Source organism: Methylophilus sp. 3sh_L, from assembly GCF_046766015.1.
Classification (GTDB): Bacteria; Pseudomonadota; Gammaproteobacteria; order Burkholderiales; family Methylophilaceae; genus Methylophilus.
Map to the genome: position 1 here is coordinate 1 of NZ_JBKOUF010000001.1, position 112,589 is coordinate 112,589.

The following is a 112,589-nucleotide window of genomic DNA, read 5'->3' on the forward strand; positions in this document are numbered from 1 at the left end:
CGAGTAGCACAGGAAACAAGCGGAAGCTGGGGTGCACTTTCTTTTGGTTACTTTATCTTTGGGCAAGCAAAGAAAAGGAACTCGCCTACAGGCGAAAGAGAACATCACATATTTCAAAAATACATCGCGTGGACATAGATACCCAAATACCTGATGGCGCCTTCAGCTTGTATTTCAAAACCCCAAATGCGGGCGTAAATAAGTCAACACAATCGGCAAGCCAATGGCGCTGATCACGCCATTCAACCCCATCGCCATGCTGGCAAACACCCCGGCCTCTTCATTGACGCTAAAAGCACGTGTAATGCCCAGACCATGCGCGCCCACCCCAATCGCCGTGCCGCGTATCCACCACTGCTGAACTTTAACGGTATTGAGAATGTACGGCGCCAGAATCGCCCCCAGCATGCCGGTGATGACGGTAAACACTGCGGTGAGTGTCGGCTACACATTCAGGCGCTCGGCGATCCCCATGGCGATGGGGGCGGTGACCGACTTGGCATACATGCTACCGACAATATTGTCTGTTGCGCCCATCCATTTGGCGATCGCGACTGCGCTGACAATAGACACTGTGCTGCCGACCGTGAGCGCTGCCCAGATATGGAAAATCTTGCCCTGCATGCGCTTGAAGCCGTTATAAATGGGCACTGCCAGTGCCACCGTGGCTGTGCCCAGCAAAAAGTGCACAAACTGTGCCCCTTCAAAATATTTTTCATAGGGCATCTCCAGCAATTGTATGGTCAGGCAGGTGAGCAGCACCGAAATCGCCACCGGGTTGACCAGCGGGTTGCGTTTGGCACGCACATACAGCAGGTAGCCCAATTGGTAGCTGGCCAGCGTAATAATCAGCGCAAACAGCGGGTCGCCAGAGAGATAAACCCATATTTCAGAAATCGGTAAGCGATTATTCATGGCGGTGCCCTTTCTGGCGTTTGAGCGAGATATACCAGAAAACCTTGAGCACAATCGCGGTCACGGCGATGGTTAGAATCACGCTCACCAGCAGGGCGGTGCCTACTGCCAGTGCATGCGTTTGCAGTTCAGGTAAAAACAGCAGCACGCCGACCGAGGCGGGCACAAACAACAGCCCTAGGTGCTGGCGGAAACTGTCAGCCACCAGGCCGAGGTCGGCATTCACTTGCCCGCGGGCACATAAAAATACCAGCAAGAGCAGCAGGCCTAACACCGGGCCGGGGATGCCTGGTAAAAAGAATTTGCTGAGCAGCTCGCCCAGCCCTTGCCATAAAAACAGTTGTACCAAGCCTGAAATCATGTGTTGATCCGTTTTTTTGCGTGATTCACGCGGGGTTAATTACACAATCGCGCAGCGCGCTGTATTGCAGTGAATGACCGACATGGTAAAGACATTTTTTTAATTCGGCTATCCGGTTTAGGGATGGGCGGGAGGGATGCCCGGTTGCCTGAGATTGATGGGGCGCCCTATAGCAAAGGCTCGCCCCAGCCTTGTGATAAAATATCGCTTTTGTTTTCAAGTTGATACTCATGACGCAACTGCCGGTTTCCGCGACTGAACAATGGCTCCGTGAGGCGCTCTCCCAACGCATCCTGATTCTGGATGGTGCGATGGGGACCATGATCCAGCAATACAAGCTGACCGAGGCGGATTACCGTGGCGAACGCTTCAAGGATTTTCAAGGGCCTGCTGGCGAGCGTGAACTGTTTGTCAAAGGCAATAACGAGTTGCTGACCTTGACCCAGCCACACGTGATTCAGGAAATCCATGAGAAGTACCTGGCGGCCGGGGCGGATATCATTGAAACCAATACCTTTGGGGCTACCAGCGTCGCGCAAGACGATTACCACATGGCGCACCTGGTGTATGAAATGAACGTTGAGGCCGCCAAGCTGGCCAAGGCCGCCTGCGTCAAATACAGCACCCCTGACAAACCGCGGTTCGTGGCGGGCGCCTTGGGGCCGACGCCAAAAACTGCTTCGATTTCACCGGATGTGAACGACCCGGCTGCGCGTAATGTCAATTTTGACCAGCTGGTGGCTTCTTACCTGGAGCAAATCCGCGGTCTAGTCGACGGCGGAGCAGATATTCTGATGGTGGAAACCATTTTTGATACGCTCAACTGTAAAGCCGCGCTGTTTGCCATCGACAGTTTCTTTGAAGAACAGGGTAAGACCTGGCCGATCATGATCTCGGGCACGGTGACCGATGCGTCTGGCCGTATTCTCTCAGGCCAGACCGTGACCGCCTTCTGGCATTCGGTGCGCCACGCTAAACCGCTGACCGTTGGCCTCAACTGTGCGCTGGGTGCCACACTGATGCGTCCGTATGCGGAAGAGCTGAGCAAAGTGGCGGATACCTTTGTCTGTATTTACCCAAATGCAGGTTTGCCCAACCCGATGTCTGATACCGGCTTTGATGAGACGCCCGACATCACCGCCAGCCTGGTGAAAGAGTTTGCACAAAGCGGCTTTATCAATATTGCCGGGGGCTGCTGCGGTACCACACCACCGCATATCAACGCCATTTACAACGCGATTAAAGACCTGCCGCCGCGCCAGGTGCCAACTTTACCGGTGACGACCAAGCTCTCTGGCCTGGAACCGTTTGTGATTGATGAGCAATCGCTGTTTGTGAACGTCGGTGAGCGTACCAATGTGACGGGTTCCAAAGCGTTTGCGCGCATGATCATCAACGAGCAATACGAAGAAGCGCTCAGCGTGGCGCGCCAGCAGGTGGAAAACGGCGCCCAGGTCATCGACATCAACATGGACGAAGGCATGCTGGATGCGGTCAAGGCCATGACGCATTTCCTCAACCTGGTCGCTTCCGAGCCAGATATTGCCCGCGTGCCCATCATGATCGACTCCTCAAAATGGAGTGTGATTGAAGCCGGCCTGAAGTGCGTGCAAGGCAAGGCCATCGTCAACTCGATTTCGATGAAAGAAGGTGAAGCTGAATTTTTACGCCAGGCCAAATTGTGCCGCCGCTACGGCGCTTCGGTCATCGTCATGGCGTTTGACGAAAAGGGCCAGGCCGATACCTTTGAACGCAAAATAGAAATCTGTAAGCGCGCTTACGATTTGTTAGTCAGCACCGGCTTTCCGCCAGAAGATATTATTTTCGACCCGAACATCTTCGCCATTGCCACCGGCATTGAAGAACACAACAACTACGCCGTAGACTTTATCGAAGCCACACGCTGGATCAAGCAGAACCTGCCGTATGCGCGTATTTCCGGCGGCGTGTCCAACGTCAGCTTCAGCTTCCGCGGCAATGAGCCTGCACGTGAAGCCATTCATACCGTGTTCCTGTATCACGCGATTAAAGCGGGCATGACCATGGGTATCGTCAACGCCGGCATGGTCGGCGTCTATGATGACATTGACCCCGAGTTGCGCGAGCGTGTGGAAGACGTGGTGCTCAACCGCGTGGTAGACCCGGCTAATCCATTAGCGGCCACCGAGCGCATGATTGAGATTGCAGGCACGCTGGTCGCCGGGGGCAAAAAGGCCGAAGCCACCCTGGCCTGGCGCGGTACGCCCGAGAGCCCAGTGCCCGCCACCAAGCGCCTGGAGTATGCGCTGGTGCATGGCATCACTGACTTTATCGTTGCCGACACTGAAGAAGTCCGTCAGGACATCATGAGCAAGGGCGGCCGCCCGATTCATGTGATTGAAGGCCCATTGATGGATGGCATGAACGTGGTGGGTGACCTGTTCGGCCAAGGCAAGATGTTCCTGCCGCAGGTGGTGAAATCCGCGCGTGTGATGAAATCCGCCGTGGCACACCTGATTCCGTTTATCGAGGAAGAAAAAGCCGCCGAAGAACGCCGCACCGGCATGGTTGCAAAGCCCAAGGGCAAAGTGGTGATTGCCACGGTGAAAGGCGATGTGCACGACATCGGCAAGAATATTGTTTCCGTGGTGTTGCAGTGCAATAACTTCGAAGTCGTGAACATGGGTGTAATGGTGCCTGCGGCTGAAATTCTGGAAATGGCCAAGCGTGAGAACGCCGACATTATTGGGTTGTCTGGCCTGATCACGCCGTCACTGGAAGAAATGGCCTACATCGCCAAAGAAATGCAACGCGACCCGCATTTTGTTGAAAATCAGACGCCTTTGCTAATTGGTGGTGCCACTACTTCCCGTGCGCATACCGCGGTGAAGATTGCGCCTAACTACGAAGGCCCGGTCATCTACGTGCCGGATGCATCACGTTCCGTCAGCGTCATGCAAAACCTGCTGACGCCAGAAACACGCGGCGCTTATCTGGCCGAGATCCAGGCCGATTACGAAAAAGCCCGTCAACAGCACGCCAATAAAAAAGGCGTGCCCATGCTGAGCCTGGCCGATGCACGTGCCAACGGCGCCAAACTGGAATTTACTGGCAGCAATGCACCGGTAAAACCCAAATTCATTGGCCGCCGCGTGTTCAAAAACATCGACCTCGCTCTTATCGCGCAATATATCGACTGGGGCCCCTTCTTCCAGACCTGGGACCTGGCCGGTTTTTATCCCGCGATTTTAAAAGATGAAGTCGTCGGCGAAGCCGCCACCAAAGTGTTTGCTGAAGCGCAAGTGATGCTCAAGCGCATTATTGATGGTCGCTGGTTATCTGCCAATGGCGTGATTGCCCTGTTGCCAGCCAATCAGGTAAATACGGACGATATCGAGATTTATACTGACGATACCCGCAGCCAGGTGGCACTCACCTGGTACGGCATGCGTCAGCAAACTCAAAAACCGGTGATCGATGGCGTTGCCAGACCTAATCAGTGCATCGCCGACTTTATCGCGCCTAAAGGCACGGATGACTACATCGGCCTGTTTGCAGTCACGGCGGGTTTGGGTATGGAAAAACGCTTGGCAGACTACGAAAAAAATCATGATGATTACAACGCCATCATGTTCAAGTCACTGGCCGACCGCCTGGCCGAAGCCTTTGCCGAATACATGCATGAGCGCGTGCGTAAAGACTTGTGGGGCTATGCCGCGGATGAAGACTTGAGCAATGAAGCGTTGATCAAGGAGCAATACAAAGGCATCCGCCCGGCACCAGGGTATCCTGCTTGCCCGGACCACACGGTCAAAGCAGAGATGTTCAAGGTACTGCAAGCGACTGAGATCGACATGCAACTCACCGATAGCTATGCCATGATCCCGGCAGCGGCTGTGAGTGGTTTCTACTTGGCGCATCCTGAATCCAGGTATTTTAGTGTGGATAAAATTGGCAATGACCAGCTGGAAGACATGGCGAAGAGACGGAACGTGGATAAGGGTTGGTTGGAAAGGTGGTTAGCGCCGAATCTAGGCTAGCTGATGTGTGATTGAAAAGGTGTACTGAAAAGTACGCCTTTTTTGTTGCTTGCTATGGTCGCAAATCGGTAGGGTGGGCATATATGCCCACGCGGAGGATTGGTGTTTATTTGTTAGGTTTTATTTCGCCTCTAGGCGAGTTACTTTCTGTTGCTTGCCCCACAGAAAGTAACCAAAGAGGAGGGCACCCAGCCATCAAGGCCTAAAGGCTCCCTTGATTTCATTACTCGTCAGTCGCGGTTGCAGAACTCAACCTAGCAGCTTACACAAAGCGTAAGCTGCTGCGGGATTCAAACAAGCTGCAACCTTATTCCGCCTGCCGAGCAATGAAATCAAGCGTGATGGGATGGGATTTATCTCGCCAAACGAGCATTGCAGAACTTTGGAATAGTTAAAAATTCAAATTCTATTCTTAAGGGCTCAAACGGGTGCATTCGTTCTGTGTTCGGGGTCCCCATCTGCCGCGCCGAGTAGCGCAGGAGGTAGGGTGGGCATGCATGCCCACGCGGGTGCTGGGTGATAGTTTGTTACGTACTCTTTCGCCTGTAGGCGAGTTACTTTCTGTTGCTTGCCCCACAGAAAGTAACCAAAGAAGAGGGCGCCCAGCCATCACGGCCTCGCGGCTCCCTTGCGTTGCTCAACAAAGTAAGCGGTCACGAAACTCGTCCTAGCAGCTTGCATACCCCGCAAGCTGCCGCGGAACTCAAACAGTCGCTCCCTTCTTTCTTACTTTGTTTCCGCTACTCAGCGTGATGGAATGGGATGGTTCTCGCCAAACTCAAATTGCGGAATTTTGGACGGTTCAAAAATCAAAGTCCTTTGCTTAATCCTCAAATCGATGGCGCACAGTAGGTGTTCGGGGTCCCCATCTGCCGCGCCGAGTAGCGCAGGCAAAATAAGATGAAGCGAGCGGCTGTTCGAATCCCGCGGCGGCCTGCGTCTTGTGCAGGCCGCTAGGATGAGTTCTGCGAGCGCTTATTTTGACGAGCAACGCAGGAAACAAGCGGAAGCTGGGGTGTCTTGTTCTTTGCCTTCTTTCTTATGGACAAGCATAAGAAAGAATGGTCGCCTACAGGCGAAATAAATCGCCACAATAATCAAGAAATATCGAAGGGACTAAGCATCTCACTAAAGAGTTACTTTTTTAGCAGTACGCTAATTGCTGCCATCAACCTTTCTGTTGTCCCGCTATGCTGCAAGGTAAACCCCTTCGCTGCCTGTGACATCGTCGCTAATTTCACTTGATCAGCTGCCAGTGCTGCAATCATGCCATGCAACTCACTTACTTCGCTTAACTGCACCGCCGCATCTGCAAGCACAGCAGCTTGCGCTACTTGCGCAAAATTAAACATATGTGGCCCCAATATCGTTGGCACGCCCATGGCTGCCGCTTCAATCAGGTTTTGCCCACCTAGCGGTTGCAGGCTGCCGCCCATCACAGCAAAGTCGCTGGCGGCATAATAGGTATACATTTCGCCCATGCTGTTACCCAGCACCACTTGCACATCCGCATTTAATGGGTGGGTCAGCTCGGTACGCAACACATAACGCAAACCGCGCGATTTCAATAGCGACTCCACCTCGGCAAAGCGTTGCGGGTGGCGTGGCACTAAAAGCAGCAATACGTTGCTGTCTTTAACTGCATCCAGAATCAGTGACTCTTCGCCTTCACGCGTACTAGCTGCCATAAATACCGTGCGATTTTCACCTAAGAGTTTGCGTAGTTGACTGCCTTTTTCAGCACTGTCCGCTGGTGGGTGAACGTCGAATTTAAGGTTGCCGCAAATGATGGGGTGTTGCGCGCCCAAGGCTTGCAAGCGCTCGGCATCGGCGGCGGTTTGGGCGGCGACCAGGGCGAGTTGGTGCAAGCCTTGGCGGGTGAGGCTGCCGAGTTTGGCATAGCCGCGTGCGGATTTTTCTGAGAGGCGGGCGCTGAGCAGCGCCATGGGCACGGCTTTGCGGCTGGCCTGGTCAATTAGGTGGAACCATAGCTCGGTTTCCATCAACAAACCTAATACCGGGTTAAAGTGCGCCAAAAAACGTTTGGCCGCACCGGGTGTATCTACGGGCAAATACGCCTGCAATACGCGGCTACTGGCAATCTCTGGCTTAAATAACTGGCTGCTGGTCTCGCGGCCCGTGGGTGTGCCATGCGTGATGAGGAGCTGGTGTTGCGGATAGCGCGTCAGCAAGGCGTGAATCAGCGGTTGAGTGGCACGTGTTTCGCCCACCGAGACGCAATGTACCCAGATCAGTGGCGCGCGCACCGCTTGTCGGTAAAAACCATAGCGCTCAGCCACATGCTGACGGTATTCCGGCTGCTTGAGGCTACGCCAGAATAGCTTGAGTGGCAGCAGGGCGGCGACCACGGTCATGAGCAGGGTATACACAAATCTAGGCATGGCGGTATTTTCGCATATTTGCCCAGCGCTGACCTGTTGCGTATTGCAGACACCGCCAACAGCAGGTGAGTGATGACTCACCTATGCCGTAGCGCCTGTTTCTATCACGCTTAAAAAAATGCAAGATGCCAAGCGAAAAAAAAGCATTAAAAAAAGCGCAAAAAATCGGTTGACGGCAACAAGCTATAGGCATAAATTATTGCCAGCAACACAAGATATTGTGTTTAGTCGGTGCTTGTACACACATCGCTGTGCAGGCAATACAAGCAGCATAATTACACGATAACGCTTGTTTTTCACCGGCCCCGATTCAAAGCGCATCCCGTCTCGGCATGACCTCTGCTGTGGCGGTTGCTTTTGTAAAAAAGCCTAGATTTAAAGCATAGCCTTAAAACCTAGTCTTAAAACATAGATTTAACCAAGTTTCAAAACCAATAAGAATCACCAAGGTGTGGGAGAACTCGATGCTGAAAGCCGTTGAACAAAAGAAAGTCCAGTCAGAAGGAGTTGCTGTGGAGATTCCCGTGCAGCCTGTCTCGCTCGACATTTGGGATAAGAAATACCGTCTCAAAACCAAATCGGGTGAACATGTCGATAAAGACATGGACGACTCTTATAGCCGAGTCGCCCGTGCGCTGGCGGACGTCGAAACCACCGAAGAAAAAAAGCACGAATGGCACGAAAAATTTCTGTGGGCCTTGCGTCGTGGCGCGATTCCGGCAGGCCGCATTACCTCTAATGCGGGCGCGTTAGAGCACAAACCCGCTACCTCTACCATCAACTGCACCGTGTCTGGCGTCATTGCAGACAGCATGGACGATATTTTAGGCAAAGTGCACGAAGCAGGCCTGACGCTCAAAGCCGGTTGTGGCATTGGTTACGAGTTCTCCACCCTGCGTCCAAAAGGCGCGTTTGTCGCCGGTGCTGGCGCGTACACTTCCGGCCCACTCTCTTTTATGGATATCTACGACAAAATGTGTTTCACCGTGTCATCTGCCGGTGGCCGTCGCGGCGCACAAATGGCGACCTTTGATATTTCGCATCCAGACGTGACTGACTTTATCAAAGCCAAGCGCGAAAACGGCCGTTTGCGCCAGTTCAACCTCAGCTGTCTGATCACCAAAGAATTTATGGAAGCGGTGAAAGCCGATGCCGAATGGCGTTTGGCCTTCCCTGTGACTGAAAAAGAAGCCATTATTGATGGCCTCAATGTCAACGACGAGTCACAAGTGGTGTGGCGTGACTGGCCCATCAAAGGTAAATATCTGACCAAAACCGAAGGCCCAGAAGCCGGTAAAGTGGCTTGCCGCATTTACAAAACTATCAAGGCGCGCCGTCTGTGGGATGTCATCATGTCCTCCACCTACGACTTTGCCGAGCCAGGCTTTATCCTGATCGACCGCGTTAACGAAATGAACAACAACTGGTTCTGCGAAAACATCCGCGCCACCAATCCATGTGGCGAGCAGCCATTGCCACCTTACGGCGCCTGCCTGCTGGGCTCAGTGAACCTGACCAAGTTTGTACGCGAGCCCTTCACCGACAACGCGCATTTTGACTGGGACGAATACCGCAATGTGGTGGCCGTGTTTACCCGCATGCTGGATAACGTGGTCGAAATCAACGGTTTGCCATTAGAGCAGCAACGCCAGGAAATCGCCCGCAAACGTCGCCACGGCATGGGCTACCTGGGCCTGGGCTCAACACTCACCATGCTCAAAATGAAATACGGTGAAGAAGACTCTGTGAAGTTCACTGAAGAAGTGACCCGCATCATGGCCGAAGTGGGCTGGGAAGTCGGCGTGCAACTGGCTGAAGAAAAAGGCCCTGCACCGATCATGGATGAGAAGTTTGAAGTCACTGCCGATATGTTGCGCGTGCGCCCAGAAATGGCGGCTGACGGTATCAAGGTTGGCCAGAAACTGGCGGGTAAAGTATTGCTGGGCAAATACAGCCGCTACATGCAGCAGTTCCCGGAAGGCCTGCGTAACCAGATCGCGACTAAAGGTGTACGTTTCACGCACCACAGCTCTATCGCACCAACGGGTACGATTTCACTGAGCCTGGCCAACAACGCCAGCAACGGTATTGAGCCTAGCTTTGCCCACCACTATGCGCGTAACGTGATCCGTGAAGGCAAAAAGTCTAAAGAGAAAGTGGACGTGTTCAGCTACGAGCTGCTTGCCTACCGCGAACTGGTGAACCCGAACGCCATGCCGTTTAGCGACAAGCCAGAAGAGCAATTGCCGGATTACTTCCTGGATTCATCCACCATCATGGCCAAGGCCCACGTGGATATTCAGGCAGCGGCACAAAAATGGATTGATAGCTCCATCTCCAAAACCATCAACGTGCCTACCGATTACGACTTTGAGGATTTCAAAGACATCTACCTCTACGCGTATGACAAAGGCCTCAAAGGGTGCACGACTTTCCGTTTCAACCCTGAAGCGTTCCAGGGCGTATTGGTGACCGAGAAAGATTTAGAGAGCACCACGTACAAGTTCACGCTGGAAGATGGCACCGAGATCGAAGCCAAAGGCAACGAAGAGATTGAGTACGATGGAGAAATCCACACTGCCGCCAACCTGTTTGACGCGTTTAAAGAAGGATATTACGGCAAATTCTAAATTTAGCCATTTCAAACGACTGCGTTCGTTAATACGTTGTTGCGTTTGAATTTTTAATCCTCATGTACTACTTGTACACTCCGGTTAAAAATCCAAACGCGCCTAGTCTTAACTTCACTCGCTTCGTTTGACTCTGTCTAAATTGCACTATTTTTAATGATTGAATTTATAAAGAACTGATTACTCCAATAGGGAGAACAACATGGCAATCAAGATCGACAAAAAAATCACCGCCTACAAACTGGTGACCGATGAAGACAAAAAAGCAGCCGAGGCCGCAGCAGCGCCTGTCACGAATGTTATCCAAATGGGCGAACCATTAAGCCGCCCAGATATGCTTGTGGGTAACACCTACAAGATCAAAACGCCGGTGACCGAGCACGCGCTCTACATCACCATCAACGACGTCATCATGTACGAAGGCACGCCACAAGAGCACCGCCGCCCGTTTGAGATCTTCATCAACTCCAAAAACATGGAGCACTTCCAGTGGATAGTCGCGCTCACCCGCGTCATGTCCGCAGTGTTCCGCAAAGGTGGCGATGTCACCTTTTTGGTTGAAGAGCTCAAAAGCGTGTTTGAGCCTAGCGGCGGCTACTTCAAAAAAGGCGGCAAATTTGTGCCCAGCCTGGTGGCCGAGATTGGTGAAGTGGTAGAAAAACACCTGCAAGAAATCGGCATGCTGAAAAAGCCAGGCTTAGACGAACACCAGCAAAAACTGGTTGAAGAGAAAAAAGCCGAATACCTGGAAAAAAACGCCAAGTCAGGTGAAGAATCAAACGACGAAGGTTTCCCAAAAGGTGCACAGCTTTGCAAAAAGTGTAATACCAAAGCAAGTATTCTGATGGATGGCTGCATGACTTGCTTGAATTGTGGGGATAGTAAGTGCGGTTAAATTAGAAAAGGGGCTTCGGCCTCTTTTTCACCATTGATGCAGGGCCATTCTGAAAGTTTTTGATGGCCTTTCACAAACTCTGGAAGCCATAAAAGATCAGGATTAGCTTTCCGAAGACCACACTCCCAAATGATTAAAATTCTCCATCCTGCAGAAGATAGAGCGGCTATATGTTTTTTATCCCGATCAATATTTTGTTTAAATTTCTCTTCCCACTTTTGTTGGTTTTGATTTGGTTGAGAAACAAGGCGGCAACCGGTATGTCTGTGCCAAAAACAACCATGTACAAAAATTGCCAAATTGTACTTTGGTAAAACTATATCTGGCCTGCCTGGAAGTTTTTTGTCGTGCAACCTATATCTAAAGCCGTTCGCATGTAAAAACTTTCTCACAATAATTTCCGGTTTGGTATTTTTGCTTCTTATGCCAGACATCATGCGAGAGCGTGTTTGGGTATCGACTATATCTATCATTCTTGGTAACTTGGCGAATTAAGACATCTAATTAAAATAACTATAGCAGTTCATGCATCAATCTAATTACATTCCAATTGTTGATCTTTTTGCTGGCCCGGGAGGCTTGGGGGAAGGATTCTCGTCTGTTAACGATGGGAAGGCTTTTAAAATTCTTGTTTCGGCAGAAATGGATGGCGCAGCTCACAGTACGCTTAAATTGCGGGCGTTTTATCGCAATCTCAAGTTAAAAGGCGTGGATGCCCTTAGCAGCTACTACAACTTTTGTAATGGTATAACGCTAAAACCTTACGATGACAACACGTTATCTGCATGGGAACATGCATGCATTGAGGCTCAGCAACTAACTCTTGGCATTGAAGCAGACAATAAAAAGCTTTACAGCATCATTGATAAAGCTGGTTTGAGTAAAGCGAAGCCTTGGCTTTTGATAGGTGGTCCACCATGCCAAGCTTATTCGCTTGTTGGTCGAGCACGTAATCGAGGTAAAGAAGGATATAAGGCCGAAGAAGATGATAGGCATTATCTTTATCGCGAGTATCTCAAAGTTATTCAGAAATACAAGCCAGCAGTATTTGTTATGGAAAATGTTAAAGGTATTCTCTCTTCAAAAATTGAAGGGAAAATGATATTCCATTCAATTTTGCAGGACTTGAGTGATCCTGATTCCGCACTAGGGCATAAGTGTGATGTCGGTTATAAGATTTACTCTCTTACTTTACCTACGGTATTCAAACGAGGTATGGATCCTAACTCCATCAACGTGCATGATTTCATTATTCGAGCAGAGGACTATGGTATCCCGCAGGCACGCCATAGGGTTATTTTAATAGGGGTTCGAGAGGATCTGAATAATCGTCCCGGTCAGCTCAAAAAAAGTGATTCGATTTTATCGGTTAAGGATGCTATAGGTAATTTACCGGCTTTGCGGAGCCGTTTGAGTAAGCGAGAGGATAGTTCTGGAAACTGGCAAGCGGTTGTAAACAAACATATTGAAGAGCTTCATGCAGAGGCCGAGCTAAATGAAAGTTTAAGTGAGCTTGCTAAAGTCTTTAAAGAAGCTGCTAAAAAGTTATCTAAACATATTGATTATGGAGCACTTCGATTAAAAATTACGGATAACAATCATTGGGGTACATCTGACCTGCATCAATGGTACCGAGATGATAGACTCACTCATTGGTTAAATCATGAGACTAGAGGGCATATGACTAGCGATTTAAGACGCTATATTTATGCTTCATCTTTTGCTAAGGTAAATGGTATTTCACCCAAAGGGCATGAGCAATTTAATCTCAAAGGATTGAAGCCCAATCACGACAATTGGGAGACAGGAAAGTTTGCCGATCGTTTCAGGGTTCAGCTCTATGATAGGCCCTCTACGACTGTCACTAGTCATATATCTAAGGATGGGCATTATTTTATTCATCCTGATCCAGCACAATGCCGTAGTCTTACTGTGAGAGAGGCAGCTAGACTCCAGACTTTTCCTGATAATTATTTTTTTCAAGGTAATAGAACTCAACAATACCATCAAGCCGGTAATGCTGTTCCGCCGTTCTTGGCTCGGAAAATTGGAGAAATAGTCGCGAATTTTCTAGATAAAGAAAATTCAGATATCACAGAAATTTGACTTATTTACCATATCCTGATTTGATTTGAATCGTAAGAGACTCTTGAAGTCAAAAATAAAATAATGGATTCGTTATGGCAAAACTTCGCCCTCGTGCTCGAATTATAAGGACAATCGGTGATCAGCTAATAAGTGGGCCAGAGGCCGCATTGATTGAGCTTGTTAAAAATTCATATGATGCAGATTCTCCCTATATTTTAATAAAAATTACACCACCTTCCATATCTGATTCAATTATTGTGACGGATGGAGGTCATGGGATGTCTGAGGATGACATCATTAATAAATGGTTTGAACCTGCTACTGACGAAAAACTCAAGAGACGAACAAGCCCATTAGGTCGCCGGATGTTGGGTGCAAAAGGCATCGGTCGTTTTGCCGCATCCAGGCTAGGCGGATTTACGGTTTTGGAAAGCGTCTATGAACTTGAAGGTAAAGTAAAACAAATTAGTAAAGTGGAAATTGACTGGAGTTGGTTCGAGTCTTCAAAATACTTGGATGAAGTTGAATTAGATGTTTTAAGTGAAATAAGGAATGATCCTGATGCCGAGTTACATACGGGTATAAAGCTAACAATTTCGGATCTGCGAGATAATTGGACAAAAAAAAATCTTGAGACTCTAATACGAGAGTTAAAACGAGTTGCCTCCCCCATTGAAGATGAAATATCCAACTTCCGTATTCGGTTAGATATCAGTGACTTTACAGAGGATAATAGCGGCTTTGATGGTCAAAGCTTATTGGAAACATTAAACGTCAATCCAATAACCCATGAGTCTGAAGGCGATAATGACCCTTTCTTAATAAGACCTTTTGGCCTGCAAAATCATGCAGATTATTTTCTTAAGGGAAGTTTTGATGCTCAAGGCGCGTTCGTCGGTGAGTTTATAATTTCTAGAGGTGACAATGCTATACAGCACATTCAAATTCCCCCCTTGGTTTTAACCGAGGAAGAGTTTAATTGCGGACCTTTTTCTGTGTCAATTAATATTTATGATCGAGAAAAAGAGGCTGTTCAAGCACTATTTGAAAGAATGGGAATAAATTTTGGCCATATTGGAGTAATGGTTGCTAGAAGAATCTTGACTGAGAATGCAGGCATTTCTATTTTTAGACGAGGCTTTAGAATTAGGCCTTATGGTGCTCCGGATTTCGATTGGCTTGAGCTCGAAAGACAACGTGTCCAAGACCCGTCCAAGCGACTGGGCCTTACTCAAGTATCCGGGTATCTAGATATTGAAGACGAAAGAGTTTCCCATTTGTATGAAAGAAGTAGCAGGGAGGGTTTGGAGCATAATGGTGCCTTTGAGCGACTTAAACGACTTGTAGGAAATCTTTTGTTGCATGCTGAAGAGCGTCGATTCCAATTTCGAGACAAGGCCGGACTTAGTCGTAAAGTCAAAGGAGATCTTGCTAAAGTCAAAGATACAGCCACTTTGAAGAATATTACACGAGCTGCTCGTGCTCTGCCTTTAGAGTTCAGAGAAAAAATAGAGACTGCCATTAAAAGAGATGCCAGTAATCTGGCTATTGAATTATCTGAAATTGATGAATATCAGCAAATATTGCAATCACGCTCAGCTCTAGGTTTGGTGGTAGCTGAGGTTATTCATGAGGGACGAAGGTTAATAAACCCTGTTATGTCATCAGCTAAAGCCTTGATGGATGGTGTTGGTTATGCTTCTGAGGATAGCAACAGAGGGCGAATATACTTAAAGCAATTACCAGACAACGCTGGAACTGTGTATCAAGGTGTAAAAGGGTTGGGTCAGTTGCTAAGGAAGTTGGATCCCCTTTCTGGTCGTAAGCGGGGAAGGCCTTCCAATTTCAATGTTAACGTAATTGTCACTCGCTGTTTAGATCTGTTTAAAGACGCTATTGCTGAAAATAATATCCGGGTTTCCGTCGAAGTTAATAAAAGTCTTACCTCACATGGTTATGAGTCTGATTTCCAAGCCGCTTTATTAAACATTATTGATAATGCTGTTCATTGGGTGTCTACGATTGAGGGGGAGCGACGTATTTCTATTGATTGTTCTTGTACTCCCAAATTGATTACCATTGGCATTGAAAACAATGGGCCCGTAGTTGATGAGTCATATTTTTCGAGGTTATTTGACGTTGGGTTTACTCTCAAATCTGATGGAACAGGTTTAGGATTGGCCATTTCAAAAGAGGCTTTGCGAAGAAGTAAAGGTGATTTATTTTTCGATGAAACATCTGAGTTCACTAAGTTCTTAATAAAAATACCAATGGGAGATTAGAAAAGTGAAATTTTCAATACGATTGCTAATTGTAGAGGATGATGCTGCCGCAATTAATGAGTGGGGTAAGCATTTCGAGCGGCACAATGCAGAGGATGACAAATCTTTTGAAATTATCCCAACTTTTGCTGAGTCATTTGAGCTCGCAAAAGAGGCAATAGTTGCCACAAATTTTGATGCGGCAATCGTAGATTTACGCCTGAAAGTCCCTGGAGGGGGAGGGCATCACAATGCAGATGGTAACGAAGTGGTGAAACTTCTGGCTAATGCTGAAATGGCAGCGGTGGCAATTTATACAGGTCAGCCAGAAGAGGCACAGCTTCCTAATGGAACAAGCAAAATAGAGGTGATTCCTAAAGATGATGGACTTGAAACCCCAATGCAGTGGCTTAAAGGTCAAGGTGAAATGCTATTTCACATCCAGAAAGTTGGAGAAATCATTCGGTCCAAAATTGCACTAACATTTCATGGGTCGATTTGGCCAAGATGGAAAAATTGGAGCACTCATTCTAGATTTTCAGGTGCAAATTCAGATTTGTTAATTTCAGCGCTTACCCGGCATTTCGTCTCACATTTGCATGCTGATCTATTGGAGTCAACAAACGAGGTGGCTCATTCCGAAGAGTGGTATTTTGTGCCAGCAATCTCTTCGAGTGTCATATCTACCGGAGATATGATTAGAAATGAATCCGGAGCAATAGAAATTGTTGTTACACCACGCTGCGATATCGCACATAGTGATAAATCTATAACGCTTCAGTTGGCGCAGTGCGAAGATATATCAGTCGAATGGAATGAGGCTCATGCTAATCTTACAGTTGAGGATAAAAAAACAGTAGAAAAGGCAAAGAATAAAATTTCAAGCTTTATTAAGCATCGATCAAAGAACGTTATACATTTCTTACCTCCAATGTTTAACAAGGATGGAAATATTGAAGGCCCATGGTTTGTCAGATTTGATTGCATTCGGTCGGAAAAAAAATCAGAAGAGCTGTTAGCATCATTGAACAGTCAACGTTTCGCCACATTGGCACCAGAATTTTTACCGGCTTTGGTTGAACGGTTGGGCGGGTTTTTTAGTAGAATTGGTTCGCCAGACTATCCCTCTCACCATCTTGAGTGACCAATCAAATAATCGGGGTCGGAGTGTATTAACTCAGAGTAAACTAGTCTTCACAAAAGCCTAATGCGAGTACTTGCAAAATTTCCCCCGTTGCAGGACTCTGCACAAAAGCCACCACGCTAAGATCACGCTGCTTCCAAACTGGTTGAAGCTGAATTTCATGACTGGCACTTATTTTTCCCTCAGCACCCACTTTAAACGGCCCTAACCACTGGCGCACGACATAATCGTGGCGCAGTATCTCGCCACGGTTTTCACCTGCATTGACGGTGGATTGCAGGTTGTTTTCTTGTAGCGCGAGGTAATAGACCAGTGGCCCTGCCTCGGCGCTTTTGATGTTTGTGGATACTTGCAGCGACTTAGCCGTGGGGGAGCTAACTGCCAGGCGAATCTCGGCTTTGGCAGGCATGCGATTGATGCTGGCAATTTCATTCTTAAAGCGCGATTCACTTACCCAACTGCGGGTATCCTGACCATTGATGGCAATTTGTGGGGTATACACACCACGAGCATGCCCTGAGGCGGCCATTTCACGTTGCCGCCTGGCAAAGGCAGGGTTGGCAAAGTTGTCTTTCCAGCCTATGTAATCCCAATAATCCACATGCAAAGCTATGGGCACGATGTTGCCCATCTGATTGCCTTGAGCTTTTAGGCGCGTTAACCACTGGTCAGCGGTTGGGCAACTGCTACAGCCTTCTGAGGTATATAGCTCAACTAGCGCATTGGTTTGGGGGCCGCTGACGGCAGTGCATGGTGGTTGCGCGATGGCATTTGACGCGAATACGGTTGCGCATAATGCGGTGAGCAGAGGTTGTTTTTTCATAACGAGACTCCATCAATTGGCTGGAGTGGATTGGTCGTGTCACCGAGCTATCCCTTACACGTATTTGTGCCCGTGCTGTCATGGTTTGCAACTTTATTTTTCTTGCTATACACTAATGCTATATACGCTAAGGCGAGGAGGATGAGAGATGGCTACAAGCACTGTATTTATTAACAATCGCACGCAAGCTGTACGCCTGCCTGCTGAAATGCGTTTGCCAGAGGATGTGAAACTGGTGAACGTGCGTGCACGTGGTAACGAGCGCATCATCACACCGATTGCTGAAACCTGGGATAGCTTTTTTAATGCTGCCGTGACGGTGAGCGATGATTTTATGCCAGAGCGCGCCAGCCAAACTCAGCAAGACCGGGAATCGTTTGAGTGATTACTTATTTACTCGACACCAATATTGTCATCTATGTGATTAAGCGCCGCCCGATTGAGGTATTGGGCGTGTTTAATGCCAACGCAACGCGCATGGCTATTTCGGTGATTACGCTGGCGGAGTTGATGCATGGCGCAGAAAAAAGCAGTAAACCTGCTGAAAACCTGGCTGTGGTAGAAGACTTTTGTAGCCGGTTAAGCGTGCTGCCCTACACCGAAAAGGCCGCTCAGCATTATGGCCAAATCCGTACCGCATTAGAAAAAAAGGGCGAGCCGATTGGTGTGAACGATTTGCATATTGCAGCCCATGCACGCAGTGAGGGCTTGATTTTGGTGACTAACAATGAAAAAGAGTTTGCAAAAGTGCCATCACTGCAAATTGAAAATTGGGTAGCCCTGCCTTAACACCCTTGCAGCTGTTGGCTTTTACACTGTGCAGCCAATTGTTTGGCGGAGGTCTTTTGTTCCTCAGTCATTTGCGCATAAAGATAACTCAGCATTTTTCGGTGGCGATTGATAAAGTGCTGGTCCTCGTTTTGCGTCGCCAATATCAACCACATCGCCGCTTTGACGGTATCTTGCTCAACGCCAGCCCCTTGTTGGTAGAGCTCAGCCAGATAGCCCTGGGCTTCGCTATTATTGTTGCTCGCTGCCAGGCTCAACCAATGCACGGCGGCAGGCATGTCTTGTGCAATAACTTCACCGCGCAAATACAGCATCCCTAAGTTGAGTTGCGATTTCACATGGCCTTGCTTGGCGGCCTGCTCATAATAGGTTACCGCTTGCGGGTAAGTGATGCTTTGGATCATGCGCTGAAACACCAGTGAGCCTAACGTGTACTGTGCTTCTTTATAACCTAGGTCTGCCGACTTGGTATACCACTTGACTGCTTCATCCATGCTTTGAGTCACCCCGTCGCCATTCTGGTACATCAGGCCCAGGTTGTAGCAGGCTTTGGCATCGTTTTGGTTGGCGAGTGACAAGTAAATGGCGTGAGCACCGGCATAGTCTTTTTGCATAAGCTTTTGCTTGGCTTCTTCCAGGGTGTTGGCCTGCGCCAGGCTCACCGCCCACAGCGCGAATAGCATCACCGCCCTGAACAGGTTTTTAGACAATCGCCTGGTGAAGCGCTTTGTTTCAATCTGCATGATGCGTGTTCCTTGCGTGGTGTGAGTGTTAAACAGCATGGCGGGTAATGGCAGCTTTTAATCGCGCCAGCGCTGCTAGCACATTGGCTTGGCTGGTGCCTATGTTCATGCGCATAAAGCCTTCACCGCCATGACCGAACAGGGCGCCAGGCGAGAGGCCGAGCTGCGCTTCTTCAATAAAAAAGCGTTTCAATGCGTCGTCATTCAGCTGGAGTGCGCGGCAATCTAGCCACAGCAGATAAGTGGCCTGCGGGGAGATGACTTTAATCTTCGGCAGCTCTGTTTGAATATAGGCTACCGCCGCATCACGAGTGGCTTGCAAATAAGGGATCAACTCATTTAACCAGTCGTTACCGCCGCGGTAGGCGGCTTCAAAGGCGGCCATATTGAGCGGGTTGGTCACCGAGATGCCTAGCGTATTGAGGTGGCGTTGAATGGCCTGCCGATGGGTGGTGCTAGGCACAATCAAGGCTGAGAGCCCCAGGCCGGGGATGTTAAAAGTTTTGCTGGGCGAGACAGCGGTAATCACGCGGTGCGACTGCGTTGTTTGTTCGGCGGTTTCAGCCTGCATGGCCAGGCGGCTCAAGGGCTGGTGGTGTGCATCGGCATAGACTAAATCGGCATGGATTTCATCGGAGAGGATGATTAAATCATGCTGGTTAGCGATGCTTAAAATGGTTTCCATTTCTGCCGTTTGCCACACACGGCCCACCGGGTTGTGCGGTGAACACAGCAATAACAGTCGCGCCTGTTGGGCACACGTAGCCAGGTGGTTCATATCCATCTGGTCGTGCGGCTGGCTTGCGTTATCTATCAGGCGTAACGGGTTTTCAATGAGTTGACGCTGTTGCCCGGTGACCGCTGAGAAAAACGGAAAATACACCGGCGGTTGCACAATCACGCCATCGTCTGGTTTAGTCAAAGCCGCGACCACCATATTCAACGAAGGCACCACACCGGGCGTGAGCACGATCCACTCACGTGGCACTTGCCAATCATGTTTGGTGCGTAGCCAATCTATCAACGCTTGATACAGGCTGTCTGGCGCCAGCGAATAACCCAACACCGGATGCGCAATGCGCGCTTGCAAGGCTTTGGTCACTGCTTCGGGCACGGCAAAATCCATATCGGCCACCCACATCGGCATGACCTCAGTGGTGCCAAAGGTCTGCTGGCGGCCATCGAATTTTAATGCGCCGCTGCCCTCACGCGCGACGGGATGGTCAAAGCGGCTGGTCAACGCACGCGCTCCCAGAGTGTCACTTCTGACAGCGTATGCTGGAATTTGTGGCGGGTTTCGCGGATGACAAATGGAATCTCTACCGGGTCTTGCATGAGTTTAAAGTGTGGGCCCAGCAAGGCTTTTAATCCATCCAGCGTGGTGACATTTTCCCCATCCTGCTTGTAGCCGCCTATCCATTCTTCACGTGGCGTGTGTTCTTCCAGCCAGGTATAAGGCGAGGCGATCATAAGCACACCGCCCATATTCAGTCGTTCGTGAATGCTGCTCAAAAACTGGCGCGGGCTATACAGGCGGTCAATTAAATTCGCTGCCAGAATAAAGTCGTAACCGCTGAATTGCGGCTTGAGGTTACAGGCATCGCCTTGCCAGAATGCGACCCTGTCGACTACTTGGTCTAACCCCAACGCACTCAACGTGCGTTCCTGGTAGCTGACCAGGTCGCCTTCGTTGGTCATGGTATAGCGCAACACGCCTTGCTCGGCTGCTTGCAGTGCCAGGCCAATAAAGCGGGCAGAAAAATCGATGCCGGTGACGTGATCAAACTGTTTGGCCAGTTCAAATGTGGCGCGCCCGGTGGCACAGCCTAAATCCAGTGCGGTACGCTTGGGCTTGGCTTGCAAATGCTGCAAGGCGTAGTCGCTCAAGGCTTTGGAGAAGTTAGGCACGCCAAAATAGCTGTCGCCATAATGAAATTCGGCATACTCGGACAACTGTTTGTCTGATTCGTAATAGGCATCTTTTTGGGTCACGGGCGTGTCAGTCACAATATAGCGGAATCCTGCATGTTGAAAAAAGTGGCGGCGAAACGCGTAGCGTGAGTGTTTAATCGCCTCGTTACCGGTTGAAATCCACGAGCCGCCTTTGATCAGGTTATGACGGCCATCGTAGGTCGGGGTGGTAAAGTCATCGTACAAGGGGTGTACTTTAAACCCATCAAACGGGAAGATCGGCGTTTCTGTCCATTGCCAAACATTGCCCACCACATCATACAGCTCACCCTGTGCAAACTGATTGACCGGGCAAGACGAGGCGCCATGGTCTAAAAACAGGTTGGCGTGGTTGCCATTGGCGATGTTGTCGTCTGACAGGCAGGCATGTTCATACAGACTATACCACTCATGCTCGGTGGGCAGGCGTACGGGTTTGCCGGTTTGTGCAGCCAGCCAATTGCAAAATGCTTTGGCCTCATGGTAATTGACTTCGACCGGCCAGCTCCATGGCATGTCGACTTCTTCTGTCATCAGGCGCAGTTTCCAGCCATTGGCATGTTTGATCCAAAAGGTGGGGTGTTCGGCCTGCGTGAATTGCCGCCAGGCCAGGCCTTCTTCTTGCCAGTATTCATCCGCCTGATAGCCACCTGCTTCCACAAATTGCAGAAACTCGGCATTGGAAGTGAGGTATTTGGCCGCCTCGAATGCCGGAGAGTGGGTGTGGAAATGACCGTATTCGTTATCCCAGCCGTAATAATCCTCTGATTTATTAAGGACGATCTCGCGGGCGGGAATCTGTACCAGGGTATTTTCAGGGGCGGCAACCGCCAGCGCAGAAGAGGGTGCCCAGGCGGCTGAGGGTTGCACATAGCTGAGGGCGTGTTGGCGGATCAGTACCGAGCTAGTTTCCAGATGAATACGCTCATGCTCTATACCCATTAAAATCGGCCACCACGGGCTGTCCCAGTCTATCGGTGTATCCAGCGGTAGGGTGTTGATCAAGCCATCCACCACTTCGCGCACACGTGCCCGGTAGGCTTTCACTTCGGCAGGCGTCGGCCATTGGTAGTGCGCTTCGTTCACATCGTCCCAGCTCATTTCATCCACACCCACGGCAAACATGGACTCAAACTTGGGATTCACCCGTTCGGAGATCAGCCCGGCCAGGATTAGCTTGTTAATAAAAAACGTATGGGTATGGCCGTAGTAAAAAATCAGCGGATGCCTGAGAGCAATCGGCTTGACGTAATAGGCCTCGTCACTGGTCAGGACTTGAAATAAAGATTCATAAATATCCGAGGTTTCATGAAAGTAAGCCCTTACCTGCTCACGGGTCAGCGGCGTTTGAGGACTGTTTAACCGGATACTTCGATGGAGATGCTTGCTCATATGATGAATCGTTATTGGTCTGTTTTAGGTTTGGGTCTGTTTATGAAAGCCTGACAATCAGGGCGATGCGGGTGCCACTACTAGACATTTTGCAGCGAGCGCAAGTCTATTGAATAAGAATGGAAAAGATTGGTTCAATTTGCACGAAAAACAATATCGGTGGATATCTTTCATTCCATCCATCGCGCGGCACCGCGCGCGGCTTGCTGATACGTTACATTTGGGGGCAAATGGTCCGCCAACTGGCGAAGTGAGAGGTAGCCTGGGTCTAACGGATATCTTTTCAGGAAGGATGTTGCGGTCTTGTATGTAATTTTTCGCCAGCAATGTTAGCGCTCTAGAGAGGGGGCATCATTACTTTTTGCAGAAAAAATACGTTTGGGCAGGATGTAGGATATGCAAAGCTTGGTTGTCGTTATGCCCCTTAATCGCACAGTTACTTTTATTAATATATTGGATATTATCTGAGTCGAGTAGCGTTATCCGCTTCTCAGTCACTTTATCAACAACTGTCCAATGGTCATGTTTTCCGCTGATTCCTAAGAGAATTGCGCGATTTTCCTTCTCACTTTGTTCTATTAAAGTATCCCAAAAAATATCCAGTGTCTCAGATCTGGTACTAGATATTCTTTCTATTTTTTCTTCAACAATTTTTAGCCCAAAAATACTTTTCAATTCTTTTGAATTTAGGCCTTGAGTAATAATTGTCGACAATCGTTTTTCATTGTCATCTAACTCAACAATAATCTTAGAAAAAATCTCTTCAACATGCTTTTCTTTTAAATTGTGTAATTTCTTGATGATGTTGATAATTGAATAAATGCCGCACAGATTATCAAGGGAGCCTTGAAGAGACACCGCGTTTTTCATTAAGCAATCCTTCGTTAGGTAAAGTTAAGAATGTTTGGGTCAAGTTTTTACACTACTCTCTTAAAATCAATAGTATATTGAGTATTTGCAAGTAATTATAATTCTTCATGTTTAATCAGACCAAACCCATCCATTGTGCGGCACCCCATGCCGAGGCTTGTACTGCTTGTTGGTAGGTGGCCGTCGCTGGCAAATGGTCCGCCAGCTGGTGGAGTGAGAGATAGCCAGGGTCCAGCCGAATATCTTGATCGCGGAAGATGCTGTGTTCTCGCGCATAGGCTTCAGCCAGCGCCCTAAGGGATTCGGCCAGCGGCTTGTTTGGGTCGCTGGGAGTAAAGTCACCCAGCAGCCACAGATGCACATCTTCCTCTTGGCTGTAGCCCGCCTTAGGGTCCGCCAGCATCAACGCATGGTCTATCTTGGCCTGGTTTTCAACTTGTTTTGGGTCACCATAGGCAACTTCGTAATATTTCACTTTGGCGGTGAGTAGCGAGGTGGGGCCGTCAATCGGCACCTGGCCAACGGCATAATAACCGGCGATGGCGCGTACGCTTTTTAAATGATGCTCTTTGCCAACAAAATGGATGGTTTCACCTTGGGCCTGTAACGCTTGAATGCCCGCCGCTATGTCTTTAGTTGCCGCGTAAATCAGGGCGAAGTCATTTTGGGCACTTTTTCTGGCCAGGCTGTAGTTGATCATGGCCGTGCCATTGCCATATAACTCCAGTGCGCTAGTGGCAATCACGTCGCCTTGCGCATCCAGCACCACTGAGACGGCCATTTTGGTGCCGTTTTCATTACCACCTGCCAAGGCAGCGAGCCAGTTGTGCAATTGCTCGGCTGGCCATTCCGGGTATTGCTCCCCGGCGAGGGCAAAGACTTGCGGCAGCAGCCTGGTTTGCTCGGCGATGCTTAAGTCTTGCAGCCTGAGGCTGGTATACCTAGGGGGCAGGTTGAAGTCGTAAGGTCGTGTCATGTCATGCGCTTAAGTATGGGTGCCGCTGAGTTTGGCCCTGGCAGCGGTGTTTAGGCGGGCTGAAAACTCCCACAGCAGGATCAGCAGCCACTGATAAACATTTAGCCATGGTTTCACGATCATAAGCATTTGGCAAATCAAGGAGATGATGATGGCATTTGATTCAGCGGTGCCGGTCGACGGCATGGAAGAAAAATCAATGGTTGTAAACCCGGCAGATGACGGCAAGCACCGACAAAAAGGGATGAAAGATCACTTGGGAAATAGCATCCAGAAGCCGGGGATTGATCCTGAGAATACCCCCGAGGTTAAACCAGGTGAAATGCTGGAAGATGACAAGTTTACGCAAAAGTAAGCGTTGGATGACTCCATGCGATTGGACTATTGCCCGTGCAAACGCGCATTCAACTGGTCTATCACCTCTGCCCAATCGGCATCTTTTAAGATCTCTTCACGCAAAAACGTCGCCTGGGCGGGCGTCCAATTTGGCGCATCCGCCAGTGAAACGGGGCCGGCCAGTTGGCTGTGAGTTTGAATAAAACGCTCGATATCATCATCACTGTTAGGCAGCCCGAGCTGGGCAAACAGGTGATTTAGTGTATGTAGTGAGGCTTCCATAACACGGCTCCTTAAAGTTTGATGATTGGCGTCTGGTTTGAACAATGGCTTCGCTCAGCGCGATTTTTAGGCACGGCTCAGGTCTGCTCCAGCCGTTTTTGCGCTGGGCCCTCATAGTGAAACTGCCTGGCTAGTACCGAGTAAAGCGGCGGGCTGAAAATGCGTGAGGTGACGGTCGCAATCAGTGAAACCGCCATCAGGCTGATCACCATTTCATGGCCATCGATCATTTCCATGACGATGATAAAGGAGGTGATGGGCGCCTGCGTGACCCCCGCCAGAAAGCCGGCCATGCACAGTGCGCTGAATGCAATAGTGAGGTGAGGGTAATGAAAAATACTGGCCAGGTCGTAGCCTATGCCCGCACCGATAGACAGTGCGGGGGCGAAGATGCCGCCGGGGATGCCACTCAGGTAAGTGAAGATGGTGGACAGGTATTTGACGATGGGGTAGTACCAGGTTTCATTGATCGAGCCATTGAGCATGGCCTTGGTCAGTGAGTAGCCCGAGCCATTGGCAGCACCATGACTGACGATACCCAGCCCTGCTACCAGCAGTGCACAAAAGCCTGTCCAGTACAGCGGGTGGCGCAAGCGTAAACTGGTGATTTTGCCAGGCAGATTTTCTGTCAGCTCGATCAGCGTTTTGCTAAAGAGGCCGCCAAACACGCCGCACACCAGCCCGCTAATCAGCACAGGCAGCAGGATGGCCGTATCAATCGGGCTTACCTTGAGGCTGCCAAAATAGGTGTAGTTGCCTTGCAGGGAAATAGAAACCAGGCCGGATAGCACAATTGCCGAAATCATCACGCCATTAGTCCTTTGCTCAAATTTGCGGCTGAGCTCTTCAATAGCGAAGATAATGCCGGCGAGCGGCGTATTAAATGCAGCTGAGATACCTGCGGCACCCCCGGCCAGAATCAGGTGTTTGGGGTCCAACTGAAAGTGTTGCGGCAAAAAACGGCGGCATGCATGCATAATGCTGGCACCCACCTGCACGGACGGCCCCTCGCGGCCTGCCGAAAACCCGGCAGCCAGGCCGAGCGTGACCAGGCACATTTTGGAGAGGGCAATTTTTATTGATACCAAATGGCCAATCGGCTGCTGTTCTGCATAAGAAAGCGCCGCCATGGTCTGCGGGATACCACTCCCGGCTGCACCGTTGAACCAGCGCTTGGTCGCCCAGACAATGAAAATGCCCACCAAGGGCATAATGATCAGCGGTAGCCACCAGACGGCGGATTGCAGGTCGTAAAAAAAAGCAATGGCATGCTCAGTGGCCCGGGCAAACAAGACAATCATGAGGCCGGTGATGGTCGCTGCGGTCCAGATAACCAGACGGCCTATCCAGGCATGCACGTCTGTCATATTGATGGATTCAAGGCTATTTTTCAGGGCGTTGAGCATGGGGTGCGGCTGCCAGAGTTGCTGAAGAAGGTCTGCGCTGCCTCAACCAGTTGCGGTTACACGAGCGGTTTAAAACAGACACAGCACTATCATAGCAAATATGATGAGTATCAATACTTATTCACTAGCCTAAAGTAACTCTTCGACGTGTTTTTTGATGTTTGCCGCCATTTTTACCGTCGGCAAGTCATTGGTGTCGGTGCCAAACGGGTCTTCAATCTCTTCTGCAATCAACTCCAGGCTGGCTAACACATAAAAAATAAACACCACTACCGGAATCACATAGTAGCCCAGGCTAAACACAAAACCGAATGGCAAAGTCATCACATAAAAGAAGATGAATTTTTTGATGAATGCGCTGTAGGAGTAGGGGATAGGCGTGTTTTTGACCCGTTCGCAAATACCGCACACCTCGGTGAAGGCTTTGAGTTCGTCATTGATCAGATACAACTGGTCGCCGCTGATTTTGCCTGTGCGGTAGAGCTCGTTGGCTTTTTGAAAAAGGTGCTTGGCAATCTGGTTGGGGTGGTGTTCATGATGGTCGATAGCAAGGTCCAGGCCATCAAACAGCATTTTGCTGACCTCAGCATTCATCAAATGCTTGGAAAGTACGGCAGCATAAGTGGGAATAATTTTCCTGAAGAAATCACGGTCATGGTCATCACCCAGGTATGCGGATAACTTGATCGCCAGGTTGCGGCTATTGTTGACCAGCGCCCCCCAGGCCTTGCGGCCCTCCCACCAGCGGTCGTAAGCGGTATTGGTGCGGTAGGCCAGCAACAAGGACAAGACAAAACCGACGGTGGTGTGTATCAGCGACAGGTTTTTGACATGGCTGCTGTCTGCCAGTTTCCAGTATTCGATTTCAAGATAGGCAATGCCCCCGGCATACGCTCCGATCAATAACATCATCGGAATCAGTTGGCGGAAAGTATCGGACTCGTGAAAGCGGAAGATGAAGGTCAGCCAGTCTTTGGGGTTGTATTGAATCATGCGTGTTCCAGTGAAATATTGGCTTGAGTTTAACATGGCAGTCATACACTTTTTGGTGTCAGCACCGCGCGGTTTTGGCGGACTTTCCCAATCACGCAATTATTTTTAAATTATTTTCAAAAAATCTGTAAGGCCGCCTCATTGACCTCGACTAAGGGTTGCAGAACACATTTTCTGTTTCACTTTTTTTAATTGAATCCTTAGGAGATAGTATGAAAACGACTCAAAAATTGGCCAGCGCAGCATTGTTAGGCTTATTCACTGCAACGGTGATGAGCGCAAGCCCTGCGTTTGCGGGCGATGAAGGCAAGTCTGGCTGCAATGGCAAAGATAACGCCAAGATGGAAAAAGCCAACTGCAAAACCGCGGACGGTAAAGAGAAGCATGCGTGCAAGGGCAAAAATTCCTGCAAAGGCCAGGGCGGCGATGGCAAAAATGCATGTAAGGGGCATGGTTCATGCGCGACGGACGGCAGCAAGTAAGCAGGTCATTTTCTTGAATCATTTCAAGGTGGCGGGGCAGTGGCCCTGCCGCTTTGCAAGGAGTGAATTGTCATGCTGCTGACCAATCCTGTAACAAATGCATTGCCCAATCTGGGCTTTGGACTGGGCCTTAGGCCCACGCACTACCCGTATATTTTTGAACAGCAGCCGCAGGTGGACTGGTTTGAAATTATTTCGGAAAATTTTATGGATACCGACGGCAAGCCCAAGCGCAACCTGGCGCGTATCAAGGAGCAATACCCGATCGTCATGCATGGCGTGTCGATGTCTATCGGCAGTGTAGATGCCTTGAATTCTGACTACCTGACCAAGCTCAAGGCGCTGATTGACTGGGTGCAGCCCGCCTGGATCTCTGACCACCTATGCTGGACCGGCGTGGCACATAAAAATACCCATGATTTGCTACCGCTACCCTACACCGAAGAATCGCTCAAACATATCGTGCAGCGGATTCGGCAGGTGCAGGACCGGCTCGGACGCAGAGTTGCACTCGAAAACCCATCGACTTACCTGGAGTTCCAGCATTCCACAATCCCGGAAGCCGAATTTATTGCGGCCATGGCGCAAGCGGCCGACTGCCATTTGCTGCTGGATGTGAATAATGTGTATGTGACAAGCTACAACCACCGGCTGGATGCACAAGCCTATCTGGATGCCTTGCCACTAGAGCGGGTCATTCAGGTGCATCTTTCGGGGCACCGCAACAAAGGCAGCCATATCGTAGACACGCATGATGACCATGTGACGGATGCCGTGTGGGGGCTGTATCAATATGTGGTGCAACGGGCAGGCCGCGTGCCGAATACCATGATTGAGTGGGATGACCAGATTCCAGAATTTCCGGTGTTGGCCGCTGAGCTGGACAAAGCCCGACAAGTAGCTAGCCAGGCCAGCGTCTATGCCTTGCCAGACACCGCCAAGCCGGTTGCGGCATCTACCCCCGCCATGCAGTCGTCTTTACTGCAGGCGCAAACCCACTTACAGCAAGCCATTGTGCTGGGCGATCGCCTGGATAGCCGCCCGGCAGACTGGATCCGCGCCAAGGATGACTTTGCGCCACAAGCACAATTAGCGGTGTATACCGAAGCTTACCGTTACCGCTTGTTTGATGTGGTGGCCGAAGATTATCCGGTGTTGGCGCACTACCTGACTGCCCCTGTATTTGACGCGCTGCTGTGGGCGTTTATTGCAGCGGTACAGCCCGACCATTTTAATATCGGCCGCTTTGCCCTCAAGCTCCCCTCTTTTATACAAACAGTGTTGCCGGAAGATGGCTTTGCCCACGCGCTTTGCCAGCTGGAAACATTGGTCGCGCAAATGACCGACCCTGCTGAAACCCCCGTGCTGCAAGCTTCGCAACTACAGGGACTCACGCCGGAGGGGTTGATGGACTTGCAACTGATGCCTCGGGCTGCATTAACGCTGGTGCAGTTTAACTACGGCGTGAATGCTTACTATCAGGCGGTGATGGACGAAGCACCGCCACCTGGTGCCGACCCCGCTGACGAGTATCTGGTGGTGTACCGCCATGAGGATGTGGTTTGGCGCATGACGCTGGAGGCACAGGAGTTTACGCTGCTAAGCAGATTATTTAGCGGCGCGACAGTGGGCGAGGCGTTATCTGCACTGGACGACGAAGCTGGGCCTGCCGTGATGGCTTATTTTTCAAAATGGATGAGAAATGGTTTGCTGGCCTCAGCAGCGATTGAAGCGACAGCCATGCAGCTTACTCATCCGCAACAGGAGGAAACACATGCGTATATTTTTTGACTTATTGATTGCCTGGCCACAAAAATTGGCCTCGCATTTTGAATGGCTAGGCCCATTGGTCGCCCGGGTGGTGGTGGGGTATACCTTTATGCTCACAGGCTGGGGCAAGCTGACAAATTTGCCAGCGATCATTGAAAACTTTCAAAGCTGGGGCATTCCTTACCCGGAAATTTTGACGCCGTTTGTGGCAGGCTGGGAGTGCTTTGGCGGCTTGGGCCTGATCTTGGGCTTGATGACACGCATTTGTGGCGGAGCGCTGGCGGTGGTGATGGTGGTCGCGATTATTTCGGCAAAACTGGCCGATATTGATTCGCTGGAAACCTTGCTCGGCTTTGAAGAGGCGACCTATTTTGCCGTGTTCACCTGGTTGGCGATTTGCGGCGCAGGCAAGGCCTCGCTGGACTACTTGCTAACGCGGCGCCTTCAGTGATCCATTGCTTGAATCTTGCGATTGCGAGTGTTCAAACGTGGGTAGCACGGCCGGGCATACCGGCCATATAGCCACTTATTCGGTTTATTCCTTAATTTTTATTTTTAAGTCTTGTCTTGCGAATAAATCAGGCAGCTGTAGGCGCCGATCGTAATCGGTGCAGCATGGGCAAATCCATCGAGGCTGGTGTTTTCGGCGGTCAAGTCGCTGGAGGTGGTTTCATCCATGTCTGCGTGATAGTGCTTGGCGTCACTATTAAAACGGAGTTTCCATATGCCGGGTTGTGGCAGCCCGATGACATAATTTTCTTTGCGGCCCTCGGCAAAGTTAAACACCACGATCACATCATCGCCAGCACCGCCTGCCGCCCAGCGGTGCATGGCAATCAGTTTGTCTTGGTCGTTGACATGGTAGACCGCAATGGCTTGTCCGCTGAGGCCTGCTGTGTCCCCGGCGCTATTCAGGCGGAGCTGGATCAAGTCGCGATAGAGCGCAACAATCCCAGCGTATTGTTCGGCACGTTGCCAGTCTATCGGTCGGTCATCTCTAAACCATTGGTCGCGCAGGAATTCCTGACCCTGAAATAACATGGGAATGCCGGGGGCGGTCATGACCAGGGCTGCGCCTAGACAGCTGCGCTTGATGGCATAACGGCCAGGGGGATCATTGCCATCAATTTCTGACACCAGGCGCTGTTTGCCATTGGCCACTTCATCGTGGGATTCGGTGTAAATGACGCGCTGGAAGGCGTCTTGGTTGTAGCGGTTGAGCATGGCATCGCGGACCGCAGCCATGGAGCGGTGACTATCTTCAATCTCGGTCAAGACCTGGCGGATGGGGTGCACAAAGCCCGCGTCCCACTGGCTGCCGAAATGTGCGCCGCCATCTTCGCGGTGTTGTGTCAGTTTCGCATCATTTTGTAAGTCTTCAGCGATGGTGATTTTGCCAGGATAGCGCTGTTGAATTTCGCCATTCAGCCATTGCAGCAAGCTCCAGCCCTCGGCAATCAGCTGACGGGCATCTGCCGAAACACTGCGGATATAGAGGGTCATGTCGTACCGCAAGCCATCTGCATGATAATCCCCCAGCCACATCATGGCGTTATCAAAAATATATTGGCGCACTTCGCTGCGACCATAGTCCGGGCGGGTTTCGCCCCAGGGGGTAGATGAACGGTCATCATTATAAAAATAAATGCCGCCTTTATCGTTTTCATGCCAGCCATCAAATTGCCATAAGCTAATATCAGAGGGGCCAAAGTGGTTATATACAACATCGACAATTACCGCGATGCCCACCTCATGGGCTGCGGTGATAAAGCGTTTGAACGCCTCAGCGCCACCATAGGCACTTTCAATGGCAAACGGATGTGCCGGGTTGTAGCCCCAGGAATAGTCACCTGCAAATTCTGCAATCGGCATGATTTCAATGGCATTGATTCCCAGCGCTTTCAGATAAGGCAAGCGTTCAATGGCTGTATCAAAGTTGCCAACCTGTTGCGCTTGGCTATCATTGTTGGCATCGCCAGTTTGAGTGTTGAAGGTCCCGATATGCAGCTCGTAAATCACCAGTTGGTTCCAGGGGGGCATTTGAAACGGCTTAGACCGACTTTCAAATAAATCCTGCGGTGGCACTACGGCATTGCCTGCAGAATTGGTAACGATTTTTGCATAGGGGTCAATGCGCTGTAACGCTTGCTCATTCGCAATGAGGTGAAACTGGTATTCATCCCCGGCTTGGGCATGCGGAATGTTCACATACCAGTAGCCATTGCCCTCCTCAAAGCAGGCGTCTTGGCCCGCTTGCCAGTCATTAAAGTTGCCAATAACGCTCACTTGCTGGGCGTGCGGAGCCCATACCCTGAATGCCACGCCCTCATGATGTGGAATTGCACCCATTCCAGACAGGGTCTCGATAACAGGCTTTGAAGGTTGAGCGGTCATAGTGAGACTCCTGGCATAAAAATAGCAAAAACAACTTTGCGATATCGGTGATGGGTAATTTGGTTAAACTGAAGTTACGCTGCCAAGGTGGCTAAAGATAGTCATTATTTTCTGATATGGTTGTCAGCAGTTGCTGACAGACGATTCTGACGATAAATTCAGCTTAGTGCTGATAAGTAGTTCTAGCACCGAATGGATAATGTGTTTATAAATTTTAACAAGTTATTAATTTTTATATTTATTAAGCCATGCTATCCACAATCGACTTTGCCAATCAGGTTTATCAGGAATTAACCGCTTCTGTAGATCAGGCGTGTAAGGAGAAATACTGGTTTATCGCCTGTCGCCCCATGCGAGTACTGGGCTTTTCCAGAATAGATGCTAGTACGCCCCATCAGCATGTTCAGCGATATGAGTTGCATATGGAACATGGTATTCATGTCGGTTTGACATACCACGCCGCGGATGAGAAAGCGATGCTTTTTGATTTGCCTGCGTTGGCGCAATTTGAAGTGACGCTAATGCAGGGGGAGCAACTTTTACAAACCTATCAAAATGCCTTTGAGCAACCGGTATTCAAGAAAAAAAGCGTATGACGGGTGAGTAGCGTCGTGGCTGTAGAAGTGCGGGAAGATCAAACTAAGCGCGCATCCATATCACAGACCAGTATGCCGATCTCCCGTACCGCTTGCTCTATGGTCAGCGTCCACAAATGGCTGAAGTTGAGCCGGATGTAGTGGGTCAGGTCTTTTTTGCGCGAGAAAATCGTGCCAGGTGCCACCGTGATGCCGTTGTCGATCGCGGCACGGTAAAGGGCCAGCGCATCCACGCTGGCTGGCAGTTTTACCCAGATGACATAGCCGCCTTGCGGCACAGAAAGCTGTGTGCCCGCTGGAAAACTTTGTTCAATCACATTACGGATCAAGACGTAATTGGAGCGCAAGGTGTGTCTTAATTGCTTGAGGTGTTGCTCAAAGCTGTCGCGCTGCATGAATTTGGCGATGGCAATCTGTGGCGGCGAAGGCAGCGACAGGCTATTCAGGAACATCAGCCGCTCAACCTCCTGGCGGTAGCGCCCGGCCACGGTCCAGCCGACGCGGTAACCAGGCGCCAGTGATTTTGAGAAAGACGAACAATGCAACACCATGCCTTGCTGGTCATACGCTTTGGCGGGCCGTGGCGGCACTTCGCCAAAATAAAGCTCGCTATAGACATCATCTTCAATCAGCGGGATCTGCTGCGCGGCCAACAAGCTGACCAAGGCTTGTTTTTTCGCTTCTGGCATGGCAAAGCCCAGCGGATTCTGGAAGTTGGTGGTGAGGATAACGGCGGCGATGCGCACGTTATTGGTCATCGCCTGCAAAGCATCAAGGTCTATGCCGCTGTGCGGATCGGTGCGCAGCTCGGCGACCTTCATACCCAGGCGTTCGACGGTATGTGCCAGTGCATAGTAGCCGGGCGATTCGAGCGCGATGGTATCCCCCGCTTTGGCCACCGCTTGCAGGCATAGCGTAATCGCCTCGGTCGCGCCGTGGGTAATCACAATGTCATCGGGCGACACATCTATGCCATGCGTCAGGTAACGCCGCGCAATCTGCTGGCGTAATAGCTCGTTGCCAGGAGGCAAATCACTCAAGACGCCCCACTCGCCCTGGTCATCGGTCAGCGCCTTTTCATACTGGTGGATTTTTTTGAGCGGAAATAGCTGTGGATCAGGGAATGGTGAGCCCAGTGGCACCGTGCCAAATTCGCGGATGGATTTAAGCGTAGTGAGGACTAACTTGCTGGCATCGACTTCGGCCAGATTCAGGTCTTTTGCCAGCGGTGAGGCGGCCTTTTGCTGCAGGCGTTTGCGCGGAGTCACGTAGTAACCGGATTGCGGATGGCTGCTGATAATGCCTTCTTGCTCCAGCAATAAATAGGCGCGCAACACGGTGCTGATGCTCAAGCCATATTGCTGGCTGGCTTGCCGCACCGAGAAGATTTTTTCGCCTGGCCGCAATACGCCTTCATCAATCATGGCGCGGACGCGGGCGGCAAACGAGACGTAAAGCTTCATGGATGGCAAGGCTTGCGGGTGTGAAGATGCTTGCCATTATACGTGAAGCGCGCTGGCAGGGATTTGCCAGAACAACGATGGCAACCGCCTGTGTTTAAACACTCCTGCCTTGATTAAACAACTCTGGCTGAATAAAAAAGATCAGGCTGTTTGCAAGGCCAGCGCAACCTCTGCCCCAGCGGCGGTCAAGCTGGCAACCAAGCGGTCTTTTTGCGCACATACGTGGACCAGCGCTTGCTCATCCAGCGCAGTTAACAGACGCTGCAGTGTGCTCATGCGCAGCTCGAGACGTTTGCATAGCGCGGCCAGTGGCATATGTGCCCGGCCTTGGCTGTGTTCGGTATACAAGCATTCAAGGATGCTGAGCAGCATGACCGCACTCGGGTCCAGCGGCGTCAGGTTGATTGAACTGTCTTCCCGAGCCTGCGAGTCTTCAACCGCAGAGGGCAGTGTCACCTCTGCCTCCAGCATGGACTGTAAGGTGTGGTCACGTTCAAGCAGCATGGGCGACCTCGGGGGCAGTGGTTTTCTCGATGATCACTGGAATCGATTTGGAGGTTGGGGTACGCGAATCGTCGGCTACGCTTTCCAGCGGCACCAGATTATTAGTTTCCGGGTAATAGCCACTCAGGCAGCCTGCCGGAATATCGTAAGCCACCACCAAAAATTTGTCTGCGCGGCGCTTGATGCCATCCTGCCAGACGCTGACCAGGTTGATCCAGTCCCCGGCTTGCAGGCCCTGGCGTGTGATATCGGCCGGGTTCATGAAAATGACGCGGCGCTCGCCAAAGACGCCGCGGTAGCGGTCATCCATGCCATAAATGGTGGTGTTGTACTGGTCATGTGAGCGCGTGGTCATCAGCACAAATAACTGATCGCCATATTGCTCACGGGCCTGATGGATGGGCGAGTTTTTAGGGATGGCTTGCAGCGTAAACTCAGCCTTGCCAGAGGCGGTATTCCAGATGCGCTCGCTAGACGGCACGGGCAGGCGGAAACCGCCCGGGCGTTTGATGCGCTCGTTATAGTCTTTAAACGCCACCGGCAGGGTTTGTTCAATCAGGTCACGGATTTTGCTGTAATCCTCAATCAGTGCCAGCCAGGGGATGCTGCTTCCCTTGAGCGTTGCTGCGGCCAGGCGCGCCACAATCGCCGGTTCTGACAACAAGTGCGGGGAAGCCGGTTTGTTCATGCCGTAAGAAATATGCACCATGCTCATGGAGTCTTCTACGGTCACGCCCTGTGGCCCAGTGGCCTGCGTGTCGATTTCGGTACGGCCCAGGCAAGGCAGAATCAAAGCCTGTTTGCCACGCACCAGGTGACTGCGGTTGAGCTTGGTGGTGACATGGGCAGTCATCTCGCAATTGCGCATGCCTTGCCAGGTGCGGTCAGTATCTGGCGTGGAAATCGAGAAGTTACCACCCAGGCCAAAAAAGAATTTCACTTTGCCTGCAATCATGGCTTCGATGGCGCCGACGGCATCGTAACCTGGTGCTTTCGGCACATTGAGGTCAAACACCTGGTCCAGCCGTTGCAGAAATTCCAGCGGCATTTTTTCATAAATACCCACTGTGCGGTTCCCTTGTACATTGCTATGGCCACGTACCGGGCACAGGCCTGCGCCTTCCTTGCCGATATTGCCGCGCAACAGCATCAAGTTGACCAGGGTTTTAATGGTGGCGACGCCATGTTTGTGCTGGGTAATGCCCATGCCCCAGGTGGCAATCACACGGTCACCGGTGGCATAAATGCGGGCAATTTCCTCAATCTGTGCCAAGGGGACGCCGGATTCTTCAACGATGACCTCCCAGCTTTCCTGGCGTGCATCTTCGGCAATCTCGGCAAAGTTGTTGGTGTGCTCAGCAATGAAGTCAACATCGACCACGCGCTCGGTGCCATGCAGAATGGCTTCATCATCCCATTGGATGACGAATTTGATCATGCCTTTGATCAGGGCCAGATCACCGCCCAGCTTGGGCTGGATAAACAGGCTGCTGATCTTGCTGCCTTTAAAGCTCAGCATGTCAAACGGGCTTTGCGGGTCGGCAAAACGCTCCAGGCCACGTTCTTTCAGTGGGTTGATGGCGACAATGCGGGCGCCGCGTTTGGCCGCTTCCCGCAATTCACCCAGCATGCGCGGATGGTTGGTGGCCGGATTCTGGCCAAAAATCAGGAGTGTATCGGCATGCTCAAAGTCATGCAGGGTCACCGAGCCTTTGCCGATGCCCACGGTGGCAGGCAAGGCAATACTGGTCGATTCATGACACAGGTTGGAGCAATCAGGAAAGTTGTTGGTGCCAAATGCGCGCACAAACAGCTGGTACAAAAACGCTGCCTCGTTGCTGGCGCGGCCAGAGGTATAAAACACCGCCTGGTCAGGATGATCCAGGCCGTTGAGGTGTGACGCCATCAGCGCAAAGGCGGCGTCCCAGGAGATCTCTTCGTATTTATCGGTGGCCGGGTTGTAACGCATGGGGTGAGTCAGACGGCCTTCATTTTCCAGGTCGAAATCACTCCAATCCATCAGTTCCGTCACGGTATGCTGGGCAAAAAAAGCCGGTGGGACACGTTTGGCGGTGGCTTCAGCGGCCACGGCCTTGACGCCATTTTCACAAAACTCAAAAGTTGAGGTGTGTTCTTTGTCTGGCCATGCGCAACCCGGGCAGTCAAAGCCATCGGGCTGGTTTTGTGACAATAGCGTCATGACGCCTTTGACCGGGATTTTTTGCAGCGCCAGTTGGGCGGCGACTTGTTTCAATGCCCCCCAGCCAGCGGCCGGGTGGTGATATGGTTTAATCACAGCTTTCGATTGCGACATAGTTTCCAGTAGAGTGCGTCAGTAGGCTTAAAGGTGACAAAAGGCGGCGTGCCTGTCTTTGGCTTGCCTGCGCGGATTGACGATGGTGTTTATCGTAACCAGGCCATGGCAATAAAAACAGGCACAGAACCGCCCAAATTTTTAGGATACAGTTATTACGGCGCGAGGTCGGATCACTGAAGGGGGCGGGCAAAGAAATCGCCTGGCGCATATTGACGCGACTCAGGCGGGGGATTGCCTAGGGTTTGTTTGCCCGGCTTTTTAGGCCAGGGTTTTGATTCCTGAGCTTTGACTCTTGAGCTTTGACTCCAGGGCATTGAAACTCAGGAGGTTAACCCGCGGCTGACTAGGCGTCGACGTGATCCGCCGTCTGGTAAGCGGTCACGTAGGCTTGCCATTGGTTGAGGGTGTGCTCGGCCACCTGTTTGGCCAGTGCAAGCACCGGGCCACGCCAATCATTCACTTGAGCCCCAAACGCCATCAAGGTCTCACGGTTGGCGGCGCCTAGATAGCCGGCATTGCGTAAATGGGCCCAGGCGGTGAGGGCGGCCATGCTAGCAAAGATATTATCCAGCACGCTGAGTTCGCCATTCCACTGCGTCAGGTCTACCCGGTCTTGTGTGGGTTGCAGGGCTTTAATCAAATAAGACTGTTTGTCTACGCAGACGGCCTTGAGTAAGGCGGGCGGCAGGATTTGCGCGCCTGCCTGTATGGTCGCCACCCGTTGTGATTCCAAGACCCAGTCTGGTTGCGTGAGCTTGATGGCGGCCGTGTTCAGGTAAGGGCTGAGTGCGCTCTGGTTGCTGGCTTTCATGTCTATCAGTGCGCGGCGGTCCGGTCCTTTACCGTTGACCAGCACGACATAGCGCTCCAGCCCGAGGCTACCTGTGCCTGCAATCCGGCGTGCAATATCCAGCGGATAAAAGAATTCCTTTTTATCCTGTACCTGCATGGCCGTCATGTATTTTTCCAGTGCGGCTTTCTTTTGCGGTTTGTCCAGGGCTAGCGCACGTTTGCCGTCAATCAGCAAGGTGTCCGGTGCTTTGGCATTGGTCCGGCTGGCGATAAAGGCTTGATTGCTGCGTTTGCTCAAGTCCGACAACAGGTGTTTGATCGAGCCGCGGGCCGTTTTGCGTTCTACCCATTTGGGTTTGCCTTCTGCCAGCGCGTGTGCATATTTCTCCACCATCACTTCAAGCAGGGCCGTCGTCTGTTTCGGTTTAAGCTTGAGCGTGTCCTGGGCGACCAGCAGGCTGGTCAGCAAGCGCGTCAGTTCCCACAAGCAGGGGGCCAGCGCGGCCTCGTCAAAGTCGTTGAGATCAAAATAAGCCAGGCCATTTTCTGCTTTGTAGCTGCCAAAGTTTTCCAGGTGCAGGTCGCCGCAAATCCAGGCGGCGGGACTCTGCAATTGCGCAAGCTGGGCATGCCAGTCTTCATAAAACAAATGGCAAGTGCCACGTAAGAACACAAACGGGTCTTTGCACATGGCGGCCAGTTTCATTTGCAGGCGTTCAGGGTCGCGGCCTGCGTTGTAATGTTGGATTCTGTCTAAGATCTGCATGCGGGTACCGGGGATAAATGACAAGGTGTTGGGTTGGTTTGGAGGGACGTGCCAAGCACTTACGGCAGACCGATCAGCTTCAGATATTCTTCTAGCGTCAGGGTAACGGTTTGTAACGAGGCATTGACCTCATCTAGAGGCTGGTTACCATTTAAGTGCAACTTTTCCAGCAAGCTTTTGTGATTTTCAATCGCTTCCAGATGGGCTTTCAGTTTTGTAGTTTTGAGGGTTTGGTCCATGGTGGATTCTCCATTCTCGTGTGCGCAGACGCACAGGTTTTGTCTTTGGTGGCGGTCAAGTTCGCCATGGTTTGAGTCGGGACGTGCCGATTTAGTTTAGTGCCAGTGAGCACTCACGCGCTTAACCGTTGCATGGACTGCTGCCAAGCAGGCTATGTGTCCGCAGGTGGCAGATAATCGGCTGGGTTATGCGTGGCCAAAAACGCCTCAAAGGCTTCTGGTGACAAGGGTTTTGCAAACAGGAAACCTTGCAGTTTGTCCGCGCCCAGCGCGCTGCAGAGCTGGGCTTGGGCCAGGGTTTCTATCCCCTCGACAATCACCTCGAGATCCAGGCTCTTGGCCATGACAATCATGGCTTTGAGCAGGCGGCAATCCGCCTCTTTTTCCGGCACATTTTGCACAAAACTGCGGTCTACTTTCAAGATAGAGGCTGGCAGGTGTTTCAAGTAGGTCATGGAGGAGTAACCAATGCCAAAGTCATCCAGGGCCACTTTGACCCCCACCTGCTTGAGATGGTCCAGTCTGCGAGCGGCAGTGTCAAAGTCGGATACCAGTACACTCTCTGTGACTTCCAGTGACAAGCATGGGCCGGGCAGATCAATCTCCCTGAGGTCATGCTCAACTTCCGTCCATAGGTGTTCATGCTGTAACCATTGTGCGCTTGCGTTCACTGCAAGCACACAGGTGGCATCTATTAGACCGATCTGGCGCCAGTGCGCGAATTGTAAACAGGCCAGTTTCCAGTTTCTGCTATCAATGGCCGCAAAAAAGCCGAGTTCTTCCACCGCATCGATAAACGCTGCGGGAGGCAGCAGGCCCTGGGTGGGATGCTGCCAGCGCATCAGCATTTCTGCGCCGCAAACGGTAAAATCTTTGGCATTAATCACCGGCTGGTAGTATTGCACCAGCTGGTTTTGCAGGCGGTGCGAGCGCAGTTCGTTCTCTAGCATCATGCGATGGATAATCTGCTCTTGCAGCACCTCGCTGAAAAAGTGAAAGCCATTCCGTCCTTCACGTTTGGCATGGTACATGGCCAGGTCGGCGCGCTTTAACATGTCCTCGGCCGTGGTGGCACAGCGTGGAAAGGTGGCAATGCCGATACTGCAAGTGATAAATTGTTCCGTCTGGTTGAGCGTAAAGGGCTCACGTATCTTTTCGATGACGCGCTGCGATAAGGCGCCGATCAATGTTTCATTTTCCAGGTCGTGCACGATAATGGCAAACTCGTCGCCGCCCAGGCGGCAGACAATGTCTCCTTCCCTGACCACCTCTTGCAGCCGCTGCGCGACTTGCTTCAGCAAGTGATCGCCTGAGTCATGGCCCAGACTGTCATTGACCAACTTGAAATTATCAATATCCAGGTAAATCAATCCAAGTTGAACATGAAGCCTATGCGCCCGTTGAAGGGCATTGCGCAGATGCTCCTCAAAATAGTATCGGTTTGACAGCCCCGTCATCGGATCATTTTCGGCCAGGTACTTCAGCCGCTTGTGCGTTTCAATCAACTTGTTGTTGAGGGCATGACGGGCTTGGGCGTGGACCAGCGCTTTGGTCAGGTGCCGCTCGGACAGCTCTTTCTTGAGTAAAAAGTCCTGCGCCCCGGCAAAAATGCAATTTCTTTCTATGGTCTCGTTATCTTCCATCCCGGTCAGGATGACCACGGCAGCCTGTTTTTCTGTGTGTTGTGTGAGTTGGCTTAACACGTCCAGGCAATCCATATCGGGCAAGCGATAGTCGAGTAGAACGATATCAAAGTGGTTTTCTTCGTATAGTTTTAAGGCTGACACGGCGGTGCTGGCATGCACAATATCTTTCACCAGTTTAGGGTTTTGTAGCACCCGCACCACCGCCATGCGGTCCAGTTCATCATCATCTACCAATAGCAGGCGCATCATTACTCCTTGGTGACTGGCAGCTCAACAATGCGCCAGTAATGCTCAATCAGGCCCATGACTTCCATAAAATCACGGTCCATGTGCTGCTTGAACACATAGCCTGCGACATGCTTACGGTAGGCCGCGACCAGGTCTTCATCTGATTTCGACGTCGTCAACACAAAGACCACCGCATGGGTCAGCGCCGGGTCTGTGCGTAACACTTCCAGAAACTCCAGGCCGTTCATGCGCGGCATGTTGAGGTCAAGCAAGACAATATAGGGGGCAGGCACCTGGCCCGAACGCAGCAGCTCCAGCGCTTCGCGGCCATCCCGTGCACGGAACAGGGTGTTTAACAGCCTGAGCTTGCGTAATGCGCGCTCCAGGGAAATGGCATCAATGTCGTCATCGTCAACAATGAGCAAGGAGACTTCCTTATAACGGGGTTTGGACGGGGTTGGCACGCAGCAACCTTTCTTCGATATTTATGGGCCAGGTGAACGTGATGGCACAGCCCCGTTTACCATCTGAGGTGATGCGTGTGTAGCCACCATAGGCCTCCACAATTTTTTTAACCAGGGCCAGCCCCATGCCGCTACCTTCCACCTCATCGCGTGGCCGCAGGGTCTGGAACATGATGTAAACCCGCTCCTGGTATTCGGGTGAAATCCCCGGCCCATCATCGGTGACGCAGAATTCATAAAAGTGCTGATTGGCCTGTTGCCACTGCAATTGAATCTGCCCCTGCGCTTGATCATGGTGTTTGATGGCGTTGCTAAACAGATTGCGCAGTACCTGTTCGAGTGGCGTTGCCAGGGTATAAAACACCGGTAAATCGCCCGCGACCTGGAGGCTAAAGCCTTCCGGCGGGGCCTGCATCTCAAAAATCGATTGCGCCAGTTTGCCGAGATCCACCTGGCTGACGCTGCCTTCCAGGCGACCGGCACGCGAATAAGCCAACAAGTCATCCAGCAGTCGCTCCATGCGGCGCAAGCGGCCGCGTAACAGCGACATATGTCCGTCAATCGCTTCCAGTTTACCCTGGTTGAGATCTTCTTCTATCCAATGCGAAATTTGGAAGATGCCACGTAAGGGCGACTTAAGGTCATGCGAAGCGACATAGGCGAATGTCGCCAGTTCTTTATTGCTACGCTCCAGTTCATCCCGGTGTTCCGCCAGTTTTTCACTGGCTTTTACGCGTGCAGAAATATCCGTAATGGCCGACAGCACCTTGACGCCGTCATCGGTTTCTATAGGGTTGAGCCCGACCTCGACCGGAAATTCACTACCATCCTTGCGGCGGCCATATAAGTCGCGCCCGCTGCCCATGGCCCGTGGGCTCAGGTCGGAAAAAAACGTGCTGCGGTGATGCGGGTGTTGATGGCGGAAGCGTTCGGGGAGCAGGATATCGATGGTTTGCCCCAGCAGTTCTGCGCGTGGATAGCCGAAAATACGTTCTGTCTGGGTGTTGACCATTTCGATGAGGCCGTCTTTATTCACCATCACCATAGCATTGGGGGCGGCCTCAACCACCTGGCGGAAGCGGGCTTCCATCCGCTTGCGGGCCGAAATGTCCGTGATGGCTGACAAGACTTTGACGCCGTCATCGGTTTCTATGGGGTTAAGGCCGACCTCCACTGGAAACTCAGTGCCATCCTTACGGCGGCCATATAGATCGCGACCGGTGCCCATGGCACGTGGCCGTAGGTCAGAAAAAAAGGCGGCGCGGTGATGCGGATGTTGATGGCGAAAGCGCTCGGGTAGCAGAATGTCTATGGTTTGCCCCAGCAGTTCCGCCCGGCGATAGCCAAAAATAAGTTCGGTCTGCGTATTGACGAGCTCTATCAGGCCATGACTGTTTACCATGACCATCGCTGTCGGGGCTGCTTCTACAACTTGCCGGAAGCGCAGGTTGGCGCGTTCGACGTCTCCACTTTCATGATGCATGCCCTCTCTCCCATGGCCATTGCATGTCTGTTTTTAATGGTTTTTGCTGCGATCCCTGCTGCAGGTAGTCGAAGTGTTTTTCTTATTATTGAGTACAGTCTACACGCATCTGGCTGACTCTTGTATAGTACATAAGGGTATGGAATCAGTTTTAAAGTGGATTGTTGGCTTCAGCGCTTAGAAGTTATTCTGTTTGCGCAATACACACCCGGTTACGTCCCGATTGTTTGGCTTGATAGAGGGCAACGTCTGCTTTAACCAATAGCTTTTCCAGACTGGTGCCTGTCTCGTCCGTGGTAGCGAGCCCAATAGAAATGGTGAGGTTAAGCGTTGCATGTTCCCCCAGGGGGATTTGATTATTGGCGGCGGTCGTCCTCAACCGTTCAGCAATGTCAGCCGCTTGCGCTTTCTCAGTGTCTGGCAACAAAATGGCAAACTCCTCACCACCGAAGCGGCTGACTAAATCGATATCACGTAATTGTGTTTTAAATTGCTGGCTCAATTGTTGTAACACCACATCTCCGGCCTGATGTCCGTAGTTGTCATTGATACGCTTAAAGTGGTCTATGTCTATCATCAATAAGGCCATGGCGCCGCCATGGCGTTTGAGCCGGGCAAGCGCCGTACTCGCCTCATGGATAAAGTGGCGTCGATTCGGCAAACCGGTTAAAAAGTCGTGGTTAGCTTGTGACTGCAGCGTCTCCTGCAATGATTTGTAATCGGTAATATCCTGTATTTGCACGACAAAGTGCTTGAGTTTCCCCGTTTCATCCTTAATCGTCGAATACGTCAGCAGCCCCCACAAGGTGTGGCCATTTTTATGAAAAAAGCGTTTTTCAATCTGGTAGTTGTCGCGCTCACTGCTCAGCAGGGCGAGTCTGAGTGACTGGTCATTTTGCTGGTCGTCGGGATGCGTTACTTGTTGGATGGTTTTTTTGCATAAGGCCGACTCTTCCTCGCCCAGCATCTGGCATAAGGCACGGTTTGCCTGCATAAAGCGGCCGCCTAAATCCAGCAAAGCCATCCCGATCGCCGCTGAGTCATAGGTCGAGCGAAATAGTTTTTCAGATTGAAACAGGGCTTGCGCGTGTTCAGCCGCCAGCTTGGCGTGTTTGCCTTCACGGCGTTGGAACACGTACAACATGGTGAATGAAAACAGGGCAAAAATACTGAAACAGATGATTTGAATGGCGGCAGTTTCATACCAGTATTTAAAAATGCGCTCAAGGTCACGGCTCACCGCGACCAACAGCGTGCCGTGGAGCTTGAGTCGTTCCGGGGCCAAGGTGGTTTGGGCAATCATGCGCTGCTGCTTGGTTGAATATAATTCACCGCTAAAAACAGTGACTGATTGCCCGCTTTGCATATGTTGGGTAAAAAATGAGCCGGGGACAGCCCGGTTCATACCACGCTTGAGGCCATTGTTTGGCACGCTCATAAATAGGGTGCCGTTGCTATGGACCAGTGAACTGCGGCTATCTGGGGAGTACAGCACGGAGGCCAGCAGTGGCTGGAAGTATTCGGGATCCAGAATGGCGGTGACAATGCCGTTAAATTCACCGTGCTTGCCAGGGATGATGCGCGTCAGGTTGAGGATGAAATTTCCGCTCATGCCGGTGAAGGGCGCTGACACATACAGCAGCTTGGGATCATGTACTTGCCGGGCGGTCTGATAATAGTCGCGGTAACTGAAATTCATGCCCGTATATTGGGGGAAACTACTGTATATCAGCGTTCCTGAAGCATCAAATACGTCAAATCCGCGAATGCCGGGCATGATGCTTGCCATGGTGGTCAAGCGGTTAGTCGCGGTTTGTTGTTGCTGTTTCCACTCGGGGATTTCTTGAATGATGGTCAGTAATGCCTGATTCGCACCTTCAAACTGGAAGGCCAGGTTTTTTGAAATGACTGTGGCTTGTGTAATCAGGCGGTCGCGCTCATTCGCTTCAATCTGTGCGTGTTCCTGATAAATATTGAGGCCCATCAAGCCGCCAAGAATGGCCAGTGCCAGCGCAAGTTCTATCCAGAGCACAACGGTCAACCGGGTAAATAATTTTTTATGCGTGATCATGCAGTGTTTTACGCTTGAAAAGTTTGCTTGTAGTCGCTAGCGTTCATGTGGCGTAGCGACTAGCATACTGGAATATTCACGCGACATCTATATCGACCTTGATCGCCCTTGCCCGCGCTGTATTCTTCTGCAAGTGTTTCGTCAGTTCACCTTATTTGTGGCTATCGCGCAAGACTGAGGGAACCCCTCTGACACTGAACCGCCAGCTGAAAAGCAGGGTTTAGTCGGTTAATTAGGAAGCTTTCCTATGGAGGTCTGACTGCCGCTGGCTTAATGTCATGTTTCTTTTTGGCGAGGATAAGCGATGCGAGTTTTGACTATTTCAATCCTGCTGACGAGTGCACTCTACGGGATGAGCGGAAGTCTCCAAGCGGCAGCGAAGGAGGCGGCTACACAAGATGGCAGACCATTTGCAAGCCTGAGTGCTGAGGCCATTTCCAGATTGAGCCCTGCGGAGCAGCAAGCCTACCAAGATTGGCAGCAAGCATTGCAGCCACCGGTGACGCGCTCCACTTATCAGGAAGAAACTGGCCCCAATACCATGGATTTAAGTGCCGATTTTTCGATGTAAATGATCGCCATCTAAATGATCATGTAGTGACGATTTTTTAATTGCACGCATGTCATTTCGTACTTGCCGTTTAAAATGACGGCATGTCTGCTCACCTTATTCAACAGTTTTTGCCGGGTTACCCGCCCCAGTTACGTGCACAAATTGCACAGCTGCATGCTCAGGGCCAGCTAGGCCAGTACCTGCAGCAGCGTTATCCGCAGCCGCATGCTATTCAAAGTGACAAGGCGCTCTACGATTTTTGTCAGTCGCTCAAACAGCGCTATTTGAAAAATGCACCGATGCTAGACAAAGTCTATTTCGATAACCGGCTGACCATAGAAAAGCAGACCTTGGGGCTGAACACCGCCATTTCACGCGTGCAGGGTGGCAAGCTCAAGGCAAAAAAAGAAATCCGTATTTCGGCGTTTTTTAAAACCGCGCCGTTGGCATTTTTACAGATGATTGTGGTGCATGAGCTCGCGCACCTCAAGGAGCGTGCCCATGACAAGGCGTTTTATCAGCTTTGTTTGCATATGGAACCCGATTATATGCAGTATGAATTTGATTGCCGGGTGTATTTGTTATGGGGTGCGCTACAAAAACTTCAGCTAGAGGCAGGGAATAGCATGCGTGAGACTTTACCTGGCTCTAATCCGTAGTGTGCGCTTACCAATGCGGTGATCGCACTATCCAGCCCGAGGGTGGGTTGCAAGTCGCGTCCCTGATACAGCTGGCTGTCCTTGAGGCCGGGCCAGTCTGCGATGACTTTTCCTGCGGCCCATTGGCGGTTGCGTGTGCTGATGGCGGGCAGCGCGCCGCCAAACGCCAGCATGGCGGCACCGGTGCCATGGTCTGTGCCGCCGGTGCCATTGGCCGCTGCGGTGCGGCCAAACTCGGTGGCGACGATGATGAGCGTTTGCTGCCAGTGATCGCCTAAGGCGGTTTGCAGGCTGGCAATCAGTTTGTCCAGGTCTGACAGTTGTTTACTCAGGCGATTGTTTTGTGCACTGTGGGTATCCCAGCCACCGGTTTCCAGCATGGCAATGCGCGGACCGTCCGCGCGGCTTAAAAAGTCGCCTACCAGTTTGCCTAAGGCTTCAGGCTGCTGGCTGTTTTGCGGCTGGAAGCCTGCCATATTCTCGACTTGCATGGCGCTTTCCCAGGCGGCGTGCAATTGGGCGTCATTACTATAAAGCTGGCTCACCCTTAACAATAAATCATCGGATGGTTGCGGTAGCTTGGCGCTGGCATAGGCGTCTACCTGGTAGCTGCCGCGCAAGGCCAGCGGAATCGTGGGAGAAAACGCAATCGCTTCGTTTTGTGAGGGCGGCAACAACCCCAGCAAGCGGTTAAGCCAGCCATCCCTGAGTTGATAAGCACGCGTACCACCGCTTTCGAGGACATTCTGCCCGTCAAAATGCGAGCGTTCGCGGTAGGCAGAGGCGACGGCATGCACAAACAGCGCCTGTTGCTGCTGGTAAAGCCTGGTGGCGGTGACCAGTGACGGGTGCAGCGCAAACAAGCTGTCCAGCCGTGAATCGGCGATCTCTTCAATCGCCAGTGCGCCGCGTAACCGCTGGTAATCAGGGTCTGCATACGGAATCACGGTATTCAGTCCATCTGCCGCTCCGCGCTGGATGATAAAAATAAAACGTTGTTCAGTGGCTGCTGCAGCAAAGCTCAGGGTGGGTAGGCAGAAGGCGGCCAGACCAGCGCCGCATAATTTCACAAACTGTCTGCGATGCATGGCTATCTCCTTAAAAATTCAGGGCTGACCACAAATAGCGCAAAACCGGTATGCGCTGATTCGGCACGGCTAATCTGTTGCAAGGTCTCCTGGCTCAGCCTGCCGCGCAATACCGTGTTTGCCAGCGTGGCTGGTGGCAGGCTCAATTTGGTCAGCGTGGCCAGGCGCTGCGCATATTCCACCCTGCGCAACAACGCATTGGAGGCAAGCCAGCTGTCGGCCACATCATCGTAGCCGGCAGGCGAATCTGGCTTCCAGATGGGTTGCCCCAGCTGGGTCATGACTTGCGAGACACGCACCTGCGAGAGGTCGATGTCCAGCGCGCGCACGCTGCTAATCAGCCATTCCCATGGGGTTTTGAATTTGAGCGCCGAGGCTAGCCTGCACTCAGGCGCGGCGATCAATAAGCGGTAAAGCGCAGTGAGTTGGCCGCCTGTTTGCAGGTACGCGTCACGTAGCCGGTTAACGAGCGCAGGCGGCGGCTGGTCCCCGGCAAAATGGCAAGCCAGTTTGGTCGCCAGGTGTGTCGCTGTCGCCGGTGAAGCGGCAAGATCGCTTAGGATAGCCTCTGCCTGTTGCACGCCGTCCTGGGTGTAGGTTTTACCTAACAGTTGGCGGCTGCCAGGTTCGTGTACGCGTGGGTTAAACATAAAACCGGGGTAGCGCGCATCGGTCTCGCCTGTCAGTTTTGGGTTGGGGATGGTCCAGCCGGTGAGCGCACGTGCGAACTCGGTCACATCTTGCTGGCTGTAGCCACTACGCACCCCCAGGGTATGGAGCTCCAGGATTTCACGGGCCAGGTTTTCATTGAGGCCGGCTTTTTTGTCCGGCTGGCGGCGCATTTGCCGTTGCACAGCTTCGCTTTCCGGTCCGCGTGATTGTTGCTGGTCCAGGTAAAACAGCATGGCCGGATGTTTTTCGACCGCAAACAGCATGTCTTTAAAAGTGCCGAGCACAAACGGGCGGATGGCTTGCAGTTCAAACAGCCCGGCGGCTTGCGTGACCTCGGATTTTAGGGCGGAGATGGCAAAATGGTTGGCCCAGAAATGCACCAGCCTTTCCAAAAACGGCGTGTCGGTCTGCTGGGCCACTTGTGCACGCACTTGCACGGCATCGGTATAACTGTCCTTGGCTTCCTTGCGCATTTGCTGGCGTAACTGCATTTTGTCGTCAGGGGAGGCCGCCTGGTTGATCATGCGCCTTTCCTGCATTTCTTGCTCCAGCGAGGGCAGGGTTTGCTGGTATTGCTGCCATAGTGGTGGCAACGCCTGATAACGGCTAAACTCATCCTGCAAGGCACTGGTGGAGGACAATGCCGGGGCATCGGCGCGCGCGCCCAGACCAAAATGTTGCTCAATCATCCATACGTCATCCGCCATTGCGTTTTATCCTGACGAAAAATAAAAAATGCACAGCACCCCTGTTGGGCGGGTCAAATCTGGCAAGCCAACACTCACCAGCCTAGCAAAGCTGCATTACACCGGCCTTACAAGGCGCTTGCCGTTCCGTTGCCGGTTCCGCTCGGTTTACGGCCCCCTCAACCAAACCTAAGCAATGTTTTGCACCTGCAGCCAGACGGCGGCAATTCTGTCTGCCTGGTCATAGGGCGGATGCATGAGTTCATCGGCAAAAATATCCGGGTCAATTTCGTCATATTCATAATGCATTTGCCGTGCTTGCAGGCGTGGTTGGACTGCTGCGATAAATGCATCATGGCCGTCGACAATGGCCACGCCCGTATACAGCATCAGCGTACCGCCCGGGGCGAGGCGTTGGCAAGCGGCCTCGACAATCTCCAGCGACAGTTGCGCACCCAGTGGCCCGCTGCCATGGCGGTACGTCCGTTGCAAAGGATCGACCAGGTAGGGCGGATTGGCGACGATCAGGTCAAAGGTGCCGTGCAGCGCCTGCAGCAGATTGCTGTGCGCAAAGTGAACCTGCGGTAACGCCAGCGCGTGGGCATTGGCTGCGGCAATCTCCAGCGCCTTCTGGTTTAGGTCTACGCCCCAGATTTCAGCCTCGGGCAGGCAGCGTGCCAGGGCAAGCGCGGCTGCGCCGGTGCCGGTGCCAATATCGACACACCGCACCGGTGGCCGGGCGAGCCGGGGCAAGGCCTGTCTCATGGCGTGGATAAACCGGTAAGTGTCCGGCCCGAAAAAGACTGCCTCGGTATCATTGGTCGGGTAAGCCGAATGTGCCAGCAATATCTCTGGATGGGCCCCGACCGGCAGGCTGGATACCCGGATCGTCGACCGCCAGCCGTCGTGTGCTGGCACGACCAGGCCGTGGCGCTGTAATTGCGCTAGCCATGCGGCCTCCAGGGTGCCCGTTACAAAAGGCCGGTTCCAGCCAAAAATATCCTGCAAGCTATTGGCCCAGGCATTTTCGGGGCGCTGATTCACCCGCTGGTGGGTGGCGGGGGTGACCGTCATAAACCGGTAGTGGCGGGCATAGAGGGTTTGCAGCAAGGCGATCACTGCGGCCGACGGCTGGATAGGTGAGGATGTTTGTGGCTGCATGGGGCATGGTCCTGTCTGTTGCCAACCGCCAGCTTAGCAGAGCCAGCTGCGCTCCATAATCAGCCAATTCCTACAATGGATTCTGACAAAAAATTTCTGTGCTGGCTGATACAGCCCGGCGCTGTTCATGCCTAAGCTAGTCAGGTCTGGCGCGTTCTATCAGCGCCCCTCATTATTTTCCCTCAGAAAGGTCATTGCCATGCCGGTCATCCGTCAATCTCCCCCTTTACCACAGCCGCCGGCCAAGGCTATTTCTGCGCGCTCCCTTTATTTTGCCTTGCGCGATGCAACAGGGGGGGCCACCACCCAGCTAGCGAGTGCCGCATTTTTAACGCAGCAGTTAAATGCCCAGCGTCAGCCTCCGGTTGCGTTGCCTTGCCAGCCCCAGGCGTTGGAGGCCTGGATGCTGGCACAGCATGAAGCGGTCGGGCGCCAGTATCAAGACTATCTGGCCGCCAGAAAGGCCGGGGCACCACGCTGGTATTTCAGCGGCAAAGCGCACGCCCTGTATTTTTTGCGTGCGGTGGCGCCGACCAAGCTGGTGGATGGGGCATGGCTCTATGGATTGACCCGGCATTGGCGCGATCACCGTTTGTCTTCGCTGTTACATATTTATCTTGAGGAGTTAGGCAATGGTGTGGCTGCGCAAAATCATGTGTTGCTCTACCGCCAGTTGCTCGAAGTGAATGCCTGTGAAGACTGGCATACCTTGCCCGAGGCTTTTTTTACACAAGGAGCCATTCAATTGGCGCTGGCGGCGCGCAGTGAAACGTTTTTGCCGGAGATCATTGGATTTAACCTGGGCTATGAGCAGTTACCCTTGCATCTGTTGATCACCGCTTACGAATTACGTGAGTTGAATATCGACCCTTATTACTTTAGCTTGCACTGCACCATTGATAATGCACATAGCGGTCATGCCAGGGCCGCGGTCAATGCCGTGTTTGAAGTGATGCCGGCATTTGGCGCTACACAAGCTTACATGGAGAGAGTGGCGGCAGGCATGCAGCTGAGTACCGCAGGCTTGGGGACGCTGGCCGCGATCCGTCATTTTGACTTGATGGCGGAAGTCGTACGGATATTGCAAGGCAAAGCACAGCTTGGCCAATACATGCATACACACCATTGCCAGATAGAAGGTAAAACATTAAATGAGTGGTTGGCCGAGCCTGAGCAGATGGCCAGATTGTTATATGTCTTGCAGAAAACTGGCTGGATATGCCGACATCAAGACCCTGCGCAAAGCCGGTTCTGGCAGATCATTGCCGGCGAAAAAGCGCCCATGTTTGGTGTGTTTAATGGTTACGAGCAGCAAGTGATCTATGACTGGATTGCGGGCGATGCGCTCGAAAGCCTGCCGCGCGCGCAACGCTTGGGGCCGGCCTGGCAGATGCGTGCGTCCTCGCCAGGCCTGGAGGCGCCCGCCCCTGCCCAGGATAATGTGTATGATTTTCGCTCCGGCCGCCGCCTGGATACGGCCAGCGCAGGGAGTGACTTTGATTGCGAACAACGCGCACTCGAACGCTACGTGCATGCGCTACCACCACACAAACGCCTGGACTTTTTGGTGGACTGGCTCTCCCCAGCCAAACATCCTACCGTCCCAGGGTTATGGGCGACCCGTTATTTCAAGCAGGCTTTGCACCAACAGCCCTTCGCCTGATAAAGGCTCGCTGATGAGCAGTTTAATTTAGTCCAAACCTCCCCTCTCTTACGCTGCGCGCGAGCTGCCGCGTTTGTCAGCGCACGCCTGATTGTAGGCCCAAGACTGATGTGTTACCGTGTGGTTGGCGTTTCATCGCTGGATGAGGCGCCCCCCTTGATCTTCTCTTATTGAGTATCCATCACACGGCTGTTTATGCAGACACATACCAAACAGGTGCGTCGAGACCTGCTCATGCTTTGGGCGCTGATTGCGGCCGTCTCTACTTTGCTGGTCTGGCTATTGATTGAGTTGAGCCGGCAAGGGGCGTCGTCGCAGATTGCCGAGGCCCGTCTGCATGCGGCCGCCAGTTGCCAGGCCATGCAACATGGCGCGCACCAGGCCAGGGTGCAGCTGCCTATCACCGCCGGGACGTCCGTGGCCGGCTGGCAGGCCGTCATAGACCTGGCATTACGCGAAGAGCCTGGCAGTGAAGGCGGCTTTTGGCAGCCGGAGCGGGGCGTGTTTGCCTATGCTTTTCCCACTTATGATGGCACCGGCATTAAGCGCGATCCGCCGGTGGCCGAGCTTGAAAAAATCACGGCTACCGCCGAACTGGCCAGCCGCAGCCATCAGCTGATTATCGAGGTACGACCCGGGTTGCGCGAAGCGATTGTGTTTGCGGCATGCCCGCTCACCCCGGCTACTGATACCCCTGTCGCCTGGGTCATGAAACGTGTATTACTGATCCAGGCCGAAGTACTTAATCATTTAAGCCAGGCGCTGGCGCTGTTGATCGGGCTGGTGGTAATGTCAGGCGCCTGGTTGGCCTGGATGCTGCTCCGCTGGCAACGCCAGACCACGGCACTGATGCAACAACTGGCGCAGTCTGAACGGATGGCCACGCTGGGCCGGGTCTCGGCGGGATTGGCGCATGAAATCCGTAATCCGCTCGCCACCATGCGCATGAAAGTCGAAAATGCGATGGCGGCCGCCCCTGAGCGCTATCAGCAACGCAGCCAGAGTGCGTTTGAAGCGGTGCTGGCACAAACCGCTCGTCTCGAAAGCCTGATTTCCAGCTTGCTTGCACTCACACACCCTTTGCAACTGCAAAAACAGGCGCTGGATTTACGTGCCTGGCTCACCAGCCTGGCCAACTTGCATCAAGAGGCGATCACTGCGCAGCAGGCGAGCTGGAAATTGACCATTGATGACGCCGTGGTGGCACGGGCCCGCAAGATGGCGGTGCTTGATCCCGATAAAATGGCACAAGTCATGGATAACCTGATTCTGAATGCGCTGGCCCACGTGCCCATTGCGGGTTACATCGAGCTTGGCATCGCGGATGCTGCGCCTGATCACTTGCTGTTGTGGGTGGCCGATAACGGCAGCGGCGTGCCCGCGCATCTGCAAGCTCAGGTATTTGAACCTTTTAGCACTGCGCGCAGCGGCGGCACCGGTCTGGGCCTGGCGCTGGCGCGCGAGATTGTCCAGGCACATGGCGGTGAGCTACGCTTGGCCGATACTCCGACTGGCGCCCGTTTTGAGATTGAATTGCCATGGCAAACCTCCTGATTATTGACGATGACCCGGCCTTTAGAAGCAGCCTGTCTGAAATGCTGTCAGACCTCGGGCACCAGGTGCTTGAGGCAAGCCATGTGCAGGCAGGCCTGCAATGTCTGCGGACCGAGCCGGTAGACCTGGTCATCACCGACCTCAAGCTGGCTGGGGAGGATGGCCTGTCTTTCTTGCGACAGGCGCAGGCTATTAAGGCGGTGCCTTGCATTATGTTGACAGCCTACGCCAGTGGCAGCAACACGATAGAAGCCATGCGGCTAGGGGCCTTTGACCATTTAACCAAGCCTGTTTCACGCCAGCTGCTGATGGAAACCTTGCAGCGTGCTTTGCCCGAGCGCAGCGCGGAGCTGGGAGCAGAATCCCTTTTGTCTGCGGAGATTGCGGACGCGGATACGGCCGCCAGCGAGCGCTTAATCGGCAATAGTGAATGCATGCGCCAGGTGTTCAAGCAAATCGGCCTGGCAGCCGCTACCGAGGCGACGGTGCTGATTTTGGGCGAGACCGGGACCGGCAAGGAAGAAGTTGCGCGCGCCCTGCATCGTAACAGTTTGCGCGCCGGGGGCCCATTTGTCGCCGTCAACTGTGCCGCTATTCCGCCCGACTTGATGGAAAGCGAGTTATTCGGCCATGTCAAAGGCGCATTTACCGGCGCGGTGGCAGACCGGAAAGGCTATTTGCGGCAGGCGGAAGGCGGCACGCTGTTTCTGGATGAAATTGGGGACATGCCGCTGGCACTGCAAGCCAAGATGTTGCGGGTGCTGGAGGCGCGTGAGTTTAGCCAGGTTGGGGCACAAACTGTCCTCAGACTGAATGCGCGCATCATTGCCGCTACCCATAGAGATTTGCCTGCCGCGGTCCGGGCCGGGCAGTTCCGCGAAGACCTATGGTATCGCCTGCAGGTGATGCCCATCATGTTGCCGCCCTTGCGCGCGCGTGGTGACGATTTGCTAATGCTTGCGCACTATTTTCTGGCTGCCGAAGCGACCGGCACCCCCAAACGCCTGACCGCCGAGGCGACCAGGAAGCTGGTACAACACGATTGGCCGGGCAATATCCGCGAACTACGCAATACGATCGCCCGCGCTGTGATTCTGAGCCACCATGCATACGTTGAGGCAGAACATATTTCTTTTACCCCGCGGCCCCAATCGTCCCTGATCGCTGAGCAAGGACGCCCTTTATCCGCGTCCGGCGGCACGCTGGCCGAAACCCTCCAGCAAGTGGAGCGTGACATGATAGAGCGCGCATTGCGTGAGAGTGGTGATAACCGGAGTGAGGCCGCCAGAAAGCTGGGCCTGTCGCGCCAGCAGCTATACCGCAAGCTTGAAGAGTATGGCTTGGTTTAAGCACGCATGCGTGTCCGTCAGGCGGACAGGCGGGTGTCACAAAAGCGGACAGTTCCACCTTGGTTAAAAATTCAACCATTTGATTTTAAATGGTTTTTTGTTTGGCACGACCTTTGCAATAGATGAAACAAGATTCATCATTCAAAGGAGCTTGCCATGATATTTTTCTCTCACTTTACGCATCCCACCCAGGCATTGCGCACCGCGGTGCTGGTGACTACACTCAGCTTCGCTGTGGATGTATTTGCCGTGCCTCCCTTACCTGCGAATCCCTCACCGCTAATCCCTGGAGCCATGGTGTCAGGATCCGTAGCACCTGGACCCATCACCCCAGCCCCGGTTGCGCCTATTGCGGTAACCCCGGCCGGCGCACTCGATTTGCAGGCAACCGCCGCCTTGCCTGCGGTGGCAGATGCCACTGTCAAATCCATCCTGTTTAACCCGTATGGCGAGGCAGATGGCTTGCGCTTGGCGAATGACGTGATTGTCAAATTCCCGCCGCACCGTTCGCAGGCCTTGCTAGCTGCTGTGAAACCCGGTCAGCATGTGCGTATTCTCGGGCATGCTGAAACGCCAGCCATCGTTAAAGCCGATGCCATTATCAATGTAACCACCGGCAATATTGTGGTGGACCAGCCACCAGCCAATAACCTGCCATTGTTACCCCCACATTTGCGGGCACAGTCATTGCAGCCGTTGCAGGTGGAAGGCAAGGTCGATCTGATCCTGAATGGTCCGCGTGGCGAAGTCGATGGTGTCATCCTGGATAACCAGAGCATTGTTCACTTTCCGCCTGAAAGCCTGAGTGTGCCGTTGCGCCCAGGGCTGCGTATTGCGGTGGCTGGTCTCGGCACCAAGACAGCCAATGGAGTATCGCTGGAGGCGATCCGCATGGGAAGCTCCGCCGCCACCATGCAGCCACTCTATGCGCCCGCGGCCCCAGCTTGTCAGCCAGCGGCTGTAACCGGCCAGTGTTAGGCCATGATTTAGCCAAGGCCAACCCTTCATCTGGCGTGGCCTGCGATGTAAGCAAGTGAGGTGTTACTTAAGTTGCTCTGCGCCACAGCGGTGATGTCCAAAGGCCGCCGCCCACGCTGGATTCCCTCTTTTGACAGGATTCATCATGATTGCAAAATTAGCCCCGATTGTGTTGCTGCTGATCTCCAATGTGTTTATGACAGTGGCCTGGTATGGCCATCTCAAGTTCACTGAAAAACCGCTGTATGTGGTGATTGTGGTGAGCTGGCTGATTGCCCTGTTTGAATATTGTTTTGCCGTGCCTGCCAACCGGATTGGGCATACCGTGTATTCGGTGGCGGCGCTCAAAACCATGCAAGAAGTCATTTCGCTCAGTGTGTTTGCCGTGTTTTCGGTGTATTCGCTCGGCGAGCATTTCACCTCCAGCCATGTTGTCGGTTTTGCCCTCATTGGCCTGGGCGCATTTTTTATCTTTAAAGCCCCTGTGGTGTAAGGAGAACAGCATGCGTCTATTCAAAATGCCTGCAGATTCACGGCAATGGCTGGCGGTGATGAATTTTTTCATGGCCGATGTCCGCGACGGGCTGGGTGCCTTTCTTGGCGTGTATTTATTGGCACAATCCTGGCAGGCCGATGATATCGGCTATGTGATGACCATAGGTGGGTTGGCAACCATGGTGGCGGGAATCCCGGCGGGTGCCCTCATGGACCGCACCCATGCCAAGCGCTTGTGGCTGTCCGTGTGCGCCATCTTGATGGTGGTCGGTTGCCTAGTGTTGTTGCTGTGGCACTCATTTGCGGCGATCGCCTTGTCGCAAGCCGCCACTGGCGTGGTACGCGCCATGATCGGCCCGGCCATTGCCAGTATCAGCCTGGGGCTGGTCGGGGCAAAGTATTTGCCGCGGCAGCTCGGGCAGAATGAGGCCTGGAGTCACGCAGGCAGCCTGGTGTCGGTGACTGTGGCGGGGGTGCTGGGTTACTTCTGGGGCTTGTCTGCTGTGTTTATTCTGCTGGCGGTGATGGCAGTGCTGGCCCTCCTGTGTATCCGCCGCATCCGCCCGCAAGAGATTGATTACAATGCGGCACGGGGGCTGGAGTCCCATGCCTCCGTCAGTGATTCTGGCCATGCCGTGTGGAAGGCGCTGCTACAGTCGCGGCCGTTGCTGATGCTGGCCGTCATCATGATGCTGTTCCACCTGGCCAATGCTGCCATGCTGCCCTTACTGGGGCAGACCATGGTGTCGCAAGGGCTGGTCAATGCCAGCCTGTTTACAGCTTTGACCGTGATGGTTGCGCAACTGGTGATGATTCCCATGGCCTTGATGGCCGGGCGGTACGCAGAGCAATTCAGCTATGAGCGGCTGGTCACCCTGGCTTTGCTGGCGTTGCCTGTCCGCGGTGTGATCGCATCAACCTGGAATTCACCTTGGGCCGTCGTGCCTGTGCAATTGCTGGATGGCGTCGGTGCAGGGTTGCTCGGCGTAGCATTGCCTGGCCTGGTAGCCAAGATGTTGCAGGGCAGCGGGCATTTTAATGTTGGCTTGGGGTTTGTGCTGACCATTCAGGGGCTGGGGGCGGCCTTGAGTCCGGCCATTGCCGGCTGGGTGGCGCAACGCTATGGCTATGCCATGAGTTTTACGCTGTTGACCGGCTTTGCCATCGTCGCCTTGTTACTTTGGTGGCATCAAGCCAGCCAAGCCGCACAGCAACGGGGAGCAAGCTTGCAGGCCGGGCATTGAGCGGTACGCCTGGCACCGTTACTGGAACAAATCATCCAGCGGGTTACGGTTCACGGCGGCGGGCTTCGCGGCTTGTGCGCTGACCCGCTGGCAGCTAAAGGCTTCTTCAATGTTGTCGCGGTAATAGCTCCATTGAGCATTCGCGTTTTTAAAGTTACGCCAGACGCTTTCGCCGACATTGGCATATTCGAGGGTGCTGCCGTCTTCCAGCCTCACGCGCAACGCCCGCTTGCCTGCATCATAGCCAATCGCCCGCAATTTGCCAGCATGGGTGTGGATCATTTCCATGATTTATAGCTACAGGGTTTTATCTACAGGGTACGCAGCTAAATGCTTTTCGCCTAACCGCAGCAACCGGTTTTACAGCCACAAGACTTGCCTGCAGGCTTAAGGCCTTTTTGTTGCCAGGCCTGCAAAAAAGCTTCTTTGCTCATCGGTTGTAAGTGCAAGCTTTGCTGCAAGGCAGGATCTACCACCTGCGATTGGTAATGCTGAAAATGCGCCAGGTATTTGGCATACGCGCGGTCTGCCCCACGCCAGGATTGCCATTGCCGCCACAGCCATTTTTTAAAGCTAAACATGTTGACTCCTTATCCTCACATCGGACTGCCATCATCTTACCCCAATTGATGGCAGGCAGTGATACCGGTTGCGTCTGTAACAGCCCGCGATGCAAGTTTGAACCCTGGCGGGCCGGCAAGTTCACGCTGGTGCTGGCCAATCCGATGGCTACCTGGGGCATTGCAGATGAGCATCAAACATTGTTAAAGCAAGCTTGGCGCAAGCTGTCTGTGTTAGATTACGCGGGCTAGTGCGCCTGTCAGGCGCGGTTTAATCTGTTTCAAGGGGGATAAGCCCTCTCGATCACTCATGAGTAACTCGTTTTATTTCAATTTAATCCTATTTTTTCTGGTGGCTGTGATTGCACTGGAAGTGCTGGCCAACCGGCTGCGGTGGCCGCCTGCGGTGGCACAACTGGCGGGTGGCGCACTGATTGCCTTGGTGCCGGAATTACCTGCGTTTGAGATTGATCCGGCGCTGGTAATGGAGGTATTTTTACCGCCGTTGCTGATGGCAGGTGCCTACTTCACGGTCTGGCATGAGTTCAGGCGGCATTTGGGCGGCATTCTGCTATTGGCCATCGGGGCGGTGCTGTTTACGACGCTGGCGGTAGGCCTGGCGCTGCATACCTTTAACCCCAGTTTGCCGTGGGCAGCTTGCTTTGCCTTGGGCGCGATTGTTTCACCGCCTGATGCGATTGCGGCGAAAGCCGTGTTGCAGCGGGTAGCCTTGCCGCGCAAGCTGCTGGTGTTGCTGGAAGGAGAGAGCCTGCTCAATGACGCGACCGGCCTGGTGCTGTACAAGTTTTCCATTGTCGCCTTGCTGACTGGCGTATTTTCCTTGAGCGGTGCGCTCGAAACCTTTGTCTGGCTCAGCGTGGGCGGTTTGCTGTTAGGTGGAGCCGTCGGCTATGGGGTGTTTAAAACCTTGCGCTACCTGCATGGCACCGAACTCATGGTGCTGGCCTCGGCCCTGCCTGGCTGGATTTGTTATGTCGTTGGCGAGCATATCGGCGTCTCTGGCGTGATCGCTACTGTGACCTACGGCATGATGCTGGGCTGGCACCAGCATGAAATCATGTCCGCCACCGCCCGTCGGCGCAGCGCTGCGTTCTGGGAAGTCATGATTTTTATCTTTGAATCGCTGGTATTTATTTTTATTGGCCTGTCTTTGCGCGGGGTCTGGGAGCGTATCGCTCATGCGGACAAGTCTTTGGGCGCCTATGGACTGGAAGTGTTGCTGGTACTGGCGGTGGTCATCGTGTCGCGGTTTGTTTGGATTTTTATGATTGATGGCTTGGCCAGGCTCATACGCAAGCCACACGGTGCGCATGGGCACAGCGTGTGGGGCGAGTCTTTTGTCAAAAGCTGGGCGGGTATGCGCGGGGTGGTGACATTGGCAGCGGCGTTGGCCGTGCCTGCCCAGGTGCCAGGCCGTGACTTAATGCTGATGAGTGCGTTTGCAGTGATCCTGGTCACCGTGGTCGTACAGGGGACGACCATAGGCCGTATGATCCGGGCATTTAAATTGAAGGCAACCAAGCATGAGCATATTTACCTCAATGAGCCACAGGTGTGGGCCCGGATTGAGCAGGCACAGTTTTCAGTGGTCAACAAACTGGCTTATAACGAACATGGCGCATTGATGCACCCGCGCTTACTGGAGCAGTATAGCTACCGGCAAAGCCTGTCAGACAAACACAAGCATGAAGACAGTTTGCCCGACGATCTCCGCAAGGCGCATTTCAATGTGGTGCTGGCCGCTGTCGCTGCCGGGCGCGAAGAGCTGCTCAAATTGCATCGCTCTGGTCAGATTCATGACGAGTTGCTGCACCTGATGGAGCGTGATTTGGACATCCAGGAGATCGCTGCCTTGCACAGCCGCGGCTAAGCCTGACTGTCCACATTTTTTGTGGATAACTTTTATGGTGAGCTGTGGGTGAGTGTGCTAACGCTATGATTTTATGGGTAAAATAAGGCCTGATTAAAATCTGCACGTTAAAAATATTTTGTGAAAAATCTTGCTGAAAGCCATTTTTTGTGTATTGCCAGCCCTGTGCTGACGGCGTAGCATAAGTCTTGTCCGAGAGCTTATCAGGAGGCTGTCATATGAAAAGATTGTTTTATATCGATTATCCGCAAGAGCACTTTGAAGGCCAGGCGCACCGTTACCGTTGCGCTTATTGCAAGCAGGAAACCACGCATATCAATGGCAAGTTGGAAGGGCACCTGCCCAGCTGCGAATACCGGCTGGCGCTGGAAAAAGCCGGGTTTGAGTGCAACCAACCCACCGCACAATCCCACGAGGATATGGCAGACGAAGTCGATTGAGTGGCATCAGCTCGGTCCAGCCCTTTCGCAGGGCGCTGCAACAATTCTCAGGATATTTCAATCAACTTAACTGCTACTGCCATATTGGGCTACGCTTAGCCTGGATAGTCAGGCATGCGTAAACCCCATGCTTGCCTCGTTTTGTAGGCGCGGGCGGTCTGGTTGAGCCAGTTGAGAAGAGCGCAGTGTCCATAAACGTTTTAAACGGAAACAAAAAACATGATTTCTTTTACCCCGGTGCAATCGCTGATAGGTGGTTTGCTGATTGGTTTCTCAACCTTATTGATGATCCGTTATTTGGGCAAAATCACGGGGATCAGTGGCATTGTCGGCCAGCTATGGTCGGCAACGGCTGAGGACCGCGCCTGGCGCCTGGCCTTTGTGGCAGGCCTGGTGCTGTCACCGCTGGTGTATGTGCTGGTGCGGCCATTGCCAGCCGTGGAGATCCAGGCATCCACGCCTTGGTTGATCGTGGCGGGTTTGCTGGTCGGGTTTGGTAGCCGCCTGGGTTCTGGCTGCACCAGCGGTCATGGCGTGTGTGGCTTGTCGCGTCTGTCGCCGCGTTCGTTGGTGGCCACCATTACTTTTATGCTGGTGGCGATGCTGGTGGTCGGTTTGTTCCGCCACGTGTGGTTGATAGGATAGGACGCAAGATGGCGAATTTGATTGCTTTACTAGCCGGGCTCGTATTCGGGCTGGGTCTGATTGTGGGCGGGATGACCAATCCGGCTAAGGTGCTGGCGTTTCTGGATATTACCGGGCATTGGGATCCATCGCTGGCGTTTGTGATGATGGGGGCGATTGCGGTGGGTTTTTTTGCCTTCCGCTCTGCGGCCAAGCAAGCGACCAGCACGCTAGGATGGCCCATGCAGTTGCCTGGCACGCGCCTGATTGACCGGAAACTGGTCCTGGGCGCGGCGATCTTTGGCGCGGGTTGGGGCATCGCCGGCTTTTGCCCAGGTCCCGCTGCGGCCTCCCTCCTCACCGGCGGTGCGTCGGTCTGGCTGTTTGTCGCCAGCATGCTGGCAGGCATGGCGGTGCATACGCTGGCAGTACGTCGCGGCTGGCTGTAACAGGTCTTAGTCTTTTTGCCATAGTTTACGGTAGCGCCAGAGCGTGGTGCGGCCAATCCCGAGTTGCCTGGCCGCCTGCGTCAGGTTACCCTGGCACTCCGTCACCGCCTGCAAGATGGCTGCTTCTGATGGCGCCTGGCGTGCAGATTTTGCGGGTTCCGTGACAGCAGTCTGCTGGCTGGCTGGTTGTCCTTGCAGTTCTGGCGGCAAGTCTGCCACGTCTAACTGTTTGCCATCTGACATTACCAGCGCGTAATTCAATACATTGCGCAGTTCGCGCACATTGCCCGGCCAGTCGTAGGCCATGAGTCGCTGCATGGCGGCTGCGGTCACCACGGGCAGTTGTTCCCCGGTAAATTGCTGTTTCAGGAAATGACGCAGTATTAACGGGATATCCTGTTTGCGGGCCTGCAAGCTGGGTAAGAAAATCGGCACTACACGCAAACGGAACAGCAAGTCCTGGCGGAAACGCCCGGCCTTGACCTCTTCGCGCAAGGCTTTATGGGTGGCGGCCACGATGCGCACATTGGCCTGCATGGGCTGGCTGGCCCCCACCGGCAGGTATTCGCCGGTTTCGAGTACGCGCAATAACTTCGCCTGCAGCTCATAAGGCAACTCGGCGATTTCATCCAAAAATAGGGTGCCGCCCTCTGCGCGTCCAAACAAGCCCTGGTGATCACGAATGGCGCCGGTGAAAGCGCCTTTGACATGGCCGAACAATTCACTTTCCAGCATGCCCGCATTGAGGGTCGCACAGTTGATGGCAACAAAGGGCGCGCGGTGGCGCGGACTCTCACCGTGAATGGCGCGGGCCACCAATTCTTTGCCAGTGCCGGAGTCGCCGCGTATCAACACTGGAATCTCTGTCGGCGCCACCCGGCGTATCATGTCGAACACTTTTTGCATGTCGGGCGCATGGCTGATCAACCCATACTTTCCCCCCAGCGATGATTGTTCCACTGATTTTGCCTGGTCAGGCTGTTGCGGCAGCAGGATTTCCAGGCCGCCGGCAAAGGTGCCATCCTCCTGCGCGTAGGCCATGGCGTATTTCAACACTGCCTGCCGTGAGCCATCTGCGCGGTGCAACAGTAAGGGCGCGCCCTCTACTTTGCCGGATTCAGTCAAGCCGCAGCTGCGCATACATTGCTCACAACGATTAGCGGTCAGGCAGTTTTCGCCCAGCAACGCTTGCTGTTTGAAGCCGAGCAACTTCTCTGCGCCTGGACTCCAGTAGCTGATGCGCTTGTGCGCGTCTACGGTAAAGACGGCAGCATCCGGCATGATCAAGGAAATCATGCGGGCGAGGGATTCGCCCTGGGCACGGGATAAGCCTGCATGCTGGGTGAAAAAGTCGGGAGTGGTGTGTTCCATATATATTTTGAAACGTTCCATTGATGGGGATTGTTGTTTCATTGAAACATTTTATTCTGGGCTACGCAAGCTAAATATTGTTATAAGTTATTGATTTTTATATTTTTAAATATATTTTGAAACGTTGGCACCTGTTTTGCTAACTCTTTTACATCTTGATAAGGAGCCTGGCGATGATATTCAAGCAATTTTTTGAACCTGAAAGTAGCACCTATACCTATTTGCTAGGCTGTGAGGACAGCAAACTGGCCGTGTTAATTGATACCGTGAGCCGCGATGTGGACAAGTACCTGGTCGCTTTGCAGCAGCATGGCTTGACGCTGGTGTATACGTTGGAAACCCACGTGCATGCCGACCATGTCACTGCTGCCGCTGCCTTGCGCGATCGGCTGGGTAGTAAAAGTGTGGTGCACCGCGATGCCGGTGCGCAGTGTGGCGATGTGCTGGTGACCGATGGCGCACATTTGCAGGTCGGCACGCTGGACATTGAAGTCCGTTATACGCCTGGGCACACCAATGGCTGTGTAAGCTATTATGTGGGCGACCGCATCTTTACCGGCGATGCGTTGCTGATTGATGGCTGTGGCCGCACTGACTTCCAGCAGGGCAATGCCGGGCAGTTGTATGACAGCATTCATGGCAAGATTTTCAGCTTGCCTGAAGATACGCTGATTTATCCCGGCCACGATTACCACGGCAAAACCGTCTCTACCGTCGGCCATGAAAAGCGTGAAAACAAGCGTTTGGGCGGAGAGACCTCGCGGACCGAGTTTATCAATATTATGGCCAATCTTAAGCTGGCGTATCCCAAGCAAATTGATGTGGCCTTGCCTGCCAATCAAGCCTGCGGCCAAACAGTCATCAAGCAGTCGGCATGAGCACGTCTGGATTCAAGACGCTGGCCCATTATTTGCCCATTTTGCGCTGGGGGCGACATTACCGGCGCGAGCAGGCAATCCATGACCTGATGGCGGCATTGACGGTGACTCTGATGCTGGTGCCACAGGCCTTGGCTTATGCCATCCTGGCAGGCTTGCCGCCACAAGTCGGCCTGTATGCCAGCCTGTTACCCTTGCTGGTCTACGCCCTGCTTGGCACCAGCGCGACGCTGGCAGTAGGCCCGGTAGCGGTGGCGGCGTTGATGACGGCCACAGCCATCGCGCCTTATTCGGCTCAGGACCCCGCCCTCGGTCTGCAAGCGGCATTGATCCTGGCGTGTTTGTCTGGCCTGTTCCTGACCTTGGCCGGGCTGTTCAAATTAGGTTTTCTGGCCAATTTTCTCTCGCACCCAGTCATGAGCGGGTTTATTGCTGGTGCCAGCCTGGTGATTGCCAGCAGCCAGTTACCTACCTTGCTTGGTATTCAGGCCGAGGGCAGTCATTTGCTGGCGCTCTGGCAGAGTATGCTGGGCCAATGGCATCAGGTTCATCTCACGACGGCCATGTTGTCGGTGCTGACCCTGCTCGTGCTGGGGCTGGCCAGGCGCTATGGGCAACAAGGTTTGTTAACCCTGGGCTGCTCGCCCTTCTGGGCGCAGACCCTCGTGCGGGCGCTGCCTGCCGTATTGGTGGTGCTCGGCACCTTGGCCGTGCATGCCGGCTGGGCCATGTTTGCGGGTGTGAGAACCGTCGGGCATATTCCGGCGGGCTTGCCTGCACTGGCATTGCCGCATGGCGATCTGGTCATGTGGCAAGCGTTATTACTGCCCGCCGTGCTGATTTCCATCATCGGCACTGTGGAGTCCATTTCCGTGGCCCAAAGCCTGGCCCTGAAAAGACGGGAGCGTATAGACCCTGACCAGGAGCTGATTGCCCTGGGTGCGGCGAACCTGGCCGCAAGCCTGAGCAGCGGTCAGCCAGTAACTGGCGGTGTCTCGCGCTCGGTGGTGAATATGGATGCCGGTGCGAAAACGCCCGCCGCTGGCTTGTTTACCGCTGTGGGTATGTGTCTTGCGACTTTGTTTCTGGCATCCTGGCTCAGTGCCTTACCCCGGTTTATTCTGGCCAGTACGATTATTGTTGCGGTGATCAGCCTGGTGGATGTCCGCGCGTTTGTCGAGACCTGGCGGCGCAACCGCAGTGATTTTGCTGCTTTAGTGGTGACTTTTATGATCACCTTGCTGGTAGACATTGAGCACGGTATCAGCACCGGTGTCATGCTCTCAATCGCCATGCATCTTTACCGTAGCAGTCGTCCACATATTGCCATCGTCGGCCAGGTGCCTGGCACCGAGCATTTCAGGAATGTGGCACGGCATGCAGTCACCCTCTGCCCGGATGTAGTGACCTTGCGGGTGGATGAGAGTTTGTATTTTGCCAATGCGCGGTATCTTGAACAGAAGGTGCTGGAGGTGGTGGCAGACAATCCGTCCCTCAAACATGTGATCCTGATGTGCTCCGCCGTCAACGAGGTAGATGGCAGCGCGCTGGAGGTGCTCGAAGCGATTAATCACCATTTATCTGCGTTAGGAATCGGCTTTCATTTGTCCGAGGTCAAAGGGCCGGTGATGGATATGTTGCAACATGCTCCTCTCAGGCAGCAGCTCAATGGCAATATTTATCTGACCCAGTACCAAGCCTACGCGGCGCTGTCCTGTCATTAGCAAGGTGATGCTTGTCAACAGCGAGGAGGCAGTGATGGCAGATAACATCAGTCAGTTTGAGAGATATTTAAGAGTGGTTTTCGGGGCAGGCTTATTGCTTTGGACGCTGTTTTTCGAAGGGGCGACTTGGGGCTGGCTGGGGCTGGTGCCGTTAGCGACCGGTTTGATTGGCTGGTGTCCTGTGTACTCACTGTTTCGTAAGTAGGGCATTCTTCTTCCTCAAGCAAAACGTGGTTAAGCAGATGAAAAAACTGGTGACGCATTACCGCAACAGCATCCTGTTTCGGCATTTGACTTGGGTATTACTGATTAAAGTGATGCTGCTATGGATGCTGTGGTTTTGCATCGTCAAGCCGCAGAAGCAACACCCAGATACTGAGCGTGTGTTCAGGCACCTGGTCAGTGTGTCGGCGCAATCTCCCACAGAGACTGGAGGTTCAAAATGATTTCTCACGAATTGGTGGATTTGTCGCGGCTGCAATTTGCCGCCACCGCCATGTACCACTTTTTGTTTGTGCCGCTGACACTGGGCATGGTCTGGTTGCTGGTGATCATGGAAAGTGTGTATGTCATGACCGGCAAGGTGATCTGGAAAGACATGACGCGTTTCTGGGGCAAGCTGTTTGGCATCAACTTTGCCTTGGGCGTCACCACCGGCATCACCATGGAGTTTCAGTTTGGCACCAACTGGGCTTATTACTCGCATTATGTGGGCGATATTTTCGGCGCACCGCTGGCGATTGAAGGCTTGATGGCCTTTTTTCTCGAATCCACTTTTATCGGCCTGTTTTTCTTCGGCTGGGACAAATTATCCAAACCCAAGCACTTGATGGTGACGCTGCTCATGGCCATAGGCACTAATCTGTCGGCATTGTGGATATTAATCGCCAACGGTTGGATGCAAAACCCGGTCGGCGCCGAGTTTAACTGGCACACCATGCGCATGGAAATGACCAACTTCTGGGATATTCTGATGAACCCGGATGCTCAGGTTAAATTTGTACACACCGTCTCCGCGGGCTATGTCACCGGTGCCATGTTTGTGCTCTCTATTTCAAGCTGGTATCTGCTCAAAAAACGCAATGTAGAATTTGCTAAACGCAGTTTTAGCGTCGCCGCCGCTTTTGGACTGTCGGCTGCGGCCAGCGTGATTGTGCTCGGGGATGAGTCTGGTTACACCGTGGGGGAAGCGCAGCAAACCAAAATGGCGGCGATTGAAGCCATGTGGCAAACCAAACCAGCCCCGGCCGGACTGACCTTGCTGGCTGGCCTCAACGAGGCCGAGCACAAAAACAACTGGGAAATCGAGCTGCCTTACGTCATGGGAGTGATTGGCACGCGCTCACTGAGTAAAACCATCCCCGGCATAGACGAAATCAAGGCCAAAAACCGTGAACGCATACTGAATGGCATCCCTGCCGTGGTGGCGCTGGAACAACTGCGCGCTGACCGCAATAACAGCGATGCCGAGGTGACGCTCAAGGCTCATATCCATGACCTGGGGTTTGGCCTGTTGCTCAAGCGCTATACCGATAAGGTGGCTGAAGCCACGCCTGCCATGATTGCACAGGCCGTGGATGATACTGTGCCGCGCGTGGCGCCAATGTTCTGGTCTTTCCGTATCATGGTGGGCCTGGGCTTTGCCATGCTGGCGCTGTTTGCACTGGCCATGTGGAGCAGTCTCAAAGGTTGTTTCACTGAAAAACCTTGGCTGCTGAAATGGGCGGTATTGATGCTACCAATGCCATGGATTGCCGCTGAACTGGGCTGGTTTGTGGCTGAATATGGCCGCCAGCCCTGGACTATTTACGGCGTGCTGCCCACGCATCTATCGGTATCCACATTAAGCCCGGCCAGCTTGTATGGTTCACTGATTGGCTTTGTCGGCTTTTACACGCTGTTGCTGGTGGTTGAGTTGTATCTAATGGTCAAGTTTGCCCGGCAAGGGCCAGGCTCGCTGGGCACTGGCCGTTATGATCAGGACGTCCATGCTTAGGAGAACACCATGCTCGATTACACAACTCTGAAAATCATCTGGTGGCTGCTGGTTGGAGTGCTGCTGGTCGGGTTTGCCATCATGGACGGCCACGACATGGGCGTGGGCACCTTGCTGCCGTTTGTCGGTAAAAACGATGACGAACGACGCGTGGTCATCAACACGGTCGGTCCGCACTGGGATGGCAATCAGGTCTGGTTTATTACCGGTGGCGGAGCCATTTTTGCCGCCTGGCCCCTGGTGTATGCCACGGCTTTCAGTGGCTTTTACTGGGCCATGCTGGCGGTATTATGGGCGCTGTTTTTCCGGCCGGTTGGCTTTGATTACCGCAGCAAGATTCATGATGCTCGCTGGCGCAGCACTTGGGACTGGGGCCTGTTTGTCGGCGGTGCCGTGCCGCCGCTCATTTTTGGCGTGGCCTTTGGCAATCTGCTGCAAGGGGTTCCCTTCAGTCTGGATAACAATTTAGTGTCGCATTACAACGGCAGCTTCTGGGCGCTACTCAATCCGTTTGCGCTGTTGTGCGGCGTGGTTTCGAGCGCCATGATCACCATGCAGGGAGGGATGTATCTGGCGCATCGTACCGAAGGCCGCATACAGATTCGCAGCATCACGCTGGCGGCATACTGCGCCTGGGCCATGGTGGCAGCCTTTGTGCTGGCCGGGTTGTGGCTGCGTTTTGGTCATATCGATGGCTATGTCATCACCTCCAGTGTGGATGCGGCTGCCTTACCTGATCCACTGGCCAAAACCGTGGCACGTTCATCGGAAGCCTGGTGGCAGAATTATCGCGCGCAGCCCATGCTATGGCTGTTGCCATGCCTGGCGATCTGTGGCGCCTCACTGGCCACCTGGCTGGTGCAGTCAGGCCGGACCCTGCGCGCATTTGTCGCCTCATCGCTGAGCATACTCGGCGTCATTGGTACGGCAGGCGCCGCCATGTTCCCGTTTGTGATGCCCTCGTCCATCCAGCCGAATGCCAGCCTGACCGTGTGGGACAGTGTGTCCAGTCACCTGACACTGCAACTGATGTTTTTTGCTACGCTGATTTTTATGCCGCTGATTATTTTTTATACCAGCTGGGCCTATCACGTCATGCGTGGCAAAGTTACCGTAGCGGATATCCAGGCCAACAGTCATCAGGCTTACTAAAGGAGAATGCACATGTGGTACTTTACCTGGTTGTTGGGCGTTGGGTTTGCCGTACTACTGGCCATCCTGAATGCCATGTGGCTGGAGTCGGGTGGCTTTGACCATTGCCGTCACCCGGAGCAGTGATTGAGCATGTCCTGGTTTGACATGGGCGCTCCCCAGGGGCGTGCCATGTACTGCAAAATGCTAGCTTAAGGCCGGAGCGCAGATTTGAGAATCAATACCGAAGCTTTGCCAAATCCATAAGAGGTTGTGATGAGACTGGCAAACAGGTACACCTGAAACAGCATGGGCGGCGATAATTCAGGATTGTCCAGCGACGGGAAAATCGCCATCAGCAGGAACAGACTGGAGTTGGTAAAGGCACCGATTACCATCGCCCAGCGCACATGCCACGGTAGCATCACCCGGCTGGCGGCAATGCCAAGAATCAGCGCGGTCATTAGCAAGAAGTCGATATGCGCCTGCAACAGGCGTGTGAATTTGCCTGTAAAAATCAATTTGAGTGGCGCCACGCCAAAATTAAGGCCGACCATGCACCAGGCCAGTAACAAGGCCATCAGCAGCCAGCATGCTGCGCCTTTTAATAACATCTGGTGGGCTTGCGGGGTGGATTGCATTGAGGTCTCCTGGCGATATGACTGTGTGAGCATCATACCGCGCCTGTAATGACCTGCTTGATCTGGCGGGATCACTTCCTTGACTGAAACGGAGATCGCTGGCTTGCGAAGTGCCGCTATTTGTGACTTAATTCCGCTCAGCAAAGGAGGGGGAACATGGCACAGTATGCAAACCCGGTGGTGGCCGAGCGCGGCCGCAAATACAGTTCTGAACTGGTCGCGCCAGGTCAGCGTAAGGCATGGCTGTGCGAGGTGATTGGCCGCGAATATGCCGAAGTCGACATTGTCCCGCCCACCGCGGCCCCGCTTTATAATGAGATGACGCTGTATCCCTGGCAGGACATGCAATTGTCGGTGATTCACTCCAATAGCCTGACCATCCAGCGCGGTACACGCGAGATCAGCAGTCCGCATCTCGACAATTACTTTGCTGTGCTTTTGCTGCAAGGGCGCTATTGCCTGCAACAGCAGGGGCGCGAAGTGTTTTTGCAACCCGGCGACATGACGATTTATGATGCCACCGTGCCGCATTACATTCACTGCCCTGAGGCGTTTTCCAAGCTGATTGTGTCTATCCCCAGGAACATGTTGCAGCAGCGCTTGCCGCAGGCCGGGCATATGACCGCCATGCCTCTGCGCGGGCAACAAGGCATGACCGCGATGTTGTCGCCATTTTTGCAACAGCTCACACGCCAGCTCAACCAACTCTCGATGCAGGCATTTGAAGCCAGCGCGGCGCCTGTGCTAGACATGCTGGGCGCGTCATTGGAAACATTGTCCACCGGCATGGCGCCGCGGTCGCGCAGCCGCAGCCTGTCCTTGCTGCAAATCAAGCAATGGCTGAGCAAACACTTGCAGGATGCGGAACTCGATACGCACGCCATCGCCGCAGCCACCGGATTTTCCAGCCGCTATATGAACCAGTTGTTTGCCGACGAGCAGACTTCTTTAATGCGCTATGTCTGGCAGCAGCGGTTGGCGCTGAGTGCGCAGTACCTGAAGCAGGTGGCCTGGCAGCATCATACGGTGACCGAGATCGCCCTGGCCTGCGGTTTCAATGATTTTTCACATTTCAGCCGTGCGTTCAAACAGCAGTTTGGCTGCTCGCCACGGGCATTCCGGCAACAGGGCCGTGAGACCGGTTAAATCTGCAGGCAGATTTTGCCAACGTGCTGATTGCTCTCCTGATACTGGAAGGCTTGCACCATTTCCTCCAGTGCAAACACTTTATCCACGACCGGTTTAAGGCCATTGGCATCGATGGCCTTGACCATGTCTTGCTGCATACTGCGGCTACCGACCAGTACGCCTTGCAGGCGCAGTTGTTTAATCAAGGCCGTGACTAGTGGAAAGTCACCTGCCAGTCCGGTCAATATCCCGATGACAGAGACATGACCGCCGACCCGCGCCGCTTGCATGGATTGTTCCAGCGTCGCCGGGCCGCCCACTTCCACCACATGGTCCACCCCGCGGCCACCCGTGAGTTCGCGCGCCAGCGCCCCCCAGGCCGGGGTGGTTTTGTAATTGATCAGGTGGTCTGCGCCTAGCGCCTTGAGTGTTTCCAGTTTGGCGTCGCTGGAAGACGTGGCAATGACAGTTGCCCCTGCCAGTTTGGCAAATTGCAGTGCAAAGATCGAAACGCCCCCGCTGCCTTGCACCAGCACGCTATCCCCCGGTTTTAACTGGTCATCGACCATGAGCGCGCGCCAGGCGGTTAAGGCTGCGGTGGTCAGCGTAGACGACTCGAGATGGCTCCAGCCTTTGGGTGCCAGCGTAAAAGAAGCCGCACTGGCGGTGACCATTTCTCGCGCGTAGCCATCAATGCCATCGCCCGGCACGGTGGCAAAGCCTTCTACTTGAGGCTCACCGGATTGCCAGGTTGGGAAAAACGTACTGACCACGGCGTCCCCCACTTTAAATTCACTGACGCCTTCACCCACCGCCACGACTTCCCCTGCGCCATCCGCCATGGGGATCCGTGGCTCAGCCGGTCCCCACATCCCGCTGACCACGGCAAAATCATGGTAATTCAGCGAGTTGGCGTACAGCCTGACGGTTATCTGCCCGGCACGCGGCGCAGGCGCCTCGCAGATGCCCACGGTGACATTCTGGTAACCGCCTCCGGGTTGCAAAATAATGGCTTTAGTCATAGGGTTCTCCTCAGCAAGCATGGTCAGGGATGTTGCATGTATCAAGATGCATGCTCACGATAAGCATTTGAGGAGGCCTTGTCCAGCATGCCCAGCGGGGGTGCCCTTAACACGTTTAAATTTAAATTTAGGCGGCATTGGTGGAGTGCATACATACAACCTTGTATGTTAGTATGTTTTCACGATAGCCAACGACAGATTGGTTTTGCGATTGCAGCATCAGATTTTAAAAAGGAACAAACACGATGAAACTCAATATCAATGGCAAAGAGACCGAGCTCAGCGTGAGCGATGACATGCCTATTTTGTGGGCTATCCGCGATGTGGCTGGCATGACTGGCACCAAGTTTGGCTGTGGCATGGCGCAGTGCGGGGCGTGTACCGTGCATCTGGATGGCGAGGCTATCCGCTCGTGCGTCACCCCGGTCAGTGCTGCGGTAGGTAAAAAAATCACCACAATTGAAGCCATGCACGAGGATAAAGTGGGCCAGGCCGTGCAGGCCGCCTGGCAACAAATTGATGTAGTGCAATGCGGCTACTGCCAATCTGGCCAAATCATGTCGGCGACCTCACTGCTCAAACAGAACCCCAAGCCTAGCGATGCAGACATTGATGCTGCCATGAGCGGCAATATTTGCCGTTGCGGGACTTATCAACGTATCCGGGCAGCGATCCACGAAGCCGCTGCCAAACTGGCTTAAGGAGAGACGCCATGAATGATTTAATTAATCTCTCCCGCCGCAGTTTTATCAAAAGTACCGCCCTGGTCGCTGGTGGCCTGGTGGTGGCATTCAGTATTCCACAAGCCAAACGCTTTATGGGGGTGGCCAATGCGGCAGAAGCAATGCCCTTGCCTGCGCCGAATGCCTTTTTGCGCATAGGGGCAGATGACAGTATTACCGTGATGCTGGCGCACAGTGAAATGGGCCAGGGGGTGTGGACCACCTTGCCTATGCTGATTGCGGATGAGCTTGATGCGGACTGGAGCAAGATCAAGGTGGAGCATGCCCCTGCTGCCCCTGCCTATATCCACACCGCTTACGGCATCCAGATCACTGGTGGTTCTTCCACGACCTGGTCAGAGTTTGACCGTTATCGCCAGGCCGGGGCGCTGACCCGTGCGTTATTGCTCGAAGCCGCGGCCAAGCAATGGAAAGTGCCGGTCACCGCGTTGCGCACCGAAAATGGCTTTGTGATCAACGGTACGCAAAAGCTCAGTTATGGCAAATTGGTCGAAACGGCCAGCCAATTACCGACACCGGCCAGCGTCACCCTGAAAAAACCGGAGCAGTGGAAGTTTATTGGCAAGGCGACCAAGCGCTTGGATAGCAAAGAAAAAATCAATGGCAGCGCCAAGTTTGGCCAGGATGTGCAGTTTGACGGCTTGAAGGTGGCGATGGTCGCCCGTGCGCCAGTGTTTGGAACCCAACTTAAAAGCGTGGATGATGCCGCTGCACGCAAGGTGCCGGGCGTGATCAAGGTGGTCAAGGTGCCGACTGGGGTGGCGGTGATTGCCGAGCATTACTGGGCCGCCAAGCAAGGCCGTGAGGCGCTTAAACTCGAATGGGACCTGGCTGGACATGACAAACCCGACACTGCAGCCTTGGTCAAGCAATATCAGGCCCTGGCACAAAAGCCAGGCGTGCAGGCAGCCAAGGCCGGTGATGTTGCCAGCGCCAGCAAACAGGCCAAGCACACCCTCACGGCAGAATATGTCCTGCCTTATCTGGCGCATGCGCCCATGGAGCCGCTCAACTGTACCGTCAAAATTTCTGACCAGGGTTGTGACATCTGGACCGGTACGCAGATGCAAACCACCGATCAGGCATCCGCGGCCAAAATTCTTGGCTTGAAACCAGAGCAGGTCAACATCCACACCCAGTTTCTCGGTGGGGGGTTTGGCCGCCGTGCCAATCCACGTGCGGACTTTGTGTCTGAAGCGGTCGAGGTGGCCAAAGCGGCAGGCCTGCCGGTGAAAACTGTCTGGAGCCGTGAAGACGATATCAAGGGGGGCTTCTATCGCCCGATGTTTGTCCACAAAGCCAGTATTTCGCTCGACCAGCAGGGCAAACCACTGGCCTGGCAGCAGATCCTGGTGGGGCAGTCCATCATCAAAGGCACGCCATTTGAAGGCGTGATGATCAAGGAGGGGATTGATGCCACCTCGGTGGAAGGCGTGGCAGACTCGCCGTATGTCAAAGGCACGCCAAACCATGAGGTGCAGTTACACTCGGTGCAGAGCGATGTGCCGGTGTTGTGGTGGCGCTCGGTTGGCCATAGTCATTCCGGCTTTGTGATGGAAAGCCTGATTGATGAACTGGCGCATGCCAGCAAGCAGGATCCATTGGCTTACCGCCGCCAGTTGCTCAAAGACCATCCACGCCATCTGGCAGCACTCAACCTGGCGGCTGATAAAGCTGGCTGGGGTAAACCTTTGCCTAAAGGTCTGTTCCGCGGCATTGCCGTCCATGAATCGTTTGGCAGTTATGTTGCGCAAGTGGCGGAAGTCTCAGTGAAAGATGGTGAGGTCAAAGTCCACCGCGTGGTGATGGCCATTGATTGCGGTCTGGCCGTGAATCCGGATGGCGTCAAAGCGCAAATGGAGTCCTGTGTCGCCTTTGCGCTGGGTGCCGCGCTCGCGAGCGAAGTCAGCTTCAAAGACGGCCAGGTTGAACAATCCAACTTCCATAATTACCAGGTGTTGCGCATGAAGGATATGCCCAAAGTCGAGGTCCATATTGTGCCTAGCACCGAAAAAATGGGTGGCGTCGGCGAACCTGGTGTGCCGCCCTTGGCCCCTGCTGTCACCAATGCCATTTTTGCAGCCACCGGCAAGCGTATCCGCCGGTTGCCGATTGGTGACCAACTGGCTTAGTCTCTATGCAATCTTCAGACTGGGAAGTCCTGCAACGCGCCCATGACTGGCTGGACCAGGGCTATCGTGCGCATCTGTTTACCGTGATCCAAACCTGGGGGTCGGCCCCCCGCTTGCCGGGGGCCATTCTGGTGGTGCGAGAAGATGGTCACCTGGTCGGTTCTGTCTCTGGCGGCTGTATCGAAGATGACCTGGCAGACAAAGCCCGCCAGCAGCAATTACCTCAGCAGGCTGCTATTCTCGACTATGGCGTAGACCAGGCAGAAGCACAACGCTTTGGCATCCCTTGTGGCGGCCAGCTCAAGATTTTTGCCGAGCCGCTCACGCAGGCGGCGCAATTAGCGCCTATGCTGGAGAGCTTGTCACAACGGCGTTTGCTTAAGCGCTCTGTCCATTTACACAGTGGCGAGGTGCGGCATCAATATGTGCTGCCTGAAGGACAGCCTTATCTGGAAAGTGACTGGTTTCACAGTTATTTTGGCCCGCAATGGCGCTTGCTGATCATTGGCGCCAACCAGTTGGGGTCGGTGCTGGCGGCCATGGCGCAGGCGCTGGATTTTCATGTCATGCTCTGCGATCCACGGGAAGAGATGCGTGCCGAATGGCATGTGGAAGGCGCTGACTGGTTGCCAGGCATGCCGGATGATGTGGTGCTGGAAATGGCGCCGGACACCCATACTGCGATCGTTGCCGTCACCCATGATCCCAAGCTTGACGATATGGCATTGCTCGAAGCATTGAAATCAGACGCGTTTTACATCGGCGCGCTGGGCTCGATGAAAAATCAGGAAAAGCGCAAACAGCGTTTGCGCAGTTTTGACCTCACTGAGCAGGAAGTGAACCGCCTGCATGGCCCGGTTGGCTTACGGATTGGTAGCCGCACGCCGGCAGAAATTGCCGTGTCTATCCTGGCTGAGCTGATTCAGGAGCGCGCACGCATGCAGCAAGCCGGCCTGGTCTCCCATAGGCACCGCTTGGCGCTTGCCTGATCACGCCAAATCTGCGGGCGTATCGATATCCTTGAAAATCCCGGCATCCTCGCAATCCACCTGCCATAAGCTGGCCTGATTTTCCCGCAATACCATACGCGCGCCCTGGTCGCCTTCCAACCGCTGTAAGGCGGGGACCAATGCCCGGCTAAACCCCACCGGATGACCAGGCTTGCCCGCCATTACCGGTTGCGCCAGCCGATGATGTGCCAGCGCATTGGCAACTTGCTGGATGGTCTGCGGCTGGATATGCGGCATATCTGCCAGGGCAATGACCACACCAGTGAGCTGCGGAAACGCTGTTAAGGCCGCGTGCAAGCCCAGTTTGAGGCTGTCGGCCATCACTTGCTGCTGGTCGCTGCACACCGCCACGCTCAGCCCCAAGCTTTCCAGTTCAGCCACTAACTCAGGTTCACCGGCACGCACCACTGCCACCGTTTGCGGTAAGGCGGTAATCAGGTGACGCGCCGCGGCAACAGCCATGCGCTCCCCATTCGCGAGTGACTGTAACAGCTTGTTTTGTGTGCCAAACCGGCGTGAGAATCCAGCTGCCAGCAACAGGCCTACAGGGTGATGATCAGGTGAAGAGGGTGTATGCATGGGGGCGGTGAAAGAGCCAAAAAAGAGCGGTTAAGTGCACAATAAAGACCTTGCTTACTCCAGGGCCTATGCAATCCAAGTGCATGCACTGCAACAGAGGCGTCAACAAAAGCATACACTTAAGCGTTCACTTTCCCAACCTTGCCTGTTAACGGAGTGCCTATGTCCTGGTTAAAACGATTGAGTCTTTATTTGCTGTGCAGTGTAACCTGTTTCCCTGTTTTATGCCTGGCAAACCTGGCGCCAGGTGACCATGCTTTCGAGGTCAACGTGGCCGGAGAATCACGTGAGTATCTGGTGCATGTTCCCAAACAGGCTCAGTCTGGCCAGGCCTTGCCGATGGTATTGGTGCTGCATGGCGGCATGGGCAATATGCAGGTGCAGGCGACCGAGCGTTTTTATCACCAGATTTCCGCGGCCGAAAAATATGGCTATATCGTGGTCTTTCCCAATGGCTACAGCCGCCTGCCAGGCGGCAAGTTTGCTACCTGGAACGCCGGTAATTGCTGTGGTGCAGCGCTCAAAAAGCAAAGTGATGATGTGGGTACGATCCGGGCCATCATTCAAGCCATGCAGCAAAAGGCAACCATTGATGCCAAGCGCATTTTTGTTGATGGCATGTCCAATGGCGGCATGATGAGCTATCGTTTGGCTTGCGAGTTATCTGACACGATCAGTGCGATCGCTTCTGTCGCCGGGACAGACAATACCCGGCAATGCCGTCCCAGCAAACCGGTGGCGATTTTGCATATTCACGCCAAGGACGATGATCATGTGCCATTCAATGGCGGGCAGGGCGAAAAATCCATGACGGACGTCAGTTTTAATTCGGTGCCGGCAACCATCCAGAAGTGGGTGCAATTAAACCAGGCCAACCCACAGGCCGAGCGCATCCTGGAGGTCAGTGGTGCCACCTGTGAGATTCACCGTGGCGGCTTGGCGCCGGTGCAGCTCTGTGTGACCGAAAGTGGTGGCCACTCCTGGCCGGGCGGCAGCAAACCGCGTGGTGGCGAAGCGGGCTCCACTGCGATTGATGCCAACGAAGTGATCTGGACCTTTTTTAATGCCTATGGCCGTCCATAAAGCACGCCGCCGCCCAGTCCGGCATCAAAACGGGATGCTGTAGCCGACATAGGCCAGCGGCTGAATCCGTGTTTCTGTGATTGGGCTGTCGTACTGCTCATCACTGAGCCGGGTAATAAACGCGCCAAACAGCAAGGAATGATTGCTCATGACCGGCATCATGCCATTGATGCCAGCCTGCCATTCAACGCCAGACCCTGCCCGGTAAAATGGCCGGCTTACGCTGACTTCGTTCGTCCGCACACCGAAGTAATAGTTGTTAAATTTCTGGCTATTCCAGGTGGCGCCCACCAAGCCGTTGAGACGCAAGTTTGGCGAGCGTAACAGGCTCTTGATGTATTGCACCTGAACCTGCTGACCATTGCTGTTGCCACTCGCATCCGTGGTCCATTGCGCATTGAATGTGCCGTAGTTGGTTTGCCAGCGTAACAAGGGCCCGACAAATACCGAGAAATCGCGGTCATCCATGCCGCGCGTGCGGTCGCCCTTGCTGGCATCCCAGCCAAATTTAGCCTCTGCTGACAGGCCAAACCGCAGGCGCTGATCTTCGCTGTCCACTAACCAGACCCCAGCTTGCAGGGCATTAATAAAAAAGCGGTCGCCATAATTCGCATTAATAATCGGCAGTACCAGCGCGCGGTATTCGTCAGAGCCAGAGGTTTTTGGCAGCACGCCAACGCCGATGCCATACAGGTTTTGTGCCCTCGGCACCGCCGTTTCAGTCTGGCGGTCTATACGCGATTCGGCATAGCTTGAGCTACTAAGCAAACTCAGGGCGAGGCAAAACCCAGCCACTGGCAGGAGGGGATGAAAAGTCATGGTGTGTATCCGTTATTGTTTTATGCTGATGACATGAGCAGTGTACGCGCCTTTTAGTTCCCGGAGGGCACCATAGACTTTTAGGGCCTAGGCACAAACCAAAAGCGATGTGTATGGTCACACCGCTGCAAAGAGGAGAAAGCAAGATGCGATCAACACATATTCAATTGGCCAAAACATTGACTTTTATGGGGGCGTTGCCGTTTGCGGGGGCTGTCGTCGCGCAACTGCAGGGAATGGCGCACTACCACACTGGTTATCTCGCCTTGACGTATGGGGCCGTGATTATCTCGTTTTTGGGCGGGATCCATTGGGGCTTGTTTCTGGGCAACGCGCAATATACCCGCCTGAACCTGCTGGTGAGCAGTAACTTACTGGCGTTGGTTGCCTGGGCCACCCTGTTTTTTGTGGTGCCGGTCACGCAATACCTGGTGCAGATTGCGGCCTTTATCGCTTTATGGCTGATAGACCGCAAACTGGTGGCGGAGGGTATTATTGAACGCTGGTTTTATCGGCTCCGCAGCCAAGTGACCACCATCGTCGTGTTGTGTTTGGGCATCATGCTGGTGTTGCAGTTTTAATGCCAGCCCCCATTAGCTCAGGCCAGTTTAAGGATTGGCCTGCTTCAGGGTCAGGATTTGTTGCGAGACTTTTTTGCCTTCCGCCGGATCTAGCGCCTGAATCGCAGGCTGGATAGATTCTAGCGTTGCCACATCCTTTTGTATAAACGCCACCCTGGAGAGCGCAATCATGGTATCAAAGTCGTGCTGGTTGAGGTCATAGGCTTTTTTCAGGTCCTGCTCTGCCTGCACATAGTGCTGCAAGCCTTCTTCCGCCAGGCCTAAAAAATACCAGGCATCTGCAGAAGCAGGTTCTTTGCCTGTCCATTGCCCGGCGATGGTTTTCAAGTCACGCCAATCTGCATTCTGGTAAGGGATCACTACTTGCATGAAGTAGGGCCGTTGCTCCAGTGGCAATGCCCAGAAAGGGACATCATTGGTTTTAAGCGAGAGCGTCTCGGGGGCTGCCATCAATTCCTTGATCCACTCTACCGGCAAGCTGTAATAAAACGCTTGCTGGCCAGGGCTTTTAAAGGTGGTCAGGCCGATCAGGTTGTAATGTTGGTCAAACAAGGCGCCACCACTGGATCCCATATAAAAAGACGCACTGGAGCGAACAATCAGGCTGCCATCAAACGGGTAAATCCCTTTGATCGCGCCATACGACAACTGCGGGACCGGGGCCCCCGCCGGAAAACTCATGCTGAACACTTCTTCTTCGTATTGCAGGCTTTTGCTATCCCGCATGGGGATAGGTTTAAACGGCAAAGGATCAAACTTGAGCAGGCACACATCGCGTTTCCAGTTCGCTTTCAAGCCAATTGGTTGATAACCATCCCTGAATTTGGCAATGTTGACGCCTTTGCTATTTGCAATCACGTGGCAGTTGGTCGCCACATATTCGGGGCTCACCACCACGCCTGAGCCCCTGCCATTCGAGCCATCGGGCAAGTCGGTCGTCACCATGACAATTGAGTGCCCGAGTTCCAGCGTATCCACAATACTGGGCTGCGCATTTAAAACATTGGCCAACAACAGCAGACTGACAAGCAAAATTGGCTTCATAACCCCTCTATTCTTTTTAAGGCCTGGCGGATGTTTAAGTTAGAAATTCTTAAGCTATAAGACCTGCCAGAATCAAAAACGTTTTCAGCCAGGGGGAAGTAAGTATTTTCTGACAGGCAAATCAGCGGTGGCCTACGCCTCAGTCAGGCGCTTACCATTTAAGATGATGCCTGACTCAACCTTCAAATATTGAGCATAAAATGCATTCCCACAAATCGTACATGCTTCCCAAACTGATTTTCCTTAATATGCTGGCCTTGATGATGATTACCTTCGAACATGAAGCGCCTGCCGATAACCGTTATTTTCTTAAAGCCGTGAACGCAGGCGAAGGTGACAAGCCTCAACCCGAGCCGAACATACAATTGGCCGAGGCTGATGAGGCCATGGTTGACGCGCCCCAAACTGCGCCAATTCAAGCCTCGCCAATTCAAACGACGCCAGCGCAGGTAGAGCCTGCAAAAAAAGCGCCGGTAAAGCACCGCCTGGTCAGCCACCGGACTTCACCCAAGGCTAAAACCATGATTCAACGCGCCAGCTATCATAGCAACTCCCCTTTAGGTTGCTGCTTCAGGGGTAATTACAGTTAACGCGACCACTTTAAACGCGGGTGGTGTCAAAGATTTTTGAACATTTTCCCGCTAAAAATACTCAAGCTCCCACATGGGGGCTTTTTTGTTGCCGGCCGTTTTTCAACTGCAGGGTTTAATGGTTGTGATTGCATGACCTTGTTGCAGGCCAAGGCAAGAGCCAATACACTGAACACTTGTTAATAAGAATACCAATCGCCTATGTTCAAATCCTTTTTTCCCGATTCCCGCTGGTTCTGGCCGTCTGTCATCTTGTGGGCAGTGGTCTGTTGTGGGGTATGGTTCGAGTATTCAGCTGCAATTGGTACCGCACTGGGTTTGTCCATGGTCGAGACCGAGCCGGTGATTGGCTTGGGGCATTTTGTCACCGATCCGTTCAAGTTGTTTTATCTGTATTACCTGGTGAGTGTGGCGATTTTTGCCCTCGCCTGGTTTCAAATGAAACCGACCCGCTGGCAATGGTGGTCGATTGTGGGGACTGCCGCGATCCTGTTTTCTACCTATTATTCAGTGCAAGTCTCCGTCGCGCTCAACAACTGGCGCCGGCCTTTTTTTGATGCCGTACAAGCGGCGCTTTCCCCGAATTCCAAGGTCACCACGGCGCAGTTGTATATGCTGATGCTGCAATTTGCTGAAATTGCATTTGTGGCGATTTTTATTTATGTCATGACCCGCTTTTTTGTCAGCCACTATATTTTCCGCTGGCGGACGGCGATGAATGACTTTTATACCAGCCAATGGCCACAAGTGCGCAAGATTGAGGGCGCTTCGCAACGGGTACAGGAAGACACCATGCGTTTTGCCACAATTATGGAGGGCCTGGGGGTCTCTATGGTTGAGGCTGTGATGACCTTGTTCGCTTTTTTACCGGTCTTATGGAGCCTGTCTTCTTATGTGAGCGAGCTGCCTGTGTTTGGCGCGGTGCCTGCGCCACTGTTCACGGCGGCGATTGCCTGGTCGGTGTTCGGCACTTTCTTGCTAGCTGCCGTCGGTATCAAGTTACCTGGGCTGGAATTCAGAAACCAGCGCGTCGAGGCTGCGTATCGTAAGGAGCTGGTCTATGGGGAAGATAACTCTGCGCGTGCGCAACCCGAGACATTGAAATCCCTGTTTCTGGAGGTGCGTAAAAACTATTTCCGCTTGTATTTCCACTATATGTATTTCAACGTGGCGCGTAGCTTGTACCTGCAGGCGGACAATATTTTTGCCTACCTGATTCTGGTCCCCACCATTGCGGCCGGTAAAATTACCTTCGGTATCCTGCAGCAAATCCTCACTGCCTTTTCACAGGTCAGCAATTCGTTTCAATACCTGGTCAACTCCTGGACCACGATTGTGGAGCTGCTCTCAGTGTATAAACGGTTGACTGCATTTGAGGCCGCGATTAAACATGAGGCTTTGCCCGAGATTGAGAACACCGCTGCTTAAGCGCCAGGGGTGAATACCTGCAGGAGACCGGTTAGCGTGTCACCTGCAGGTGATTAAACTTGGGTTGCTGTTCGCGCATAAACTGCGCCAGCGCCTCATCCGACAAAGGTTTGCTGTAATAATAGCCCTGGCCCACATCGCAGCCACTGTGCAGTAAAAATCGGTGCTGGTACTCGGTTTCTATACCTTCAGCTGTCACTGATTTATGCAAGCTTTTACCCAGGTTGATCAGCGCCAGTAGAATATTGCCATTGGTCACACTTTGTTCCAGGTCTTCCACAAAGGCCTTGTCGATTTTGAGTTCATCAATAGGGTAATTTTTCAGATAGGCCATATTCGAGTAACCGATGCCAAAATCATCAATGGCAATGCAGACGCCCAGGCGCTTGAGTTGCTCCAAGGTGCGGGTGAACATGGCTTCATCTTTAAAGCGCGCATTTTCGGTCACTTCCAGCGTAATCAGGTGCGGTGGCACGCGCTCCTGGCGCAATACCCGCTGTACGGTTTCCACCAGGTTGCCGCGCAAAAACTGGATAGGCGAGACATTGACCGCAATCGGCACCAGATAGCCCCATTCCGTTTGCATGGACTTGATTTTTTTACAGGCGGTCTCGAGTACCCATTCACCAATGGCGAAAATGTGCCCGGTCTCTTCGGCGACCGGAATAAACTGGTCTGGCGGGATCAGCCCGCGCTCAGGATGTTGCCAGCGGATCAGCGCTTCAAGCGCACTGATGTTGCCGTGCTGCATATTGATTTGCGGCTGGTAATACAGCATGAGCTCTTGCCGTTGCAAGGCGTGTCCCAGGCCATATTCAATTTCGTTACGTTCACCGAGCTGCTGCGCCAATGTGCCGCTAAACATTTGCACCTTGTTTTTACCGGCGTTTTTGGCGCTATACAGTGCCGAGTCCGCACAACTGAGCAAGGTATCAATGTCTTGGGCATGATCCGGGTAAATGCTGACGCCGACGCTGCAGGTCATGTTAAACACATAGTCGCCAATGGCAATCGGTTGCGAAATGGTTTCCATCACGCGCGATAGCAAAGGCTCGGCATCTTCTGCCGAGCGCAGGCCGGGGTAGAGCATAACAAATTCATCGCCGCCAAACCGCACAATGGCATCGGTGGGCCGTGTGCTCTGGATCAGGCGTTGCGCTACGTTTTCCAAGAGTTTGTCACCCGCACGGTGGCCCAGCGTGTCATTAATCAGTTTGAAGTGATCTAGGTCGATAAAGGCAATGGCAATCTTGTAGTGAAACTTGTCCGCTTCAGCAATCAGGCTGGCCAGCTTGCCACTAAACGCGTGGCGGTTTAACAGGCCGGTCAGGTTGTCTGTCACTGCCAGCTGGCGGATTTGTAACTCATAATTTTTACGGTCGGTAATGTCCTCTACTGTGCCCTCGTAATAGAGAATGCTGCCTTGCGCATCATAGACCGCGTGCGCGTTCTCCGAGATCCAGATGGTTTCACCATTGAGCCGGTAGACTTCAGACTCAAAGTTTTGCACACGCCCCTGCATGCGGATGGCTTCGGTAAAGTCATGGCGGCGGCTGTCCTTCACATACAGCTGTGTACTGATGTTATTGAGGTCGCTGATCAATTCGGCTGGGGTGGTATAGCCATACAGTTTGGCCAATGCCCGGTTCGCATTCAGGTAGGTGCCTGACTCTGTGGTCTGGAACATGCCCAGGGTCGAGTTCTCAAACATGGAGCGGTACTTCTGTTCGGTGCTGTACAGCGCCTGTTCAATCCGCTTGCGTTCGGTAATATCCTGAATGATGCCTTCTAGCGCGACCGGTTTGCCGTCATTATCAAACACGCCACTACCGCGCTCTGAGACCCAGCTGACCGACCCATCAGCACGGAGGATGCGGTACTCCAGGTCAAACCGCTGCTTTTTGCTGACAGCATCATGGATGATGGCCCTGGCTTGTGCGCGGTCTTCCGCATGCGTGATCCGCTCATACGAGTTAACCTTGTTCAGGATCAAATCTTGCGCTGGGTAGCCGGTCAGTGTCTCGCAGCCTTTGCTGACATAAATCATGGTCCATTGATCGTCATACAGGCAACGGTAAATCATGCCGTCCAGATTATCTAGCAGCGTATCCAGTAGCCTTTGCTGTTGTGCCGTCAGTAAAGAGTCCATTATTTGCGTTTGCATCATGCCCCAGTGGATGTCGCCATTCATCAGAACAGCGCCTGTTCTGCTTGTCTTTGCTGGCTCAGTGTCACTTTTTCCCACAGGCTCTGGGCATTGATCAGTGTGAGCATGCTCTGCTGGGCCAGGTTAGCAATGGCGACGCCAGGGTTGTTGCTAATGCCCTTAAAAAAGGTATTCATGGGCTGGATCTGGCTGGGCGCGAGGTAGGGGATCTCGCCCAATGCAGACACAAACACCCCAAACTTAAGGCCTGCGGCTTTATCCTCAATGACGACGATCTGCCTGTAATCGGTAAAATAGTGTGCATGCCCAAGCATGCGTGCCAGGTCAATCACCGGAATCACCTGATCCTGATAAGTATGCATGCCAGCAATAAATGGCGTGGATTCTGGCAGTGTACGTAAGTGTTCCTCATCAATGGCCTCGCGGACAAAGCGGGCTTCGATGCCTAGCCAGGTGTTGCCAACATAAAAGGTGGCGTATTCCTGGCTGTCTTCCGCATTCTGCAGGAACAGGTTGGGGTTGAATTTGTTGTGGATGACTTGTGCTTCTGCCGTAATCCGCTGGTTAATTTCGTTCCCGTTGCCTAGCGGCGTAAAGATCAAGGCAAACACTTTATTGCGGTAGTTGTCTTGTGCGCCTTTGAACTCACGGTAGCCGTATGCCGCATGCACGCCTACCGCATAATAGGTCTGCTGGTAGATGGCAATATCAAACAGTTGCTGCCCTTCGCTCAATTTGCTGATTTCCGGCATCAAGGCAAAATCATCGCCGGTGGCAAAGTCTTTATGCGTGCTTGAGATGACTTTCAATTGTTCGTTCACAAACAAGGTAAAGCTGCCGCTGACCGGTGTGTCAGTTTTATCGCGCGGGATCACATCCCGCAGCATGGCCTGGAATTGCGGTTTGCTATCAAACACAATGCCTATGCCTCCGACAATACTGTTGCCATCCAGATGCCGGATCGGCGCTGCGTAGATATAGGTGGCTTGATGGTTGTACAAAGGGGTGGGTTCAAATTGCGACACCACGTAATCCTGGCTGGAGCTGCAACTGCGGGTACGGCCTACCCATTCCTCGGTCAGCGGGCTACCAATCAAATCATTGTAGCGGGCATTAGAAACGGCAATCACCATGCCTTGACGGTCAAACACAATCAGGTTGTCGTAGACCGTATACAGGCCATTGATATAACGCAGGATGCTGGTGATCTGGTTTTTATCTTCTGTCGACGGCTGTGGGTTAGCCAGGCGTTCGCGGAACTGGTGGGTAAGCGCCCACCAACGGACATCATTGGCCCGCTCATACAAGTTGCGATCCATGATTTCAACCGCAAACTGCGCATAAAAACTCGAGTTTTCCAGCATCACAGACACTACGGTCTGGTAAAGCTCAGACACCATGTTCTCAATAATTTGCTGGGTTTTGTGTCCGGTGTTACTGATTTCTGAGAGCAGGCTTTTGGAAAAGTTTTTTTGCTGCGTATTGACGTAGTTACTCTGCCAGATATTGCCGTTCCACACGGACTGATTCAGTTTGCTCTGAATATTGGCAGCCTGTTTGGGAATATTCAACAAGCTCTCAGAAAAAATGAGCGGACTGCGCATCACCTTGCGCAAGATTTCAGCATCAATATTGCTGACCATGCCTTGCATGCTCTGGTGAAAGGCATATTCCAGCGGGATCATGGTTTGCCCCAACCATCCAGGCCCCGAGTAACCCTGGTAGTCCTCCGCCTGCTTGGTGACGCACAGGTATTCCCGGCCGGCAAAACGGGCTACAAACCAGTCCTTGTCGGTGTCTGCACACAGGGTGATGCCGATCGGGATCTGATAGGGGTCACTGGAGGCAATCACATGCCGTTGTTCATCCAGCAGGATACCCACGGTCCAGTCCTGGGGATTAATCAGGTTTTGAAAGATAGTTTGCAGTTCGTTGACAAACTTGAAGCATAAGCACAACACGCCGAGCGGGCGCACACCGTCACTGCTGTAAACCGTATGGGCATACATCAGCGATTGATAAGGCTTGCCCTGGATTTCTGTTTCATAAAACTGCTCAATGTAGGGCGCACTGGATTGTGCTGCCAGGTTAAAAATCGCGTGCTGGTCACCCAGTATCTTTTGCGCCGTGTCCAGTTGATGCAGCAAGGTGCCTGCCATGTCGAAGAGGGCGATGTTCTCATAGACCGTATATTTTTTCTGGTACTCTTGAAACCGCTGGCTGAGACGCGTCTGGTCCTGCGCCGAGACTTCGCCACCAGCATGTTTTTCAAGATACTCCCTGACGTCATCGTCGGTGGCAAAAAAGCCAATATCGGCGGTGCGCTCAAACAGGTTACGGATGAGCAGGTTAATCACTTCAAAGGCTTTGGATGAGAGCTGTGCAGCGGTTTTGTGCAGGGTTTCTTCTGACAGGTGGCGCAGCACTGCATTGGAGATTTTGTTAAAAGCAGTCCGGGTGTCTTCCATTTCGGAGCCGGTGCCTGACAGCTGCGCCATCAGTGCCAGGCTATCCCAGGCATTTTGGAGCTGGTAAATATGTGAGCGAAAATCGTTGACCTTTTTAAAATGGCTGGCGAGCTCTTCAGTCAAAGGTTGCGGGTGCATATGTTTCTAGTTTTCTTCCATAGTTGCTATTAATTCCGCCTATTTACAGCAAGAATGGTTCCCGTTTACGTTGGGTAAATTGCAAAAGAATGGCAAGAAAAATGCTTTTATTTAAATATTAAAACTTGGAAGTGATGATTTTGGCCCAGATTGGCCTGCTAACCGCCTTCACGCAATGCCTGACTGGCATAGGCCTGGAGGACAAACGCGCTGAATGCCATTTTTTGGTGCGTGCATTTTCAAAATGGTGCACGTCCCAGTCTCTTGGTTGTATGCTGTTTTAAATCCCCGTCCTGAAATCTCAACAACATGATCAATACCATGATAGAAATTCATAGTGTCTCGGAAGCTATCCGTGATGCCGTCGCCCCGGTTTTTTTGCTGACCGGCATCGGCTCGATTTTGGGGGTGCTGATTGGCCGCCTGGGGCGCTCGATAGACCGCGCCAGGTTTTTAACGGATGCACCAGAGGAAAAGCGGGAGCGCTTTAAGGATGAACTGAGGATTATCGTCAGACGGACCAAATGGCTACGCCGCGCGATTGGGCTGGCGACGTTCGCGGCTTTGTGTATTTGCGTCTCCATCGCCAGCATGTTTATTTCTGTGGAGACTGGTTTGCGCTTGCCGCATCTGGTAATGGTGTCTTTTATTATTTCGATGGCCTCACTAATTCTTGGCCTGCTGTGCTTCTTGCGTGAGATTGTGCTGGCCTCGCGTGAGGTGATTGTGCCGTTTCAAAAGCTGGAAAATCCCGCGGGCCGCAACACGGGCAAGTCCTAGTGCTAAGGTCCCAGGGTTGAGGCCCTACTTTTGGGTTCAGGAGATGGCGTCTAAGCCTTAGCGGTAAAGCGCGCGGATGACGTCGGTTTGCGTCAGGATGCCGACCAGTTTGTTAGAGGCATCCACCACCGGTAACAACTGCAAGTGATGGCTGGTCATGAGTGGAATGGTGTGCATCAGGTGCATCTGCGCCTGAATGGTGATGGCCGGTGCCGTCATGATTTGGCCAACCACTTCCGGTTTGTCACTATGCGTGGTCGGTGACCAGCGGATCAGCCGCTGCAGGGCGGGGCCGACTTCGCGGTAGTGGCTGGCTCCGGCATGACGGACAAAATCCGACAGGCTCAATACCCCGATCACCAGTTTGGCCTTGTTCACCACCGGCACTGCAGGCTCGTTTTGCGTTTGCATGGTTTGCCAGGCCATTTCCAGCGCATCGCCAAACTCTAGCGTGGTGGCGATGGGCCGCATGATCTGTTCGCAGGTAATGGCTTCCAGCTTGCGTTGGTAAGCAATCAACTCAGTTTGTTCCAGCAGGCGCTGCAATTGCGAAGGATGAATATCCAGGACTTCGTGGTACTGCCCCAGTGCCTGCTGCAAATCCTCTGGCTTGAAGCCAAACTGGTATTGCATATGGGTAGGTGTTGCGGCGGCAGGGGGATGGTCGGCCACCGGGTAACGATACCCGGTGAGACGGTGGTAAACCCAGGCCATGATCACCAGTAACAGGCTGTTTGCCAGCACCGGCCACCAGATGAAGCCAAAGCCCAGCTGGCGGATGGCCTCACCACCCAACACCGCTGTCAGCGCCACCGCGCCACTGGGTGGATGCAGGCAGCGCAGGGCAAACATCAGGCTGATGGCACTGAGCATAGCCAGTGCCGCAGCCAAAATCGGGCTATCAGGCAGCCATAGGGCAAAGCACACGCCGCTGAGGGCGGCCACCGTATTGCCTGCCAGTAACGCCCAGGGTTGTGCCAGCGGACTCGACGGCAGGCAAAACAGGATGACCGCCGAAGCGCCCATAGGCGCAATCAGGAACACGGCGGTATGCCAATTGGCGGCTGGCAAGTCTGCCACGACCAGGCTGGCGATCCACCCGGTCAGCAAAATCCCCAGGCCAGCCCCCAGCGCCGCGCGCGCGTAGTCGCGCAACGACCCAGTCATGCGCCGTGGCCAATAAGGCTTTAAAAAGTCCGGCAGTTCTGCCATTTTCAACTCAAAAAAGCAAAAACCGCAGTGTACCACCAAGCCTGTGCATTGGTCCTTTTCACATTGGCTTTGCGGTGGCCAAAACCGGGAATTTCTCCCGATACAATTCGGTTACAAAAAAACGGAAACTTCAGTTCTGATTTCAGGCTCATACGGGCTAAATACTCCTACAAGAGAAGAAAATCTTGATTGATGCAGAAGAAAGGAAACTGTGATGCAATCGTTCTTACAATCAAAATTAACCCATTGGGTATCGGTGCCATTGGCTGTGGCTGCACTGTTTGGCGCGGGCTATTGGATGAAAGGATATACGCTGGTGAACCATGCGCAGGCGACTGCGCCGGTATCAGCTAAAACCATGACTGCGCCAAGCGCCTACATCACCCTGCCTAACTTTGCCAGCATTGCCTCTACGCAAGGGGCTGCAGTCGTGAATATCAGTGTCAGCGGTACCGTGAAAACGGCCGGCATTCCTGGCATGGACCCTAGCGACCCCATGTTTGAGTTATTCCGCCGTTTTCAACCCAATATGCCACAAACCGAAACCCCGATGAATGGATTAGGCTCCGGGTTTATCGTCAAGTCTGATGGCGTGATTCTGACCAATGCCCATGTGGTGGATAAAGCAGATGTCGTCACCGTCAAACTGTCTGACAAACGGGAGTTCCAGGCTAAAGTCGTGGGCGTGGATAAGCTGACGGATGTCGCCGTATTGAAAATTGATGCCAAAGATTTGCCCACGGTACGTATTGGCACCACTAAAAACAGCAATGTAGGTGACTGGGTCGTCGCCATTGGTTCGCCATTCGGGTTTGACAATACTGTCACCGCAGGCATTATTTCGGCCAAGTCACGTGCTTTGCCCGATGAGGGCTATGTCCCTTTCTTGCAGACTGACGTGGCGATTAACCCAGGTAACTCGGGCGGCCCGCTGTTTAACCTGAATGGCGAAGTGATCGGCATTAACTCGCAAATTTACAGCCGCAGTGGTGGCTACCAGGGCTTGTCATTTGCGATCCCGATTGATGTGGCGATGGGCATTGAGCAGCAATTGCTGGAAACTGGCAAAGTCAGCCGCGGCCGTCTCGGGATCGGGGTGCAGGCAATTAACCAGGATCTCGCCTCCTCATTCGGCTTGCAAGCGCCTAACGGTGCGTTGGTCAGCAATGTCGAGAAAAATGGCCCGGCGGATAAAGCGGGCCTGGAGCCTGGCGATGTGATCTTGAAGTTTAATGGTCAGCCCATAGACCGCTCAAGCGACCTGCCACCCATGGTTGGTAGCGTCAAACCTGGAAGTACGGTCAGCATGGAAGTCTGGCGCAACAAGCAGCTGAAAAAACTGAATGTGCGCATTGACGAGATGCAAACTGCGCAGAGTGAACCTGTGGCTTTAGATAGCAAACAGGCTAAGTTAGGCGTGAGTGTGCGCCCGCTGACCTCGCAAGAGTTGGCACAAACCCAGCTCAAGCAGGGGTTGCTGGTGGAAGAGGTGGGCAAGGGGCCGGCAGCGAATGCGGGTATCCAGCCTGGCGATGTGATCTTGGCTGTCAATGGTGACCAGGTTAAAAATGTCAGCCAATTGCAGGATAAATTGTCACAAAACAAGAATGTGGCGCTTCTTGTCATGCGCGGGGACAATAAGATTTATGTCCCTGTCAAAATAGGGTAATTCACGTGTTGCTTCCTTAGTCATTTGCCCCGCAGTTGCGGGGCTTTTTTATCCATGCATGCCTGTGGACATGGCATGCGCAACAATTCTGCCAACTCAAGCTTTTTGCCCGTTAAAATATGCACATGCAAACATTCCATATCGTTCCCGTCGAAGACCAGGCCTTGCAAGCGGCACTGGTTCAGCAGATTAACCAGAAGACCAAACCTTTAGGTGCCCTCGGGCGGCTGGAGACCTTGGCATTGCAGCTGGGGTTGATTCAGCAAACAGTACACCCGGAGTTGCGGCAACCCACCATGCTGGTGTTCGCTGGTGATCATGGCATCGTGGCAGAAGGTGTCAGTCCTTATCCGCAAGCCGTGACCGCGCAAATGGTCCTCAATTTTTTAAATGGCGGGGCTGCCATCAATGTGTTTGCCCGCCAGCATGGCTTTGACCTGCATGTGGTCGATAGCGGCGTTAACGCCGTGTTCCCCGCGCATTCCAAACTGATTGATGCCAAGGTCGGCATGGGCACGGCCAGTTTTCTGCATCAGCCAGCCATGACCCCCGAGCAATGCGGGCAAGCGATTTACCGGGGTGCGCAGATTGCCAGGGATACCATTTCGCAAGGCTGTAATGTGCTGGCGCTGGGTGAGATGGGCATCGGCAATACCTCCAGTGCCAGCTGCCTGATGAGTGTGCTGTGTGGCTTACCCATGCATCAATGTGTGGGCCGAGGCACCGGCGTCAGCGATAAAGGCTTGCAGCATAAACTGGCGGTCCTCACCTCCGCATTGCAAACGCATCATGTGTCAGCGGATGATCCGTTGCAGGCCTTGACAGTATTTGGTGGCTTTGAGGTTGCCATGATGGTCGGTGCACTGCTCGCCGCTGCCGAGGCGCGCGTCACCTTGCTGATTGATGGCTTTATTGCCACCTCTGCGCTGCTGGTGGCGGCCAAGCTTTATCCGCAAGTGATTGATTATTGTGTGTTTGCGCATTGCTCCGACGAAAGCGGCCATGGCATCATGCTGGCACACCTCAAGGCGCAACCGCTGCTGCATTTATCCCTGCGTCTGGGTGAAGGCACTGGGGCCGTATTGGCGTATCCCTTGTTGCAATCAGCGGTTGCATTTCTCACCGAAATGGCCAGCTTTGAGAGTGCTGGTGTCAGCGAGCAAGTGCAGTGAAGTTGCAATGGCGCTATTTCTTGCTGGCAGTCGGGTTTTTTACCCGATTTCCGGTGCCGTCCCTGCCAGATTTTAAAGAAAGTGACCTGAACCAGGCTGCCAGATATTTTCCGTTGGTGGGCCTGCTGGTCGGCTTGTTAGCCGCTGTGGTCTGGTGGTTGGCCAGTTGGCTGTTTAACCCTGCCCTAGCGGTACTGTGCAGCATGGCGGCCACCATCTTATGTACCGGGGCGTTTCATGAAGATGGCCTGGCCGACAGCGCGGATGGTTTAGGCGGTGGGATGAGCCGTGAACGCCAGCTTGAGATCATGCAAGATTCCCGTCTAGGCAGTTATGGCGCGATTGCCCTGGTGGGTATTTTGCTATTTAAATTTGAGGCCTTGTCTGTGCTCGCCCCGGCGATTTTGCCGTTTGCCCTGATTGCCGGGCATGCCTTAAGCCGCCTGGCTGCCGTCTATATGATGGCGACTGCCAGATACGTGCGTGCTACTGGTAAAGCTAAGCCGCTCGCAACCACGCCCAGCCGGCAGGATATCGTCTATGCCAGCGTGTTTGGACTCATCTGCTGGTTAGGCTTCGCGCTGATGCTGGCAGTCAACCAGTCTGCCTTGTCGGCTGTTCACTTTCTTTTGATCACAGGCTTACCTGTGCTTGCAGTGGGATATTGGTGGCGGCAACTGGTGTTGCGTCACTTGCAAGGCTATACCGGGGACACGCTGGGCGCGATGCAACAGCTCACCGAGGTTGCTTTGTATTTGGGTTTACTGGCTTGGGAGCGCCTGCTATGAAATTAACGTTGGTCAGGCACACCAGCTTGCAAATTGCCGAGGGCATTTGCTATGGCCAGAGTGATATTGATGTTTCCATCAACTTTGCCAGTGAGTTGTCACAGCTGAAACAAAAACTCCTGCATGAGCAGATTGATGCGGTCTATTCCAGCCCCTTGCAACGGTGCAGCAAACTCGCGCACGCACTTGGTTTTGATGGCATCACCCATGACGAGCGGCTCAAGGAGTTACATTTTGGCGACTGGGAAATGCAGTCGTGGAATGATATTCCACGTGAGTTATTTGATGTATGGGCGCAAAACTATGCCGAACTTTCCCCGCCAAACGGTGAGACTTTTGCAGCGCTGCAACAACGTGGCGTCGAGTTTTTAGAAGAAGTGAGCGCTCGCCATGCCGGCCAGCATGTGCTGGTGGTCACGCACGGCGGCATGATCCGCGCCCTGATTGCGCATGCGCTCAATATGCAACTCAAAGGCCTATTCCGCTTTCATGTGGATTATGCCAGCCTGACCCGCCTCGATTTGTCGGGGACCATTCCCAAAGTCACCTTCGTTAACCGCTAATGCTTCGCCAGCACTGTTTTGAGTAAGGCAAATACTTTATCCTGCTCACAATGCGCGACATTAAATCGCAGCCATGAAGACGGCTCCTGATAGGGCCTGAACAAATTGCCTGGCGCCAGCATGACATTCTGCCTGGCGGCCAGACTCGCCATTTCCGCCGCTTGTTTGCCTTCGCCCAGGCTAGCCCAGACAAACATACCACCCGCAGGTTCGGTATAAATCGTCAACCCCGCCCGCTCCAGTGTCTCAATCACTTGTGCGCTTTTGACGGCCAGCCGGTTGCGTACTTTTTCCATATGTTTGCGGTAACGGCCCTCGACCAGAATCTGGTAAATCACGCGCTGATTGATTTCAGAGCTGGTCAGCCCGGTGAGCAGTTTGAGGTCGAGTAACCTTTGCGCCAGTTCGGCCTGGCAGGCAATAAAGCCGACCCGCAGGCTGGCAGAAATGGTTTTGGAGTAGCTACTCACATAAATGACACGGTTAAGTTGATCCAGGGCAGCGAGTCGGACGGCTGTATGCGGGTGAAAATCGCCGTAAATATCGTCCTCTACCAGGTAAAAACCATATTTCTCTGCCAACTGTAACAGCTGGTGCGCCACAGCGAGGCTGGTACTGGTGCCGGTAGGATTATGCAGCACCGTATTGGTAAAAAACAGTTTGGGTTGATGGATGTGCAACAATTGCTCAAGCTGTGCGATATCGGGACCATTCAGGCCTCGTGGCACGCCAATAATCTGCGCACCCATAGACTTGAGCAGGCCAAACAGGGTGTAGTAACCAGGGTCATCTACCAGTACCACATCGCCCGCCTTGATCAGTAACCTGGCAATCAGGTCCAAGCCGTGCGAGGCACCATTGACGACCAGCAATTGCGAGGGGTCGGCATGGATACCAATATCCACCAGAATCTTCTGCGTCAATAATTGCCTGAGCGGCAAGTAGCCGCTGACATCGCCATAACTAGTTAAAAATCCGCCAGACTTTCTAGATAATTCATTGAGGCTTTTTTGTACGGCTTTTTGATCCAGCCAGTCCTTGGGTAACCAGCCGCAGCCTGGCCGGACCGCCTCTGGGACCTCCCTGAAGGTATTGTGCAGCAGCCATAACACATCATCCGCCCTATCCAGGTAAGTCGTTTCTGTTGCGACTTCTGGCAGTTGATTGATGGGCGCCACATAAAACCCTGAGCCGCGCCGAGACAGCAGGTAACCCAGGGCAACCAACCTGTCATAGGCATCAACCACGGTAAAGCGGCTGATGCCATGCTGCGTTGCAAAATCGCGGATAGACGGCAGGCGCGTGCCGGTACGTAACACACGCTGCGCAATCTGTTGCTGGAGGCCGTTGACGATTTGTTCGACCAACGGTAACCGGTCATGCGGGTTGATGATAATCAGCGGTTTTTTGGGGGTGGATTTCTCGACTGGCATGGAGGAATGACCTGTACAGTTTTGTGATTGATTGCCTAGGTGTACATGTAGTGTACTGGTTTTGGCAGTTAATATCATCCTTTACTTATGGTTGGGGCGTGTCATGTCTTTGTTGCTCAAAAGTGTGTTGGCGATGCTTGTGTTAGTTTGCTGTTTGCTGCCACACAAGCAAGTGCACCCGCTTAAAGCCATGCCAGACCAGCAGCCGGTTTGCCTGGCAAACCAGCCACGCAACAACGGCTGCTTAGTACCGCAAGAAAGCGGGCCGGTGGCAGTCTTGGTCAGGGGCCAATTACTGTTTTTGCCACCGTCTAAACATGAGTGAAGTCAGGAAGTGAGATGTATCTACCCAAACAGTTTACAGCACCGGATGATCAGGCAGGGTTGGATATCATCCGCCGTTATCCCTTTGCAACGCTGATTGCGACCTTACCCACAGGGCTAGAGGTGAATCACCTGCCATTATCCCTACAGGAGGGCGGTTTATGTGGGCATATGGCAAGGGCGAATCCGCTTTGGGTAGCCTTGCAAAGCCAACCTTCTCCGCAACCGGTGATGGCGATTTTTCATGGTCCGCATGCCTACGTGACCCCGTCGTGGTATCACAGCAAAGCCCAGAGTGGCCGTGTGGTGCCAACCTGGAATTATGTGGTGGTCCATGTTCAAGGCCAGTTAAGGTTTGTTGAGGACGAAAACTGGTTGCGTACACAGCTGCGTGCGCAGACGGCACAGCAGGAATCGGAGTTTGAACACACCTGGCAGCTTGAGGATGCCCCTGCCGACTTTATCGACCGCATGCTGCAAGCCGTAGTCGGCATTGAGATCAAAATCACCGAACTCACCGGTAAATGGAAGGTGAGTCAGAACCAGTCGCTAGAGAATCAGCTTGGCGTGTGGCAGGGCTTACAGGCAAGTAAAGAGGCACATGCCAGAGAGCTTGCTGTCTTGATGCAGGCGGTGAGTGGTTTAAACAGCCATTGAACCCAGTGCTTGCGTCAACCGGGGCCAGTCCGCCTCCGCAGGCAAGCCAAACCGCAATGCTTGGGGATCGGCAAAGTAACGTGTCCAAATGCCATGGATGGCTAAAGCCTGATGTAATTGCTGCGCCGCAGGATGCTGCAGGTATTGAAACAAGTCTGTGCCGCCGGATGGCGTGAGGCCATGTTGTGTCAGCAACTGCGCCAATTTGGCTGATTGCACTGCTAATTGCATGCGGGTCGCTTGTTGCCATGAACGGTCAGCTAATGCCAGTTCGGCCAGATATTGACTTGGCCCGGTCAGGGTCCAAGGACCCAACAGGGCGGCGATATGCCGTAGGGCTGTAGGGTCACCCAATAAAAAACCGACCCTCAGGCCTGCCAAGCCAAAAAACTTGCCCAGTGAACGTAACACCCATAAGCCCGTCAGCCCGCTATGGCTGGCGAGGCTGTGTTGTGGCGTGCTGTCCATAAACGCTTCATCCACCACCAGCCAACCACCCCGTTGCGCTAATTCAGCATGCCAGGCGAGCAGGGTCTCAGTAGCGTATTTTTGGCCGGTAGGGTTGTTTGGGTTGCAGACCAGTAATACCTCGCATTGTTGCAACAGGGCATCGTCAGGCAGTCGCTCAAAAAATTGTACGCTATGCCCGGCTTGTTGCCAGGCATGGGCATGTTCCTGATACATGGTACGCGGCATGGCGACCCGGCAGGGCGCGCGTAAGCGCGGCAATACTTGCAAGGCCGCTTGTGAACCTGCACAGGCGAGCACATGGCTTGCGCCATAATAGGCTTGCGCCATGGCATGCAAGCTGTCTGCTACAGCGGGTAGCCGGTGAAATAAGGCGGCGGGTAAGTCGGCAATCGGGTAGTGTTGCGGATTGATGCCGGTAGACAGATCCAGCCATTCGGTCAGTGGCCGGCCATATTGTTGTGCAGCCTGTTGCAGGTTGCCGCCGTGCTCCAGCATTGCGCCCTTTTCAAGCATAGGCCAATGTCCCAATCAACACCGCGACCATCAGCCAGCTCAGCATGCCGTTACGGACCAGTTGCAAAGCCCGCGGAATATCCCCGGCAATGGGAGGCGTGTGCGTGCCTAGGCGCGGGCGGTCATGCCATTCGCCGTGATAGCGTGCGCGCCCACCCAACTGCACATTGAGTGCGCCTGCACCCGCAGACATGACCGGCCCGGCGTTGGGGCTGTCCCACAATGGCGCTTGTGTTCGCCAGGATTGCCAGGCCAGTGTGGTTTGGCCGAGCAAAGCGTAGGTCAAGGCTGTCAGGCGGGCTGGCACATAATTGAGTACATCATCCAGCCGCGCTGCTGCCCAGCCAAAATAAAAGTAACGCGGTGTTTTATAGCCCCACATGGCATCCAACGTATTCACCAAACGGTAAGCCAGTGCGCCGGGGCCACCAGCGACAAAAAACCAGAAGAGGGCTCCAAACACACTGTCATTTCCGTTTTCCAGCACGGATTCTATCGTGGCGCTGACCGGTTCTATCGCCTCCACATCGCGGCTGACCATGTAAGAAGTAGCGCGTTGTGCTTGTTGAAACTGGTTCGCTTGCAGCGCCTCATAGACCGCCAGGCCATGCTGGCGCAAGCTGCGGTGACCGATGGCAAAGTACAGGCAATATACATGCAGGGCGAGTGCCAGCCAGAGGGATAACTGCATGAGCAACACGATGATAAAAAGGATGGGCAGGACCAGCAGCAGGACACTCACAAGCCCCCATAGAGATTGGCTGCGTAATGGCTGTCTGGTTGAAGGATTCAAACGCAGTTCAAGCTGCGAAACCAAGTGGCCAAAGCCGACCAGTGGATGCCAGCGACGGGGCTCACCCAGCCAGGCATCCAGCAGCACTGCGCCACAGGCAAGCCCGGCGAGTGTGAGATAATCGAACGATGGATAAACTGGCAGTGAAAACATTAATGGTTCAGGGCACCACGTCGGATGCCGGTAAAAGTACGCTGGTGGCCGGATTGTGCCGCGTATTGTACCGCAGCGGGGTCGCCGTCGTGCCATTCAAGCCGCAAAACATGGCCTTGAATGCAGCGGTGACTGAGGATGGCGGCGAGATCGGCCGTGCGCAAGCGGTGCAGGCCATGGCCTGCGGTTTGGCACCACATACCGATATGAATCCGGTACTGCTCAAACCTAATTCGGATACCGGTTGCCAGGTGATTATTCACGGGCAGGTGGTGGGTAACCAGGAAGCAAGTACTTACCACGACTATAAAAAAACCGCCATGCAGGCGGTGCTGCAATCCTATCAGCGGCTGCAACAACAGTATGATTGTGTGGTGGTTGAAGGTGCAGGCAGCCCGGCCGAAATCAATTTGCGCGCCAACGATATTGCCAATATGGGCTTTGCCGAAGCGGTAGATTGCCCAGTAATTTTGGTGGCGGATATTGATAAGGGCGGTGTGTTTGCGCATCTGGTTGGCACATTGGCCTTGTTATCTGAAAGCGAGCAGGCCAGGGTGGTCGGCTTTGTGATTAACAAATTCCGTGGCGATATTGCCTTGCTGCAACCGGGGCTGGATTGGCTGGAAGCACACACCGGCAAACCTGTGATTGGCGTGCTGCCTTATCTGCACGATTTGCACCTGGAAGCAGAGGACGCGGTTGCCAAAAGCCAGTTAAAAAAAGCAGATGCTCAACTCACCGTGGTGGTGCCTGTATTACCGCATATCGCCAACCATACCGACTTTGATGCGCTGCGTTTGCACCCGCAAGTTGACCTTAAGTTTGTGCGTTTGAACGAACCCGTGCCAGCGGCAGATTTAATCATTTTGCCCGGTAGCAAGAATGTCCGCGGTGATTTGGCAGCTTTACGCGCGCATGGCTGGGAGGCCCCGATTGCGCGCCATTTACGTTATGGCGGCAAACTACTGGGTATCTGCGGCGGCTTTCAGATGTTGGGCGAGCAATTACATGACCCGCTGGCGATAGAAGGTGAAGCTGGTAGTAGCGCAGGCCTGGGTTGGCTGCCAATGGAAACGACCTTGGAACCTCATAAACAGCTCAAACAAGTTTGCGGAAAACTGGCTTTTGCCGAGGCAGAATTGCAAGGCTATGAGATTCATATGGGGGTCAGTACAGGTACAGCATTGGAGCGTCCGGTACACCTGATAGACGGTCTTGCGGAAGGCGCGCGTTCAGAAGATGGCCAGGTGGCTGGTAGTTACGTACATGGTCTGTTTGACCATCCACAAGCGTGCGCTGCATGGTTGCAATGGGCGGGGTTAACTACACAGGTGGATTACGACTACACGCAATTGCGTGAAGAAAGTCTGGAGAAACTGGCAGACAGCGTGCAGCAGCACTTCAACTGGTCAGCGCTTGCTGCTTACTTGCCCAAAGACTTTGTGCCAGCTTAACCAGCAACGACCTTGATGGTCTGCTCAAATGCCTGTACCACCTGCCCAGCGCGGATTTTGGCGGTTTTCCTGCGCTCGATGACGCCATCCACCTTGATCAGTCCTTCGGCCACCATGGACTTGCCCTGACCACCGCTGTCGGCCACGCCTTCCAGTTTGAGCAAGTCACACAGCGCGATGTATTCGCCTCTCAGTTGAAAAGTCGTCGTTGCCATGTGTTATCTCATCAATCTTTTAAAGCGGTCATTTTAAGGCTTGTTGGTATTTTCTGGGGGCAAATTCACTTCCAGCGTCAGTGACGCATTCTGGCTTTCCCACAATTGTTCGTTGAGCTGGTGATGTACCGTCACAAACAGGAAGTTCAACCCGGCTTTTTGCGGATGAAACACAAATTCACCTTGCGCATTGGCATGGATATTCGACGCCCTGACGTTTTCGACATCATACAAGTCTTCAATGCGGCGCTTGCTAAAGTGCTCGTTATCGGTGACCACGATAATGCGGGCATTCGGCACCGGTTTGCCCTCTTCCAATACTTGCAAACGCAGTTCACCCCCTAATATCACACCATTTGGCGAAATCAGCGGGATGATCTCCAGGCCTTTATTCAAAGGCACAGGCTTGTATTTTTGTTGCCCTTTGAAAATATAGGTGTCGGCATAGCTGTAGTAATTCATGGTGGTTGGCTTGCCGCTCACGCGTTTCATATCGGCCGCAAAATACAGTTTTTTGTCTGGCGTCTCTACCGCTTTATACACAGGCCCTACACGTTGCCCTGTACTGATGCGGTAGGTACCTTCTTCTTTGAGTTCCGGCTCCAGATAAACCGCCGCTTTCGTTTTGGCAATTGGCTTAATGGCTGTGGTCTCGCCACGTGGTGAAGTGATGGTGAAGTTAGGCGAGTCCATGGCAAAGTCAGCCTGGAATGGGAACTCGGTAAACGCAGATTCAATGGTCAGGCGGTGATGAGTGACATTGAACTGGTTGGGTTTTAAAAACGGCACATGCGCCTCGACAGCCTGGGCAGTGACCAGCGCGATGAGAACGAGGAAAAACTTTTTCATAAAGGGCTTTCTTATTATTTAAGCTTGAGTGGCAAGCCTGCCGCAATAAAGCTGACGTGGTCGGCAACCGCAGCTACATGCTGGTTTAAACGGCCTTGCTCATCCTGAAATTGGCGGTTGATTTCGCCTAGCGGCACAATGCCCATGCCCACCTCGTTGCTGACCAGGAATACCTGTGCTTGCAATTGCGGCAAGGCATTCAGCAAGGCCTGTTTTTCGGCCTGCCAGTCCAGCCGTTCCGGTTTGTCACAATCTGGGCAGATACATTGCGCAAGCCATAAGGTCAGGCAATCCACAATCAGGCAGGTGTCGGGTGCATCATTTTCCAGCAAGGTCTGGCCCAGGTTAAATGGCGCTTCTACCAAGCCCCAGTAAGGCGGGCGGCGGGTTTTGTGATGTTCCACGCGTTTGGCGAACTCATCGTCATAGACCTGCGCGGTGGCAATATAAGTCACCGGCATCTCAAGCACAGAGGCCAGACGCTCGGCGTAGGCACTTTTGCCACTGCGGGCGCCGCCTAAAATCAAATGGGTGCTCATGTGTCGCTCCTTTGCTGTTGCCAGCGTTGCATGATGGCTTGCAGTTGCGGCAGGCCTTCGCTAAATAGCGCGGGGCCAGGCTGCAAGATATCAACAGATTTGATTTCGTAAACATGCTCGTCACGAATCGCAGGCATTGCATACCAGCCTTCGCGTGTTTTGACTTTTTCTGGCTGAAATTTCTTGCCGCACCAGGAGCCGATGATGATATCCGGTTGTCTGGCCAGCACTTGTTCTGCGGTGACTGTACGGTCACGTGCGCTATGAAAGGGGCTGAGTTCGGGGAAGCAATCTTCGCCACCGGCGGCGGTGATCAACTCCGCCGCCCAGCGGATACTGCACATCATGGGCTCATCCCACTCTTCAAAATACACCTTGGGTTTGTGCGTCCAGGTGGCCGCTTGCTGCCGCGCAGCTGTCAGTTGTGCCTGGTAAGTGGCTACCAGCAGCTCTGCCTTCTCGCTGGCGCCAACCAGATCGCCGACGGTCAATATCATCTGCAAGGTTTCATCCAGGCTGCGCTGGTTAAACACATGTACCTGGCAACCGGCTTTGATCAGTGAGGCCGCAATCTCAGCTTGCAAGTTGGAGAAACACAGCACCAGGTCAGGCTGCAGTGCCAGGATTTTCTCAATATTGGCACTGGTAAAGGCGCTGATCTTGGGTTTTTCTTTGCGGGCAATGGCGGGGCGGGTGGTGAAGCCAGAAATGCCGACAATACGGTCCTGCTCCCCCAGCAAGTAGAGTACTTCCACCGTTTCTGTCGTCAGGCAGACAATCCGTTGAGGCCAGTGTTTCATGGCTGGGCCTCGTTATTCTTCCAGCCGTTTTCCATCAGCATCTCAGAAAGCGGTTTTTCTGTGGTCCAGCCTTCTTCCACCAGCATGGGTGATTTGTAAAATGTATTCACATAACCCAGGCATAAAATCGCTACTGGTTTGGCGCCTTCTGGCATATTCAATAACTGCGCCAATTGTTGTGGGTCAAACAGGCTGACCCAGCCCATGCCTATGCCTTCTGCACGTGCAGCGAGCCACAAGTTTTGAATTGCGCAGCTGACCGAAGCAAGATCCATTTCCGGCAATGTACGACGGCCAAAAATATGTTTTTCGCGCTGGTCGCACAAGGTGGCGACCAGCACTTCGCCGCAATCGAGGATTCCTTCCACTTTAAGCCGCATAAACTCGGCCATGCGGGCCGTGTTGTCATATTCACCAATCGCTTGCGCTGTAAATTTGCGCTCTTCATCGACCAGCTTGTGGATGGACTGACGCAAAGTGGCATCGCTAATGCGGATAAAACGCCAAGGCTGCATGAGACCGACACTCGGCGCGTGATGGGCCGCCTGCAATAATTTTTGCAGTAACTCGGGCGCAATCGGCGTCGGCAAAAAGTGCCGCATATCGCGCCGCTCAGCAATCACTTTGTAAATCGCCGCTTTATCGGCCTCAGAATAAGCAAAACTCATGGCAGGAAAAACTGTGCGGCCAAGGCTGGGTTAGACGGGAAGTAAAAGTGCAAAAAGCTGGCGGTGATGCTACCTTGTTGGTAGACCGGTTCACCGGCGCCATATTTGCCTCTGCCTTGTGCGATCACCGGCAAGTGAGTTTCAAAGCGGCCGTAGTGAAAGGTATGCGCGCCTATGCTTGCTGTTTCAGCGTTCGTTGTAAACGTGGCATGCTGTGTGCCCAAGCCTTGTAGTTTTGGTTGAATCTCAGCGCTACCCGGCAATAGGCCAAACACAGGGCGGCCATTCAGCGTTTCAGCCAATGAGAGCATGCCGCCACACTCGGCCAGGAGTGGTTTATTCGCCTGAACGGCAGCATGCAAACCTTCACGCATGGCGGTGTTGTGTTGCAGTTGCTCCAGATGCAATTCCGGGTAACCGCCCGGCAGCCAGTAAGCATCTGCCTCGGGCAAGTGCGCATCATGCAGGGGTGAAAAGAGCTGAATGGTTGCACCCAGGGTTTGCAGCAGATCGAGGTTGGCCTGATAAGTAAAGCAGAAGGCGGTATCTTTCGCTACAGCAATGGTTTTGCCTTGTAGTAATGGTTCAATGACTTGTTGTGCTGGCGCTGCAAATTGTACGATGGGTGGCAACGGAATCTCTAGTCCGAGCAGTTGAGCCGCCGCTTCAATGCGCTGATCAATATCGGCAATTTCCTGTGCAAGATGCAAACCGAGGTGACGCTCTGGCAGGCTCAGTTGCGTATCATGTGTCATCGCGCCTAGCCACGGAATATCCGCTGGCAAGGCCGCTTGTATCATCTTGGCATGACCCTCACTGCCGACCTGGTTGGCGATGACGCCTGCTTTTTTTAAAGCTGGCCTGAACGCATACAAACCATAAGCTATCGCTGCAAAGGTTTGCGCCATGGATTTTGCATTGATCACCAAACCGACCGGAATGCTGAAGCGCTCAGCAATATCGGCACAAGAAGGGGTGCCATCGTAGAGCCCCATGACGCCTTCGAGCAGAATTACATCGTTTTCCTTGGCGGCCTTGTGTAGCAGCCGTTGTGCATCGGCTTCACCACACATGCCCAGGTCGAGGTTGTAAACGGGCTTGCCAGTCGCCACTTGCAGAATCATGCCGTCGATAAAGTCAGGCCCGCATTTAAAGGCTTGCACGCGCAGGCCACGGTTTTTATAGGCCCGCGCCAAGGCCGCGGTGGTCATGGTTTTACCCTGCCCCGATGCCGGCGCTGCCATTAGCATGGCATGGCAGGATGCTACGGTCGCTTGCATTACAGGTCTATCCCAGCCTGGGCTTTAATGCCTGCGCGCCAGGCATGTTTCACGTCCATGAGTTCAGACACAGTGTCGGCTGCATTTCTCAAGGCTTCAGAAGCGCCGCGGCCAGTGATCACCACGTGCTGCATGGGCGGACGGTTGGCAATGGCGTGGAGGACCATTTGCTCGTCCAGGTAACCATATTTGAAGGTGTAGGTGAGCTCATCCAGCACCACCAGCTGAATGGCTGGGTCTTGCAGCATCCCGGCCACAATCTGCCAGCCACGCATGGCGGTTTCGGTATCGCGCTGGCGGTCTTGGGTGTTCCAGGTAAAGCCTTCGCCGAGCACATGCCAGGTGACAGCAGGGTGCTGGCGGAAAAAAGCTTCTTCGCCGGTATCTGAGCGGCCTTTGATGAATTGGGCTACGCCGACACGCATGCCGTGGCCCAGGGAACGCGCAACCATGCCAAAGGCAGAAGAACTTTTGCCTTTGCCGTTGCCGGTGAGGATGAGTAGCAGGCCTTTTTCTTGATTGGCCTGCTCGATTTTTTCATCAATGACCGCTTTTTTACGGATCATGCGCGCCTTGTGGCGGCTGTCGCGGTCATTGGTTTCCATGATGCAGTGTATAGCTTAAGCGTTTTCGCGCACGGAACGCTTGGCCAGGCCAAACACCACATGTGCAATCAATGCCACAACCACCCAGAATGCAATCGCTTCGAGCTGTTTTGGGAAGTATTTCACCAAGCGTGGCACAAATTCAGCCAAGGTTGGGTCAGGATAACGGCCACCAAAGAAGTAGAAACCACCGCTTGAAAACAACTCGGCAATCGCCGATGCAACCACGACGATACCCGTCAATTTAAAGAGACTGCTGAATGCCCATGTGGTATTTTCTGCGGTCCAGCGGCCAGCCAGCCACATGGTGCCATAAGCTGGTAACAAAAAGCCATAGGCAGGCGTCACACAGAAGTTGCTCACGCCACCCCAGGTCACTGCTGCCATATCCAGGCCAGCGCACAAAGCTAGCAGGGCAACAAACATGATTGTCGAGCGCAAGTAATAGCCGGCAATAAAGAACGCTGCGTAAGACGCACTAGGCAAAAAATCGATAGAAGCAAAATGATGGCCGCGTGTGACGATGACCATCAGTGCAATAGCAAGCGCAATTGCCAGAGATTGGGTTGAAATTTTACGTGGCATGCCAACGACTCCAAAATTTAAGATTAATCACAAGGGGTGAATTTTAGCCCAATTCGATTAGGCCTTGGGCAAAATCCACTTTGCCAGTTACTTCATGTCGTAGTTCAGGCTCACAAAGATATTAGTGCCCATGGTGTTGTAAGCAATGTTTGCAGGTGCAATAGCCAGCACATAGTTTTTATCCAGTATGTTATTGGCTCTCGCTTGGAGTCGCCAGTTTGTATTGATTTGATAGGCTAAGGTTGAATTAAGTAAGGCATACCCACTCATCGGTACGTTATTTGCTGTGTCGTTATAGCGTTCAGACGAAGCCGTGAGTTCGCTGGACCAGTCCCAAGCACCATTTTTATACTGCAAAACTACATTTCCATAACGTTGAGCACGTCTTGCCAACAAATTGTCAGTGGCATCAATTCGCGGAGACTGTATGGTGGCGTTGGCGGTGATTAACCATTGATCGCCAATCGGCATGCTGCCTTCTAAAGTCATACCCTGTATTTCAATCTTGCCGACATTGACTGCACAGCCACTCGTAAAGCCAGCGGGGCAGCCTGAAGTGACGGTTTGGATGAAATTGCGAATATGGTTATCGAATGCTGTCAACTTGGCTTGGAATGTCTGGCCCTGATAACGGACACTGGCTTCGAGATTGTCGGCTTTTTCTGATGGTAAAGTTGAGTCGCCAAATCTGATGGCATAAAGTTGGTTAAATGTCGGTGCCCTGAAAGACGAGCCATATTGCGCAGTCAATCGCCACTCTGGCGATAATGCATAACCATAACCCATACCACCAGTAGTGAAGTTGCCAAATTGACTGTTATGATCTTCACGAAGTGACAATTGAGTGCTGTGCGCATCCAAATTACCTACATAACCGAGAACAAATGCATCATTGTTACGACCTCTATTCAGAGTGTCCCTGCCATTTGACTGAGTCACGACATCCTGCTCCAGCCTGTCGTAAGCGAACGTCACCATACCGTGTGTCAAGCGGTAGTCGTGCTGCCAGGAGAGCTGGCGTTGCTCGGTTTCAATATTGCTATTAAGTGAAGCACTGCTAATGCTGAAGGATCGGTCAAAGCCAACGTTATATTCCAGTTTGCTGTTCCAATGTTCAGTCAGTGTGTTTTTTAACGCAATGCCATAGCCTTGCTGATGACGTTCCAGATAGTTGCCACCTGCATAAGCATTATCGTATTGGTTGTGACCTTTGCTTTCCAGATAATGTATGCCCACAGAATGACCAGGCGCGAGCTCCAGGTCTGCATATGCTGAACTACTAAAGTTATAATACCCATCTCTATCTTTATCAAATACTGATGGCGGGTTTTTCTTTGCAGAGATGCCACGGGTGTCGTAATTGCTGACTTGGGCCCCCAGTTTTAAAGCCTGGTATGTAGTATCAAAACCTGCATTCCCCGTGTAGGAGTCGTAGCTGCCCGCACCAGCGCTTCCGTAAATATGTGTTTTATTACTTTTGCCGCGTTTAGTGAAAATCTGAACAACGCCACCGATTGCATCAGAGCCATAAAGGCTAGAAGCGGGGCTGCGTAGAATTTCAATCCGCTCTATGAGTGCCAAGGGGATATTTTCAAAGGCGGTCGTACCAGTCGTCCCGGAGTTGATGCGTACACCATCAACTAACACAATCAGTTGATTGTCATTCGTGCCACGTAGTGAAATATTGCTACTTGTCCCCATACCACCATTTGTGTAGGTTTGAACGCCAGGTTGCAATCGCAGTAAATCTGCTAAAGAGCCGCCTTGTAATCGATTGATTTCCTCTCTATCGATGACGGTGATATCGCCAGTGACTGTTTTCGTGGACTGTGCTGTTCTGCTGGAGGTAACGACTATTTCGTCCAATGCCGTGATGGTGTCATCTGCGGCGTAAGTGTTGATGGGCAGAGCTGAGATTAGCCCTAATAATGCTATTTTTTTCATTTAAATTTCCTGTGCGAGTGCAAAGCCACTCAGTCAATGCTGTGTGGCGCTAAGTCAATTAGAGCTATTAAAAGTCAGCTTTTAGCCCCACTCGCCAGGTTCGCGCAAAATCTATTGGGTAGATTGTGTTGTCTTGTACTTGAATAGAGTTTTCATGCTCAAAGATATTATTAACTGCTGTGTAAATATTTAAGTTTTTATATTGATAACTCAATGTCAGATTGGTTGACTCATAACGATTCTGTTTTTGATCGAAGTTGTTTTGTAGATCGTTAAATGCGTAGGCTTTAGCGCGCCATGTGTGGTTCAAGTTTAAGGCAATATTATTCAAAAATTGATAGTTAATGTTTGCAACGGCAGTGTGTTTAGGCACACCTGGCAAATCTTTATTTTTGATTAAAACGCTACCGTCATTGTCACTATCGATCATTGCGCGCGTGAAGGTGTAAATGATGCCTGTACTTAACTGATCAGTTAGCTTTAATTGGTCTTGAATTTCTAAGCCATATTTATGTGATCGATCAATATTTGTATTAGTGCCAAAGAACCCCATTGTTGGGTTGTAAAAAATTTCGTTAGTTAGCCTAGCGTAAAAACCAGAAACTTTGAAACGGTTGGTTTGGGTGACATGATTTAAACCAATATTCAATGTTTTGGATTTTGCAGGCACGATATCTGGGTTGAAGCCAGAGCCGAAGTTAAAGAAGCGATCTATATCTGGAGCTTGGAAGGCATAGTTCAAATTCGAGAACAGCGACAACTCTTGATTCAATTTGTAGTTAGCACCTACATCGAATGCTTCTAAAGTGTGCTCTTTGTTTATGGATTGCGAACCAAAAGATTGCAACCGGTAATTGACACGTTCATGTCGCGCGCCTGCAGATAGCGTGAGATTGTCTAATTGATATTCTGTTTGTGTGAATAAACCAAGATTGTTTTTGCTGCTTTTATCTGAGATGCGCTCCATTGTTCCGTCAAAGCTTTGTGCGCCTATGATTACCTTTAAGTTTTCTGCTGCAAATTTGAACAGCAGCTCATCACTTTTGTAATTATAGGTACGTAGTTGAGAGAATGGAAATGGAGGTTGAGGGGAGTCAAAGAAGGAGGTCTTGTGCTGATTGTTGTGAGCGTAACTGACCATCAGCCTCTCATTGATGTCATATTCCAAGCCTGCACGCCACTGGTCCATTTCATAGCGCTGGAATGTATAAGCATTACCGCCATTTTGACGTGGATTGTCATCAAATTCTGCTTTAGTGAGTGGGCCTACATAATATGTACTGATTCGAGCGCTTGTTGCATCAGCCTTTAAGCGAAGTTTATCTATCGGTTTGATGGTTAGTTTGACATTTTGTGAAGTGCTGTCGAAGCTATCACGTTTTCCAAAAATATCCTTCTTACTAAACCCATCATAACTATCATCGGATGCGCTTGCTGAGAGGGAGATATATTCGCTGGCAATACCTCCGGAAATATAACCCGACTTTTGACCATAATTGCCCAAAGAGCCGACGATGGAAATACCAGTTTTGTCCTTGGTGTATATTTGGATAGCGCCTGCAGTTGCCCCATCACCATAGATGACCGAGCCACTGCCTTTACTAATTTCAATGCGCTCAATGTTACTAAGTGGTATTGCGCCAATCAGTTGCGGTGACATGTCTATGTTATTTAAACGTTGACCGTCCACGCTTACGACAACGTTCTGATAGCCGTTTTCATTGCCATAACCACGCAAATTCATGAGTGGTGCAGCTTTGTTGCCAAAGCCAGATAGCATATTTAATGCAGAGTATTTAGCAAGAAAATCATATAAGGTACTTGCGCCAGATGCTGCTATTTGTTTTGACGTGTGAATTTCAGATGTGTAGGTTGTCTCTGTGTCTTTGCGCTCAAAACCAGATGACCTGATGGTGACTGTATCGACTTCAAGGTCTTCAGCAAAGACCGGTGAAGTGAGTAGCGTGGCAACCACGCTACATAAAAGCTTTTTTTTCATTTTCTTATCCCTGTGTCACATGCGACCCCGCATGTGGGTTGATGGTCAATACCGGGGAGTCAACAGAAAATGAATAAACGCATCGCTTGTTGCTAAGCCATGCCTTCATTATGATCAGAAACCGTCACCCCGCGGTATTGCAATTTAAGTCGCTAGGCCGGTCTCCGGGCTGGCAAGTTTTGATCTATCGCCTTCCCAAGTTTTCACTCAGTGGCATATGGATAGACCCGCACTTGCTTACCGTTGCGGGGGCAGCACAGGCATTGCGAACGAGGTTCGCGCACCTGTTTCCCAGTTTCACTTTGGCTGCGGGAAATGCAGCTTCAAGCACCTGACAACTGGTTTGCATTCTAGTCTAAAGTGCTTGCTTTGACCAGTTGCCTCTTGGCTTGCAGGGCGCTTTAAATTGTTAACTTACTTTGAAAAAATGCGCTTAGCTATTGACCACACTCGTTTTTTTAAAAGATAATGGGCTGATGGATGCCGATTTAAAAAGTCTTGAAGAGCGCGTGACGAAGCTGATTGCTTTGTGCGGCCAGCTGCGTGACGAGAACGTGGAGTTACGTCAGGAGGTGACGCGCCTGCATAAGGAGTCACAGTCGCTGAAGCTCAATATGACGCAAGCCAGTGTGCAGTTGGAGCGGCTGTTGTCGGCATTGCCTGAGGAAGGTCGTTAGTCATGGCAAAGCAGCCAATTGATATTGAAATCATGGGTCGCGCGTTTAGCGTGACTTGTACTGACGAAGAGCGCGACAGCTTGTTGCAGGCAGTGGGCTACCTTGATGGTAAAATGCGCGAGATTCGTGATGTAGGCAAGATGGTGAGTGTGGAGCGTATTGCCATCATGGCTGCGCTTAACATTACCCATGAGTTGTTGAATACGCGCAGTGGTGGCGTAGATGTTGGTGATGTGAAAAAACGTATTTCTACCATGCAGCAACAGATTGATGATATGTTGTCTGGTCAGCACAAACTGTTGTAATCCGCTTCATTTCACAAAATTTTAACCGTCATTGATATGAAATGGCGTATCATAAAAACGGTGTGCTAAGGCGTTGCCTGAGTCCAAAATTCCTTGAACTAGTCTTTGTTATAGGTTTCGGCTCATCAGGTGCGGTGCGATCGCACTAAGTTGGGTGGTCTTTTAAGACTCCCTTGGCGTGCGAACCTAATGTACCTTAGGCTGTTACCACCTGAACTTTTTGGTTCAGGATTAGCGGCTCAGGTAACCCCTTAGCACATCTTTTCCGCATCATTCTTCCTGCTGTATTACCTCAGTGCGTGATATTTGAGGTCTGCCAAGCTAATGATTTCCAGGCAGTTTTCATGGCAAGACTCTAAAATCACTGGCGGCGCATAGCCTGCTTCACTGGCTTCCAGCCATCTTTTTGCGCATACACACCAGCGGTCGCCGGCTTTGAGTCCGGGAAATGCATATTCAGGCCGTGGCGTGGATAAATCATTGCCTTGAGCTTGTGAAAACGCTAAAAACTCGTCTGTCATTTCTGCGCAGACGGTATGCCTGCCCATGTCTTCCGCATGGTGGCTGCAACAGCCATCGCGCATAAATCCTGTGAGCGGCTGGGTGCTACAGGGGATCAACAGGGTGCCTAATACGTTTTTTGTCATGATTTTCAACTGTACTCTAACTTGGTTTATGATACTGGCATTTAGATGTGTAAAGAAGGTCTTTCAGCATGGCGCGTTACTGGTTAATGAAATCCGAACCCTCGGACGTCTCAATTGATGATTTGGCAGGGTTCACCAACCAGACGGTAGATTGGTACGGGGTGCGCAATTATCAGGCGCGGAATTTTATGCGTGACCAGATGAAAGTAGGCGATGGCGTATTGTTTTACCATTCCAATTGCGACCAACCAGGCATTGTCGGTATTTGTGAGGTCAGTAGCCTGGCTTATCCAGACCGCTTTCAATTTGTAGCAGGGCATAAGTATTTTGATCCCAAGGCTACGCCAGAAAGCCCGCGTTGGTTTAATGTGGACGTCAAGCTCGTGCGCAAAACCCGGTTGTTGAGTCTGAAAGAGATGCGTGAAACGCCTGCACTCGCCCAGATGCGCATCCTGCAAAAAGGGAACCGCTTGTCGATCACCCCAGTCGATCCCCAAGAGTGGACATTCATAACCGAGCTACTGAGCAAATAATTCTTTTAGGCGAGCGTGGCAGCATATCCAAATATGAGCATGAAGCGAAGAAAAGCGGTCCTGTACATCCTGGTTGCCGGTTTTATGATTGTTCTCGTGGGGGTATTGTTGTTTCTCTGGATTTACTTTTCCAGCATGCGCGAAATGCACCAGACGACGCGTAACTTCTATGAGCAGCCTTTTACCGTATCCAATGCGGCACAGGCCCTGGAATCTCACCTGCACCAGATCCGCAGTGACTTGCTCTATGCCACATTGATCCAAGCCGATAGCGTACATTTAATCAACACTGTGGCTTTGATTAAAGGGCATGAGTTAGCCGCCCAGGAAAAAATTTCCAACATTGCGCGTAATTATTCTGGAGATCCGACCCAGTTACCCAGGCTCAGGCAGCACTTGCTGGCTTTGGATGAAATGACAGCGCTGGTGATTAAACAATTGGCAGACGGGCATTATGCCCAAGCCAATGCCTTGCTTGAGACTGCCTGGAATGCACGCTTTGCTAAAGTGGCCGAATTAAATGCAGCGGTGCTGGCGCACGCTGACTTGCGCGCCAATGAGTATGTGGCCGAGAGTGAAAAGCGCATGGCTAGCCATACCCGCAGGGGCATCACCTATGCAGCGTTGCTGGTGTCTTTGTTTTTGCTGGTGGGTCTATTTGTTGGCGGGCGCATTTATCAGTTGCATCTAGAGGCGGACAAGTTTGCCTTTACCGATTTTTTAACCGGCATCGCCAACCGTCGGCATTTTATCCATGAGCTGGAGTCCGAGATCCGCCGTTTTCAGCGCTATGGTTCGCCGTTTTCGTTTGCGATGGTGGATATCGACTTTTTCAAGAAAATCAATGATCAGTACGGACATCATGCCGGCGACCTGGTGTTGCAGAATTTTTGCCTGCGTTGCGTGAGCGCTTTACGCACCAGCGATATGGTGGGCCGCCTCGGCGGGGAGGAGTTTGGCATTTTGATGCCGATGGCAGACCTGAACGAAGCTGCACGTGTGATAGAGCGCTTGCGCTCGGAGATTGATCATAGCGTGATGAGCGAGCAGGGTGAGCAGATTCATTACACAGCCTCTTTTGGCCTGGTCTCTACGGCGCAGCTGGGACCGCAGGATGGGCTGACGCAGCTGATGAGGATGGCTGATTTCGCCTTATATACCGCCAAGCAGCAGGGGCGTAACCGCGTTTATATTGCTAACCACTAGCGATCATTATTTGCACGGGAATTTTCTACTCTAGGCATGGTCATCAATGCCTATGACTCCACATCCTCTCCAATTAACCCGTCGCAGCTGGATCGCTGGTCTCACGGGCCTCATCCTGTCGGCATGCCGTCCCGTAACGTTGTTAAATGCAGTGATTCCCGACAAAGGGATGCACGTCCATCGCAACATTGCCTTTGGGCCGCACCGCAGGCAACGACTGGATATTTATCAGCCACGCGATCAGGCAAGCACACCGCACCCTGTGGTGGTGTTTTTTTATGGCGGTAGCTGGGACTCTGGCAGCAAGCAGGACTACCTGTTTGTAGCAGAGGCGTTGACTTCGCAAGGGATGCTGGTGGTGATAGCTGATTACCGGCTTTATCCTGAGGTGAAATTTCCACAATTGATGCAGGATCCCGCCCTGGCGGTGCAATGGGTGCGGGAACACGCAGCCGATTATCATGGAGATGCCTCCCGCCTGTTTTTGATGGGGCATTCTGCTGGCGCACACCTGGCCGTCATGCTGAGCTTGAATCCAGTCTATCTGGCAGCGGCTGGCTTGTCGCCTGCGGTGATTAAAGGCACGGTGGGCTTGGCTGGACCTTATGATTTCCTGCCGCTGACCTCTGAGACGTTACGCGCCATTTTTGCGCCACCCGACCAGGAGTGGCAGTCGCAGCCGATCCGTTTTGTGCGCGGTCAGCATCCGCCCTTGTTATTGCTGGCTGGCCTGAAAGACCGCACAGTCTGGCCCCGAAATTCCATCAACTTGGCGCAGGCGCTTGAAGCGCAGGGCAGTGAGGTCACACTGCTGACTTATCCGAACTATGATCACGTTGATATGGTGGCCAAGCTGGCCAGACCATTACGAGGTAATAGCCCGTTACTTCAGGATATTTGCGGCTGGATGGCTCAGCATGCCTCCGCGTAATTTGCACGTGGTCTGGTTCAAGCGTGATTTGCGTGTGGCAGATCACGCGGCGCTGGCCGCGGCCTGTGCAGCCGGTCAGGTGCTCCCCCTGTTTATCTGGGCACCTCAAGTGTGGGCCGCAGAAGATGCCAGCCTGAGCCAGGCCTTGTTCGTCAAGGAGTGTTTACAAGCACTGGCAGACGCGCTGCATCAGATTGGATTGCATTTGCATGTCTATCACCATGACCCGTTGACGCTTTTGCAAAAGCTGCATGCAAAATTCGGGATTGCTGGACTGTATAGCCATGAAGAAACCGGTAACCAACAGACTTACGGCATCGACACGCAGGTGCAAGCGTGGTGCAGGGCGCAGGGAATCGCCTGGCGCGAATGGCCGCAAAATGGGGTGGTGAGGCGGCTGCAAGATAGGCAACGCTGGCAGGCGCATTGGGAGTCACGGATGCAGGCGCCCCTTAGTGCGTTACCAGCGAGGATGGTGGGCGTTCGGATACCCCATCACGGCCTGGAGCGGCTACCTGTGGTCGCAGGAGCGCCGCAAGCCGCGCGGCAAATAGGCGGTGCAGGGGTTGCTGAGTCAGTGATGGCAGATTTTTTAACGCGTCGTGTGCACTGCTACCAGCGTGGGCTCTCCAGCCCGCTCAGTGCCACGCGGGCGTGTAGCCGCCTCTCTCCGTATCTCGCCTGGGGTGCGCTCAGCCTGCCCACCTTGGTACAAGCCACACGTGCTGCTTCGCAACACACTGAAAATGTGGCGCAGCGGCGTCATCTACACAGCTTTGAGAGCCGCTTGCACTGGCATTGCCACTTCATGCAAAAACTTGAAAGCGAGCCGCGTATTGAGCATGAAAGCTTTTACCGCGGCTTTGAGGCCTTGCAGTACCGGCTGCCAGATGCCGAGAGGGTCATGCGTTTACAGGCTTGGCAATCTGGCCAGACGGGCTGGCCGCTGGTAGATGCCTGTATGCAGATGCTGAATCATAGTGGCTGGCTGAATTTTCGCATGCGCGCCATGCTCATGAGTACCGCCAGTTATCTGCTGCAACTCCCGTGGCGGCAGAGTGGGTTGCATCTCGCCAGAACCTTTGTCGATTACGAGCCCGGAATTCATTGGCCGCAAGTGCAAATGCAATCCGGGACGACCGGAATCAATACCTTACGGATTTATCACCCGGTCAAACAAGCGTTGGTTCAGGATCCACAGGGCCGCTTTGTGCGGCAGTGGATTCCTGCATTGCGCCAGGTGCCTGAGTGCTGGATTTTTGAACCCTGGCGCATGCCACTCAATTTGCAGCGGCAGTATGGCTGTATCATCGGCCGCGATTATCCTGCGCCCATGCTCGATATTGGCCAGGCGATCCAGGCGGCCAAACAAGACTGGTTTGCCATCAGGCAAGCCATCCCGCCGCATGACGTCTCTGCTATTTTGCAACGGCATGCCTCACGCAGATCGCGCCATTTCCCCAAAGTTGCGCGTGGACAAACGCGTAAAAACGCCGCTACCACCACCAATCAATCAGTTTCGCAACTTTCGCTACAGTTTTAGCCAGCAGTGAGGCAACCCCTACCTCGATCTGGCAGGCTGTGCTACGCCGTAG

General features: G+C 52.8%; 104 protein-coding genes, 1 pseudogene and 1 riboswitch. Of the genes and pseudogenes, 54 read left to right on the top strand and 51 right to left on the bottom strand.

From position 1 onward, the window contains the following. Nucleotides 1–174 precede the first annotated feature (174 nt). Together ACIDF8_RS00005 and ACIDF8_RS00010 are read right to left on the bottom strand one after the other, a co-directional pair. A pseudogene (locus ACIDF8_RS00005) lies at nucleotides 175–915 on the bottom strand (LrgB family protein). Then, nucleotides 908–1,276: a CidA/LrgA family protein gene (locus ACIDF8_RS00010; protein WP_412008605.1), complete on the bottom strand. Its 369-nt coding sequence runs from the start codon at nucleotides 1,274–1,276 to the stop codon at nucleotides 908–910. Before ACIDF8_RS00010 ends, ACIDF8_RS00005 begins: the two are co-directional and overlap by 8 nt. 230 nt (nucleotides 1,277–1,506) lie before the next feature. On the opposite strand from ACIDF8_RS00010, the gene metH reads away from it, so the two are divergent. Continuing rightward, on the top strand, nucleotides 1,507–5,295 hold the full coding sequence (gene metH / locus ACIDF8_RS00015; RefSeq protein WP_412008606.1) for a methionine synthase: 3,789 nt from the start codon (nucleotides 1,507–1,509) through the stop codon (nucleotides 5,293–5,295). 1,136 nt (nucleotides 5,296–6,431) lie between these two features. Here metH and waaA read toward each other — a convergent pair. Continuing rightward, nucleotides 6,432–7,697 carry a lipid IV(A) 3-deoxy-D-manno-octulosonic acid transferase gene (gene waaA, locus ACIDF8_RS00020; RefSeq protein WP_412009621.1) on the bottom strand — a complete coding sequence of 422 codons (1,266 nt, stop codon included), beginning with the start codon at nucleotides 7,695–7,697 and terminating at the stop codon, nucleotides 6,432–6,434. 464 nt (nucleotides 7,698–8,161) lie between these two features. On the opposite strand from waaA, the gene ACIDF8_RS00025 reads away from it, so the two are divergent. Next, entirely contained in the window at nucleotides 8,162–10,327 is a 2,166-nt protein-coding gene (locus ACIDF8_RS00025) for an adenosylcobalamin-dependent ribonucleoside-diphosphate reductase (protein ID WP_412008607.1), read from the top strand. 202 nt (nucleotides 10,328–10,529) lie between these two features. After that, nucleotides 10,530–11,222, top strand: a complete 693-nt coding sequence (locus tag ACIDF8_RS00030) for an NrdJb (RefSeq protein ID WP_412008608.1) — start codon at nucleotides 10,530–10,532, stop codon at nucleotides 11,220–11,222. Here the strand turns inward: ACIDF8_RS00030 and ACIDF8_RS00035 are convergent. Then, on the bottom strand, nucleotides 11,219–11,695 hold the full coding sequence (locus ACIDF8_RS00035) for a very short patch repair endonuclease (protein ID WP_412008609.1): 477 nt from the start codon (nucleotides 11,693–11,695) through the stop codon (nucleotides 11,219–11,221). The genes ACIDF8_RS00030 and ACIDF8_RS00035 overlap by 4 nt on opposite strands. A 52-nt stretch (nucleotides 11,696–11,747) precedes the next feature. Between ACIDF8_RS00035 and ACIDF8_RS00040 the strand changes: the two genes are divergently transcribed. The 3 genes from ACIDF8_RS00040 to ACIDF8_RS00050 all read left to right on the top strand — a co-directional run bounded on the left by ACIDF8_RS00040 (nucleotide 11,748) and on the right by ACIDF8_RS00050 (nucleotide 16,715). Continuing rightward, nucleotides 11,748–13,328, top strand: a complete 1,581-nt coding sequence (locus tag ACIDF8_RS00040; protein WP_412008610.1) for a DNA cytosine methyltransferase — start codon at nucleotides 11,748–11,750, stop codon at nucleotides 13,326–13,328. 74 nt (nucleotides 13,329–13,402) lie between these two features. Beyond that, nucleotides 13,403–15,592: a sensor histidine kinase gene (locus ACIDF8_RS00045; RefSeq protein WP_412008611.1), complete on the top strand. Its 2,190-nt coding sequence runs from the start codon at nucleotides 13,403–13,405 to the stop codon at nucleotides 15,590–15,592. Between the two features lie 4 nt (nucleotides 15,593–15,596). Further along, on the top strand, nucleotides 15,597–16,715 hold the full coding sequence (locus tag ACIDF8_RS00050; protein WP_412008612.1) for a hypothetical protein: 1,119 nt from the start codon (nucleotides 15,597–15,599) through the stop codon (nucleotides 16,713–16,715). A gap of 43 nt (nucleotides 16,716–16,758) precedes the next feature. Here the strand turns inward: ACIDF8_RS00050 and ACIDF8_RS00055 are convergent, their stop codons facing one another. Continuing rightward, the gene (locus ACIDF8_RS00055; protein WP_412008613.1) at nucleotides 16,759–17,538 is read right to left on the bottom strand and encodes a DUF1223 domain-containing protein; all 780 of its coding nucleotides are present in this window, start codon (nucleotides 17,536–17,538) and stop codon (nucleotides 16,759–16,761) included. Nucleotides 17,539–17,686: 148 nt separating this feature from the next. On the opposite strand from ACIDF8_RS00055, the gene vapB reads away from it, so the two are divergent. Further along, nucleotides 17,687–17,923 (top strand): type II toxin-antitoxin system VapB family antitoxin, encoded by a 237-nt coding sequence (vapB, locus tag ACIDF8_RS00060; protein WP_412008614.1) that lies wholly within the window; start codon nucleotides 17,687–17,689, stop codon nucleotides 17,921–17,923. Next, the gene (vapC, locus tag ACIDF8_RS00065; protein WP_412008615.1) at nucleotides 17,920–18,327 is read left to right on the top strand and encodes a type II toxin-antitoxin system tRNA(fMet)-specific endonuclease VapC; all 408 of its coding nucleotides are present in this window, start codon (nucleotides 17,920–17,922) and stop codon (nucleotides 18,325–18,327) included. Before vapB ends, vapC begins: the two co-directional genes overlap by 4 nt. On the opposite strand, the gene ACIDF8_RS00070 is transcribed toward vapC, so the two are convergent. From ACIDF8_RS00070 to ACIDF8_RS00090, 5 genes are all read right to left on the bottom strand, one after another. Continuing rightward, nucleotides 18,324–19,070 carry a tetratricopeptide repeat protein gene (locus ACIDF8_RS00070; RefSeq protein ID WP_412008616.1) on the bottom strand — a complete coding sequence of 249 codons (747 nt, stop codon included), beginning with the start codon at nucleotides 19,068–19,070 and terminating at the stop codon, nucleotides 18,324–18,326. The genes vapC and ACIDF8_RS00070 overlap by 4 nt on opposite strands. A 28-nt stretch (nucleotides 19,071–19,098) precedes the next feature. Next, nucleotides 19,099–20,310, bottom strand: a complete 1,212-nt coding sequence (locus ACIDF8_RS00075) for a MalY/PatB family protein (RefSeq protein ID WP_412008617.1) — start codon at nucleotides 20,308–20,310, stop codon at nucleotides 19,099–19,101. Next, nucleotides 20,307–22,412 carry a 5-histidylcysteine sulfoxide synthase gene (ovoA, locus tag ACIDF8_RS00080; RefSeq protein WP_412008618.1) on the bottom strand — a complete coding sequence of 702 codons (2,106 nt, stop codon included), beginning with the start codon at nucleotides 22,410–22,412 and terminating at the stop codon, nucleotides 20,307–20,309. Before ovoA ends, ACIDF8_RS00075 begins: the two co-directional genes overlap by 4 nt. 354 nt (nucleotides 22,413–22,766) lie before the next feature. Next, nucleotides 22,767–23,282, bottom strand: a complete 516-nt coding sequence (locus tag ACIDF8_RS00085; RefSeq protein ID WP_412008619.1) for a hypothetical protein — start codon at nucleotides 23,280–23,282, stop codon at nucleotides 22,767–22,769. Between the two features lie 115 nt (nucleotides 23,283–23,397). Beyond that, complete coding sequence (locus ACIDF8_RS00090; protein ID WP_412008620.1) at nucleotides 23,398–24,258, bottom strand: hypothetical protein; 861 nt, start codon at nucleotides 24,256–24,258, stop codon at nucleotides 23,398–23,400. Between the two features lie 151 nt (nucleotides 24,259–24,409). Between ACIDF8_RS00090 and ACIDF8_RS00095 the strand changes: the two genes are divergently transcribed. Beyond that, on the top strand, nucleotides 24,410–24,613 hold the full coding sequence (locus tag ACIDF8_RS00095) for a hypothetical protein (RefSeq protein ID WP_412008621.1): 204 nt from the start codon (nucleotides 24,410–24,412) through the stop codon (nucleotides 24,611–24,613). Nucleotides 24,614–24,639: 26 nt separating this feature from the next. Here the strand turns inward: ACIDF8_RS00095 and ACIDF8_RS00100 are convergent, their stop codons facing one another. The 3 genes from ACIDF8_RS00100 to ACIDF8_RS00110 form a co-directional block, all read right to left on the bottom strand. Continuing rightward, nucleotides 24,640–24,876 (bottom strand): DUF2789 domain-containing protein, encoded by a 237-nt coding sequence (locus ACIDF8_RS00100; protein WP_412008622.1) that lies wholly within the window; start codon nucleotides 24,874–24,876, stop codon nucleotides 24,640–24,642. A gap of 77 nt (nucleotides 24,877–24,953) precedes the next feature. After that, nucleotides 24,954–26,282 (bottom strand): chloride channel protein, encoded by a 1,329-nt coding sequence (locus tag ACIDF8_RS00105; RefSeq protein WP_412008623.1) that lies wholly within the window; start codon nucleotides 26,280–26,282, stop codon nucleotides 24,954–24,956. A 129-nt stretch (nucleotides 26,283–26,411) separates the two neighbouring features. Next, nucleotides 26,412–27,275, bottom strand: a complete 864-nt coding sequence (locus tag ACIDF8_RS00110; RefSeq protein WP_412008624.1) for a bestrophin family protein — start codon at nucleotides 27,273–27,275, stop codon at nucleotides 26,412–26,414. 212 nt (nucleotides 27,276–27,487) lie between these two features. On the opposite strand from ACIDF8_RS00110, the gene ACIDF8_RS00115 reads away from it, so the two are divergent. The 3 genes from ACIDF8_RS00115 (at nucleotide 27,488) to ACIDF8_RS00125 (ending at nucleotide 29,978) form a co-directional block, all read left to right on the top strand. Continuing rightward, the gene (locus ACIDF8_RS00115; protein ID WP_194748904.1) at nucleotides 27,488–27,757 is read left to right on the top strand and encodes a hypothetical protein; all 270 of its coding nucleotides are present in this window, start codon (nucleotides 27,488–27,490) and stop codon (nucleotides 27,755–27,757) included. Nucleotides 27,758–27,829: 72 nt separating this feature from the next. After that, entirely contained in the window at nucleotides 27,830–29,548 is a 1,719-nt protein-coding gene (locus ACIDF8_RS00120; RefSeq protein WP_412008625.1) for a DUF692 family multinuclear iron-containing protein, read from the top strand. Further along, nucleotides 29,532–29,978, top strand: coding sequence for a DoxX family protein (locus ACIDF8_RS00125; protein WP_412008626.1), 447 nt, complete (start codon nucleotides 29,532–29,534; stop codon nucleotides 29,976–29,978). The genes ACIDF8_RS00120 and ACIDF8_RS00125 overlap by 17 nt, the downstream gene beginning before the upstream one ends. A gap of 104 nt (nucleotides 29,979–30,082) precedes the next feature. On the opposite strand, the gene ACIDF8_RS00130 is transcribed toward ACIDF8_RS00125, so the two are convergent. After that, nucleotides 30,083–31,921 carry an alpha-amylase family glycosyl hydrolase gene (locus ACIDF8_RS00130; RefSeq protein ID WP_412008627.1) on the bottom strand — a complete coding sequence of 613 codons (1,839 nt, stop codon included), beginning with the start codon at nucleotides 31,919–31,921 and terminating at the stop codon, nucleotides 30,083–30,085. 248 nt (nucleotides 31,922–32,169) lie between these two features. Here ACIDF8_RS00130 and ACIDF8_RS00135 point away from each other — a divergent pair, with 248 nt between their 5' ends. Next, nucleotides 32,170–32,517 (top strand): hypothetical protein, encoded by a 348-nt coding sequence (locus ACIDF8_RS00135; RefSeq protein ID WP_412008628.1) that lies wholly within the window; start codon nucleotides 32,170–32,172, stop codon nucleotides 32,515–32,517. Nucleotides 32,518–32,555: 38 nt separating this feature from the next. Here the strand turns inward: ACIDF8_RS00135 and ACIDF8_RS00140 are convergent, their stop codons facing one another. From ACIDF8_RS00140 to ACIDF8_RS00180, 9 genes are all read right to left on the bottom strand, one after another. Beyond that, entirely contained in the window at nucleotides 32,556–33,980 is a 1,425-nt protein-coding gene (locus ACIDF8_RS00140) for a PLP-dependent aminotransferase family protein (protein ID WP_412008629.1), read from the bottom strand. 141 nt (nucleotides 33,981–34,121) lie between these two features. After that, nucleotides 34,122–34,484, bottom strand: coding sequence for a hypothetical protein (locus ACIDF8_RS00145; RefSeq protein WP_412008630.1), 363 nt, complete (start codon nucleotides 34,482–34,484; stop codon nucleotides 34,122–34,124). Beyond that, entirely contained in the window at nucleotides 34,474–36,798 is a 2,325-nt protein-coding gene (locus ACIDF8_RS00150; RefSeq protein WP_412008631.1) for an FdhF/YdeP family oxidoreductase, read from the bottom strand. Before ACIDF8_RS00150 ends, ACIDF8_RS00145 begins: the two co-directional genes overlap by 11 nt. A 346-nt stretch (nucleotides 36,799–37,144) precedes the next feature. Beyond that, complete coding sequence (locus ACIDF8_RS00155) at nucleotides 37,145–38,359, bottom strand: DUF2252 family protein (protein WP_412008632.1); 1,215 nt, start codon at nucleotides 38,357–38,359, stop codon at nucleotides 37,145–37,147. A 59-nt stretch (nucleotides 38,360–38,418) separates the two neighbouring features. Beyond that, nucleotides 38,419–38,598, bottom strand: coding sequence for a hypothetical protein (locus ACIDF8_RS00160; protein ID WP_412008633.1), 180 nt, complete (start codon nucleotides 38,596–38,598; stop codon nucleotides 38,419–38,421). A 152-nt stretch (nucleotides 38,599–38,750) separates the two neighbouring features. Then, entirely contained in the window at nucleotides 38,751–40,493 is a 1,743-nt protein-coding gene (locus ACIDF8_RS00165) for a putative bifunctional diguanylate cyclase/phosphodiesterase (protein ID WP_412008634.1), read from the bottom strand. After that, nucleotides 40,493–40,936: a response regulator gene (locus ACIDF8_RS00170; RefSeq protein ID WP_412008635.1), complete on the bottom strand. Its 444-nt coding sequence runs from the start codon at nucleotides 40,934–40,936 to the stop codon at nucleotides 40,493–40,495. The genes ACIDF8_RS00165 and ACIDF8_RS00170 overlap by 1 nt, the downstream gene beginning before the upstream one ends. Next, nucleotides 40,908–42,419, bottom strand: a complete 1,512-nt coding sequence (locus ACIDF8_RS00175) for a sensor histidine kinase (RefSeq protein ID WP_412008636.1) — start codon at nucleotides 42,417–42,419, stop codon at nucleotides 40,908–40,910. Before ACIDF8_RS00175 ends, ACIDF8_RS00170 begins: the two co-directional genes overlap by 29 nt. A gap of 184 nt (nucleotides 42,420–42,603) precedes the next feature. Beyond that, on the bottom strand, nucleotides 42,604–44,490 hold the full coding sequence (locus ACIDF8_RS00180; RefSeq protein WP_412008637.1) for a sensor domain-containing diguanylate cyclase: 1,887 nt from the start codon (nucleotides 44,488–44,490) through the stop codon (nucleotides 42,604–42,606). A gap of 304 nt (nucleotides 44,491–44,794) precedes the next feature. Between ACIDF8_RS00180 and ACIDF8_RS00185 the strand changes: the two genes are divergently transcribed. Together ACIDF8_RS00185 and ACIDF8_RS00190 are read left to right on the top strand one after the other, a co-directional pair. Then, entirely contained in the window at nucleotides 44,795–45,061 is a 267-nt protein-coding gene (locus tag ACIDF8_RS00185) for a hypothetical protein (protein WP_412008638.1), read from the top strand. 83 nt (nucleotides 45,062–45,144) lie between these two features. Next, a complete protein-coding gene (locus tag ACIDF8_RS00190; protein ID WP_412008639.1) occupies nucleotides 45,145–45,702 on the top strand; it encodes a YgjP-like metallopeptidase domain-containing protein in 558 nt (185 codons plus the stop codon). On the opposite strand, the gene ACIDF8_RS00195 is transcribed toward ACIDF8_RS00190, so the two are convergent. From ACIDF8_RS00195 to ACIDF8_RS00205, 3 genes are all read right to left on the bottom strand, one after another. Then, complete coding sequence (locus ACIDF8_RS00195) at nucleotides 45,648–46,790, bottom strand: DUF1501 domain-containing protein (RefSeq protein ID WP_412008640.1); 1,143 nt, start codon at nucleotides 46,788–46,790, stop codon at nucleotides 45,648–45,650. The two genes, ACIDF8_RS00190 and ACIDF8_RS00195, sit on opposite strands and share 55 nt — an antisense overlap. Before the next feature lie 2 nt (nucleotides 46,791–46,792). After that, the gene (locus ACIDF8_RS00200) at nucleotides 46,793–48,169 is read right to left on the bottom strand and encodes a DUF1800 domain-containing protein (RefSeq protein ID WP_412008641.1); all 1,377 of its coding nucleotides are present in this window, start codon (nucleotides 48,167–48,169) and stop codon (nucleotides 46,793–46,795) included. 168 nt (nucleotides 48,170–48,337) lie between these two features. Next, nucleotides 48,338–49,309 carry a methyltransferase gene (locus tag ACIDF8_RS00205; RefSeq protein WP_412008642.1) on the bottom strand — a complete coding sequence of 324 codons (972 nt, stop codon included), beginning with the start codon at nucleotides 49,307–49,309 and terminating at the stop codon, nucleotides 48,338–48,340. A gap of 127 nt (nucleotides 49,310–49,436) precedes the next feature. On the opposite strand from ACIDF8_RS00205, the gene ACIDF8_RS00210 reads away from it, so the two are divergent. From ACIDF8_RS00210 to ACIDF8_RS00235, 6 genes are all read left to right on the top strand, one after another. Continuing rightward, nucleotides 49,437–50,972, top strand: a complete 1,536-nt coding sequence (locus tag ACIDF8_RS00210; protein WP_412008643.1) for an iron-containing redox enzyme family protein — start codon at nucleotides 49,437–49,439, stop codon at nucleotides 50,970–50,972. Nucleotides 50,973–51,167: 195 nt separating this feature from the next. Beyond that, on the top strand, nucleotides 51,168–52,526 hold the full coding sequence (locus ACIDF8_RS00215) for a sensor histidine kinase (protein ID WP_412008644.1): 1,359 nt from the start codon (nucleotides 51,168–51,170) through the stop codon (nucleotides 52,524–52,526). After that, nucleotides 52,511–53,875, top strand: a complete 1,365-nt coding sequence (locus tag ACIDF8_RS00220; RefSeq protein WP_412008645.1) for a sigma-54-dependent transcriptional regulator — start codon at nucleotides 52,511–52,513, stop codon at nucleotides 53,873–53,875. Before ACIDF8_RS00215 ends, ACIDF8_RS00220 begins: the two co-directional genes overlap by 16 nt. A 156-nt stretch (nucleotides 53,876–54,031) precedes the next feature. Further along, the gene (locus ACIDF8_RS00225) at nucleotides 54,032–54,853 is read left to right on the top strand and encodes a hypothetical protein (protein WP_412008646.1); all 822 of its coding nucleotides are present in this window, start codon (nucleotides 54,032–54,034) and stop codon (nucleotides 54,851–54,853) included. 145 nt (nucleotides 54,854–54,998) lie between these two features. Further along, nucleotides 54,999–55,346 (top strand): DMT family protein, encoded by a 348-nt coding sequence (locus ACIDF8_RS00230; RefSeq protein ID WP_412008647.1) that lies wholly within the window; start codon nucleotides 54,999–55,001, stop codon nucleotides 55,344–55,346. A gap of 10 nt (nucleotides 55,347–55,356) precedes the next feature. Next, nucleotides 55,357–56,592, top strand: a complete 1,236-nt coding sequence (locus ACIDF8_RS00235) for an MFS transporter (RefSeq protein WP_412008648.1) — start codon at nucleotides 55,357–55,359, stop codon at nucleotides 56,590–56,592. 18 nt (nucleotides 56,593–56,610) lie between these two features. Here the strand turns inward: ACIDF8_RS00235 and ACIDF8_RS00240 are convergent, their stop codons facing one another. Next, on the bottom strand, nucleotides 56,611–56,880 hold the full coding sequence (locus ACIDF8_RS00240; protein WP_412008649.1) for a KTSC domain-containing protein: 270 nt from the start codon (nucleotides 56,878–56,880) through the stop codon (nucleotides 56,611–56,613). 53 nt (nucleotides 56,881–56,933) lie between these two features. Further along, a complete protein-coding gene (locus ACIDF8_RS00245) occupies nucleotides 56,934–57,173 on the bottom strand; it encodes a hypothetical protein (protein WP_412008650.1) in 240 nt (79 codons plus the stop codon). A 289-nt stretch (nucleotides 57,174–57,462) separates the two neighbouring features. Here ACIDF8_RS00245 and ACIDF8_RS00250 point away from each other — a divergent pair, with 289 nt between their 5' ends. The 4 genes from ACIDF8_RS00250 (at nucleotide 57,463) to ACIDF8_RS00265 (ending at nucleotide 60,556) form a co-directional block, all read left to right on the top strand. Beyond that, nucleotides 57,463–59,043 carry a Na+/H+ antiporter gene (locus ACIDF8_RS00250; RefSeq protein ID WP_412008651.1) on the top strand — a complete coding sequence of 527 codons (1,581 nt, stop codon included), beginning with the start codon at nucleotides 57,463–57,465 and terminating at the stop codon, nucleotides 59,041–59,043. A gap of 218 nt (nucleotides 59,044–59,261) precedes the next feature. Continuing rightward, on the top strand, nucleotides 59,262–59,483 hold the full coding sequence (locus tag ACIDF8_RS00255; RefSeq protein ID WP_412008652.1) for a hypothetical protein: 222 nt from the start codon (nucleotides 59,262–59,264) through the stop codon (nucleotides 59,481–59,483). A 219-nt stretch (nucleotides 59,484–59,702) separates the two neighbouring features. Further along, a complete protein-coding gene (locus tag ACIDF8_RS00260) occupies nucleotides 59,703–60,128 on the top strand; it encodes a YeeE/YedE family protein (RefSeq protein ID WP_412008653.1) in 426 nt (141 codons plus the stop codon). 8 nt (nucleotides 60,129–60,136) lie between these two features. After that, complete coding sequence (locus ACIDF8_RS00265) at nucleotides 60,137–60,556, top strand: DUF6691 family protein (protein ID WP_412008654.1); 420 nt, start codon at nucleotides 60,137–60,139, stop codon at nucleotides 60,554–60,556. 6 nt (nucleotides 60,557–60,562) lie between these two features. On the opposite strand, the gene ACIDF8_RS00270 is transcribed toward ACIDF8_RS00265, so the two are convergent. Next, entirely contained in the window at nucleotides 60,563–61,927 is a 1,365-nt protein-coding gene (locus tag ACIDF8_RS00270; protein ID WP_412008655.1) for a sigma-54 interaction domain-containing protein, read from the bottom strand. 173 nt (nucleotides 61,928–62,100) lie between these two features. On the opposite strand from ACIDF8_RS00270, the gene ACIDF8_RS00275 reads away from it, so the two are divergent. From ACIDF8_RS00275 to cydX, 7 genes are read left to right on the top strand one after another with little or no spacing between them, the layout of a single operon-like run. Continuing rightward, the gene (locus ACIDF8_RS00275; protein WP_412008656.1) at nucleotides 62,101–62,805 is read left to right on the top strand and encodes an MBL fold metallo-hydrolase; all 705 of its coding nucleotides are present in this window, start codon (nucleotides 62,101–62,103) and stop codon (nucleotides 62,803–62,805) included. Further along, nucleotides 62,802–64,529: a SulP family inorganic anion transporter gene (locus tag ACIDF8_RS00280; RefSeq protein ID WP_412008657.1), complete on the top strand. Its 1,728-nt coding sequence runs from the start codon at nucleotides 62,802–62,804 to the stop codon at nucleotides 64,527–64,529. Before ACIDF8_RS00275 ends, ACIDF8_RS00280 begins: the two co-directional genes overlap by 4 nt. Nucleotides 64,530–64,563: 34 nt before the next feature. Continuing rightward, the gene (locus ACIDF8_RS00285; RefSeq protein ID WP_412008658.1) at nucleotides 64,564–64,734 is read left to right on the top strand and encodes a YgaP family membrane protein; all 171 of its coding nucleotides are present in this window, start codon (nucleotides 64,564–64,566) and stop codon (nucleotides 64,732–64,734) included. 37 nt (nucleotides 64,735–64,771) lie between these two features. Beyond that, a complete protein-coding gene (cydP, locus tag ACIDF8_RS00290) occupies nucleotides 64,772–64,975 on the top strand; it encodes a cytochrome oxidase putative small subunit CydP (protein ID WP_412008659.1) in 204 nt (67 codons plus the stop codon). After that, complete coding sequence (locus ACIDF8_RS00295; RefSeq protein WP_412008660.1) at nucleotides 64,972–66,525, top strand: cytochrome ubiquinol oxidase subunit I; 1,554 nt, start codon at nucleotides 64,972–64,974, stop codon at nucleotides 66,523–66,525. Before cydP ends, ACIDF8_RS00295 begins: the two co-directional genes overlap by 4 nt. A gap of 9 nt (nucleotides 66,526–66,534) precedes the next feature. Next, entirely contained in the window at nucleotides 66,535–67,677 is a 1,143-nt protein-coding gene (cydB, locus tag ACIDF8_RS00300) for a cytochrome d ubiquinol oxidase subunit II (RefSeq protein ID WP_412008661.1), read from the top strand. 12 nt (nucleotides 67,678–67,689) lie between these two features. Next, nucleotides 67,690–67,803: a cytochrome bd-I oxidase subunit CydX gene (cydX, locus tag ACIDF8_RS00305; protein WP_124552640.1), complete on the top strand. Its 114-nt coding sequence runs from the start codon at nucleotides 67,690–67,692 to the stop codon at nucleotides 67,801–67,803. A 65-nt stretch (nucleotides 67,804–67,868) separates the two neighbouring features. Here the strand turns inward: cydX and ACIDF8_RS00310 are convergent, their stop codons facing one another. Beyond that, nucleotides 67,869–68,297 carry a hypothetical protein gene (locus tag ACIDF8_RS00310; RefSeq protein ID WP_412008662.1) on the bottom strand — a complete coding sequence of 143 codons (429 nt, stop codon included), beginning with the start codon at nucleotides 68,295–68,297 and terminating at the stop codon, nucleotides 67,869–67,871. 156 nt (nucleotides 68,298–68,453) lie between these two features. On the opposite strand from ACIDF8_RS00310, the gene ACIDF8_RS00315 reads away from it, so the two are divergent. Beyond that, the gene (locus ACIDF8_RS00315) at nucleotides 68,454–69,443 is read left to right on the top strand and encodes a helix-turn-helix domain-containing protein (protein WP_412008663.1); all 990 of its coding nucleotides are present in this window, start codon (nucleotides 68,454–68,456) and stop codon (nucleotides 69,441–69,443) included. Here the strand turns inward: ACIDF8_RS00315 and ACIDF8_RS00320 are convergent. Further along, a complete protein-coding gene (locus ACIDF8_RS00320) occupies nucleotides 69,440–70,447 on the bottom strand; it encodes a zinc-dependent alcohol dehydrogenase family protein (RefSeq protein ID WP_412008664.1) in 1,008 nt (335 codons plus the stop codon). The genes ACIDF8_RS00315 and ACIDF8_RS00320 overlap by 4 nt on opposite strands. Nucleotides 70,448–70,692: 245 nt before the next feature. Between ACIDF8_RS00320 and ACIDF8_RS00325 the strand changes: the two genes are divergently transcribed. The 3 genes from ACIDF8_RS00325 to ACIDF8_RS00335 are packed head-to-tail and all read left to right on the top strand — an operon-like array spanning nucleotide 70,693 to nucleotide 74,311. Then, a complete protein-coding gene (locus ACIDF8_RS00325; protein ID WP_412008665.1) occupies nucleotides 70,693–71,148 on the top strand; it encodes a (2Fe-2S)-binding protein in 456 nt (151 codons plus the stop codon). An 11-nt stretch (nucleotides 71,149–71,159) separates the two neighbouring features. Beyond that, entirely contained in the window at nucleotides 71,160–73,322 is a 2,163-nt protein-coding gene (locus ACIDF8_RS00330) for a xanthine dehydrogenase family protein molybdopterin-binding subunit (RefSeq protein WP_412008666.1), read from the top strand. A 5-nt stretch (nucleotides 73,323–73,327) separates the two neighbouring features. Continuing rightward, nucleotides 73,328–74,311: an XdhC family protein gene (locus tag ACIDF8_RS00335; protein ID WP_412008667.1), complete on the top strand. Its 984-nt coding sequence runs from the start codon at nucleotides 73,328–73,330 to the stop codon at nucleotides 74,309–74,311. Here the strand turns inward: ACIDF8_RS00335 and ACIDF8_RS00340 are convergent, their stop codons facing one another. Next, nucleotides 74,312–74,911 carry a nucleotidyltransferase family protein gene (locus ACIDF8_RS00340; RefSeq protein ID WP_412008668.1) on the bottom strand — a complete coding sequence of 200 codons (600 nt, stop codon included), beginning with the start codon at nucleotides 74,909–74,911 and terminating at the stop codon, nucleotides 74,312–74,314. A 162-nt stretch (nucleotides 74,912–75,073) separates the two neighbouring features. On the opposite strand from ACIDF8_RS00340, the gene ACIDF8_RS00345 reads away from it, so the two are divergent. Continuing rightward, nucleotides 75,074–75,994 (top strand): alpha/beta hydrolase family esterase, encoded by a 921-nt coding sequence (locus ACIDF8_RS00345; RefSeq protein WP_412008669.1) that lies wholly within the window; start codon nucleotides 75,074–75,076, stop codon nucleotides 75,992–75,994. A gap of 24 nt (nucleotides 75,995–76,018) precedes the next feature. Here the strand turns inward: ACIDF8_RS00345 and ACIDF8_RS00350 are convergent, their stop codons facing one another. Beyond that, on the bottom strand, nucleotides 76,019–76,813 hold the full coding sequence (locus ACIDF8_RS00350; RefSeq protein ID WP_412008670.1) for a MipA/OmpV family protein: 795 nt from the start codon (nucleotides 76,811–76,813) through the stop codon (nucleotides 76,019–76,021). Nucleotides 76,814–76,959: 146 nt separating this feature from the next. On the opposite strand from ACIDF8_RS00350, the gene ACIDF8_RS00355 reads away from it, so the two are divergent. Continuing rightward, nucleotides 76,960–77,394, top strand: a complete 435-nt coding sequence (locus ACIDF8_RS00355) for a DUF3429 domain-containing protein (protein WP_412008671.1) — start codon at nucleotides 76,960–76,962, stop codon at nucleotides 77,392–77,394. A gap of 27 nt (nucleotides 77,395–77,421) precedes the next feature. Here the strand turns inward: ACIDF8_RS00355 and ACIDF8_RS00360 are convergent, their stop codons facing one another. Further along, on the bottom strand, nucleotides 77,422–78,438 hold the full coding sequence (locus tag ACIDF8_RS00360; RefSeq protein ID WP_412008672.1) for a trypsin-like peptidase domain-containing protein: 1,017 nt from the start codon (nucleotides 78,436–78,438) through the stop codon (nucleotides 77,422–77,424). Nucleotides 78,439–78,698: 260 nt separating this feature from the next. Between ACIDF8_RS00360 and ACIDF8_RS00365 the strand changes: the two genes are divergently transcribed. Next, on the top strand, nucleotides 78,699–79,028 hold the full coding sequence (locus tag ACIDF8_RS00365; RefSeq protein WP_412008673.1) for a hypothetical protein: 330 nt from the start codon (nucleotides 78,699–78,701) through the stop codon (nucleotides 79,026–79,028). Between the two features lie 201 nt (nucleotides 79,029–79,229). Then, the gene (gene sbmA / locus ACIDF8_RS00370; RefSeq protein ID WP_412008674.1) at nucleotides 79,230–80,456 is read left to right on the top strand and encodes a peptide antibiotic transporter SbmA; all 1,227 of its coding nucleotides are present in this window, start codon (nucleotides 79,230–79,232) and stop codon (nucleotides 80,454–80,456) included. A gap of 31 nt (nucleotides 80,457–80,487) precedes the next feature. On the opposite strand, the gene ACIDF8_RS00375 is transcribed toward sbmA, so the two are convergent. Together ACIDF8_RS00375 and ACIDF8_RS00380 are read right to left on the bottom strand one after the other, a co-directional pair. After that, entirely contained in the window at nucleotides 80,488–82,647 is a 2,160-nt protein-coding gene (locus ACIDF8_RS00375) for a putative bifunctional diguanylate cyclase/phosphodiesterase (protein WP_412008675.1), read from the bottom strand. Next, entirely contained in the window at nucleotides 82,647–85,229 is a 2,583-nt protein-coding gene (locus ACIDF8_RS00380) for a chemotaxis protein CheW (RefSeq protein WP_412008676.1), read from the bottom strand. Before ACIDF8_RS00380 ends, ACIDF8_RS00375 begins: the two co-directional genes overlap by 1 nt. 321 nt (nucleotides 85,230–85,550) lie before the next feature. Between ACIDF8_RS00380 and ACIDF8_RS00385 the strand changes: the two genes are divergently transcribed. Beyond that, a complete protein-coding gene (locus ACIDF8_RS00385) occupies nucleotides 85,551–86,009 on the top strand; it encodes a DUF2721 domain-containing protein (protein ID WP_412008677.1) in 459 nt (152 codons plus the stop codon). A gap of 57 nt (nucleotides 86,010–86,066) precedes the next feature. Here the strand turns inward: ACIDF8_RS00385 and ACIDF8_RS00390 are convergent, their stop codons facing one another. Next, nucleotides 86,067–87,221: an HPP family protein gene (locus ACIDF8_RS00390; RefSeq protein ID WP_412008678.1), complete on the bottom strand. Its 1,155-nt coding sequence runs from the start codon at nucleotides 87,219–87,221 to the stop codon at nucleotides 86,067–86,069. A 214-nt stretch (nucleotides 87,222–87,435) separates the two neighbouring features. On the opposite strand from ACIDF8_RS00390, the gene ACIDF8_RS00395 reads away from it, so the two are divergent. The 4 genes from ACIDF8_RS00395 (at nucleotide 87,436) to cobC (ending at nucleotide 91,413) form a co-directional block, all read left to right on the top strand. Beyond that, the gene (locus ACIDF8_RS00395; RefSeq protein ID WP_412008679.1) at nucleotides 87,436–88,890 is read left to right on the top strand and encodes a DegQ family serine endoprotease; all 1,455 of its coding nucleotides are present in this window, start codon (nucleotides 87,436–87,438) and stop codon (nucleotides 88,888–88,890) included. 125 nt (nucleotides 88,891–89,015) lie between these two features. Beyond that, nucleotides 89,016–90,062 carry a nicotinate-nucleotide--dimethylbenzimidazole phosphoribosyltransferase gene (cobT, locus tag ACIDF8_RS00400; RefSeq protein WP_412008680.1) on the top strand — a complete coding sequence of 349 codons (1,047 nt, stop codon included), beginning with the start codon at nucleotides 89,016–89,018 and terminating at the stop codon, nucleotides 90,060–90,062. Continuing rightward, nucleotides 90,059–90,850 carry an adenosylcobinamide-GDP ribazoletransferase gene (locus tag ACIDF8_RS00405; RefSeq protein ID WP_412008681.1) on the top strand — a complete coding sequence of 264 codons (792 nt, stop codon included), beginning with the start codon at nucleotides 90,059–90,061 and terminating at the stop codon, nucleotides 90,848–90,850. Before cobT ends, ACIDF8_RS00405 begins: the two co-directional genes overlap by 4 nt. After that, entirely contained in the window at nucleotides 90,847–91,413 is a 567-nt protein-coding gene (cobC, locus tag ACIDF8_RS00410) for an alpha-ribazole phosphatase (RefSeq protein ID WP_412008682.1), read from the top strand. The genes ACIDF8_RS00405 and cobC overlap by 4 nt, the downstream gene beginning before the upstream one ends. Here cobC and ACIDF8_RS00415 read toward each other — a convergent pair. Then, nucleotides 91,410–92,846, bottom strand: coding sequence for a PLP-dependent aminotransferase family protein (locus ACIDF8_RS00415; RefSeq protein ID WP_412008683.1), 1,437 nt, complete (start codon nucleotides 92,844–92,846; stop codon nucleotides 91,410–91,412). The two genes, cobC and ACIDF8_RS00415, sit on opposite strands and share 4 nt — an antisense overlap. Nucleotides 92,847–92,949: 103 nt before the next feature. Here ACIDF8_RS00415 and ACIDF8_RS00420 point away from each other — a divergent pair, with 103 nt between their 5' ends. Together ACIDF8_RS00420 and ACIDF8_RS00425 are read left to right on the top strand one after the other, a co-directional pair. Further along, the gene (locus ACIDF8_RS00420) at nucleotides 92,950–93,171 is read left to right on the top strand and encodes a hypothetical protein (protein WP_412008684.1); all 222 of its coding nucleotides are present in this window, start codon (nucleotides 92,950–92,952) and stop codon (nucleotides 93,169–93,171) included. A 14-nt stretch (nucleotides 93,172–93,185) separates the two neighbouring features. Beyond that, nucleotides 93,186–93,827, top strand: coding sequence for an FMN-binding negative transcriptional regulator (locus ACIDF8_RS00425; RefSeq protein WP_412008685.1), 642 nt, complete (start codon nucleotides 93,186–93,188; stop codon nucleotides 93,825–93,827). On the opposite strand, the gene cobD is transcribed toward ACIDF8_RS00425, so the two are convergent. Both cobD and cbiB read right to left on the bottom strand, forming a co-directional pair. Beyond that, nucleotides 93,813–94,793, bottom strand: coding sequence for a threonine-phosphate decarboxylase CobD (gene cobD / locus ACIDF8_RS00430; RefSeq protein ID WP_412009622.1), 981 nt, complete (start codon nucleotides 94,791–94,793; stop codon nucleotides 93,813–93,815). The two genes, ACIDF8_RS00425 and cobD, sit on opposite strands and share 15 nt — an antisense overlap. A 10-nt stretch (nucleotides 94,794–94,803) precedes the next feature. Continuing rightward, nucleotides 94,804–95,757 (bottom strand): adenosylcobinamide-phosphate synthase CbiB, encoded by a 954-nt coding sequence (gene cbiB / locus ACIDF8_RS00435; RefSeq protein ID WP_412008686.1) that lies wholly within the window; start codon nucleotides 95,755–95,757, stop codon nucleotides 94,804–94,806. A 2-nt stretch (nucleotides 95,758–95,759) separates the two neighbouring features. Here cbiB and ACIDF8_RS00440 point away from each other — a divergent pair, with 2 nt between their 5' ends. Beyond that, entirely contained in the window at nucleotides 95,760–97,211 is a 1,452-nt protein-coding gene (locus tag ACIDF8_RS00440) for a cobyric acid synthase (RefSeq protein ID WP_412009623.1), read from the top strand. Here ACIDF8_RS00440 and ACIDF8_RS00445 read toward each other — a convergent pair. From ACIDF8_RS00445 to ACIDF8_RS00490, 10 genes are all read right to left on the bottom strand, one after another. After that, nucleotides 97,208–97,426 carry an RNA-binding S4 domain-containing protein gene (locus ACIDF8_RS00445; RefSeq protein ID WP_412008687.1) on the bottom strand — a complete coding sequence of 73 codons (219 nt, stop codon included), beginning with the start codon at nucleotides 97,424–97,426 and terminating at the stop codon, nucleotides 97,208–97,210. The genes ACIDF8_RS00440 and ACIDF8_RS00445 overlap by 4 nt on opposite strands. A 33-nt stretch (nucleotides 97,427–97,459) precedes the next feature. Continuing rightward, on the bottom strand, nucleotides 97,460–98,275 hold the full coding sequence (locus ACIDF8_RS00450; protein WP_412008688.1) for a DUF4198 domain-containing protein: 816 nt from the start codon (nucleotides 98,273–98,275) through the stop codon (nucleotides 97,460–97,462). Nucleotides 98,276–98,289: 14 nt separating this feature from the next. Beyond that, the gene (gene cobU / locus ACIDF8_RS00455) at nucleotides 98,290–98,814 is read right to left on the bottom strand and encodes a bifunctional adenosylcobinamide kinase/adenosylcobinamide-phosphate guanylyltransferase (protein ID WP_412008689.1); all 525 of its coding nucleotides are present in this window, start codon (nucleotides 98,812–98,814) and stop codon (nucleotides 98,290–98,292) included. Then, nucleotides 98,811–99,614: a cobalamin-binding protein gene (locus ACIDF8_RS00460; RefSeq protein WP_412008690.1), complete on the bottom strand. Its 804-nt coding sequence runs from the start codon at nucleotides 99,612–99,614 to the stop codon at nucleotides 98,811–98,813. Before ACIDF8_RS00460 ends, cobU begins: the two co-directional genes overlap by 4 nt. Beyond that, nucleotides 99,611–100,282 carry a 5,6-dimethylbenzimidazole synthase gene (gene bluB / locus ACIDF8_RS00465; RefSeq protein WP_287032544.1) on the bottom strand — a complete coding sequence of 224 codons (672 nt, stop codon included), beginning with the start codon at nucleotides 100,280–100,282 and terminating at the stop codon, nucleotides 99,611–99,613. The genes ACIDF8_RS00460 and bluB overlap by 4 nt, the downstream gene beginning before the upstream one ends. Beyond that, nucleotides 100,279–101,562: a cobyrinate a,c-diamide synthase gene (locus tag ACIDF8_RS00470; protein WP_412008691.1), complete on the bottom strand. Its 1,284-nt coding sequence runs from the start codon at nucleotides 101,560–101,562 to the stop codon at nucleotides 100,279–100,281. The genes bluB and ACIDF8_RS00470 overlap by 4 nt, the downstream gene beginning before the upstream one ends. After that, on the bottom strand, nucleotides 101,562–102,167 hold the full coding sequence (gene cobO / locus ACIDF8_RS00475; protein ID WP_412008692.1) for a cob(I)yrinic acid a,c-diamide adenosyltransferase: 606 nt from the start codon (nucleotides 102,165–102,167) through the stop codon (nucleotides 101,562–101,564). Before cobO ends, ACIDF8_RS00470 begins: the two co-directional genes overlap by 1 nt. Before the next feature lie 15 nt (nucleotides 102,168–102,182). Beyond that, nucleotides 102,183–102,752 carry a hypothetical protein gene (locus tag ACIDF8_RS00480; RefSeq protein ID WP_412008693.1) on the bottom strand — a complete coding sequence of 190 codons (570 nt, stop codon included), beginning with the start codon at nucleotides 102,750–102,752 and terminating at the stop codon, nucleotides 102,183–102,185. Between the two features lie 87 nt (nucleotides 102,753–102,839). After that, entirely contained in the window at nucleotides 102,840–104,696 is a 1,857-nt protein-coding gene (locus ACIDF8_RS00485) for a TonB-dependent receptor domain-containing protein (RefSeq protein ID WP_412008694.1), read from the bottom strand. Between the two features lie 67 nt (nucleotides 104,697–104,763). Continuing rightward, nucleotides 104,764–106,695, bottom strand: a complete 1,932-nt coding sequence (locus tag ACIDF8_RS00490; protein WP_412008695.1) for a TonB-dependent receptor — start codon at nucleotides 106,693–106,695, stop codon at nucleotides 104,764–104,766. A gap of 137 nt (nucleotides 106,696–106,832) precedes the next feature. Beyond that, nucleotides 106,833–107,045, bottom strand: a riboswitch (cobalamin riboswitch). Nucleotides 107,046–107,135: 90 nt separating this feature from the next. Between ACIDF8_RS00490 and ACIDF8_RS00495 the strand changes: the two genes are divergently transcribed. After that, a complete protein-coding gene (locus tag ACIDF8_RS00495) occupies nucleotides 107,136–107,372 on the top strand; it encodes a hypothetical protein (RefSeq protein ID WP_412008696.1) in 237 nt (78 codons plus the stop codon). A gap of 2 nt (nucleotides 107,373–107,374) precedes the next feature. Then, nucleotides 107,375–107,677: a cell division protein ZapA gene (locus ACIDF8_RS00500; RefSeq protein ID WP_412008697.1), complete on the top strand. Its 303-nt coding sequence runs from the start codon at nucleotides 107,375–107,377 to the stop codon at nucleotides 107,675–107,677. Between the two features lie 287 nt (nucleotides 107,678–107,964). On the opposite strand, the gene ACIDF8_RS00505 is transcribed toward ACIDF8_RS00500, so the two are convergent. Next, nucleotides 107,965–108,324 (bottom strand): DUF2237 family protein, encoded by a 360-nt coding sequence (locus ACIDF8_RS00505; protein WP_412008698.1) that lies wholly within the window; start codon nucleotides 108,322–108,324, stop codon nucleotides 107,965–107,967. Between the two features lie 68 nt (nucleotides 108,325–108,392). Here ACIDF8_RS00505 and ACIDF8_RS00510 point away from each other — a divergent pair, with 68 nt between their 5' ends. From ACIDF8_RS00510 to ACIDF8_RS00525, 4 genes are read left to right on the top strand one after another with little or no spacing between them, the layout of a single operon-like run. Beyond that, nucleotides 108,393–108,857, top strand: coding sequence for an EVE domain-containing protein (locus ACIDF8_RS00510; protein WP_412008699.1), 465 nt, complete (start codon nucleotides 108,393–108,395; stop codon nucleotides 108,855–108,857). Between the two features lie 39 nt (nucleotides 108,858–108,896). Then, nucleotides 108,897–110,063, top strand: a complete 1,167-nt coding sequence (locus ACIDF8_RS00515; protein WP_412008700.1) for a sensor domain-containing diguanylate cyclase — start codon at nucleotides 108,897–108,899, stop codon at nucleotides 110,061–110,063. Nucleotides 110,064–110,109: 46 nt separating this feature from the next. Further along, nucleotides 110,110–110,994, top strand: a complete 885-nt coding sequence (locus ACIDF8_RS00520) for an alpha/beta hydrolase (RefSeq protein WP_412008701.1) — start codon at nucleotides 110,110–110,112, stop codon at nucleotides 110,992–110,994. Further along, the gene (locus tag ACIDF8_RS00525; protein ID WP_412008702.1) at nucleotides 110,981–112,537 is read left to right on the top strand and encodes a cryptochrome/deoxyribodipyrimidine photo-lyase family protein; all 1,557 of its coding nucleotides are present in this window, start codon (nucleotides 110,981–110,983) and stop codon (nucleotides 112,535–112,537) included. Before ACIDF8_RS00520 ends, ACIDF8_RS00525 begins: the two co-directional genes overlap by 14 nt. The last annotated feature ends 52 nt before the right edge of the window (nucleotides 112,538–112,589 follow it).

Excerpts from the sequence above, each read along its gene's own strand:
- ACIDF8_RS00190 (WP_412008639.1), top strand. The coding sequence starts at position 45,145 with ATGTCTGCTCACCTTATTCAACAGTTTTTGCCGGGTTACCCGCCCCAG.
- ACIDF8_RS00375 (WP_412008675.1), bottom strand. The coding sequence starts at position 82,647 with ATGAATGGCGACATCCACTGGGGCATGATGCAAACGCAAATAATGGAC.
- ACIDF8_RS00255 (WP_412008652.1), top strand. The coding sequence starts at position 59,262 with ATGAAAAGATTGTTTTATATCGATTATCCGCAAGAGCACTTTGAAGGC.
- metH (WP_412008606.1), top strand. The coding sequence starts at position 1,507 with ATGACGCAACTGCCGGTTTCCGCGACTGAACAATGGCTCCGTGAGGCG.
- cydB (WP_412008661.1), top strand. The coding sequence starts at position 66,535 with ATGCTCGATTACACAACTCTGAAAATCATCTGGTGGCTGCTGGTTGGA.
- ovoA (WP_412008618.1), bottom strand. The coding sequence starts at position 22,412 with ATGAGCAAGCATCTCCATCGAAGTATCCGGTTAAACAGTCCTCAAACG.
- ACIDF8_RS00340 (WP_412008668.1), bottom strand. The coding sequence starts at position 74,911 with ATGCATACACCCTCTTCACCTGATCATCACCCTGTAGGCCTGTTGCTG.
- ACIDF8_RS00115 (WP_194748904.1), top strand. The coding sequence starts at position 27,488 with ATGAAAACGACTCAAAAATTGGCCAGCGCAGCATTGTTAGGCTTATTC.
- ACIDF8_RS00095 (WP_412008621.1), top strand. The coding sequence starts at position 24,410 with ATGGCATTTGATTCAGCGGTGCCGGTCGACGGCATGGAAGAAAAATCA.
- ACIDF8_RS00035 (WP_412008609.1), bottom strand. The coding sequence starts at position 11,695 with ATGATAGATATAGTCGATACCCAAACACGCTCTCGCATGATGTCTGGC.
- ACIDF8_RS00280 (WP_412008657.1), top strand. The coding sequence starts at position 62,802 with ATGAGCACGTCTGGATTCAAGACGCTGGCCCATTATTTGCCCATTTTG.
- ACIDF8_RS00265 (WP_412008654.1), top strand. The coding sequence starts at position 60,137 with ATGGCGAATTTGATTGCTTTACTAGCCGGGCTCGTATTCGGGCTGGGT.
- ACIDF8_RS00500 (WP_412008697.1), top strand. The coding sequence starts at position 107,375 with ATGGCAAAGCAGCCAATTGATATTGAAATCATGGGTCGCGCGTTTAGC.
- ACIDF8_RS00395 (WP_412008679.1), top strand. The coding sequence starts at position 87,436 with ATGCAATCGTTCTTACAATCAAAATTAACCCATTGGGTATCGGTGCCA.
- ACIDF8_RS00385 (WP_412008677.1), top strand. The coding sequence starts at position 85,551 with ATGATAGAAATTCATAGTGTCTCGGAAGCTATCCGTGATGCCGTCGCC.
- ACIDF8_RS00415 (WP_412008683.1), bottom strand. The coding sequence starts at position 92,846 with ATGCCAGTCGAGAAATCCACCCCCAAAAAACCGCTGATTATCATCAAC.
- ACIDF8_RS00085 (WP_412008619.1), bottom strand. The coding sequence starts at position 23,282 with ATGAAAAACGCGGTGTCTCTTCAAGGCTCCCTTGATAATCTGTGCGGC.
- ACIDF8_RS00165 (WP_412008634.1), bottom strand. The coding sequence starts at position 40,493 with ATGATGCGCCTGCTATTGGTAGATGATGATGAACTGGACCGCATGGCG.
- ACIDF8_RS00155 (WP_412008632.1), bottom strand. The coding sequence starts at position 38,359 with ATGCAGATCTTAGACAGAATCCAACATTACAACGCAGGCCGCGACCCT.
- ACIDF8_RS00365 (WP_412008673.1), top strand. The coding sequence starts at position 78,699 with ATGATGATTACCTTCGAACATGAAGCGCCTGCCGATAACCGTTATTTT.
- ACIDF8_RS00480 (WP_412008693.1), bottom strand. The coding sequence starts at position 102,752 with ATGCCACGTAAAATTTCAACCCAATCTCTGGCAATTGCGCTTGCTATT.
- cydP (WP_412008659.1), top strand. The coding sequence starts at position 64,772 with ATGAAAAAACTGGTGACGCATTACCGCAACAGCATCCTGTTTCGGCAT.
- waaA (WP_412009621.1), bottom strand. The coding sequence starts at position 7,697 with ATGCCTAGATTTGTGTATACCCTGCTCATGACCGTGGTCGCCGCCCTG.
- cobU (WP_412008689.1), bottom strand. The coding sequence starts at position 98,814 with ATGAGCACCCATTTGATTTTAGGCGGCGCCCGCAGTGGCAAAAGTGCC.
- ACIDF8_RS00180 (WP_412008637.1), bottom strand. The coding sequence starts at position 44,490 with ATGATCACGCATAAAAAATTATTTACCCGGTTGACCGTTGTGCTCTGG.
- ACIDF8_RS00330 (WP_412008666.1), top strand. The coding sequence starts at position 71,160 with ATGAATGATTTAATTAATCTCTCCCGCCGCAGTTTTATCAAAAGTACC.
- ACIDF8_RS00470 (WP_412008691.1), bottom strand. The coding sequence starts at position 101,562 with ATGCAAGCGACCGTAGCATCCTGCCATGCCATGCTAATGGCAGCGCCG.
- ACIDF8_RS00110 (WP_412008624.1), bottom strand. The coding sequence starts at position 27,275 with ATGATTCAATACAACCCCAAAGACTGGCTGACCTTCATCTTCCGCTTT.
- ACIDF8_RS00425 (WP_412008685.1), top strand. The coding sequence starts at position 93,186 with ATGTATCTACCCAAACAGTTTACAGCACCGGATGATCAGGCAGGGTTG.
- ACIDF8_RS00100 (WP_412008622.1), bottom strand. The coding sequence starts at position 24,876 with ATGGAAGCCTCACTACATACACTAAATCACCTGTTTGCCCAGCTCGGG.
- ACIDF8_RS00220 (WP_412008645.1), top strand. The coding sequence starts at position 52,511 with ATGGCAAACCTCCTGATTATTGACGATGACCCGGCCTTTAGAAGCAGC.
- ACIDF8_RS00215 (WP_412008644.1), top strand. The coding sequence starts at position 51,168 with ATGCAGACACATACCAAACAGGTGCGTCGAGACCTGCTCATGCTTTGG.
- cobO (WP_412008692.1), bottom strand. The coding sequence starts at position 102,167 with ATGGAAACCAATGACCGCGACAGCCGCCACAAGGCGCGCATGATCCGT.
- ACIDF8_RS00515 (WP_412008700.1), top strand. The coding sequence starts at position 108,897 with ATGAAGCGAAGAAAAGCGGTCCTGTACATCCTGGTTGCCGGTTTTATG.
- ACIDF8_RS00350 (WP_412008670.1), bottom strand. The coding sequence starts at position 76,813 with ATGACTTTTCATCCCCTCCTGCCAGTGGCTGGGTTTTGCCTCGCCCTG.
- ACIDF8_RS00140 (WP_412008629.1), bottom strand. The coding sequence starts at position 33,980 with ATGAAGCTTTACGTCTCGTTTGCCGCCCGCGTCCGCGCCATGATTGAT.
- cobD (WP_412009622.1), bottom strand. The coding sequence starts at position 94,793 with ATGCTGGAGCACGGCGGCAACCTGCAACAGGCTGCACAACAATATGGC.
- ACIDF8_RS00185 (WP_412008638.1), top strand. The coding sequence starts at position 44,795 with ATGCGAGTTTTGACTATTTCAATCCTGCTGACGAGTGCACTCTACGGG.
- ACIDF8_RS00145 (WP_412008630.1), bottom strand. The coding sequence starts at position 34,484 with ATGCTGCTTGAACGTGACCACACCTTACAGTCCATGCTGGAGGCAGAG.
- ACIDF8_RS00225 (WP_412008646.1), top strand. The coding sequence starts at position 54,032 with ATGATATTTTTCTCTCACTTTACGCATCCCACCCAGGCATTGCGCACC.
- ACIDF8_RS00150 (WP_412008631.1), bottom strand. The coding sequence starts at position 36,798 with ATGTCGCAATCGAAAGCTGTGATTAAACCATATCACCACCCGGCCGCT.
- ACIDF8_RS00130 (WP_412008627.1), bottom strand. The coding sequence starts at position 31,921 with ATGACCGCTCAACCTTCAAAGCCTGTTATCGAGACCCTGTCTGGAATG.
- ACIDF8_RS00355 (WP_412008671.1), top strand. The coding sequence starts at position 76,960 with ATGCGATCAACACATATTCAATTGGCCAAAACATTGACTTTTATGGGG.
- cobC (WP_412008682.1), top strand. The coding sequence starts at position 90,847 with ATGAAATTAACGTTGGTCAGGCACACCAGCTTGCAAATTGCCGAGGGC.
- ACIDF8_RS00175 (WP_412008636.1), bottom strand. The coding sequence starts at position 42,419 with ATGCATCATGAAAGTGGAGACGTCGAACGCGCCAACCTGCGCTTCCGG.
- ACIDF8_RS00245 (WP_412008650.1), bottom strand. The coding sequence starts at position 57,173 with ATGTTTAGCTTTAAAAAATGGCTGTGGCGGCAATGGCAATCCTGGCGT.
- ACIDF8_RS00275 (WP_412008656.1), top strand. The coding sequence starts at position 62,101 with ATGATATTCAAGCAATTTTTTGAACCTGAAAGTAGCACCTATACCTAT.
- ACIDF8_RS00490 (WP_412008695.1), bottom strand. The coding sequence starts at position 106,695 with ATGAAAAAAAAGCTTTTATGTAGCGTGGTTGCCACGCTACTCACTTCA.
- ACIDF8_RS00055 (WP_412008613.1), bottom strand. The coding sequence starts at position 17,538 with ATGAAAAAACAACCTCTGCTCACCGCATTATGCGCAACCGTATTCGCG.
- ACIDF8_RS00045 (WP_412008611.1), top strand. The coding sequence starts at position 13,403 with ATGGCAAAACTTCGCCCTCGTGCTCGAATTATAAGGACAATCGGTGAT.
- ACIDF8_RS00250 (WP_412008651.1), top strand. The coding sequence starts at position 57,463 with ATGAGTAACTCGTTTTATTTCAATTTAATCCTATTTTTTCTGGTGGCT.
- cydX (WP_124552640.1), top strand. The coding sequence starts at position 67,690 with ATGTGGTACTTTACCTGGTTGTTGGGCGTTGGGTTTGCCGTACTACTG.
- ACIDF8_RS00525 (WP_412008702.1), top strand. The coding sequence starts at position 110,981 with ATGCCTCCGCGTAATTTGCACGTGGTCTGGTTCAAGCGTGATTTGCGT.
- ACIDF8_RS00505 (WP_412008698.1), bottom strand. The coding sequence starts at position 108,324 with ATGACAAAAAACGTATTAGGCACCCTGTTGATCCCCTGTAGCACCCAG.
- ACIDF8_RS00520 (WP_412008701.1), top strand. The coding sequence starts at position 110,110 with ATGCCTATGACTCCACATCCTCTCCAATTAACCCGTCGCAGCTGGATC.
- ACIDF8_RS00310 (WP_412008662.1), bottom strand. The coding sequence starts at position 68,297 with ATGCAATCCACCCCGCAAGCCCACCAGATGTTATTAAAAGGCGCAGCA.
- ACIDF8_RS00120 (WP_412008625.1), top strand. The coding sequence starts at position 27,830 with ATGCTGCTGACCAATCCTGTAACAAATGCATTGCCCAATCTGGGCTTT.
- ACIDF8_RS00320 (WP_412008664.1), bottom strand. The coding sequence starts at position 70,447 with ATGACTAAAGCCATTATTTTGCAACCCGGAGGCGGTTACCAGAATGTC.
- ACIDF8_RS00315 (WP_412008663.1), top strand. The coding sequence starts at position 68,454 with ATGGCACAGTATGCAAACCCGGTGGTGGCCGAGCGCGGCCGCAAATAC.
- sbmA (WP_412008674.1), top strand. The coding sequence starts at position 79,230 with ATGTTCAAATCCTTTTTTCCCGATTCCCGCTGGTTCTGGCCGTCTGTC.
- ACIDF8_RS00450 (WP_412008688.1), bottom strand. The coding sequence starts at position 98,275 with ATGAAAAAGTTTTTCCTCGTTCTCATCGCGCTGGTCACTGCCCAGGCT.
- ACIDF8_RS00090 (WP_412008620.1), bottom strand. The coding sequence starts at position 24,258 with ATGACACGACCTTACGACTTCAACCTGCCCCCTAGGTATACCAGCCTC.
- ACIDF8_RS00440 (WP_412009623.1), top strand. The coding sequence starts at position 95,760 with ATGGTTCAGGGCACCACGTCGGATGCCGGTAAAAGTACGCTGGTGGCC.
- ACIDF8_RS00125 (WP_412008626.1), top strand. The coding sequence starts at position 29,532 with ATGCGTATATTTTTTGACTTATTGATTGCCTGGCCACAAAAATTGGCC.
- ACIDF8_RS00195 (WP_412008640.1), bottom strand. The coding sequence starts at position 46,790 with ATGCATCGCAGACAGTTTGTGAAATTATGCGGCGCTGGTCTGGCCGCC.
- ACIDF8_RS00235 (WP_412008648.1), top strand. The coding sequence starts at position 55,357 with ATGCGTCTATTCAAAATGCCTGCAGATTCACGGCAATGGCTGGCGGTG.
- ACIDF8_RS00040 (WP_412008610.1), top strand. The coding sequence starts at position 11,748 with ATGCATCAATCTAATTACATTCCAATTGTTGATCTTTTTGCTGGCCCG.
- cbiB (WP_412008686.1), bottom strand. The coding sequence starts at position 95,757 with ATGTTTTCACTGCCAGTTTATCCATCGTTCGATTATCTCACACTCGCC.
- vapB (WP_412008614.1), top strand. The coding sequence starts at position 17,687 with ATGGCTACAAGCACTGTATTTATTAACAATCGCACGCAAGCTGTACGC.
- bluB (WP_287032544.1), bottom strand. The coding sequence starts at position 100,282 with ATGAGTTTTGCTTATTCTGAGGCCGATAAAGCGGCGATTTACAAAGTG.
- ACIDF8_RS00445 (WP_412008687.1), bottom strand. The coding sequence starts at position 97,426 with ATGGCAACGACGACTTTTCAACTGAGAGGCGAATACATCGCGCTGTGT.
- ACIDF8_RS00485 (WP_412008694.1), bottom strand. The coding sequence starts at position 104,696 with ATGAAAAAAATAGCATTATTAGGGCTAATCTCAGCTCTGCCCATCAAC.
- ACIDF8_RS00380 (WP_412008676.1), bottom strand. The coding sequence starts at position 85,229 with ATGCACCCGCAACCTTTGACTGAAGAGCTCGCCAGCCATTTTAAAAAG.
- ACIDF8_RS00345 (WP_412008669.1), top strand. The coding sequence starts at position 75,074 with ATGTCCTGGTTAAAACGATTGAGTCTTTATTTGCTGTGCAGTGTAACC.
- ACIDF8_RS00230 (WP_412008647.1), top strand. The coding sequence starts at position 54,999 with ATGATTGCAAAATTAGCCCCGATTGTGTTGCTGCTGATCTCCAATGTG.
- ACIDF8_RS00295 (WP_412008660.1), top strand. The coding sequence starts at position 64,972 with ATGATTTCTCACGAATTGGTGGATTTGTCGCGGCTGCAATTTGCCGCC.
- ACIDF8_RS00460 (WP_412008690.1), bottom strand. The coding sequence starts at position 99,614 with ATGAAACACTGGCCTCAACGGATTGTCTGCCTGACGACAGAAACGGTG.
- cobT (WP_412008680.1), top strand. The coding sequence starts at position 89,016 with ATGCAAACATTCCATATCGTTCCCGTCGAAGACCAGGCCTTGCAAGCG.
- ACIDF8_RS00240 (WP_412008649.1), bottom strand. The coding sequence starts at position 56,880 with ATGGAAATGATCCACACCCATGCTGGCAAATTGCGGGCGATTGGCTAT.
- ACIDF8_RS00205 (WP_412008642.1), bottom strand. The coding sequence starts at position 49,309 with ATGCAGCCACAAACATCCTCACCTATCCAGCCGTCGGCCGCAGTGATC.
- ACIDF8_RS00025 (WP_412008607.1), top strand. The coding sequence starts at position 8,162 with ATGCTGAAAGCCGTTGAACAAAAGAAAGTCCAGTCAGAAGGAGTTGCT.
- ACIDF8_RS00135 (WP_412008628.1), top strand. The coding sequence starts at position 32,170 with ATGCTATCCACAATCGACTTTGCCAATCAGGTTTATCAGGAATTAACC.
- ACIDF8_RS00070 (WP_412008616.1), bottom strand. The coding sequence starts at position 19,070 with ATGCAGATTGAAACAAAGCGCTTCACCAGGCGATTGTCTAAAAACCTG.
- ACIDF8_RS00420 (WP_412008684.1), top strand. The coding sequence starts at position 92,950 with ATGTCTTTGTTGCTCAAAAGTGTGTTGGCGATGCTTGTGTTAGTTTGC.
- ACIDF8_RS00335 (WP_412008667.1), top strand. The coding sequence starts at position 73,328 with ATGCAATCTTCAGACTGGGAAGTCCTGCAACGCGCCCATGACTGGCTG.
- ACIDF8_RS00270 (WP_412008655.1), bottom strand. The coding sequence starts at position 61,927 with ATGGAACACACCACTCCCGACTTTTTCACCCAGCATGCAGGCTTATCC.
- ACIDF8_RS00210 (WP_412008643.1), top strand. The coding sequence starts at position 49,437 with ATGCCTAAGCTAGTCAGGTCTGGCGCGTTCTATCAGCGCCCCTCATTA.
- ACIDF8_RS00260 (WP_412008653.1), top strand. The coding sequence starts at position 59,703 with ATGATTTCTTTTACCCCGGTGCAATCGCTGATAGGTGGTTTGCTGATT.
- ACIDF8_RS00200 (WP_412008641.1), bottom strand. The coding sequence starts at position 48,169 with ATGGCGGATGACGTATGGATGATTGAGCAACATTTTGGTCTGGGCGCG.
- ACIDF8_RS00325 (WP_412008665.1), top strand. The coding sequence starts at position 70,693 with ATGAAACTCAATATCAATGGCAAAGAGACCGAGCTCAGCGTGAGCGAT.
- ACIDF8_RS00360 (WP_412008672.1), bottom strand. The coding sequence starts at position 78,438 with ATGAAGCCAATTTTGCTTGTCAGTCTGCTGTTGTTGGCCAATGTTTTA.
- ACIDF8_RS00105 (WP_412008623.1), bottom strand. The coding sequence starts at position 26,282 with ATGCTCAACGCCCTGAAAAATAGCCTTGAATCCATCAATATGACAGAC.
- ACIDF8_RS00160 (WP_412008633.1), bottom strand. The coding sequence starts at position 38,598 with ATGGACCAAACCCTCAAAACTACAAAACTGAAAGCCCATCTGGAAGCG.
- ACIDF8_RS00390 (WP_412008678.1), bottom strand. The coding sequence starts at position 87,221 with ATGGCAGAACTGCCGGACTTTTTAAAGCCTTATTGGCCACGGCGCATG.
- ACIDF8_RS00010 (WP_412008605.1), bottom strand. The coding sequence starts at position 1,276 with ATGATTTCAGGCTTGGTACAACTGTTTTTATGGCAAGGGCTGGGCGAG.
- ACIDF8_RS00510 (WP_412008699.1), top strand. The coding sequence starts at position 108,393 with ATGGCGCGTTACTGGTTAATGAAATCCGAACCCTCGGACGTCTCAATT.
- ACIDF8_RS00285 (WP_412008658.1), top strand. The coding sequence starts at position 64,564 with ATGGCAGATAACATCAGTCAGTTTGAGAGATATTTAAGAGTGGTTTTC.
- ACIDF8_RS00030 (WP_412008608.1), top strand. The coding sequence starts at position 10,530 with ATGGCAATCAAGATCGACAAAAAAATCACCGCCTACAAACTGGTGACC.